Origin of the sequence: Sphingobium abikonense NBRC 16140, assembly GCF_001598335.1 — a bacterium.
Classification (GTDB): domain Bacteria; phylum Pseudomonadota; class Alphaproteobacteria; order Sphingomonadales; family Sphingomonadaceae; genus Sphingobium; species Sphingobium abikonense.
Window position 1 is genome coordinate 56547 of record NZ_BCYT01000005.1, and the last position, 112452, is coordinate 168998.

At 64.2% G+C, this 112452-nt stretch carries 113 protein-coding genes and 1 pseudogene (2 of these 114 running past the window's edge); 54 read left to right on the top strand and 60 right to left on the bottom strand.

The genetic code is table 11. The features are described 5' to 3' along the window. The 8 genes from SAB01S_RS07365 to SAB01S_RS07400 form a co-directional block, all read right to left on the bottom strand. Window positions 1-399, bottom strand: the start of a protein-coding gene (locus SAB01S_RS07365; protein WP_062732428.1) for a cysteine desulfurase. 807 nt of this gene lie to the left of the window's left edge; the window shows 399 of its 1206 coding nt (coding positions 1-399); the start codon lies at window positions 397-399; its stop codon lies off the left edge, out of view. Next, window positions 396-1148 carry a SufD family Fe-S cluster assembly protein gene (locus tag SAB01S_RS07370; RefSeq protein WP_062732429.1) on the bottom strand — a complete coding sequence of 251 codons (753 nt, stop codon included), beginning with the start codon at window positions 1146-1148 and terminating at the stop codon, window positions 396-398. The genes SAB01S_RS07365 and SAB01S_RS07370 overlap by 4 nt, the downstream gene beginning before the upstream one ends. Continuing rightward, complete coding sequence (locus SAB01S_RS07375) at window positions 1145-1522, bottom strand: hypothetical protein (RefSeq protein WP_062732430.1); 378 nt, start codon at window positions 1520-1522, stop codon at window positions 1145-1147. Before SAB01S_RS07375 ends, SAB01S_RS07370 begins: the two co-directional genes overlap by 4 nt. Then, a complete protein-coding gene (gene sufC / locus SAB01S_RS07380; RefSeq protein WP_062732431.1) occupies window positions 1519-2262 on the bottom strand; it encodes a Fe-S cluster assembly ATPase SufC in 744 nt (247 codons plus the stop codon). Before sufC ends, SAB01S_RS07375 begins: the two co-directional genes overlap by 4 nt. A gap of 4 nt (window positions 2263-2266) precedes the next feature. Next, window positions 2267-2722 (bottom strand): hypothetical protein, encoded by a 456-nt coding sequence (locus SAB01S_RS07385; RefSeq protein ID WP_021226735.1) that lies wholly within the window; start codon window positions 2720-2722, stop codon window positions 2267-2269. Window positions 2723-3044: 322 nt separating this feature from the next. Then, window positions 3045-4529: a Fe-S cluster assembly protein SufB gene (gene sufB / locus SAB01S_RS07390; protein ID WP_062732432.1), complete on the bottom strand. Its 1485-nt coding sequence runs from the start codon at window positions 4527-4529 to the stop codon at window positions 3045-3047. Further along, the gene (locus tag SAB01S_RS07395) at window positions 4526-4936 is read right to left on the bottom strand and encodes an RrF2 family transcriptional regulator (RefSeq protein WP_021226733.1); all 411 of its coding nucleotides are present in this window, start codon (window positions 4934-4936) and stop codon (window positions 4526-4528) included. Before SAB01S_RS07395 ends, sufB begins: the two co-directional genes overlap by 4 nt. Before the next feature lie 76 nt (window positions 4937-5012). Further along, entirely contained in the window at window positions 5013-5957 is a 945-nt protein-coding gene (locus SAB01S_RS07400) for a helix-turn-helix transcriptional regulator (RefSeq protein ID WP_062732433.1), read from the bottom strand. A 344-nt stretch (window positions 5958-6301) separates the two neighbouring features. Here SAB01S_RS07400 and SAB01S_RS07405 point away from each other — a divergent pair, with 344 nt between their 5' ends. Both SAB01S_RS07405 and ggt read left to right on the top strand, forming a co-directional pair. Further along, window positions 6302-7354 carry a quinone-dependent dihydroorotate dehydrogenase gene (locus SAB01S_RS07405; protein WP_062732434.1) on the top strand — a complete coding sequence of 351 codons (1053 nt, stop codon included), beginning with the start codon at window positions 6302-6304 and terminating at the stop codon, window positions 7352-7354. Window positions 7355-7426: 72 nt separating this feature from the next. After that, on the top strand, window positions 7427-9130 hold the full coding sequence (gene ggt / locus SAB01S_RS07410; RefSeq protein ID WP_062732435.1) for a gamma-glutamyltransferase: 1704 nt from the start codon (window positions 7427-7429) through the stop codon (window positions 9128-9130). A gap of 102 nt (window positions 9131-9232) precedes the next feature. Here ggt and SAB01S_RS07415 read toward each other — a convergent pair whose 3' ends face one another. After that, on the bottom strand, window positions 9233-9913 hold the full coding sequence (locus SAB01S_RS07415; RefSeq protein ID WP_062732436.1) for a YiaD family glycine zipper/OmpA-like lipoprotein: 681 nt from the start codon (window positions 9911-9913) through the stop codon (window positions 9233-9235). Between the two features lie 156 nt (window positions 9914-10069). Here SAB01S_RS07415 and SAB01S_RS07420 point away from each other — a divergent pair, with 156 nt between their 5' ends. Both SAB01S_RS07420 and SAB01S_RS07425 read left to right on the top strand, forming a co-directional pair. Continuing rightward, a complete protein-coding gene (locus SAB01S_RS07420; RefSeq protein ID WP_062732437.1) occupies window positions 10070-11389 on the top strand; it encodes a hemolysin family protein in 1320 nt (439 codons plus the stop codon). A 60-nt stretch (window positions 11390-11449) separates the two neighbouring features. After that, window positions 11450-12265 (top strand): kinase, encoded by an 816-nt coding sequence (locus SAB01S_RS07425; RefSeq protein WP_062732640.1) that lies wholly within the window; start codon window positions 11450-11452, stop codon window positions 12263-12265. On the opposite strand, the gene SAB01S_RS07430 is transcribed toward SAB01S_RS07425, so the two are convergent. The 11 genes from SAB01S_RS07430 to SAB01S_RS07480 form a co-directional block, all read right to left on the bottom strand. Further along, a complete protein-coding gene (locus SAB01S_RS07430) occupies window positions 12219-12713 on the bottom strand; it encodes an MmcB family DNA repair protein (protein ID WP_062732438.1) in 495 nt (164 codons plus the stop codon). The two genes, SAB01S_RS07425 and SAB01S_RS07430, sit on opposite strands and share 47 nt — an antisense overlap. A 95-nt stretch (window positions 12714-12808) precedes the next feature. After that, window positions 12809-13462 (bottom strand): cell wall hydrolase, encoded by a 654-nt coding sequence (locus SAB01S_RS07435; protein ID WP_062732439.1) that lies wholly within the window; start codon window positions 13460-13462, stop codon window positions 12809-12811. Between the two features lie 175 nt (window positions 13463-13637). Next, window positions 13638-13979: a DUF1491 family protein gene (locus SAB01S_RS07440; protein ID WP_174525628.1), complete on the bottom strand. Its 342-nt coding sequence runs from the start codon at window positions 13977-13979 to the stop codon at window positions 13638-13640. Further along, window positions 13969-14499, bottom strand: coding sequence for a PaaI family thioesterase (locus SAB01S_RS07445; RefSeq protein WP_062732440.1), 531 nt, complete (start codon window positions 14497-14499; stop codon window positions 13969-13971). The genes SAB01S_RS07440 and SAB01S_RS07445 overlap by 11 nt, the downstream gene beginning before the upstream one ends. After that, the gene (locus tag SAB01S_RS07450) at window positions 14417-14884 is read right to left on the bottom strand and encodes a PTS sugar transporter subunit IIA (RefSeq protein WP_031298385.1); all 468 of its coding nucleotides are present in this window, start codon (window positions 14882-14884) and stop codon (window positions 14417-14419) included. The genes SAB01S_RS07445 and SAB01S_RS07450 overlap by 83 nt, the downstream gene beginning before the upstream one ends. A 131-nt stretch (window positions 14885-15015) precedes the next feature. After that, a complete protein-coding gene (gene hpf / locus SAB01S_RS07455; RefSeq protein WP_021226721.1) occupies window positions 15016-15609 on the bottom strand; it encodes a ribosome hibernation-promoting factor, HPF/YfiA family in 594 nt (197 codons plus the stop codon). Window positions 15610-15684: 75 nt separating this feature from the next. Continuing rightward, window positions 15685-16377: a DNA polymerase III subunit epsilon gene (dnaQ, locus tag SAB01S_RS07460; RefSeq protein ID WP_062732441.1), complete on the bottom strand. Its 693-nt coding sequence runs from the start codon at window positions 16375-16377 to the stop codon at window positions 15685-15687. Between the two features lie 31 nt (window positions 16378-16408). Then, window positions 16409-17002 (bottom strand): dephospho-CoA kinase, encoded by a 594-nt coding sequence (coaE, locus tag SAB01S_RS07465; protein ID WP_062732442.1) that lies wholly within the window; start codon window positions 17000-17002, stop codon window positions 16409-16411. Continuing rightward, window positions 16999-17826, bottom strand: a complete 828-nt coding sequence (locus SAB01S_RS07470; protein ID WP_062732443.1) for a shikimate dehydrogenase family protein — start codon at window positions 17824-17826, stop codon at window positions 16999-17001. Before SAB01S_RS07470 ends, coaE begins: the two co-directional genes overlap by 4 nt. Next, on the bottom strand, window positions 17823-18428 hold the full coding sequence (locus SAB01S_RS07475) for a Maf family protein (protein ID WP_062732444.1): 606 nt from the start codon (window positions 18426-18428) through the stop codon (window positions 17823-17825). Before SAB01S_RS07475 ends, SAB01S_RS07470 begins: the two co-directional genes overlap by 4 nt. Further along, window positions 18425-19252: a pyruvate, water dikinase regulatory protein gene (locus SAB01S_RS07480; protein ID WP_021226716.1), complete on the bottom strand. Its 828-nt coding sequence runs from the start codon at window positions 19250-19252 to the stop codon at window positions 18425-18427. Before SAB01S_RS07480 ends, SAB01S_RS07475 begins: the two co-directional genes overlap by 4 nt. Window positions 19253-19540: 288 nt before the next feature. Between SAB01S_RS07480 and hemE the strand changes: the two genes are divergently transcribed. Next, the gene (gene hemE, locus SAB01S_RS07485) at window positions 19541-20599 is read left to right on the top strand and encodes a uroporphyrinogen decarboxylase (RefSeq protein WP_062732445.1); all 1059 of its coding nucleotides are present in this window, start codon (window positions 19541-19543) and stop codon (window positions 20597-20599) included. Next, window positions 20599-21039 carry a CopD family protein gene (locus SAB01S_RS07490; protein WP_062732446.1) on the top strand — a complete coding sequence of 147 codons (441 nt, stop codon included), beginning with the start codon at window positions 20599-20601 and terminating at the stop codon, window positions 21037-21039. Before hemE ends, SAB01S_RS07490 begins: the two co-directional genes overlap by 1 nt. A 15-nt stretch (window positions 21040-21054) precedes the next feature. Here the strand turns inward: SAB01S_RS07490 and panC are convergent, their stop codons facing one another. After that, the gene (gene panC, locus SAB01S_RS07495) at window positions 21055-21900 is read right to left on the bottom strand and encodes a pantoate--beta-alanine ligase (protein ID WP_062732447.1); all 846 of its coding nucleotides are present in this window, start codon (window positions 21898-21900) and stop codon (window positions 21055-21057) included. Between the two features lie 108 nt (window positions 21901-22008). Here panC and SAB01S_RS07500 point away from each other — a divergent pair, with 108 nt between their 5' ends. The 12 genes and pseudogenes from SAB01S_RS07500 to SAB01S_RS07555 all read left to right on the top strand — a co-directional run bounded on the left by SAB01S_RS07500 (window position 22009) and on the right by SAB01S_RS07555 (window position 34970). After that, entirely contained in the window at window positions 22009-22815 is an 807-nt protein-coding gene (locus SAB01S_RS07500; RefSeq protein ID WP_062732448.1) for a division plane positioning ATPase MipZ, read from the top strand. Further along, window positions 22815-23249: a J domain-containing protein gene (locus SAB01S_RS07505; RefSeq protein ID WP_062732449.1), complete on the top strand. Its 435-nt coding sequence runs from the start codon at window positions 22815-22817 to the stop codon at window positions 23247-23249. Before SAB01S_RS07500 ends, SAB01S_RS07505 begins: the two co-directional genes overlap by 1 nt. Beyond that, window positions 23246-24612: pseudogene (gene pgmG, locus SAB01S_RS07510) on the top strand (phosphoglucomutase/phosphomannomutase PgmG). The gene SAB01S_RS07505 and the pseudogene pgmG overlap by 4 nt, the downstream one beginning before the upstream one ends. 437 nt (window positions 24613-25049) lie before the next feature. Continuing rightward, window positions 25050-26351, top strand: coding sequence for an OmpP1/FadL family transporter (locus SAB01S_RS07515; RefSeq protein WP_062732450.1), 1302 nt, complete (start codon window positions 25050-25052; stop codon window positions 26349-26351). An 86-nt stretch (window positions 26352-26437) separates the two neighbouring features. Then, complete coding sequence (gene ispG / locus SAB01S_RS07520) at window positions 26438-27598, top strand: flavodoxin-dependent (E)-4-hydroxy-3-methylbut-2-enyl-diphosphate synthase (RefSeq protein WP_062732451.1); 1161 nt, start codon at window positions 26438-26440, stop codon at window positions 27596-27598. 14 nt (window positions 27599-27612) lie between these two features. After that, a complete protein-coding gene (locus SAB01S_RS07525; protein WP_062732452.1) occupies window positions 27613-28518 on the top strand; it encodes a DMT family transporter in 906 nt (301 codons plus the stop codon). Further along, window positions 28515-29003: a GNAT family N-acetyltransferase gene (locus SAB01S_RS07530; protein WP_062732453.1), complete on the top strand. Its 489-nt coding sequence runs from the start codon at window positions 28515-28517 to the stop codon at window positions 29001-29003. Before SAB01S_RS07525 ends, SAB01S_RS07530 begins: the two co-directional genes overlap by 4 nt. A gap of 102 nt (window positions 29004-29105) precedes the next feature. Then, the gene (locus SAB01S_RS07535; RefSeq protein ID WP_062732454.1) at window positions 29106-31427 is read left to right on the top strand and encodes a DNA translocase FtsK; all 2322 of its coding nucleotides are present in this window, start codon (window positions 29106-29108) and stop codon (window positions 31425-31427) included. A 270-nt stretch (window positions 31428-31697) separates the two neighbouring features. Continuing rightward, window positions 31698-32336, top strand: a complete 639-nt coding sequence (locus SAB01S_RS07540) for a LolA family protein (protein ID WP_062732455.1) — start codon at window positions 31698-31700, stop codon at window positions 32334-32336. A gap of 266 nt (window positions 32337-32602) precedes the next feature. Next, window positions 32603-33400, top strand: coding sequence for an exodeoxyribonuclease III (locus SAB01S_RS07545; RefSeq protein WP_062732456.1), 798 nt, complete (start codon window positions 32603-32605; stop codon window positions 33398-33400). After that, the gene (gene ribA / locus SAB01S_RS07550) at window positions 33400-34470 is read left to right on the top strand and encodes a GTP cyclohydrolase II (protein ID WP_062732457.1); all 1071 of its coding nucleotides are present in this window, start codon (window positions 33400-33402) and stop codon (window positions 34468-34470) included. Before SAB01S_RS07545 ends, ribA begins: the two co-directional genes overlap by 1 nt. Then, window positions 34467-34970, top strand: coding sequence for a L,D-transpeptidase family protein (locus tag SAB01S_RS07555; protein WP_062732458.1), 504 nt, complete (start codon window positions 34467-34469; stop codon window positions 34968-34970). Before ribA ends, SAB01S_RS07555 begins: the two co-directional genes overlap by 4 nt. A gap of 11 nt (window positions 34971-34981) precedes the next feature. Here the strand turns inward: SAB01S_RS07555 and SAB01S_RS07560 are convergent, their stop codons facing one another. Continuing rightward, window positions 34982-37744: a [protein-PII] uridylyltransferase gene (locus SAB01S_RS07560; RefSeq protein ID WP_062732459.1), complete on the bottom strand. Its 2763-nt coding sequence runs from the start codon at window positions 37742-37744 to the stop codon at window positions 34982-34984. 10 nt (window positions 37745-37754) lie between these two features. Further along, entirely contained in the window at window positions 37755-40415 is a 2661-nt protein-coding gene (gene mutS, locus SAB01S_RS07565; RefSeq protein ID WP_062732642.1) for a DNA mismatch repair protein MutS, read from the bottom strand. Between the two features lie 147 nt (window positions 40416-40562). Here mutS and SAB01S_RS07570 point away from each other — a divergent pair, with 147 nt between their 5' ends. The 4 genes from SAB01S_RS07570 (at window position 40563) to SAB01S_RS07585 (ending at window position 45707) form a co-directional block, all read left to right on the top strand. After that, window positions 40563-42824 carry an NADP-dependent malic enzyme gene (locus tag SAB01S_RS07570; RefSeq protein WP_062732460.1) on the top strand — a complete coding sequence of 754 codons (2262 nt, stop codon included), beginning with the start codon at window positions 40563-40565 and terminating at the stop codon, window positions 42822-42824. Window positions 42825-42914: 90 nt separating this feature from the next. Further along, window positions 42915-43403, top strand: coding sequence for a flavin reductase family protein (locus SAB01S_RS07575; protein ID WP_157078293.1), 489 nt, complete (start codon window positions 42915-42917; stop codon window positions 43401-43403). Window positions 43404-43518: 115 nt separating this feature from the next. After that, the gene (locus SAB01S_RS07580; RefSeq protein WP_062732462.1) at window positions 43519-44499 is read left to right on the top strand and encodes a polysaccharide deacetylase family protein; all 981 of its coding nucleotides are present in this window, start codon (window positions 43519-43521) and stop codon (window positions 44497-44499) included. Further along, the gene (locus tag SAB01S_RS07585) at window positions 44496-45707 is read left to right on the top strand and encodes a carboxylate--amine ligase (RefSeq protein ID WP_062732463.1); all 1212 of its coding nucleotides are present in this window, start codon (window positions 44496-44498) and stop codon (window positions 45705-45707) included. The genes SAB01S_RS07580 and SAB01S_RS07585 overlap by 4 nt, the downstream gene beginning before the upstream one ends. Here SAB01S_RS07585 and SAB01S_RS07590 read toward each other — a convergent pair. Both SAB01S_RS07590 and SAB01S_RS07595 read right to left on the bottom strand, forming a co-directional pair. Beyond that, the gene (locus SAB01S_RS07590) at window positions 45679-46230 is read right to left on the bottom strand and encodes an arsenate-mycothiol transferase ArsC (RefSeq protein WP_062732464.1); all 552 of its coding nucleotides are present in this window, start codon (window positions 46228-46230) and stop codon (window positions 45679-45681) included. The genes SAB01S_RS07585 and SAB01S_RS07590 overlap by 29 nt on opposite strands. Before the next feature lie 149 nt (window positions 46231-46379). Further along, window positions 46380-47102 (bottom strand): hypothetical protein, encoded by a 723-nt coding sequence (locus SAB01S_RS07595; protein WP_062732465.1) that lies wholly within the window; start codon window positions 47100-47102, stop codon window positions 46380-46382. Between the two features lie 255 nt (window positions 47103-47357). Between SAB01S_RS07595 and SAB01S_RS07600 the strand changes: the two genes are divergently transcribed. The 6 genes from SAB01S_RS07600 (at window position 47358) to SAB01S_RS07625 (ending at window position 54726) form a co-directional block, all read left to right on the top strand. Then, complete coding sequence (locus tag SAB01S_RS07600) at window positions 47358-47804, top strand: DUF3576 domain-containing protein (protein WP_062732466.1); 447 nt, start codon at window positions 47358-47360, stop codon at window positions 47802-47804. A 105-nt stretch (window positions 47805-47909) separates the two neighbouring features. After that, window positions 47910-50465, top strand: coding sequence for a leucine--tRNA ligase (gene leuS / locus SAB01S_RS07605; protein ID WP_062732467.1), 2556 nt, complete (start codon window positions 47910-47912; stop codon window positions 50463-50465). 58 nt (window positions 50466-50523) lie between these two features. Further along, window positions 50524-51021 carry an LPS assembly lipoprotein LptE gene (gene lptE / locus SAB01S_RS07610; RefSeq protein WP_021226690.1) on the top strand — a complete coding sequence of 166 codons (498 nt, stop codon included), beginning with the start codon at window positions 50524-50526 and terminating at the stop codon, window positions 51019-51021. Next, window positions 51018-52058 carry a DNA polymerase III subunit delta gene (gene holA / locus SAB01S_RS07615; RefSeq protein ID WP_062732468.1) on the top strand — a complete coding sequence of 347 codons (1041 nt, stop codon included), beginning with the start codon at window positions 51018-51020 and terminating at the stop codon, window positions 52056-52058. Before lptE ends, holA begins: the two co-directional genes overlap by 4 nt. A gap of 31 nt (window positions 52059-52089) precedes the next feature. After that, window positions 52090-52497 carry a peptide-methionine (R)-S-oxide reductase MsrB gene (gene msrB, locus SAB01S_RS07620; RefSeq protein WP_062732469.1) on the top strand — a complete coding sequence of 136 codons (408 nt, stop codon included), beginning with the start codon at window positions 52090-52092 and terminating at the stop codon, window positions 52495-52497. Window positions 52498-52617: 120 nt separating this feature from the next. Then, on the top strand, window positions 52618-54726 hold the full coding sequence (locus tag SAB01S_RS07625; RefSeq protein ID WP_062732470.1) for a transglycosylase domain-containing protein: 2109 nt from the start codon (window positions 52618-52620) through the stop codon (window positions 54724-54726). An 8-nt stretch (window positions 54727-54734) separates the two neighbouring features. On the opposite strand, the gene SAB01S_RS07630 is transcribed toward SAB01S_RS07625, so the two are convergent. After that, window positions 54735-55697 carry a retroviral-like aspartic protease family protein gene (locus SAB01S_RS07630; RefSeq protein ID WP_062732471.1) on the bottom strand — a complete coding sequence of 321 codons (963 nt, stop codon included), beginning with the start codon at window positions 55695-55697 and terminating at the stop codon, window positions 54735-54737. A 267-nt stretch (window positions 55698-55964) separates the two neighbouring features. Between SAB01S_RS07630 and rho the strand changes: the two genes are divergently transcribed. The 3 genes from rho to SAB01S_RS07645 all read left to right on the top strand — a co-directional run bounded on the left by rho (window position 55965) and on the right by SAB01S_RS07645 (window position 59095). Next, window positions 55965-57221 (top strand): transcription termination factor Rho, encoded by a 1257-nt coding sequence (gene rho / locus SAB01S_RS07635; RefSeq protein ID WP_009823287.1) that lies wholly within the window; start codon window positions 55965-55967, stop codon window positions 57219-57221. Between the two features lie 123 nt (window positions 57222-57344). After that, window positions 57345-58064: a YjbE family putative metal transport protein gene (locus SAB01S_RS07640; RefSeq protein WP_062732472.1), complete on the top strand. Its 720-nt coding sequence runs from the start codon at window positions 57345-57347 to the stop codon at window positions 58062-58064. A gap of 188 nt (window positions 58065-58252) precedes the next feature. Then, window positions 58253-59095 (top strand): class I SAM-dependent methyltransferase, encoded by an 843-nt coding sequence (locus SAB01S_RS07645; protein ID WP_245646429.1) that lies wholly within the window; start codon window positions 58253-58255, stop codon window positions 59093-59095. Between the two features lie 12 nt (window positions 59096-59107). Here the strand turns inward: SAB01S_RS07645 and SAB01S_RS07650 are convergent, their stop codons facing one another. Together SAB01S_RS07650 and SAB01S_RS07655 are read right to left on the bottom strand one after the other, a co-directional pair. After that, on the bottom strand, window positions 59108-60058 hold the full coding sequence (locus SAB01S_RS07650; protein WP_062732644.1) for a quinone oxidoreductase family protein: 951 nt from the start codon (window positions 60056-60058) through the stop codon (window positions 59108-59110). A gap of 14 nt (window positions 60059-60072) precedes the next feature. Continuing rightward, window positions 60073-60771 (bottom strand): dienelactone hydrolase family protein, encoded by a 699-nt coding sequence (locus tag SAB01S_RS07655; RefSeq protein ID WP_062732643.1) that lies wholly within the window; start codon window positions 60769-60771, stop codon window positions 60073-60075. A 150-nt stretch (window positions 60772-60921) separates the two neighbouring features. Between SAB01S_RS07655 and SAB01S_RS07660 the strand changes: the two genes are divergently transcribed. The 7 genes from SAB01S_RS07660 (at window position 60922) to pepN (ending at window position 69426) form a co-directional block, all read left to right on the top strand. Continuing rightward, window positions 60922-61176, top strand: coding sequence for a DUF6489 family protein (locus SAB01S_RS07660; RefSeq protein ID WP_062732474.1), 255 nt, complete (start codon window positions 60922-60924; stop codon window positions 61174-61176). A 14-nt stretch (window positions 61177-61190) separates the two neighbouring features. Next, the gene (mnmE, locus tag SAB01S_RS07665) at window positions 61191-62471 is read left to right on the top strand and encodes a tRNA uridine-5-carboxymethylaminomethyl(34) synthesis GTPase MnmE (RefSeq protein WP_062732645.1); all 1281 of its coding nucleotides are present in this window, start codon (window positions 61191-61193) and stop codon (window positions 62469-62471) included. A gap of 59 nt (window positions 62472-62530) precedes the next feature. Beyond that, window positions 62531-64381 (top strand): tRNA uridine-5-carboxymethylaminomethyl(34) synthesis enzyme MnmG, encoded by a 1851-nt coding sequence (gene mnmG, locus SAB01S_RS07670; protein ID WP_062732475.1) that lies wholly within the window; start codon window positions 62531-62533, stop codon window positions 64379-64381. Continuing rightward, window positions 64378-65022, top strand: a complete 645-nt coding sequence (rsmG, locus tag SAB01S_RS07675) for a 16S rRNA (guanine(527)-N(7))-methyltransferase RsmG (protein WP_062732476.1) — start codon at window positions 64378-64380, stop codon at window positions 65020-65022. The genes mnmG and rsmG overlap by 4 nt, the downstream gene beginning before the upstream one ends. Next, window positions 65019-65801 carry a ParA family protein gene (locus SAB01S_RS07680; RefSeq protein ID WP_062732477.1) on the top strand — a complete coding sequence of 261 codons (783 nt, stop codon included), beginning with the start codon at window positions 65019-65021 and terminating at the stop codon, window positions 65799-65801. The genes rsmG and SAB01S_RS07680 overlap by 4 nt, the downstream gene beginning before the upstream one ends. Window positions 65802-65809: 8 nt before the next feature. Continuing rightward, window positions 65810-66727, top strand: coding sequence for a ParB/RepB/Spo0J family partition protein (locus tag SAB01S_RS07685; protein WP_439646660.1), 918 nt, complete (start codon window positions 65810-65812; stop codon window positions 66725-66727). Between the two features lie 104 nt (window positions 66728-66831). Next, on the top strand, window positions 66832-69426 hold the full coding sequence (pepN, locus tag SAB01S_RS07690) for an aminopeptidase N (protein ID WP_062732479.1): 2595 nt from the start codon (window positions 66832-66834) through the stop codon (window positions 69424-69426). Between the two features lie 35 nt (window positions 69427-69461). On the opposite strand, the gene SAB01S_RS07695 is transcribed toward pepN, so the two are convergent. From SAB01S_RS07695 to SAB01S_RS07710, 4 genes are read right to left on the bottom strand one after another with little or no spacing between them, the layout of a single operon-like run. Then, window positions 69462-70073, bottom strand: a complete 612-nt coding sequence (locus SAB01S_RS07695; protein ID WP_021226674.1) for an ABC-type transport auxiliary lipoprotein family protein — start codon at window positions 70071-70073, stop codon at window positions 69462-69464. Between the two features lie 20 nt (window positions 70074-70093). Beyond that, window positions 70094-71056 (bottom strand): MlaD family protein, encoded by a 963-nt coding sequence (locus SAB01S_RS07700; RefSeq protein ID WP_062732480.1) that lies wholly within the window; start codon window positions 71054-71056, stop codon window positions 70094-70096. A gap of 3 nt (window positions 71057-71059) precedes the next feature. Continuing rightward, window positions 71060-71917 (bottom strand): ABC transporter ATP-binding protein, encoded by an 858-nt coding sequence (locus tag SAB01S_RS07705; protein WP_370169708.1) that lies wholly within the window; start codon window positions 71915-71917, stop codon window positions 71060-71062. 14 nt (window positions 71918-71931) lie between these two features. Next, complete coding sequence (locus SAB01S_RS07710) at window positions 71932-73041, bottom strand: ABC transporter permease (RefSeq protein ID WP_062732482.1); 1110 nt, start codon at window positions 73039-73041, stop codon at window positions 71932-71934. Between the two features lie 98 nt (window positions 73042-73139). On the opposite strand from SAB01S_RS07710, the gene SAB01S_RS07715 reads away from it, so the two are divergent. Continuing rightward, window positions 73140-73814 carry an HAD family hydrolase gene (locus SAB01S_RS07715; RefSeq protein WP_062732483.1) on the top strand — a complete coding sequence of 225 codons (675 nt, stop codon included), beginning with the start codon at window positions 73140-73142 and terminating at the stop codon, window positions 73812-73814. A gap of 3 nt (window positions 73815-73817) precedes the next feature. Here the strand turns inward: SAB01S_RS07715 and SAB01S_RS07720 are convergent, their stop codons facing one another. Together SAB01S_RS07720 and SAB01S_RS07725 are read right to left on the bottom strand one after the other, a co-directional pair. Continuing rightward, entirely contained in the window at window positions 73818-74744 is a 927-nt protein-coding gene (locus SAB01S_RS07720; protein WP_062732484.1) for an NAD(P)-dependent oxidoreductase, read from the bottom strand. Window positions 74745-74749: 5 nt separating this feature from the next. Continuing rightward, window positions 74750-76090 carry a cystathionine gamma-synthase family protein gene (locus SAB01S_RS07725; RefSeq protein ID WP_062732646.1) on the bottom strand — a complete coding sequence of 447 codons (1341 nt, stop codon included), beginning with the start codon at window positions 76088-76090 and terminating at the stop codon, window positions 74750-74752. 186 nt (window positions 76091-76276) lie between these two features. On the opposite strand from SAB01S_RS07725, the gene SAB01S_RS07730 reads away from it, so the two are divergent. Next, window positions 76277-78688 carry a ligase-associated DNA damage response DEXH box helicase gene (locus SAB01S_RS07730; RefSeq protein WP_062732647.1) on the top strand — a complete coding sequence of 804 codons (2412 nt, stop codon included), beginning with the start codon at window positions 76277-76279 and terminating at the stop codon, window positions 78686-78688. An 8-nt stretch (window positions 78689-78696) separates the two neighbouring features. On the opposite strand, the gene SAB01S_RS07735 is transcribed toward SAB01S_RS07730, so the two are convergent. The 4 genes from SAB01S_RS07735 to gyrB are packed head-to-tail and all read right to left on the bottom strand — an operon-like array spanning window position 78697 to window position 83051. Beyond that, window positions 78697-79434 (bottom strand): DJ-1/PfpI family protein, encoded by a 738-nt coding sequence (locus SAB01S_RS07735; protein ID WP_245646425.1) that lies wholly within the window; start codon window positions 79432-79434, stop codon window positions 78697-78699. A 38-nt stretch (window positions 79435-79472) separates the two neighbouring features. Next, window positions 79473-79985: a hypothetical protein gene (locus SAB01S_RS07740; protein ID WP_062732486.1), complete on the bottom strand. Its 513-nt coding sequence runs from the start codon at window positions 79983-79985 to the stop codon at window positions 79473-79475. Beyond that, window positions 79982-80542 carry a DNA-3-methyladenine glycosylase I gene (locus tag SAB01S_RS07745; protein ID WP_083951217.1) on the bottom strand — a complete coding sequence of 187 codons (561 nt, stop codon included), beginning with the start codon at window positions 80540-80542 and terminating at the stop codon, window positions 79982-79984. Before SAB01S_RS07745 ends, SAB01S_RS07740 begins: the two co-directional genes overlap by 4 nt. A gap of 1 nt (window position 80543) precedes the next feature. Then, complete coding sequence (gyrB, locus tag SAB01S_RS07750; RefSeq protein WP_062732488.1) at window positions 80544-83051, bottom strand: DNA topoisomerase (ATP-hydrolyzing) subunit B; 2508 nt, start codon at window positions 83049-83051, stop codon at window positions 80544-80546. Window positions 83052-83137: 86 nt separating this feature from the next. On the opposite strand from gyrB, the gene SAB01S_RS07755 reads away from it, so the two are divergent. From SAB01S_RS07755 to SAB01S_RS07780, 6 genes are all read left to right on the top strand, one after another. Beyond that, the gene (locus SAB01S_RS07755) at window positions 83138-83620 is read left to right on the top strand and encodes a hypothetical protein (RefSeq protein WP_062732489.1); all 483 of its coding nucleotides are present in this window, start codon (window positions 83138-83140) and stop codon (window positions 83618-83620) included. Window positions 83621-83726: 106 nt separating this feature from the next. Next, a complete protein-coding gene (locus SAB01S_RS07760; RefSeq protein ID WP_009823262.1) occupies window positions 83727-84017 on the top strand; it encodes a YggT family protein in 291 nt (96 codons plus the stop codon). Beyond that, window positions 84014-84337: a DUF167 domain-containing protein gene (locus SAB01S_RS07765; protein WP_062732490.1), complete on the top strand. Its 324-nt coding sequence runs from the start codon at window positions 84014-84016 to the stop codon at window positions 84335-84337. Before SAB01S_RS07760 ends, SAB01S_RS07765 begins: the two co-directional genes overlap by 4 nt. Beyond that, complete coding sequence (gene folD / locus SAB01S_RS07770) at window positions 84334-85230, top strand: bifunctional methylenetetrahydrofolate dehydrogenase/methenyltetrahydrofolate cyclohydrolase FolD (protein WP_062732491.1); 897 nt, start codon at window positions 84334-84336, stop codon at window positions 85228-85230. Before SAB01S_RS07765 ends, folD begins: the two co-directional genes overlap by 4 nt. After that, window positions 85227-85871 (top strand): YybH family protein, encoded by a 645-nt coding sequence (locus tag SAB01S_RS07775; protein ID WP_062732492.1) that lies wholly within the window; start codon window positions 85227-85229, stop codon window positions 85869-85871. The genes folD and SAB01S_RS07775 overlap by 4 nt, the downstream gene beginning before the upstream one ends. Continuing rightward, window positions 85868-86485, top strand: coding sequence for a MarC family protein (locus SAB01S_RS07780; RefSeq protein WP_062732493.1), 618 nt, complete (start codon window positions 85868-85870; stop codon window positions 86483-86485). The genes SAB01S_RS07775 and SAB01S_RS07780 overlap by 4 nt, the downstream gene beginning before the upstream one ends. A gap of 59 nt (window positions 86486-86544) precedes the next feature. On the opposite strand, the gene SAB01S_RS07785 is transcribed toward SAB01S_RS07780, so the two are convergent. Beyond that, window positions 86545-89196 carry a M1 family metallopeptidase gene (locus SAB01S_RS07785; RefSeq protein ID WP_062732494.1) on the bottom strand — a complete coding sequence of 884 codons (2652 nt, stop codon included), beginning with the start codon at window positions 89194-89196 and terminating at the stop codon, window positions 86545-86547. Between the two features lie 164 nt (window positions 89197-89360). Next, window positions 89361-89822: a preQ(1) synthase gene (gene queF, locus SAB01S_RS07790; RefSeq protein ID WP_062732495.1), complete on the bottom strand. Its 462-nt coding sequence runs from the start codon at window positions 89820-89822 to the stop codon at window positions 89361-89363. Between the two features lie 88 nt (window positions 89823-89910). Between queF and SAB01S_RS07795 the strand changes: the two genes are divergently transcribed. The 5 genes from SAB01S_RS07795 (at window position 89911) to SAB01S_RS07815 (ending at window position 95135) form a co-directional block, all read left to right on the top strand. Next, window positions 89911-91167: a hypothetical protein gene (locus SAB01S_RS07795; protein ID WP_062732496.1), complete on the top strand. Its 1257-nt coding sequence runs from the start codon at window positions 89911-89913 to the stop codon at window positions 91165-91167. 72 nt (window positions 91168-91239) lie between these two features. Then, window positions 91240-92085, top strand: a complete 846-nt coding sequence (gene sseA / locus SAB01S_RS07800; RefSeq protein WP_062732497.1) for a 3-mercaptopyruvate sulfurtransferase — start codon at window positions 91240-91242, stop codon at window positions 92083-92085. Beyond that, complete coding sequence (gene metC, locus SAB01S_RS07805) at window positions 92082-93302, top strand: cystathionine beta-lyase (RefSeq protein WP_062732498.1); 1221 nt, start codon at window positions 92082-92084, stop codon at window positions 93300-93302. The genes sseA and metC overlap by 4 nt, the downstream gene beginning before the upstream one ends. Beyond that, window positions 93302-94558, top strand: a complete 1257-nt coding sequence (locus SAB01S_RS07810; RefSeq protein WP_062732499.1) for a mechanosensitive ion channel family protein — start codon at window positions 93302-93304, stop codon at window positions 94556-94558. The genes metC and SAB01S_RS07810 overlap by 1 nt, the downstream gene beginning before the upstream one ends. 55 nt (window positions 94559-94613) lie before the next feature. Next, a complete protein-coding gene (locus SAB01S_RS07815; protein ID WP_062732500.1) occupies window positions 94614-95135 on the top strand; it encodes a sterol desaturase family protein in 522 nt (173 codons plus the stop codon). On the opposite strand, the gene SAB01S_RS07820 is transcribed toward SAB01S_RS07815, so the two are convergent. From SAB01S_RS07820 to SAB01S_RS18605, 10 genes are all read right to left on the bottom strand, one after another. Then, window positions 95104-95595 (bottom strand): hypothetical protein, encoded by a 492-nt coding sequence (locus tag SAB01S_RS07820; protein WP_062732501.1) that lies wholly within the window; start codon window positions 95593-95595, stop codon window positions 95104-95106. The two genes, SAB01S_RS07815 and SAB01S_RS07820, sit on opposite strands and share 32 nt — an antisense overlap. A 70-nt stretch (window positions 95596-95665) precedes the next feature. After that, on the bottom strand, window positions 95666-96109 hold the full coding sequence (locus tag SAB01S_RS07825) for a SufE family protein (RefSeq protein WP_062732502.1): 444 nt from the start codon (window positions 96107-96109) through the stop codon (window positions 95666-95668). A 41-nt stretch (window positions 96110-96150) separates the two neighbouring features. Continuing rightward, a complete protein-coding gene (locus SAB01S_RS07830; RefSeq protein ID WP_062732503.1) occupies window positions 96151-96384 on the bottom strand; it encodes a hypothetical protein in 234 nt (77 codons plus the stop codon). A 24-nt stretch (window positions 96385-96408) separates the two neighbouring features. Beyond that, window positions 96409-96660: a hypothetical protein gene (locus tag SAB01S_RS07835; protein ID WP_009823248.1), complete on the bottom strand. Its 252-nt coding sequence runs from the start codon at window positions 96658-96660 to the stop codon at window positions 96409-96411. Window positions 96661-96698: 38 nt separating this feature from the next. Continuing rightward, window positions 96699-97043, bottom strand: a complete 345-nt coding sequence (locus tag SAB01S_RS07840) for a hypothetical protein (RefSeq protein ID WP_062732504.1) — start codon at window positions 97041-97043, stop codon at window positions 96699-96701. 30 nt (window positions 97044-97073) lie between these two features. Continuing rightward, a complete protein-coding gene (locus SAB01S_RS07845; protein ID WP_062732505.1) occupies window positions 97074-97364 on the bottom strand; it encodes a hypothetical protein in 291 nt (96 codons plus the stop codon). Window positions 97365-97394: 30 nt separating this feature from the next. After that, a complete protein-coding gene (pspC, locus tag SAB01S_RS07850) occupies window positions 97395-97769 on the bottom strand; it encodes an envelope stress response membrane protein PspC (RefSeq protein ID WP_009823245.1) in 375 nt (124 codons plus the stop codon). A gap of 1 nt (window position 97770) precedes the next feature. Then, window positions 97771-98037, bottom strand: a complete 267-nt coding sequence (gene pspB / locus SAB01S_RS07855; protein WP_021226643.1) for an envelope stress response membrane protein PspB — start codon at window positions 98035-98037, stop codon at window positions 97771-97773. A gap of 4 nt (window positions 98038-98041) precedes the next feature. After that, window positions 98042-98710: a phage shock protein PspA gene (pspA, locus tag SAB01S_RS07860; protein WP_062732506.1), complete on the bottom strand. Its 669-nt coding sequence runs from the start codon at window positions 98708-98710 to the stop codon at window positions 98042-98044. A 43-nt stretch (window positions 98711-98753) separates the two neighbouring features. Further along, complete coding sequence (locus SAB01S_RS18605) at window positions 98754-98924, bottom strand: hypothetical protein (RefSeq protein WP_169534108.1); 171 nt, start codon at window positions 98922-98924, stop codon at window positions 98754-98756. A 185-nt stretch (window positions 98925-99109) separates the two neighbouring features. Between SAB01S_RS18605 and pspF the strand changes: the two genes are divergently transcribed. Next, complete coding sequence (gene pspF / locus SAB01S_RS07865; RefSeq protein WP_062732507.1) at window positions 99110-100141, top strand: phage shock protein operon transcriptional activator; 1032 nt, start codon at window positions 99110-99112, stop codon at window positions 100139-100141. A 611-nt stretch (window positions 100142-100752) separates the two neighbouring features. On the opposite strand, the gene SAB01S_RS07870 is transcribed toward pspF, so the two are convergent. From SAB01S_RS07870 to SAB01S_RS07880, 3 genes are read right to left on the bottom strand one after another with little or no spacing between them, the layout of a single operon-like run. Further along, the gene (locus SAB01S_RS07870) at window positions 100753-102174 is read right to left on the bottom strand and encodes a UdgX family uracil-DNA binding protein (protein ID WP_062732508.1); all 1422 of its coding nucleotides are present in this window, start codon (window positions 102172-102174) and stop codon (window positions 100753-100755) included. Window positions 102175-102210: 36 nt separating this feature from the next. Beyond that, window positions 102211-102675: a hemerythrin domain-containing protein gene (locus SAB01S_RS07875; protein ID WP_062732509.1), complete on the bottom strand. Its 465-nt coding sequence runs from the start codon at window positions 102673-102675 to the stop codon at window positions 102211-102213. A gap of 58 nt (window positions 102676-102733) precedes the next feature. Further along, entirely contained in the window at window positions 102734-103081 is a 348-nt protein-coding gene (locus SAB01S_RS07880) for a hypothetical protein (RefSeq protein WP_062732510.1), read from the bottom strand. A 221-nt stretch (window positions 103082-103302) separates the two neighbouring features. On the opposite strand from SAB01S_RS07880, the gene SAB01S_RS07885 reads away from it, so the two are divergent. Further along, complete coding sequence (locus SAB01S_RS07885) at window positions 103303-103593, top strand: GIY-YIG nuclease family protein (RefSeq protein ID WP_083951219.1); 291 nt, start codon at window positions 103303-103305, stop codon at window positions 103591-103593. Window positions 103594-103714: 121 nt separating this feature from the next. On the opposite strand, the gene SAB01S_RS07890 is transcribed toward SAB01S_RS07885, so the two are convergent. Next, entirely contained in the window at window positions 103715-104962 is a 1248-nt protein-coding gene (locus SAB01S_RS07890) for a putative DNA modification/repair radical SAM protein (protein WP_062732512.1), read from the bottom strand. 133 nt (window positions 104963-105095) lie between these two features. Between SAB01S_RS07890 and SAB01S_RS07895 the strand changes: the two genes are divergently transcribed. Beyond that, a complete protein-coding gene (locus tag SAB01S_RS07895) occupies window positions 105096-106253 on the top strand; it encodes an FAD-dependent oxidoreductase (protein ID WP_062732513.1) in 1158 nt (385 codons plus the stop codon). Between the two features lie 9 nt (window positions 106254-106262). On the opposite strand, the gene SAB01S_RS07900 is transcribed toward SAB01S_RS07895, so the two are convergent. The 6 genes from SAB01S_RS07900 to smpB all read right to left on the bottom strand — a co-directional run. Next, window positions 106263-107054 (bottom strand): transglutaminase-like domain-containing protein, encoded by a 792-nt coding sequence (locus SAB01S_RS07900; protein WP_062732514.1) that lies wholly within the window; start codon window positions 107052-107054, stop codon window positions 106263-106265. A 480-nt stretch (window positions 107055-107534) separates the two neighbouring features. After that, window positions 107535-108608, bottom strand: a complete 1074-nt coding sequence (gene recA, locus SAB01S_RS07905) for a recombinase RecA (RefSeq protein ID WP_062732515.1) — start codon at window positions 108606-108608, stop codon at window positions 107535-107537. 122 nt (window positions 108609-108730) lie between these two features. Then, on the bottom strand, window positions 108731-109087 hold the full coding sequence (locus SAB01S_RS07910; protein ID WP_021226631.1) for a response regulator: 357 nt from the start codon (window positions 109085-109087) through the stop codon (window positions 108731-108733). Window positions 109088-109171: 84 nt separating this feature from the next. Further along, on the bottom strand, window positions 109172-111595 hold the full coding sequence (locus SAB01S_RS07915) for a hybrid sensor histidine kinase/response regulator (RefSeq protein ID WP_062732516.1): 2424 nt from the start codon (window positions 111593-111595) through the stop codon (window positions 109172-109174). A gap of 46 nt (window positions 111596-111641) precedes the next feature. Further along, window positions 111642-112235, bottom strand: a complete 594-nt coding sequence (locus SAB01S_RS07920; RefSeq protein WP_031298360.1) for a DUF2062 domain-containing protein — start codon at window positions 112233-112235, stop codon at window positions 111642-111644. Continuing rightward, window positions 112232-112452, bottom strand: partial view of an SsrA-binding protein SmpB gene (gene smpB / locus SAB01S_RS07925; RefSeq protein WP_021226628.1) — the 3' portion only. 262 nt of this gene lie beyond the right edge of the window; the window shows 221 of its 483 coding nt (coding positions 263-483); the start codon falls outside the window, past its right edge — the gene reads right to left on this strand; it ends in the stop codon at window positions 112232-112234. The genes SAB01S_RS07920 and smpB overlap by 4 nt, the downstream gene beginning before the upstream one ends.

Genomic DNA, 112452 nt, shown 5'->3' on the forward strand with positions numbered 1-112452 from the left:
GACTTGTTCGGCCACGATCTGCCAGGGGACGATATTGCTGTGATGCTCCAGCGTGGACAGCAGAATGCGATCGCCCGCCTTGAGCTGCGTGCTCGCCCAGCTGTGCGCGGCAAGGTTGATCCCCTCGGTCGCGCCGCGCACATAGATAATCTCGGCATCAGACGCCGCGCCGATGAACTGCGCGACCTTTCGCCGCGCGGCTTCATAGGCCAGCGTCATATTGGCCGAGCGTTCATAGACGCCGCGATGCACGGTCGCATAGTCGGCCCCATAAGCGCGGGCGATGGCGTCGATCACGGCCTGGGGCTTTTGCGCGGTCGCGGCGCTGTCGAGATAATGCCAGTCGCCGACACCGGGAAAATCGTCCCGCAGGCGCAGCCCTTGAGCGAGGTCGGTCATACCAGCGTCTCCAGCTTCGCGATCGCGGCAGCCTCCAGCCGGTCCTTCACCGCTTCGTCGCTCACATCGTCGAATACGCCGGCGACGAACGCCTTGAGCAACAATGTCTTGGCCGTGGCCGGGTCCATGCCGCGGCTCGCCATGTAGAACAGCGCCTGCCGATCCAGTTCGCCGACCGTCGCCCCGTGCGCGCATTTGACGTCGTCGGCAAAGATTTCCAGTTCCGGCTTGGCGTTGGCGGTGGCGGTGCGATCGAGCAGCATCGCCTTGACCGACTGAAAGGCATCGGTGCGCTGCGCGTCACGCGCGACGTTGATGCTGCCCAGATAGCTGCCGGTGGCGCGCTGGCCCAAAATCGACCGGATCGTCTGGCCACTGGTCGCATCCGGCTCGGCATGCGTGACGCTGGTCACGATTTCCAGAGTCTGGTCGCCGCCGCCGATGATCGCGCCGTTGAGTTCGAAATGCGATCCCTTACCCAGCGTGACGGCGAAGGTTACGCGACCGAGCTTTCCGCCGATGTTCAGCACATGGAAGTCGCAGCGCGCGCCGTCGGCGATTGCGATGACATAATCATGCACGGCGGTCGCTCCGTCCGCCGCGTCCTGCAACAGATGGCAGCGCGCCGTTTCACCAGCGGCCACATCGATGCACGTGGGTGCGGGCAGCGGCCAGAGAGTCGCCAGCGCGGCGATATCGCTATAGCGCCACGCTTCGTCGCGCCGCGTCGGAAATATCATGCTGGTCATTTCGCGCTGTCCCGGATGAGCGCGAACAGCAGGCCCAGCCCCGCCCCCCACATGATAGCCGCCGCGCCGAACTGGGTGGCGCTGCTGACCGAAGCATAGAAGGAGGGGGCGAAGCTGATCACCAGCCCGTCGAGCATCAGCGCCGTCAGGGTTCCCCACGCCATCAGCGGTGCCAGACGCCCGGGGCTGCAGCGCGTCGCCAGCCGCAATATGTCGACCGTGAACCAGCTTGTGACGATGATGGCGGCAAAGGCGATGGCGGACATTTCGCCCCCGTCAAACAGGAAGGGGAAATAATGCACGACACGCGCCGCTGCGAGCCACAGGACCGCGCCGATCAGGATCGCGATCAGCCTTTGCCTGCGAAACGTCACGCCATCACCTCCGCATATCCTTCGCGCTCCAACTCCAGCGCCAGTTCCGGGCCGCCTGACTTGACGATCCGGCCGCCGGCCAGGACGTGCACATAGTCCGGCTTCACATAATCGAGCAGCCGCTGATAATGGGTGATGAGCAACACCGCCTTGTCGGGCTTGCGCATGATCGCATTGATGCCGGCACCCACGATCTTGAGCGCGTCGATGTCGAGCCCGGAGTCGGTTTCATCGAGGATCGCCAGCTTGGGATCGAGAATGCCCATCTGCACCATTTCGGCGCGCTTCTTCTCACCGCCGGAAAAGCCGACATTCACCGGACGCTTCAGCATCTCCATGTCGAGGCCGAGCAGCGCCGCCTTGTCTTTGGCCAGACGAATGAACTCGCCGCCATTCAGTTCCGCTTCGCCGCGTGCGCGCTTCTGGCTGTTGAGGCTTTCGCGCAGAAATTGCAGGTTGGAGACGCCGGGTATCTCGACCGGATATTGAAACCCCAGGAACAGCCCGGCGGCCGCGCGCTCATGCGGGTCCAAGCTGAACAAGTTCACACCGTCAAAGGCGGCCTCGCCACCCGTCACCTCATAGCCGGGACGACCGCCCAGCGTATAGGCCAGCGTCGACTTGCCAGCGCCGTTCGGCCCCATGATCGCGTGGATTTCCCCCGCCTTGATCGAGAGCGACAGGCCCTTGAGGATCGGCTTGCCGTCGATTTCATTGGTGAGGTCGTTGATCGTCAGCATTGGGTTACCCCTTGTGCGCGCGCTGGAGCGTCCGCGCGGTCCAGAAGGCCATGTCGCGCACGTCACCCGGCGCGGGGAACAGCGTATCGATATGGCGCTTGATCGGCATATAGGGCCACCAGTCCGCGCCGGGTTCGGGCGCGCCCTTTTCCAGGACGCCGGTTACGAATTCGGTCACGGGCTCCATACGGGCGAGGTTGGGGGCCTTGGCCTTGTGAAACGCCTTGTCGGTCTTCAGCCGCTCGGTGAACGCCGCGTCGCCCTTTTCCAGCGCAGCGCGACATTCAGCCTGATAGGCATCGAGATCGCCGAAATCCTTGCGCGCGCGCGCTTCCAGCTCGCCCTCCTCCAGCTCATAATCCTCGGTCAGGATGCGGATGGCGGCCGTCCATGACTGGCCATTGCCCACATCCTCCGCGAAATCGGCGAGGGCATCCTGAATATCGTCTTCGTCGCTCAAAATTCTTGTCCTTACCATAGACTGATCGTTGGATCGCCAGATGCAGATATGGCACGGGCCGTCCACGCCATCCGTCGTCCTGTTTCGGCTACAAAAGCACTCTGTTGATTTTCATTTGGTAGCTGACCGCCGGCATCAACATAGGATTCGGATAGCACCTTCAACGAAAGGCATTCAGGCGCTGACTCATACTTTGCACCCCTGTCACGAACGACAAGCAAACATTTCTCAGCTCCTAATTGGAATGCCTTTGCAGCACTAAGCGCCGCATCGTCACTCCCGCAAGCGCTACAAAAGAGAAGAGCTGCGCCTAATACATTCTTCACCCCACGCTGCCCTCCAGCGAGATGCCGAGCAGCTTCTGCGCCTCGACCGCAAACTCCATCGGCAGCTGTTGCAGCACTTCCTTGGCGAAGCCGTTGACGATCAGCGACACCGCGCTTTCCGTGTCCAGCCCGCGCTGCATCGCGTAGAAAAGCTGGTCGTCGCTGATCTTGCTCGTCGTCGCCTCATGCTCGATCTGCGCCGAGGGGTTGCGCACCTCGATATAGGGCACGGTATGCGCGCCGCACTGATCGCCCAGCAAAAGGCTGTCGCACTGGGTGAAGTTGCGCACCCCTTCCGCGCCCGGCGCCACCCGCACCAGCCCGCGATAGGTGTTGTTGCTGCGGCCCGCGCTGATCCCCTTGGACACGATGGTCGAGCGGGTGCCCTTGCCATTGTGGATCATCTTTGTGCCGGTGTCGGCCTGCTGCCTGTTGTTGGTCAGCGCGACCGAATAGAATTCGCCGACGCTGTTTTCGCCATTCAGCACGCAGCTGGGATATTTCCATGTGATCGCAGAGCCGGTTTCGACCTGCGTCCACGAAACCTTGCTGTTGCGGCCCTGGCAGAGCGCCCGCTTGGTCACGAAATTATAGATACCGCCCTTGCCGTTCTCGTCGCCGGGATACCAGTTCTGAACGGTGCTGTACTTGATCTCGGCATCGTCCAGCGCGACCAGTTCGACCACGGCCGCATGCAGCTGATTCTCGTCGCGCATCGGCGCGGTGCAGCCTTCGAGATAGGAGACATAGCTCCCTTCGTCGGCGACGATCAGCGTGCGCTCGAACTGTCCCGTATTCTCGGCATTGATGCGAAAATAGGTGCTGAGCTCCATCGGGCAACGCACGCCCTTGGGAATATAGACGAAGGTGCCGTCGGAAAAGACCGCGCAATTCAAGGTGGCGAAATAGTTGTCGTGCATCGGCACGACCTTCCCCAGCCATTTCTTTACGAGGTCAGGAAATTCGCGCACCGCCTCACTGATCGAGCGGAAGATGACGCCCGCCTCCTCCAGTTCCTCGCGGAAGGTGGTGGCAACCGAGACGCTGTCGAATACCGCATCCACGGCAACCTTGCGGCTGCCCTTCACCCCGGCGAGCATTTCCTGCTCGGCGATCGGGATGCCCAGTTTCTGGTAGGTGGCGAGGATTTCGGGATCAACCTCATCAAGGCTGTTCAGCTCCGCCCTCTTCTTGGGCTCGGCATAATAATAGGCGTCCTGATAATCGATCGGCGGGACGTTGAGCTTGGCCCAGTCCGGCGATTCCATCGTCTGCCATTGGGCAAAGGCCTTCAGCCGCCAGTCGAGCAGCCATTGCGGCTCCTGCTTCTTGGCGGAAATGAAGCGGACCGTATCCTCGTTCAGCCCCTTGGGCGCGAAATCCTGCTCGATCGCGGACGACCAGCCATGCTCGTAGGTGGACGCACGCTCGGCGGCCTCCAGTGCTTCCTGATTGCGTATGGTCGTCACGTCGTCGGTCATGCCATCTCTCTCGTCAAACTCGCGATCGTCACTCCGGCCAGCGCCTGGCGGATCGCATTGTTCGCGACATTCATGTGCGGGCGGATGCGGCAATCCCGTTCCAGATTGCAGTCATGCGCGCCCATTTCAGCGCAGGCGGTCATGGCGATCGGCCCTTCGACCGCTTCCACCACATCCGCCAGCGTGATCGCGGCGGGCGGACGGGACAGGCGGACCCCGCCGCCAGTACCCCGACTCGATTCGAGCAGTCCCGCCCCCGATAACCGGCTCACCAGCTTTTGCGCGGTGGGCAGCGGAATGCCGGTTTCAGCGGCCAGGGTCGTCGCGTTCATCCGCGCGGCCCCGCAATGGCGCGCAGCCGCACTCATCAGCACCACGGCATAATCAGCGAAACTCGACAAGCGCATTGCGAACCATTCTCAAATCAGATCGAATCCATCCGATTGCGCATGTGGTCCCCCGCGCGGCGGGAATCAAGGGTTTTTATGACAGGCGGTTGAGAACCGCGACGTCGCTGCCCAGGGATCGGCGCAGCAATGTCAGCTGCGCGACCGCCGATGGCTCGGTCTGCAACTGATGGGGTGTCAGGCCGATGAAATGCTTGATTTCGCGAATAAAATGCGACTGGTCGTAAAAGCCGGCCTCCTCGCATAATTGCTGCCAGCTTTCGCCGTCCAGCGCGATCCGGGCGGAGCAGCGCAGCGCCCGATATTTGCGCGCCAGCAATTTGGGTGGCGCGCCATAATAACGGTTGGTGAGCCGCGCCAGCTGGCGCTGGGACAGGCCGGTCGCTTCCGCCAGCGCTTCGATGCGCGGCGACCCTTCGCCGATCAGCCAGGCATCGACAGCGGCGAGCAATTCCCAGCTGGCCTTGCGCAACGGTTGCACAATCCGCCCAAGCTGTGTCCAGACCAGATTCGCCATGGCCTCGCCCTCCCCTTCATCCATGGCGCGCAGGCGATCCAGCATCGCGGCAAAAGCGCCGTCGCGGGCGTCGGTGAAATCGAGCAGCCGGTCGGCCAGATCGCTGGCGTCCCTGCCGCACAAGGATATCCAGCCGGCAGGCAGCAAGGAAATGCCGAGCACGCGCGCCGGGCCGTCCAGCACGAATCGCGTCGCCCCCATCGTCGGTCCGAGCAGGCAGACAGGCGGCGTCGCGACCTTCACGCCGTCCTGAAACTGATAATGGCCGCTGCCCGTCAGCATGAAGCGCAATTGTGGCACGTCGGCGCGCGTGGCGTCGGCATAGGACTCGGCGGTCACGCTGAAATGATAGATGGACCCGAAATAGAGCCGCAGATGTTCGGGCGGCGGCATATAATGCAGCCGCACCGGCCCCTGCGCCGCAGCCACCGCGTAGGACAGCGGTCCCCGTTCATCCGGCAGCGCGACTGCGCTCGCCGGCTTAGATGCCTGATGCGACCCCATATTTTCACCCCGGCGCTCACTATGCGCGTGACGTCACAATACGCAAGAGGCATGAAGTCCAGTGGCCAACCGCCCCTTGGACGGCGAAAGGGCAAAAAATGACCCGGCGACTTTCATCGCCGGGTCAGGAAAAGGTCTCGTTGGCCATAGGGCCTAGGAGCCTTCGGGTCGCAGGAGCGCTTTACGCCCGAATCGTTGAAAGTTTATTGGACAGAACGGACATTTCTTCGTCCGAAACGGTCTCATTGATGACGTTTGCTGTCATTAAGTAACGCAAACGCGAGCGCGTTGCGCTCATGCCACCCTGACTCGACGGCGATGAACGGCGCTGGCATAGCGCGGCCATGTCCTATCGCCTGATCCGCCCCCTGCTCTTCGCGCTGGACCCTGAACGCGCGCATAATCTGTCGATCGCCGCCCTGCGCATGATGCCGACGGCGCAGCCATTGCCCACTAACCCGATGCTGGAAAGCCATGTGGCCGGCCTGCGCTTCCCCAACCCCGTTGGCCTTGCCGCGGGCTATGACAAGGACGGGCGGGTAGCGCACAAGATGCACGGGCTGGGCTTTGGCTTTGCCGAACTCGGCACGCTGACGCCGCTGGCGCAGCCCGGCAATCCCCAGCCCCGTCTGTTTCGCCTGGTCGAGGACAAGGCCGTCATCAACCGCTTCGGCTTCAACAATGGTGGTCAGGGCGCAGCGGCCGACCGGATCGCGCGCTATCGTCGGCCAAAGGGTGAAGGCCCGGTGATTGGCATCAATATCGGCGCGAACAAGGATGCGACGGCAGCAGGCCGGGGCATCGCCGATTATGTCACCGGCGTCACCTGCATGGCGCCGCTGGCCGATTATCTGACGGTCAACATCTCCTCCCCCAACACGCCCGGATTGCGGGCGCTTCAGGATCGCGCGGCGCTCGATGATCTGCTGGGGGCGGTGATGGCGGCGCGCGGCGCGGACCCGACGCCCATTTTCCTGAAAGTGGCGCCCGATCTGACGCCGGCAGACATGGAGGACATTGCCGCTGCCTGCATCGACCACGCGATAGATGCGCTCATCGTGTCCAACACCACCGTCAGCCGGCCGGCGCTGCGGTCCGTCCACGCCGCCGAAGCCGGCGGTCTGTCCGGCGCTCCGCTGACCGACCTGTCGCTGGCCCGGCTGCGCGATTTCCGGCGGCTTCTGGGCACACGCCTGCCCCTGATCGGGGTAGGCGGCATCGCCAGTGCGCAGCACGCCTATGACCGGATCCGCGCCGGCGCATCGCTGGTGCAGATTTACAGCGCTTTGGTCTATGAAGGCCCCTGGCTGGCGCGGCGCATCAATAGCGGCCTGAAGGCGCTGATGACGCGCGATGGGGTGCGCACCATCGCCGAATTGGTGGGAAGCGACGCCTGATCCGTTCAGGAAAGCCATGATGATGCTATCGAAAAGGTTGCGGCATGTCGCAGAGCGCCTAGGGTGCCGGTCATGACGTTCCGCCTCCCGGCCGCACTGGCCCCGCTCGCCCTTCTTGCCATCGCCGCGCCCGCGCCTCTGCTGGCCCGCACTCCGGTTGCCCTCAATGCCACCGTGTCTGCCGCCGATCCGCGCGCGGCTCAGGCCGGGCAGGAGATATTGCGTCAGGGTGGCAGCGCCACCGACGCCGCGATCGCCATGATGCTGACACTCGGCGTCGTCGAACCGCATAATAGCGGCATCGGCGGCGGCGGATTCCTGATGCATCATGATGGCGACACGGGCCTGCTGGAATCGATCGACGGGCGCGAAACCGCCCCGGCGGCCGCACGGCCCGACCGTTTCCTTGGTGCTGATGGCAAGCCCCTGCCCTTCATTCAGGCGTGGCCGGGCGGTTATTCGGTGGGCGTGCCGGGCAATTTGCGCCTGGCGTGGGACGCGCACCGCAAATGGGGCAAGCTGCCCTGGGCCGACCTGTTCCAGCCGGCGATCAAGCTGGCGCAGGACGGGTTTGAACTGGGTGAGCGCACCGCCACCGCGCTCGACCGACTGAAGGATATCTGGAAGGATTTTCCGGAAATCCAATCCTACTTCTGGGTCGATGGCGCACCGCCGCCGGTCGGCACTCTGCTCAAGAACCCGCCGCTCGCCGCGCTCTACAAACAGGTCGCGGCGGAAGGACCGGACGCATTTTACCTTGGCGAAAACGCGCAGGCGATCGCCAAGGCGGTGACGGAGGCGCCCAAAAATCCGGTGCCGATGACGACGGCGGATCTTGCCGGATATACCGCTAAAATGCGCAAACCCGTGTGCGGCAAATATCGCGGCTATACCGTGTGCGGCATGGGTCCGGCATCGGCCGGCGGCGTCACCGTGCTGGAAATATTGGGCATGGTCGAGCGCTTCCCGCTCGGTCAATGGGGCAAGGACGATCCGCGCAGCTGGCATGTGATCGGCGAAGCGATGCAACTGGCCTATGCCGATCGCGACACCTGGCTGGGCGATCCCGACTTCGTATCGGTGCCGGTGGCCGGCATGATCGACCCCGCTTATCTGAAGCGCCGGTCCGCCATGATCCGGCTGGACCGATCGTTGCGCACCTATGAACCGGGCACGCCCCCCGGCGCGCAGCCGCGCACCGCCGCCGGGCCGCAGCCTGAAGTGGGCACCAGCCATTTCGTCGCGGTCGATCGCAATGGCGACGTTGCCAGCTGGACCTCCACCATCGAAAGCTTCTTTGGCAGCCAGCTGGTCGCCAATGGCGTGATCCTGAACAATGAACTGACAGATTTCAGCTTTGCGCCGGAAAAGGACGGGAAGCTGGTCGCCAACCGTGTCGAGCCGGGCAAGCGCCCATTGTCCTCCATGTCGCCAACGATCGTCTATGACGACAAGAGCGTGCCCATCTTCACCGTGGGCGCGGCTGGCGGCCGGACCATCATCATGCAGGTGGCCAAGGCGCTGATCGCGCATTTCGACTGGGGCCTGTCAGCGCAGGATTCGATCGCGCACGGGCTCATCTATTACAACAAGGATGGTCTGGTGCTGGAGCAGGGCACGTCGCTGGAGGCGATGAAGGGTCCGCTGGAAAAGCTGGGCCATCATGTCACGATCAGCCCGCTCGGCCTCAAGGCCAATGCGGCCGAGCGTACGGCGGACGGCCACTGGGTCGGCGCGGCGGACCCGCGCAGCCCGGGCGTATCCCTGCAGGAGTGACGGGATAAGGCGCCGCTGCGCCCTGTCCGGCAACCCTCCAAATAACCGCACCCGGTCCGCAAGCGAACCGGGTGCAGTGGTTTTCAGGTAAAAGCTGATCAATCAGTTGCGCACGTCGGCTTCGGTGACAGGCGCGATCTTGATTTCGACCCGCCGATTGGCAGCCTTGCCTTCTTCCGTCGCATTCGATGCGATCGGCTGCGTTTCGCCAAAGCCGCGCGTGCCGATCCGCGCCGACTGCACGCCGCGGCTCACCAGATAATTGGCCACCGCCTGCGCACGGCGCTCCGACAAGGTCTGATTATAGGCGTCCGACCCGTCGCTGTCGGTATGCCCGTACACGTCGATATAGGTTTTGGGATATTGGGCGAGCACGCTGGCGACATCGTTGAGCGTCGGCTGGAACTGCGGCTGCACGTCGGCCCGGTCATAGGCAAAGGTGATGCCAGAGGGCATACGCAGCAGCAGATTATCGCCATCGCGAATGACGTCGACCCCGGTGCCGGCGGTATCTTCGCGCAGCTTGCGTTCCTGCGCGTCCATATAGGCGCCGATGCCCGCACCCGCGACGGCGCCGATGCCTGCACCCAGAATCTTTTCCGTGCGGTCATTGCGGCCGCCGACCAGATCGCCCAGCAGATAGCCGCCCAGCGCGCCGCCAATGCCGCCGATCGCGGCCTTCGAAATGGAGCGTTGACCCGTATTCGGATCGGTCGTGCAGGCGGTGGTGGCCAGCATGGCGGCCAGACCCGCCGTGCCCAGGATGCGATGAGAAATCCTCATAATATCTATTCCCTTGTCTTTATCCGCCCGCAAAAGGAGCGCATGGCCCCCCAAATGGCCAAGCCGGCATCTTTGTTCCACAGCCGAACTGAACTGCTGATGATGGCGATGTTGTGAAATTGAAAGAATAGGCGTTATAGGGGGCAACTGACCACCATGGCCACGATCCCCTCCCCAACTCCGACGCCCTTTCCCTGGGTCGACATCGTCATCATCCTGGCGCTGGTGGCGCTCAATGGCATCTTCGCCATGTCGGAACTGGCGATCGTGTCGGCGCGGCGGCCGCGCCTGCAAGCCATGGAAAAGGCGGGACGCAGGGGGGCGAAAGTGGCGCTCGACCTGGCGGCCGATCCGGGGCGTTTCCTGTCGACGGTACAGATCGGCATTACCTTGATCGGCATCGTCGCGGGCGCCTATTCTGGCGCCAGCCTGGGCGGCCCCGTCGGCGAACGGTTGCAGGGCCTGGGTCTTGCCCCGAACCTGGCGCAAAATGTCGGATTTGCGCTGGTGATCGGCCTGACCACCTATGCCTCGCTGATCGTGGGCGAACTGGTGCCCAAGCAATTCGCCCTGCGCGCGCCGGAACCGATCGCGCTGCTGGTGGCGACGCCGATGCTGTGGCTGGCGAAGTTGACCGCGCCGCTGGTATGGATTTTGGATGGTTCGAGTGCGCTGATCTTCAAGCTGTTGCGGCTGGACCGCGAATCGGAAAATCACGTCACCGCCGAGGAACTGCATCTGATCGTTGCGGAGGCCAGCCGGTCGGGCGTGATCGAGGAAAGCGAGCGCGCGATTATTTCAGGCGTGGTGCGCCTGGCCGACCGGCCCGTGCGCGAGGTGATGACGCAGCGCATGGATGTCGACTGGATCGACCTGTCAGCCGATGAGGAAACGATCCGCGCGCGATTGCTCGCGACATCGCACACCCGCCTGCCGGTCGGGCGCGGGTCGGTTGAGGATATCGTCGGCGTCGTCCAGGCGCGCGACATCATGACCGCCCTGTTTCGCGGCGAGCCCCTGTCACTCGACCTGCTGATGCGGCGCGCGGAAATCGTGCCCGATCAGGTGGACGCCATGGATGCGCTGGAAGTGCTGCGCCGGTCGGACGTGCCGATGGTGATGGTGCATGACGAATATGGCCATTTCGAAGGCATTGTGACGCCGGCCGACCTCATGTCCGCCATTGCCGGGCATTTCGCATCCGACCGCGACGCCTTTGACGAACCGGATCTGGTTGAGCGGGAGGATGGCAGCCTGTTGGTATCCGGCCAGATGGCGATCGACCAATTGGCCGACCGGATCGACATCAGCCTGTCAGAAGACCGCGACTATGCGACAGTCGCTGGCCATGCGCTTTGGCTGATGCGGCGCTTGCCCGAGGTGGGCGATTTCGTGGATGATCAGGGATGGCGTTTCGAGATTGTCGACATGGACGGGCGCAAGATCGATAAATTGCTGGTGGCGGCACTTCCGTAGGCATCGATCGCCCGCAAACAGGAAGGTGGGCGCGTGACTGCCATCGACATCGCCGCGACAATGGTTGCCCAGGCGCTGGCGCAAGCGGGCGACAGGCTGGCGATTGTCGGAATCGCCGGTGCGCAAGGCAGCGGAAAGTCGACGCTCGCTATCGCCATCAAGAACCGCATGGACGCGGAGCACGTCCCCACGGCGCTACTGTCCATCGACGATCTCTATCTTACCAAGGCGGAGCGAGTCGCGCTGGCGCGCGATGTGCATCCCTTGCTGCGCACCCGGGGCGTGCCGGGCACGCATGACATCAGCCTTGGCCTGGAGTTGATCGCCGCCCTCGAGCAAGGCGAAGCGGTGGCCCTCCCTCGCTTCGACAAAGGGACTGACGACCGCCTGCCGAGCGCGCGGTGGGATCGCGCGCCGGCGGGCACGCGCCTTTTGCTACTGGAAGGCTGGTGCGTGGGCGCAAGGCCACAACGTGCCGATGCCCTCAATACCCCGATCAATGCGCTGGAGCGGGAGGAGGATGCCGGCGCCCGCTGGCGCCGCTATGTCAACGCGGCGCTGGCAGGTCCGTATCAGAGGCTTTTCGACAGAATCGACTGCCTCATCTTTCTGGCTGCGCCGGATTTTTCGGTGGTCGGGCAATGGCGCGGCGAACAGGAGCAGACATTACGCGCGGTCGGGCAGGGCATGGATGACGCAACTCTGACCCGGTTCATTCAGCATTATGAACGGATCACCCGCCACATGCTGGATGACATGCCGCATCGAGCCGACATGCTGATTCAACTCGATACGCAGCGGCGCGTGATGGCGGCCCGGCAAAAGAGCATTACCAGCCCAGTTCCGCCGCGTGATCGGGGTCGGCCAGCGCGGTAAGACGGCGCGCGGCGCGACGCGCAAAGCGCAGCGTTTCGGCCTTGCGCCTGGCCGCCGCCAGCGGCTCGACCGGCGCGGGGCGCACCAGTTCGGCGTCATATTGGTCCGCGACGATCAGGCCGGTCCGGGTCGGCCAGAGCGATTCGCCCTCAAACGGGCTGAGGTCGAATCCCGCCGGCACGGCCCAGTAGAAGCGATCGCAATAGTCGAAATAATCGGGCCATTTCATGTCGCCGAGCAGATCGGCGCGGCTGCATTTGATTTCGACGATGGTCAGTCGCCCGGCGCTATCAATCGCCATGATGTCGGCGCGGCGGCCATTGGGTAGCGGCACTTCCAATATTCCGCTCATGTCGTGCCGGAAAAAGAGTCTCAGCGTGCCGCGCGCAACCGCCAGGGCCGTGCCGTCAGTGAGCGGGGAGCAGGCGTCTTGTGCGATGCTATCCATGGCCGATCTTTAGAACATAAAGGAAACAAAAGAAAAGCCGATTCGGACGATCCGAACCGGCTCAGTCTTTTGCCTTGGCCGCAAATCCCGCAGGATCAGCGGTAGAAGATGTGATTGTCGATCGAGGCCAGCTTGGTCTTGCCCCAACCGGGCGACACGCGACGGGCGTGGAAGAACAGGGCGCCTTCGGCCCGGCTATCCCAGCTGTCGTTCATGGCGATCTGCGCGATGGCGACCGCCTGACGCCAGCTGCGACTTTCCGTGCGGATGGGCGGCATCGATCCGCGGCGCACGAAGCTGAACTGGCTGGGCTGATAGATGACACCGCACAGGCTGTCGGCGAAGCGGCCGGACTTCGCACGGTTGATGATCACTCGCGCGACGGCCAGCTGGCCTTCCAGGCTTTCGCCCTTGGATTCGAAATAGACCGCTCCGGCCAAGCACTGCATGTCGCCGTCCAGCTCCTCGGGCGCGCCTTGGGCGTCGACCAGAGCAGCGAGGCTGGTTGCCGAAAAATCGGAGTCGGAGGTGGAGGAGGAACCGGCCGCATGGTCGGATTCCAGTGGCTGCGCGGTTTCGCGCGGGGCGGCAAAGACGACCGCAGGCTGCGTCGCAGCGGGTTCGGTCTTTGGCAAGGACGTCACCGAGGCGATGGATTCGCCGGCGATCGACATTTCAGAAGCGGACACGGCGGCAGCCGCGGACAAGGCAAAGGCTGCGACGATCGCAGCTCTCAAACGAAAACTCATTTCAGCTCAAAAACAAGCGGTTCTTGGCCGGGGCGTCGTCTATTGTAACCCTATTGTCGCGACGACCGGCCGCCTCCCGTCTGCGTGTTTACCAGACCCGCCCCCCATGGACGAAACGGCAACCTGCGCATTGGCGTCGCGCGCCTCTGCCCGGACCATGACGGTCTGTCAACGATCAGCAGATTGTTTCAGCGGCGAACCGTTCCGCTTCCGCGACATCGAGTTCGACTACCCACAGGTCCGGATCCGACCTGCGGCGGCGTTCGATATAGGTGGCGAGCGCGTCTGGATCGTCGCCAGGCGCAGGTCCACAGCGCATCAACGCATAACCGCCATCAAGGTTCGGCACCCGCTCAAAAAGACCGATATCCTGTCCCCGATCCAGCGCCTGGACAAGGATGACGCCGCTTATCTCATCGCCTTTGACCAGGATGGTGGCAAAACCCCCAGCCTCGGCGACGCGTCGCCGCAGGGCCCCCACCAGCATCGCGCTGGTCAGCCGGGTATCAGGCGACATAGCCGGGAAGCGAGGACAGGGGGAATTGCGAGCGCATGAAAGTGCCGGTTCCCCGGCCGACCTCTTCTCCGTCCGAATCGATCAGGCTGGCTTCGGCGACATAGACACGCCGCTTGCCGCTGATCCAGCGTCCTTCCGCGCGTATCCGTCCCGGCCCGATCGGGCGGGTGAACAGCAGGTTGAAGGCGGTCGTCAGCAGGAAGCGATCGCTGACCAGGCTGTTCGCCGCGTAGAAGGCGGCATCGTCCAGCATCTTGAAATAAACGGTGCCATGAACGGCGCCGGCCGCATGGAATTGGCTTTCATCGACATCGAAGTCGATGCGGGACCGGCCTGCTTCTGTGATGACGAGATCGGATCGGAACAGGCGGTTGATCGGCGCGGAACGATAAAGCTGCTCCAGCGCGCGGAAATGCGCGGCTTCCCCGCTCGGGCCGTCAGGCTGCGTCACGCGTCCCGCTGCCTGCAAGGAGCGCGTAAAGCGCTTCGGCCGAACTGGCGCCCCGCAGGCGCGCCACATTATGATCGTCACGCAGGTAACGCGACACGCGCGCCAGAGTCTTCAGATGCTCGGCGCCGCTGTCCACCGGAGAAAGCAGAGCGAAGATGATATCGACCGGGGCATCGTCCACGGCATCGAACGGCATGGCGGGGTCGGCCAGAATGACCAGCGCACACATGCGGGCCAGTCCGGGGATTTTGGCATGGGGAATGGCAACGCCGCCGCCAAAGCCCGTCGACCCAAGCCGCTCGCGGTCGAACAATGCCTCTGCGACGATCGCAGCATCGAGGCCATAGGCGTCCGCCGCCAGCGCCGCGATTTTCTGAAACAGCTGTTTCTTGCCATTGATCGTAAGCCGCGCGGCCAGCGCGTCGGGCGAGACGATATCGTTGAACTGTACCATGACCATTCCGAACCAGCCGAGCCGCGCTCAGCCAAGGGGAAGATCATGCGCGTATGCTCGGGGACTGTGAAGCCCGGCCCCATAAGCCGCCCGACCCCGAAGGTCAACAGCGCGGGGCCGGGCGCAAGGGGTCAGGCGCGCGGCTCGACCCAGCCGATCGTCCCGTCCTGACGACGATAGACCATGTTATAGGTCGATGTGCCCGCGTTCATGAACAACAGGGCATTGGTGTTGCGCAGGTCGAGCATCATCACCGCGTCGGACACGCTTGCCTCTGGAATGTCGACGCGCGTTTCCGCGACGATCAGAGGCGCGTCATCGGGTTCCTCCTCGTCGCGGCCGCCGGCAAAGATGGTGTAGCCCGCGCCATCGACATCATCCAGGCTGAAGCCATTGGCGCGCTGCGCTTCGGCGGCGGCGGCCTGCTGGCTGCGGTCCTTCAAGCGGCGCATATAGCGGCGCAGCTGCTTTTCAATCCGTTCGGCCGCCTGGTCGAAGGCCGGATGTGCTTCCTGCGCTTCGCCCGCACCTTTAAGGATAAGACCGGTCATGACATGGCAGACGATGTCGCAATGGAAAGCGCCATGCGGCGCGCCCCGGAAGGTGACCTGGGCGGAAATCGTGCGGGAAAAATATTTCTCGGCCATCGCCTCGAGCCGATCCCAGACATGCTGCTTGAGCGCATCGCCCGTTTCGACCTGATGCCCGGAAACACGAATATCCATATGCCTTCTCCTTGTTCTTGCCGAACCGCCGGGAGGGCGGCCGGGTTGGCGTGAAGGCACAGGTCCCTGCTGGGCCTATGCCTCCTCCAGCCAGAGCGGCCTGTCCAGCGTCGCGACGAACGCGGCGTGCCTCTCCAGCTCCTGCGCGCTCGCCATGAAGACGCGCGCAGGACGAACAGGGCGAACCACGGGACTTTCCGTCAGTTCCACCCTGACGATCTCTTTTGCTTCCTCCTGTGCCAGACCCAGGCCGATCTGCCGGCCGCCGGTCAGTTCGATGTAAAGCTGCGCCAGCAATTCGGCGTCCAGCAACGCGCCATGCTTGATCCGATGGCTGCGATCGATGCCGTAGCGCGTGCAAAGCGCGTCGAGGCTGTGCTTGGCGCCCGGATGCAGTTGCCGGGCGATCGCGACCGTGTCGATCATGCGATGCATGCCGACTTCCGGATGGCCGCATAATGTCAGTTCATGATTGAGGAATCCGAAATCGAAGCGTGCATTGTGCGCGACAAGCGGACTGTCCTCCAGAAAGTCGAGCAGTTCGAGCGCGCCAGCCGCAAAGACCGGGTGCTTGGCCAGGAAATCGGCGGACAGGCCATGCACGGCAAAGGCCGCCGCCGGCATATCGCGTTCGGGGTGATAATAAGCGTGGAACGTGCGCCCAGTCGGCACCCGGTTGACCAGCTCGATACAGCCAATCTCCACCATCCGGTCGCCGGATGCGGGGTCGAACCCCGTCGTTTCGGTATCGAAAATAATCTCGCGCATCGCCCTCGCAATCGACTCTGTGGGCCGACCCTTATCTGCCTGTCTTGCGGCCAAGGCAAGCGACCAGACCGCGGACCTGTGCGGCCGTTCTGGCCAAGGTTGTGCCCGTATGAATGATATAATCGGCCTTTGACCGCTTTACAGTATCCGGCGTCTGCAAATTCAGGATCTGCCGGAATTTCCCTGTTGTCATGCCCGGTCGGGCTAGCACCCGCCGCCGCTGTTTCCAGGCCGGCGCAGTAACGACGATCACGCCGTCCAGTCGCCTGTCGCCACGGGTTTCGAACAGGAGCGGAATGTCGAGAATGACGAAGGCACAGGCGCGGTGGCGTTGCAGGAACCGCTTGCGCCGCGCATGGACCGCGGGATGGACGATCGCCTCCAGCGCCTTGCGCGCCTCGGGATTGCCGAAGACGGCAGCGCCCAGCCTCGCGCGGTCCACGCCCTTGCGGCCAGTGGTTCCGGGAAAGCGCGCTTCGATGGCGGGAAGCAGCGGACCGCCGGGACCCTGCAGGTGATGCACCTCGGCATCGGCGTCGAATACCGGCACGCCCGCCCGCCGAAACATGGCCGCGACGGTCGATTTTCCCATGCCGATCGAGCCGGTGAGGCCATATACCTTCATGACTGTGCGGCGAGCAGCCGTTCGCGCAATTCCCCGTCCAGATCGCGGGGCGGCTGCGCGTCGAAGAAGATGTCGAAGGCTAGAGCCGCCTGCCCGATCAGCATTTCAAGCCCATCGAGCGTCCGCAAATCCCGCGCACGCGCAGCTCTGAGCAAGCCGGTTTCCAGGGGTGCATAGACGATGTCATAGACGGTCGACTTGGCCGGCAATGGCGTCAGGTCGAGGTCGAGCGCGGGTTGCCCGACCATGCCGAGCGAGGTCGAATTGACCAGCAGGTCGGCGGCCGGCAGCGCATCGGCCATGCCAAGCACTCTGCCCTTCACGCGTGCGCGATCGAGCAGCGCCTGCCCCTTGGTCGCGTCGCGCGCCATGATGCTGATGTCGGGAACGCCCAGGCTGGCGAGCGCGAACAGGATCGCCCGCGCCCCGCCGCCCGATCCGACGATGACTGCGCTGCTGCCCTTCCACCCTTCGCGCAGCAAGGGCTGAAGGAAGCCGCCGGCGTCGGTATTGGTGCCGATCAGCGGCCCGCCGGTTTCCGATGCGATGGTATTGACCGCCCCGATCCTGTCGCGCACCCCGCCCGGATCATCGACATAGTCGAGCACCGCGATCTTGTGCGGAATGGTGACGTTGCAGCCCAGCCAGTCCGGGTCGGCCCGGCGCTCGAGAAAATAGCTGCCAAGGCCCTCGGCAGGGACATGCGTCTTGCGATATTCCGCCTCGATATTGAGCGCCTCAAGCCAGAAATTATGGATGAGCGGCGACTGGCTATGTGCGATCGGATCGCCGATCACCTCGGCATAGGGGAGCTTGTCTGTCATGCCTTCAGAACGCCGCGGACGCGCAGAAAGTCAAGCAGGGGAAGCAGCGGCAGGCCCTGAATGGCGAACTGGCTGCCCTCCACCCGACTGAACAGCTGCGCGCCCGGCCCTTCGATCCGGTAGCAGCCCACGCACCAGCGGCATTTGTCCCAGTCGCTGTCCAGATAGGCAGTGATGAACGCGTCCGACAACGGCCGCATGGTCATGCGCGCACGCTCGACATGGCGCCAGATCGGCTCACCGTTAAGGATGATGACGGCGGCGCTGTGGAGGTGATGCGTCCGGCCCGAAAGCTGGCGCAGGATGCGCTCCGCATCCGCCCGGTCGATCGCCTTGTCGATCATCTCGCCCCGTTCCGCGCCGTCGCCAATGCTGAGCGTCTGGTCACAGCCCAGCACCAGCGCGCCGGGCACGCGGCGCGATACCTTAAGCGCCTTGAGTTCCGCCAAGGCATCGGCGAGCGCGCGGGCGTCCAGCCCGTCGGCGCGCAGCGCTTCCTTGGCGGCATCTTCGTCCACGCCCGGGGATAGCGCCTCAAAGGGCACCTGCGCCGCGCTCAGCAACGCCCGGCGGCTCGCGCTTTGCGAGGCAAGGACGATCATGCGCCATCTCCTTCGGCCAAGACGCGGTCATTGAAAAGGTTGATAATCGCCGCGGCCGCTTCCTCGATCGACCGCCGCGTCATGTCGATGACGGGCCAGCCATGGTCGGCGAACATGCGGCGGGCAAAGGCGAGTTCATCCTGCACCTTGTCGATATCGACATAAGCGGTTTCAGGCGCCTGGTTGAGCGAGAGCAACCGGTTGCGGCGTATCTGCACCAGCCGTTCGGGACTGACCGTAAGGCCCACGACCATCGGATGACGCAACGTGTATAGGCTGCGCGGCGGCGGCGATTCCGGAACCAGCGGGATATTCGCGGTTTTGTAGCCGCGATTGGCGAGATAGATGGATGTCGGCGTCTTGGACGCGCGCGATACCCCCGCCAGCACGATATCGGCCTCCTCCCAATTTTCATGGCCCACGCCGTCATCATGGGCGATGGTAAACTGGATCGCCTCGATCCGCGCGAAATAGGCTTCGTCCAATATATGCTTGCGGCCCGGCCGGGTGCGGGTTTCCTGCCCCAATATGTTGGAGAGGGCGTCCGCCACGCTGTCGAGCGCCGCCACATGCGGCAGACCAAGAGCGCGGCACCGGGTTTCCAGCCGCCGCCGCAGCATATGGTTCGTCAGCGTGAACAGCACCAGGCCGGGATTGGCGGCGATATCCTCCATGATCCGATCAAGATGGACCTCCGATCGCACCATGGGCCAGAAATGGCGGATCGCCTCGACATTTTCGAACAGGCCGATCGCCGCCTTGGCGATGTTTTCCAGCGTTTCCCCGGTAGAGTCCGAAAGAAGATGGAGGTGGATGCGCGCCATGTGCCCATCTGTGTGGAAGGGCTGTGGATAAAGCAAGGGAGGAATCAGTGGATGATCGGCCGGTCATTCCCGCTCCCCACTGACCGGATTCTTATCCACAACCCTCCCACAGGCGCTCAATTTCATCCACAGCCTGTGGATAGCGGGGATAGGGAAGCTGACTCGGATGCGATTGCGTCGATCGTCAGAGTCAATCTGTTGGCAATTGTGGGCACAGCGCAGTAACCCCGCTGCCAACGCGCCAACATCTGCATCATCCTTTTTGAATCTTAATTAAGTGAGAGTCTGATGAGCCTGAACGCCCCGGCCCAAATTGCCGACAAGCCATTATTGGGCGTGCTGCGGGGTGAGCGGCCGGCCGTGCCGCCCGTCTGGCTGATGCGTCAGGCGGGACGCTATCTGCCCGAATATCGCGCCCTGCGCGCCGACAAGGGCGGGTTTCTGGAGCTGGTCTATGATAGCGCCGCCGCGGCGGAAGTGACGCTGCAACCTTTGCGCCGGTTCGGCTTTGACGGGGCGATCCTGTTTTCCGATATTCTGATCATACCCTATGCCATGGGGCAAAATCTGTGGTTCGAAGCTGGCGAAGGCCCGCGCCTCGCGCCCATCCTGGCGGAAACCGACCTGTCCGCGCTGACGCCCGACTGGTCGCGCTTCGATGCGATCTATGAAACGGTGCGCCGGGTAAAGGCCGCATTGGACCCTGATGTCACCTTCCTGGGCTTTGCCGGAAGTCCCTGGACGATCGCGACCTATATGGTGGCGGGACAGGGCAGCAAGGATCATGGCGCGGCGCGGCGCATGGCCTATTGCGAGCCCGATCGCTTCGCCGCGTTGATTGACGCGATCATCGACGCGACCGTCACGTATCTCAGCGGTCAGATCGAGGCCGGTGTGGAGGCCGTGCAGCTGTTCGACAGCTGGGCCGGGAGCCTGTCGCCGATCCAGTTCGAACGCTGGGTGATAGATCCCAACCGCCGCATCGTCGCGGCGCTGAAAGAGCGCCATCCCGACATCCCGATCATTGGCTTTCCCAAGGGTGCGGGCGCGAAGCTGGCCGATTATGCGGCGCAGACCGGCGTCGATGCCGTCGGCGTCGATGAAACCATCGATCCGCGCTGGGCGCATGACGCCTTGCCGGCAGGCATGCCGGTGCAGGGCAATCTCGATCCCCTGGCGCTGATTGCCGGCGGGCGCGCGGTGGAGGAAGCGGTGGACGCGATCCGCGCCGCCTTTGCGGACCGCCCGCATATCTTCAACCTTGGCCATGGCATTTTGCCCGACACGCCCATTGCGCATGTCGAGGCGCTTCTTAGCTATGTGCGACAGCAAGGAGATTGCAGCTGATGGCCTATCTTGGCGCCGCCTATCTGTGGGTGAAGGCCGCCCATCTGATCTTCGTCATCTTCCTGATGGCGGGCTTGTTCATGATGCCGCGTTTCTTCGTCTATCATCAGGAAACCGTGCCGGGATCGCCCGAGGACCAGCGCTGGATCGAACGCGAGAGCCGCTTGCTCAAGATCATCCTCAACCCCTCGCTGGTGCTGGTCTGGGTGCTGGGGTTGATGCTGATGGTGGAAATCGGCGCGTGGCAGTTCGGCTGGTTCCACCTCAAGCTGCTCTTCGTGCTGGGCTTGACCGGCTATCATGGCTGGATCGCGAGCTACACGAAGAAGCTGGCCAAGGGGCAGCGGCCGTTTGGCGACCGGCAATTGCGATTGCTGAACGAAATTCCGGGAATCGCCGCCGCCGTCATCGTGATCGCGGTGATCGTGAAGCCCTTCTGACAAAGGGCTACACGATCAGGCCGGATCGACCGCGATATTGTCGATGAGACGCGTCGTGCCGATCTTCGCTGCGCCCAGCAACCGCGCCGGGCGATCGAGCGTATGCATTGGCTCCAGCGTCGCCGCGTCGCACAGGATCACATAGTCGATCGGGCCAAACCCATGGGCTGACAGCATCGCGATTGCCTGCGCCAGGGCGCCATCAACCGGATCGCCCCGTTCGATCTGCCGCTTGGCCTCGCCCAACGCACGGGGGAGCGCCAGCGCCTTTTTCCGGTCTTCGTCGGTCAGATAGGCATTGCGCGACGACAAAGCGAGGCCGTCCTCGGCGCGCTGCGTCGGAAGGCCGATTATCTCAATTGGCAAGTCCAAATCGGCGACGAAGCGACGGATGACGGCAAGCTGCTGATAATCCTTCTCGCCAAAGATAGCGACATCGGGCCGGACCTGGTTGAACAATTTGGTGACGACCGTGGCGACACCGTCAAAATGACCAGGGCGTGCCGCGCCATCCAGCCCTTCGCTGATGCCCGACACGCTGATGTTGGTGGCAAAGCCGGCGGGATACATGACGTCCACGCTGGGCATCCAGAGAATGTCGACGCCGGCGGCCTGCAGCATCTGCGCGTCCTTGGCTTCGCGCCGGGGATAGGCGTCCAGATCCTCATTGGGGCCGAATTGCCGGGGATTGACGAAGATCGACACGACGACATGGCGACCATGACGGCGCGCTTCCTCCACCAGGGCCATATGCCCGTCATGCAGGGCGCCCATGGTCGGCACCAGGGCGATCGGCCGGCCATCGCTGCGCAGGGCATCGACAGCGGCGCGGAGGGCGGGCAGGTCACGCAGCGTTTGCACGGGAGGATGGGCTCCGATAAGGGCGAGGAAAGAGTGCGCGTCCTGCTAGGCTGGTGCCGGCGTGAGCGTCAATAATCATTGCGACAGTCAACGGGGTTATCAGGGGCAATGGGCAATCCTCAGCCGCATCTCATCATCTTCGCCAATGAAAAGGGCGGCACGGGCAAATCGACGACGGCCGTTCATACCGCCATCGCGCTGAGTGCCCTGGGGCACAAGGTCGGCCTCATAGACCTCGACCCGCGCCAGCGGACCGTCACCCGCTATATGGAAAATCGCGTCGAAACCGCGCGTCGCCGCGGCATCGAGCTGCCGGTGCCCGATTTTTCGGTCTTTACCGGCGACAGCACCGACGCGCTGGACGATCAAGTAGTGGAACTGGCGCAGGGCAAGGATTTCCTGGTCGTCGATACGCCCGGGCGCGACGATGTGTTCGCGCGGCATCTGGCTCCCCACGCCAACACGCTGGTGACGCCGATGAACGACAGTTTCGTCGATTTCGACCTCATCGGCCAGGTCGATCCTGAAACCTTCAAGGTGCGGCGCCTGTCCTTCTATTCGGAACTGATCTTCGACGCGCGCAAGACGCGGGCCAAGGTGGATGGCGTCACGATCGACTGGGTGGTGCTGCGCAACCGCGTCCAGCATCATGATGCGCGCAACAAGAAGCGCGTGGGCGACGCACTGATGGAATTGTCGCGCCGGGTTGGCTTTCGCGTCATTCCCGGCCTCTCGGAGCGCGTAATCTTTCGCGAGCTTTTCCCATCGGGCCTCACCCTGCTGGACAAGGGGCATCTGGGCGAACTGGGCGTCAGCCACATTGCGGCGCGACAGGAATTGCGGGAGATGGTGGCGGGATTTGCCCTGCCGACGCAGGGTGGGACCGCGTCGGTGGACCTGCTTGGCGCGGCCTGATGGGCATTTTAACGCTGCTGATCGCGGCGCTCGCCATCTGGCTGATCTGGACCGGCAAGCTGCAGCGCATGACGGCGAAGGACGGCATGGCGCTGGGCGCGGCGCTGGTGGGCGCCGTGCTGGCGGCGAAGGGCAAGCCGGTGATCGGCGCGCCGTTGCTGATCAGCGCGGCGCTGTTCTTCGCGCAGCAGGGGCAGGCGCGCGTGCGCCGGCGCAAGCGGGTCGTTCCTCCCGTTGCGCCCGCCGATTCAGCTGACATCGTGCGGGCACGGGCTTTGCTGGGATTGGGTCGCGATGCCGATCCGGACGCGATACGCGCGGCGCATCGTCGCCTGATCGCATCGGTTCATCCGGACAAGGGCGGGACCGAGGCGCTGGCGGCACAGATCAACGCAGCGCGCGATCTGCTGCTGCGGGACCAGGCCGAACGGTGAGCCATCGCTTCGACCCCACGCTGCTGCGCGATTATGACCTGCGCGGCACCGTGGGTCGAACATTGCATGAGGCCGATGCCTGGGCACTGGGGCGCGGTTTCGGGACAATCGTCGCGCGCGGCGGTGGGCGGCGGGTCGCTGTGGCTTATGACGGGCGGCTGAGTTCCCCGATGCTGGAAGCGGCCCTGGTCGACGGGCTGGTGGCGACCGGCGTCGATGTGGTGCGGATCGGCCTGGGGCCGACGCCGATGCTATATCATGCCGAAATGACGGGCGATGTGGATGGCGGCATTCAGATAACCGGCAGCCATAATCCCGCCGATCAGAATGGCTTCAAGCTGGTGAAGGGCCATGCGCCCTTTTTCGGGGCCGAGATTCAGGCGATGGGCGCGCTCTGCGCCGCCGGTGACTGGGAAGATGGTAGAGGCCGCGTCGAAAACTGCGCGATGCTGGACGACTATGTCACCCGCATGATGCAGGGCTTTGACGGTCCGGCCTGCCGTGTCGGTTGGGACGCGGGCAATGGCGCGGCCGGACCGGCGGTCGAGCGCCTGACGCAATTGCTGCCGGGTGAGCATCATCTGCTCTTCACCGACATAGACGGCCATTTTCCCATCATCATCCCGATCCCAGCCAGGACGCCAATCTGGCCGACCTGCGCGCCCTGGTCCTGGACAAGCGGCTCGATTTCGGTGTGGCTTTTGATGGAGATGGCGACCGGATCGGTGTGATTGACGGGCGGGGTCGCGCCATCCCGGGCGATCAGCTGCTTGGGCTTTTTGCCCAGCAAGTGGTCAAAGCCCGGCCTGGCGCGCCGATCGTGGCCGACGTCAAGACCAGCCAGACCGTGTTCGACCGGATTGCCGCGCTGGGTGGCCAACCCGTCATGTGGAAAAGCGGCCACAGCCATATCAAGTCCAAAATGAAGCAGATTGCCAGCCCGCTGGGCGGGGAAACGACGGGTCACATCTTCTTTGCTGATGATTATCCTGGCTATGACGATGGATTATATGCCGCCGTCCGGCTGATCCGCGCCGTTGGAGAATGGCGGCAAAGCGTGACCGCCCTGGTCGATGGCCTGCCAGCCAGCATCATCACGCCGGAAATCCGCATATCCGTGCCGGAAGCGCGAAAATTTGCGGTGGTGGACGAGGTGCGTGGGCGCCTGGAGGCCATGGGCGCCGACCTCAATCTGGTCGATGGAGTGCGCGTGCGCGCGCCGCGGGGATGGTAGTTGCTCCGTGCGTCCCATACGGAGGCGGCGCTGGTGATGCGAGCCGAGGCCGACACCGAATCGGCGTTGGCAGAATTGATCGAGACGCTTGATTCGCAGCTGCAAGCATCGGGTATCCGTAGAGGATGACGGCAAAAATCAGCGGAAGGCGACGGGGAGCCGGCCCAAGATCTGGACATCGTTTCGCAACTTCCTTTACGGAAAGCTGTCTTCCGGGCTTCAGTTGCAGAAAATGCAATCGCCGTTACTCCATTCGCATTTGCGATAATCCTTGTTGCGCCGCACAAAGATCGGGCCTTTCAGGCATCCTCTCCTAAAACTTCAAGGCCGCCTTTCCGGGCGGCTTTTTTTTCGTCCCGGCCACGCCCCGATGGCGTCCGGCAGCCGTAGCGTCACCATGTCGTATGCACGCAACAAGGCCAGCAAAAGTGCGGCGAACAGCGGCGGATATACTGGAAATTCACATCATCTTTGATAAGTCGCCTGCGTTACCGGCTGGTTCGCACGGTGGAGGCCGCGTCTGACCCGGACCGAAGAAGAGTCGCCAACAATAGAGGATGCACCCCATGTCTTTAACCCGCCACCTATCCTGGTCCCTTGTCGCGACCGCCGCCTTGGCTGCGCCCGTTCCCGCGCTGGCCGGCGGTTTCTATTTGCAGGAACAGTCGCCGATCGAAATTGGCCGCGCGTTGTCGGGCGGCGCTGCGGCAGGGGATGATCCGTCCACCATTTATTTCAATCCGGCGGCGATGACGCAGCTTCAGGGCGTGCAGCTGTCCGCCGGCGCCTCTGCCCTGATGGCGTCGGCGCACCAGACCAATCGTGGGAGCTATCGTTCGGTTCCCGGATCGACCGTGCGCGTCCCCGTGACGGGCGGCGATGGCGGCAATCCGTTCGAAAGCGTCATTCCGGTACCCAGCTTTTACGCCAGCGCGCAGGTGACGGACAAGTTGTGGCTGGGCCTGGGCGTCAACGCGCCCTTCGGGCTGAAGCTGGAATATGATGATGATTTCTTCGGGCGGTACGACTCGCTCTACACCGACCTCAAAACCTACAATATCCAGCCATCGGCCGCCTATAAGCTGACCGACAACCTGTCGATCGGCGGCGGCGTCGACGTGCAATATGTGAAGGCGACGCTGACCAACGCGCTGCCGCAGGTGTCGCCGCTCATTCCGACCGATGGTTTCACCAGCCTCAAGGGCGATGACTGGTCGGTCGGATGGAATGCCGGTCTGTTCTACACCTCGGGCGACACCAATTTCGGCGTCCATTATCGTTCCGGCATCAGCCACAAGCTGCAAGGAACCCAGATCATCTCCGGCCTGGCAGCGCCGCTGACAGCCGCCAATGGCGAATTCGCCGCGACCGCGCCGCTCGACCTGCCCGATATCGTCACCGTCAGCATGATGCACCGCCTGACGCCGCAGCTGCGCGCGATGATCACCGGCAAATGGTATAATTGGTCGAAGTTCAAGGGCATCGCGGTCACGTCCGCGACCGGCACGACCAACAAGGAACTGGATTACAAGGACAGCTATTCGGTCAGCGTCGGCGGCGAATATGATGTCAGTCCCGCGCTGACGCTGCGCGCCGGCACGATGTTCGACCGCACGCCAACCAATCCGCAATATCTGACCACCCGCGTGCCCGATGGCGACCGCGTCTGGCTGACCGGCGGCGCGACCTGGAACATGTCGGAAATGATGGCGCTGAACCTCAGCTACGCGCACACCTTCGTCGAGAAGGCGAACATCATTCGCCCCGACAGCTATTTCCCGGCGCCGGCCACCGTAACCGCCACCACGCTGGCGCAGACCAGCGGCAATGCGGATCAGGTCGCGGCGTCGCTGACCGTCCGCTTCTGATCCGGGCGTGCGATTGTGCGCGTCGGCGGTTTCAACCCGGCGCGTGAAGGACTATAGGGGCTTCGTAATCACGGAGCCCCTTTTTCATGTCCGACCATAATCCCGGCCTGCGTCCCTGGCGCGATATCGCCCGCCGCCAATGCCGGCAGATCATGGTCGGCAATGTGCCCGTGGGTGGGGGCGCCCCGGTCAGCGTCCAGACGATGACCAATACGCCCACCCACGACGTCAGAGCAACGATCGACCAGATTCGCCGCTGCGAGGAGGTGGGCGTGGACATCATCCGCGTGTCCTGCCCCGACGAGGCATCAACCGCCGCCTTGAAACAGATCGTGCGCGCCGCGCGCGTGCCGATCGTCGCGGATATCCATTTTCACTACAAGCGCGCGCTGGAAGCCGCCGATGCCGGCGCGGCCTGCCTGCGGATCAATCCCGGCAACATTGGCAGCGAAGCGCGGGTCAAGGAAGTGGTGGACGCGGCCAAGGCGAATGGCTGCTCCATCCGCATCGGCGTCAATGCTGGCAGTCTCGAAAAGGATTTGCTGGAAAAATATGGCGAGCCTTGCCCCGAAGCGCTGGTCGAAAGCGCGCTTGACCATATCAAGCTGCTCCAGGACCAGGATTTCCACGAATATAAGGTCGCGGTGAAGGCCAGCGACGTGTTCCTGGCCGTCGCCGCCTATGCGAGCCTTGCCGAGGCGGTCGATTGTCCGCTGCATCTGGGCATTACCGAAGCAGGCGGCCTGATCGGCGGCACGGTCAAAAGCGCAATCGGCATCGGCAATCTGCTTTGGGCCGGCATCGGCGACACCATCCGCGTGTCCCTGTCCGCCGAGCCGGAAGAGGAAGTGCGGGTCGGCTATGAGATATTGAAGTCGCTCGGCATCCGCACCCGCGGCGTGAAAGTGATTTCCTGTCCTTCCTGCGCGCGGCAGGGCTTTGACGTGATCCGCACCGTGCAGGCGCTGGAGGAACGGCTCCAGCATATCCATACGCCCCTGTCGCTCTCCGTCCTCGGCTGCGTCGTCAACGGCCCGGGTGAAGCGCGCGAAACCGACATTGGCCTGACCGGCGGCGGGGCGGGCAAGCATATGGTCTATTTGTCGGGTGTCACCGACCATACGGTTCAAGACGCCGATATGGTCGACCATATCGTCCGTCTGGTGGAAGCCAAGGCGGCCGAGATCGAAGCGGCCAAGCTGGAGGCCGAATCCACGGACGCCGGCAAGGTCGAAGCGGCCGAATAGGACAAAGCGCAACTATGGACGCCTCACCGCCGCATAATGTCGCGGCTCCCTTTGTCGTCTGTTGCCTGGGCGTCGCGTTGTTCTCTGTGATGGATGCGACGATGAAGGGGCTGGGGCTGGCGATTGGGCTCTACAATGCCCTTTTCTGGCGGGCGCTCGCGGGGACGGTGCTGGGCCTCCTATTGATGCTGGCGACGCGGCAGCGCTGGCCCGGCGCTGCGGTGCTGCGCATCCATCTGCTGCGCGGCGTCGTGGTCGCTTTCATGGCGGCGCTCTTTTTCTGGGCTATTTTGCGCTTGCCGCTCGCCGAAGCGATCGCCCTGTCGTTCATCGCGCCGCTGATCGCGCTCTATCTGGCGGCGTGGCTGCTCAGGGAACGCGTCGGGCGGCGTGCGATTGGCGCGTCGCTCCTGGGTCTGATCGGCGTTGCGGTCATATTGTCCGGTCGGTTGCAGGGGCGCTACGAGCCCGATGCCCTGCTGGGCGCGCTGGCGGTGCTGGCGTCCGCGGTGCTCTTCGCCTGGAACCTCATCATCCAGCGCAAGCAAGCGCAGCTGGCCTCCCCGATCGAGGTCGCCTTCTTTCAGCATCTTGTCATGCTGGGGGTCTTTGCCCTGGCAGCGCCCTTCTGGCTGGCAATGCCGCCGCTGGACGCCGCCCCGCTGGTGCTCCTCGCCGCAACCCTCGCCTTCACCTCGCTCGCGGTGCTGGCCTGGGCCTATGCCCGCGCGGAGGCGCAGCGCCTGATACCGATCGAATATAGCGCCTTCATCTGGGCGGCGATCATCGGCTGGCTGATCTTTGGCGAGCCATTGACGCTGGCGACGCTGGCGGGCGCCTTGCTGATCGTTGCCGGCTGCCTTATCGCGGCGCGCTCGAAACGGGCGGCAATCGCCCATGTGGAGGCAGGGACGGCATGAGCAGCATTCTTGTGCGCGCGGCGCAAGCCGACGACATCGACACGATCCACGGCTTCATCCTGTCGCTCGCCGAGTATGAACGGCTGGCGCATGAGGTGAAGGCGGACCGCGACATGCTTGGCCGCTACCTGTTCGGACCCCGTCCGATGGCGGAAGTGCTGATCGCGGAGGCGGACGGATCGGCGGTGGGCTTTGCCTTGTTCTTCCATAATTTTTCTACTTTTGAAGGGCGACCGGGCCTGTATCTGGAGGATCTGTTTGTGCTGCCGGAGGCGCGCGGGCGGGGTGCGGGCAAGGCGTTGCTGGCGCGCCTCGCGGCGCTCGCGATCGATCGGGACTGCGCGCGGCTGGAATGGTCGGTGCTGGACTGGAATGAACCGTCCATCGCCTTCTATAGGGCGCTGGGTGCACGCGCGATGGACGAATGGACCGTCCAGCGGGTCGATGGGCAGGCACTGGTCCGGTTGGCTGCGCTCCCGTCGTAAGCCAGGCCTCGGCACGACAGGCTGAAGGTCCGCGGGCTTGACGCGGACTCCCCCCTCGGCGCATTGTGCCGAAACGGAACATTTGGGGGACACAGACAGGATATGGCCGTCGGCCGCACCGTCAAACGCACGCCGGAATGGCGTGAAATGCTCAAGCGCAGCCTGATCCGCAGCGGCGCGCTGATTGGCGCGATCGCGCTGGTGCTGGGGACCTTGTTCCTGGCGCTGGCGCTGCTCAGCTATGCGCCGAGCGATCCGTCGATGAACACGGTCGCGGGCGATCATGTGGCCAACATCATGGCCGCGCCCGGCGCTTGGGCGGCCGATTTTCTGCTCTGGCTGCTGGGTGTGCCGGTGGCGCTGATACTGCCACTGATGGCGGTCACGGCCCGTCGGCTCTGGGGCGACCAGGATATGCAGGGGTGGAAGGGCCAGTTCGGCAAATGCCTGTTCGGCATCATCCTGATTGGCATCGCCCTCGCCCTGTTCCAGACCGATCCCCTGGTCGGTCTGCCTGCCGGTTGGGGCGGGGTGATCGGGTTGGTCACGGCCAAGGGGATTAGCAGCCTGCTGGTGCAGGCTCCGGCCGCCGCCCCCTGGATCAAGGGTGGCGTGATCGTATTGGCGCTGATCATCGGGCTGTTCATCTGTTATCGCAGTCTGGCGCTGGAAAAGCCGATCATCGCGCTGCGTCGCCCGACCCTTCCGCGATTGACCCTGCCGCGTCCCAGCCTGGCGCTGTCGGGAAGCCCGGCCGCTGAACCGATGTCGCAGGCGGAGGAGGAAGAGGAGCGCATCATCGCACCGCGCCGCCAGGTATCGAACGAGCCCAAGCCGCCGATCACGATCCAGGCGCCCAAGCCCGCCCCGGTGCAGCGCGCCATGGCCCCCGTCAGTCAGGACGATCTGTTCGGCAACAGTTCGCTGCCCTCGCCCGATCTGCTCAATCCCATTCCTGCCCATCAGGGTGGCAAGATCGACAAGGCCGCGCTGGAGCGCAACGCCCGGCTGCTCGAATCGGTGCTCGACGATTTCCATGTGAAGGGCAACATCACCGAAGTCCGCCCTGGCCCGGTCGTCACCATGTATGAGCTGGAACCCGCGCCGGGTATCAAGGCAAGCCGCGTCATCGCGCTCGCCGACGACATTGCGCGTAACATGTCGGCCCTGTCGGCCCGCGTCGCGACGATTCCGGGGCGCACCGTCATCGGCATCGAACTGCCCAATGCCAATCGGGAGGGCGTGTCCTTTCGCGAACTCATTACCAGCGAGCAATTCGGCCAGGAAGCAACTTTGCCGATCATTCTTGGCAAGAATATTTCGGGGGAGCCGATCATCGCGGACCTCGCCCCCATGCCGCATCTGCTGATCGCGGGCACCACCGGGTCGGGCAAGTCGGTGGGCCTCAATGCGATGATCCTGTCGCTGCTCTATCGCATGACGCCCGACCAGCTGCGCCTCATCATGATCGATCCCAAGATGCTGGAATTGTCGACCTATGACGACATCCCGCATCTGCTGTCGCCGGTCGTGACCGAACCGAGCAAGGCGATCCGCGCGCTCAAATGGGCGGTGGAGCAGATGGAGGACCGCTACCGCATGATGGCGTCCATTTCGGTCCGCAATCTCGCCAACTATAACGAGAAGGTGCGCGCCGCCAAGGCCAAGGGCAAGCCGCTCGGCCGGCGCGTCCAGACCGGCTATGATCCCGAAACCGGCAAGCCCATCTATGAGGAGGAGCAGCTCGATTTCCAGCCGCTGCCGCAGATCGTGGTGGTGGTCGACGAGCTGGCCGACCTCATGATGACGGCGGGCAAGGAAGTCGAATTCCTGATCCAACGCCTCGCGCAAAAGGCGCGCGCGGCAGGCATCCACCTGATACTTGCAACCCAGCGCCCATCGGTCGACGTCATCACCGGCGTAATCAAGGCGAATTTGCCGACCCGCATCAGCTTCTTCGTCACCAGCAAGATCGACAGCCGCACCATCCTGGGCGAGCAGGGTGCCGAACAGCTGCTGGGCAAGGGCGACATGCTCTATATGCATGGCGGCAAGGGCCTGACCCGCGTTCATGGTCCCTTCGTATCGGATGACGAAGTGCGGATGGTTGCCGACCATTGGCGCGCGCAGGGGCAGCCCGACTATATCTCCGCCGTCACCGAGGAACCGGAGGAAGGCAGCTTTGCGCTCGATGGCGTCGATCTTGGCGATGACAGCCCGGACGCGCAGCTGTTCCGCAAGGCGTGCCAGCTGGTGTTCGAAAATCAGAAAGCCTCGACCAGCTGGCTCCAGCGGCAATTGCGCGTCGGGTATAACAGCGCGGCGCGCCTGATCGAGCGAATGGAGGAGGAGGGCCTAGTCGGTCCGCCCAACCATGTCGGCCGGCGCGAAGTGCTGCGCGACGAGAATGGCAATCCCATCTGATGCGATTGCAGGACTTGCAATCGTGATCGAAGCCTTCGCATTTGAGCGGACGCCGGCCTGACGGCATAAGGAACGGGCCTTTCAGGCATCCTCTCCTAAAAACTTTCAGGGCTGGTTTTCGGACCGGCCCTTTTTTTGATTTGGGCGAACGGGACAACGGAGGATTTCGCTTGCGCAAATCCTTGCAGTTTCGGAACGAGCGGGTTCACAGCGGGTTCAAGCCCCGCCTTCTAGGTCAGATCCCATAGGAACGAACCGGAGTTACACGCCATGAAGCGCATCGTTGCGCCCCTTATGCTGGTCCTTGCCGCCACGCCTCTGGTCATGCCGACCGTGCCGGCGGCCGCGCAGCAGGACCAGTCGGACCTGTCGCGGGTCAATGCCTATATCCGCGCGGTGACGACCATGACCGCCGATTTCAGCCAGACCGACCGCAATGGCCAGACGCTGACTGGCAAGCTGACGCTGAAGCAGCCCGGCAAAATCCGCTTTCAGTATCAAAAGGGCGTTCCGTTGCTGATCGTGGGAGACGGCAAGGCGCTGACCGTCATCGACTATGAAGTGCGGCAGGTGCAGCGTTGGCCGATCGGAAATTCGCCGTTGGGTGCGCTGATCGATCCAAGCAAGGATCTGTCGAAATTCGGCAAGGTGATCCCGACCGACGACCCGTCAATCCTGTCCGTGCAGGCGCGCGACCCCAAACGGCCGGAGTTCGGCACCATCACCATGATCTTCAAGCGCGACGCCGCGAGTCCCGCCGGCTTGCAGCTCTATGGCTGGGTGGCGCTTGATTCGCAGAATAATCGCACGGCCGTGCGCCTGACCAATCAGCGTTACGGGGTGCAGGTGGACAATAATGCCTTTCGCTGGACCGACCCGCGTCCGCGCGGCCGCTCCGCAGGCGGCTGACCGGAGCGTCCGGCGCGACGGATGGAAAAACTTTCCGCGCCGTTCATCTGCCGCTCATATCCGCAGGGCTAATCAAGATTTCACAGCGGAAGGCAAAACCGGGATTTCCCCCCTGTTACCCGGTCCCCATCTTTCGCTGCGAAGCGCTTCAAGGGCGCGATCGAGACCCCCGTTCCACGCCCCCGGAGCGGGGGTCTTACATTGTCCGCCGCCGGTGAACATGCGGGCGGCTTGCGCAACGTCCCGCACGCTTTTAGGGCAAGCCCATGGCCCAAACCCTTTCTGTCTGCTCCTGGAACATCAACAGCGTCCGCGCCCGCATCGACATTGTCGAACACTTGCTGCGGCAGGAATCCCCCGACATCTTGTGCTTGCAGGAAACCAAGGTGGTGAACGAAACCTTCCCCACCGATATGTTCCGGCGCATGGGCTATGTGCATCAGGTGCTGAACGGTCAGCGCATGCATCATGGGGTCGCGATCCTGAGCAAGGTGCCCATCCATGAAGATGATCGGCTGGACTGGCAGGCCAATGGCGAGGCGCGCCATGTCGGCGTGCGGCTGGACAATGGCGTACGGATCGAAAATGTGTATGTGCCTGCTGGCGGCGACGTACCCGATCGCCAGGTAAACCCCAAGTTCGGCCAGAAGCTGGATTTTCTGGAGCGTATGATCGAATGGTCGGCGGCGCTGGAGGACAAGCCCACCATCCTGACCGGTGATTTCAACATCGCGCCGCTGGAATGCGACGTGTGGAGCCATCGCCAGTTGCTTGACGTGGTCAGCCATACCCCGATCGAGTGCGAGATATTGGGCCGGTTGCAGTCATCGAACGACTGGGTCGATATCGGCCGCCATTTCCATCCCGCGCCCGCCCGGCTCTACACTTGGTGGAGCTATCGGGCGAAGGACTGGGCGGCGTCCGATCGCGGGCGACGGCTGGACCATATGTGGATGACCCGCGACGTTGCGGACAAGGCGGTCGGCCACCGCGTGATCGAGCCGGCGCGCAGCTGGATCAAGCCGTCGGACCATATTCCGATCATCACGGACTTCGCCTTCTAATGGTGGGCAGGGCGGGGCGCAACGCTGCGCGGGCGATCGACGCGCTGCGCCGGGGCTGGGCGGTGCGGCTGGTCGCGGACGACGGCGCGATCCGGCTGATGGCGATCGAGGGCGCGGATGCGGTGACGCTGGCGGCCTTTGATCCCGACGGCAAAGCCGACATATTGATTTCCGCTGCGCGCGCCGAAACCTTGAAGCTCGCCAACCAGCTGGCGGCGGCGGACCCTGAACGTCCGGTGCAGATTGAGCGTATGCCCTGGATCGATGCGGATGTTGCAACCAGCATCGCCGATCCGGTCCTCGACCTTTCTTCGCCGCTCAAGGGCCCGTTCCGGGCGCGGCCCCTCGTCAGCCCCCATGCCGCCCAGGCGGCGCTGCGGCTGGCGCGGCTGGCGGGTATCCTGCCGGCCTATTTCGTGAGCGCCCCCGATGGCGACGCAGAGGCGGAGGCAAGCGCCGATGATATCGCCGCCTATGACGACGCTGTCCATCTGGCCATAGCCACCCGTGCGCGCCTGCCGGTGTCGGCCAGCGAAACCGCGGAAATCGTCGCCTTCCGCAGTTCCGATGAGCCACGCGAGCATGTCGCACTGATCGTTGGGAAACGCGATGGGTCCCCGCCGGTGGTCCGGCTGCACAGCGAATGCCTGACCGGCGATGCGCTGGGCAGCCTGAAATGCGACTGCGGCCCGCAATTGCACGAGGCTCTGCACCGGATCGCCGACGCGCCCTGGGGCATATTGCTCTATCTTCGGCAGGAAGGGCGCGGGATCGGTTTGGTCAACAAATTGCGCGCCTATGCGATGCAGGATCAGGGGTTCGACACGGTCGACGCCAATGTCCGGCTGGGCTTTGCGATCGACGCGCGCGACTTTTCGGTCGCAGCGCGGATGCTCGACCTGCTGAACGTGAGCACGGTGCGGCTGCTGACGAACAACCCCAACAAGGTCACAGGGCTGGAGGCAGCCGGGATCAAGGTGGCCGAACGTCTGCCGATCATCCTGCCGACCAATCCGCATAATGAACGCTATCTCGCCACCAAGCGCGACCGGACCGGGCACCAGCTTTGAACGTAATCCGCGTCGATTGCGCTGCCGGGCAGCTGAGCTTTGGCGACCTGATGATGGATTGCACCATTGGAAGGGGCGGCGCCTGCGTGGCTGCCGACAAGCGGGAAGGCGATGGCTGCACGCCGATCGGGCGTTGGCCGTTGCGGGGTGTCCTGCTACGGCTAGGCAGGGTGACGGCGGGCAATATCCACCTGCCATGGCGCTGGGTTCGCGCAGATGATGGCTGGTCCGACGATGGCGCGGACCTCGCCTATAATCGCCCCGTCCGACTGCCGCGCGCCTTTTCGGCCGAAAGCCTGATCCGCAGCGACGACGCCTATGATGTGATCGTGGTGCTGGGCCATAATGACGCGCCGCCCGTCGCAGGGCAGGGGAGCGCCATCTTCTTCCACCTGTCGGAAGGCCGACCGACCGCCGGATGCGTGGCCGTGGAGCGGGCAGACATGCTGCGCCTGCTCCCGCTGCTGCGACCCGGCGATGTCATGGACATTCGTCCCTGATCTTCGCGCGCTCAGGCCCGCTCCAGCGCTTCGCCCACTTCGCCGCCGGCCGCCGCCAGCAGCCGGCGTTCCAGCGTCTGGAGCCGCGCCTTGCTCTCGATCTTTCCGCCGATCAGGTCGGTGATGTAAAAGGTGTCGACCGCGCGCTCGCCATAGGTGGCGACATGGGCGCTGTGGACCGTGACCTTCGACTGGAACAGCGCGTTGGCAAGGCTGAACAGCAATGCAGGCCGATCGCGGGCATTGACTTCAATCACGGTGAAGCGATTTGATGCCTTGTTGTCGATCAGCACATTGGGTTCGATGCGAAACGCTTCGGCGCGGGTGCGGGGCAGGGGCCGGGCGGACAGCTTCGTGATCAGGCGATGGCGGTTCGACAGCGAATCCTCGATCGCGCTGCGAATGCGCTGGAGCTGTTCGGGGCTGTGGAACGCGCCGCCCAGCGGATCCTGCACCAGGAAATTGTCGATGGCGACGCCGTCGCGTGTCGTATGGATGCGCGCGTCGATGATGTTGCCGCCGGCCAGATGAATGGCGCCCGCGATCCGATAGAACAGGCCCGGATGGTCGGCTGCGTAGACGGTGATGAGCGTCGCGCCGCGCTGCGGATAATATTGCGCGGCAATCGACAGCGGCGAATCGCCCGCTTTCAGGATATGCTGAGCGTTGTGGATCAGGATATCTTCAGGCTCCGCGATCCAGTAGGATTCGGGTAGCCGGCTGCTGAGCGCGTCAAACGTTTCCTCGCTCATGCCCAATGTCTGGCGCAGCATATCCTGTTTCGCGGCCACCCGCTCGCTGCGCCCCTTCTGCTTGTGGCCAAGCCGCAGCACCTCCTCCGCCGCTTCGTAGAGATCGCCCAGCAGCTGCCTTTTCCAGCTGTTCCACACGCCCGGTCCCACCGCGCGAATATCAACGACGGTGAGGCACAGCAGCAGGCGCAGTCGCTCGGCACTTTGCACCACTTCCACGAAATCGAGGATGGTCTTGTAATCGGCCAGATCGCGTTTGAAGGCGGTGGCGGACATGAGGAGGTGATAGCGCACCAGCCAGGCGACGGTTTCGGTTTCGGCAGCGGTCAGGCCAAGGCGCGGGCAGAGCGTGTCGGCGATGTCCGCGCCCAACAGGCTGTGATCGCCGCCGCGCCCCTTGGCGATATCATGCAGCAGCACCGCAACATAGAGAACGCGGCGCGACAGCAATTTCCCCATCAGGTCGGTGGCGAGCGGATGGTCGGTGCCAAGCTCTCCCTTTTCGATACGCGCGAGCAGGCCAACCGCGCGGATCGTATGCTCATCGACCGTATAATGATGATACATGTCGAACTGCATCTGCGCGACGACGCGGCGGAAATCGGGAATGAAGCGGCCGAACACAGTCGATTCGTTCATCCAGCGCAGCACCGTTTCGGGATCGCGCGGGGACGTCAGCACATCCATGAAAAAGCCGTTGGCGCGCGCGTCCTTGCGCACCTTGTTGGTGATCAGGCCAGCATCTCGGCTGGCAGCGCGCATCGCGCTGGGGTGAATCTGAAGCCCGTGCTTGTCGGCCAGTGCGAATATCTCGAGGAGGCGCACCGGGTCCGCCTGGAAAAAATCGTCGCTCGGCAGGCTCAATCGCCCGCGATCCAGCACGAACCCTTCCAGCTTCTTGGGCCTGCGGAACAGGCTGGGGATATAGCGGCGCCCCTTGGGACCGAGCTGATCGTCCAAATGCGCCAGGAAGACGGCGGTCAGGTCGCCGACCGTTTTGGCGTTCAGGAAATAATAGCGCATGAAGCGCTCGACGCCCGACCGACCGGCGCGTCCGGTGAAGTGCATCCGGGTCGCGGTTTCCAGTTGCAGGTCGAAGGTTAGCCGATCCTCGGCACGGCCGGTGATGCTGTGCAGGTGGCAGCGCACCGCCCAGAGGAAATCCTCCGCCTTCTGGAATTGGCGCAGCTCCGCCTGGGTGAGCAGGCCCACATCGACCAGCTCCGCGACGGAGCGGACGCGGTTTACATATTTGCCGATCCAGAAGAGGGTGTGGAGGTCGCGCAGGCCGCCCTTGCCTTCCTTCACATTGGGTTCGACGACATAGCGGCTGTCGCCCATGCGCCGGTGCCGCTCGTCGCGCTCCTCCAGCTTTTCCGTGACGAAGGCGCGGGCATTGCCCTGCATCACTTCGGCATCGAACCGGGCCGAACTTTCCTCATAAAGCGAGCGGTCGCCCCAGATATAGCGCGCTTCCAGCAAGGCGGTGCGCACCGTCAGGTCGCTCTTGGCCATGCGGATCGTTTCGTCGATCGAGCGGCTGGAGTGCCCGACCTTGAGCCCCAGGTCCCACAGCGAATAGAGCATGGATTCGATCACCTGCTCGGTCCAGCCGGTCGGCTTCCAGGGGGTGATGAAGCCGATATCGACATCGCTGTGCGGTGCCATTTCGCCCCGGCCATAGCCGCCCACGGCGATCAGCACGATCCTCTCGCCCGTGCTGCGATTGCCGGCGGGGTAGAGGTGATGCGTCGTCGCATCGTACAGCAGCCGCAATATCTGATCGATCAGGAAGGCAAAGGCGCTTACCGCTTCGCGCCCACGGGTCGGTCGTGCCTCCAGCCGGCGTGCGACATCCGCCCGGCCATGGTCGAGCGCAGCTTTTAATTCCTGCACGATCAGACCGCGCAGCCGCATGGGATCGCCGCGGTGCTCCTGCGCCAGGGCGTTGATCCGGTCGGAAATGGCGCGCCGGTCGATGATCGCGCGGCGCGATCCCAAAGCGGGGAATTGCATCACCATGCTGCGCTATCTAGTCGCGCTGCCCCTGCGCGACCAGTTGTTTCAATCGATAGATGTGATCGAGCGCGTCGCGCGGGGACAGGGCGTCGGCATCGATCGCCTCGATCGCCTCGCGCAGCGGGTCAGCCGCTTCATCCTCCTGCGCCGCGGCCGCAGCGAACAGGGGCAGGTCGTCCAGGCCCGCGGCGATGCCGCCAGTCTTGGCCTTGCCTGCTTCCAGCCGGGCCAGGACATCCTTCGCGCGCTTCAGAACCGCAGGCGGCAGGCCCGCGAGCCGCGCGACCGCCAGGCCATAACTGCGATCGGCCGGCCCCTGCGCCAGTTCGTGCAGCAGGATGAGGTCCCCCTTCCATTCGCGCGCGCGAACATGGTGCAGCGAAAGGGCGGGGAGGGTTTCGGCAAGCCGCGTCAGTTCATGATAATGGGTAGCAAAGAGGCAGCGGCACTGGTTGACCTCATGCACCGCCTCCACCACCGCCCAGGCGAGCGCCAAGCCGTCATAGGTGGACGTGCCGCGCCCGACTTCGTCCAGGATCACGAAGCTGCGCGTCGTCGCTTGCGAAAGGATCGCCGCGGTTTCCACCATTTCGACCATGAAGGTCGATCGGCCCTTAGCCAGATTGTCCGATGCACCGACGCGGCTGAACAAACGGTCGACCAGCGTCATCGTCGCTGACTGAGCCGGGACGTAGCTACCCGCCTGCGCCAATATCACGATCAGGGCGTTCTGCCGCAGGAAGGTCGACTTGCCGCCCATATTGGGGCCGGTCACCAGCCAAAGCCGATCGCTTTCGCCAAGCCGGCAGTCATTGGCGACGAAGGGTTGGCCGTCCTTGCGCAGCGCATCCTCCACCACCGGATGCCGGCCGCCGACTATGTCGAGACATTGGGCCCCATGACCAGCAGCGTTGTCTGCCGGCACGAAATGGGGCCGCTGCCATCCCCCCTCCGCCGCGCGTTCGGCCAGTGCGGCAGCGACGTCGAGCCGGGCGAGCGCATCGGCCGCACGGGCAATATCGGCCTTGCGATTCAGGACGGTATTGGTGAGGTCCTCCAGATGCGCGGCTTCCGCGACCAGCGCATGGGCGCCGGCCTGGGCGACGCGCCCGGCTTCCTCATGCAGGTCCACCGAATTGAACCGCACCACGCCGGCCAGCGTCTGCCGGTGGGTAAAGCCGCTGTCGGGCGCCATCAGCGCGTCTGCGGCGCGGGCAGGCACCTCGACATGATAGCCGAGCACGCCATTGTGCCGGATCTTGAGCGCGCCGATGCCGGTCTGCTCGCGATATTTCGTTTCCAGCGCGGCGATGGCGCGCCGGCCATCCCCAGCCATGCGACGCAGCTCGTCCAAGGCCGCGTCATAGCCATCGGCGATATAACCGCCATTGGCAGTCTCGGTCGGCGGCGCAGGGACGAGCGCGCGGGACAGGGCGTCGACCATTTCGCCATGGCCATCAAGGGCCGGCAGCAATTGTTGCAGCAGCGGCGGCAGGTCGGGCAAACGGCCCAGCCGTTCGCGCAGCATCCGGGCTTCGCCAAGGCCATCGCGCAACTGGCCCAGGTCGCGGGGGCTACCCCGGCCAACCGCGACGCGCCCCAGCGCGCGGCCAATGTCGGGCAGGGCGCGCAGGGCGCCGCGCACTTGATCGCGCAGGCCTGCATCATCATGGAACATCTGCACCAGCCCCAGCCGCGCCTCCATGGCGGACAGGTCCATCAGCGGCGCGGAGACATCCTGCGCCAGCAGGCGCGCGCCGGCGCCCGTGACTGTCCGGTCGATCGCGCCGAGCAGGCTGCCCGCGCGCGTGCCGGCGGTTGTGGCGACGATCTCCAGGCTTTCCCGCGTGGCCGCATCGATCGCGACATGCGCGCCGCTCGCCTTGCGCTGGGGTGGCGCAAGAAAGGGCAGCGTGCCCTTCCCCGCATGATCGAGATAGGCGACCAGCCCGCCCATGGCGGCCAGTTCCGCGCGGCTGAACTGACCGAATCCGTCCAGCGTCGCGACCCCGAACAGCTTTTTGAGCGCCCCTTCCGCACGACTGCTGGAGAAGGCGGCGCGGTCAAAGGCTGTGGCGCCCGGAACATCGATCATAGCGCCGTCCGCCAAGACCGTCTCGCTTGGCCGCAGACGGGCGAGTTCTGCGGGCAGGTCGGCGATGGGGCAGGTCAGGGTTTCAAAGCGGCCGGTCGAAATATCAGCTGCAGCGATGCCGACTTCGCCCGATGCCTCGCCCCCCACCTGCGCAAGCGCCACGAGCATATTGTCACGCCGCGCGTCGAGCAGCGTTTCTTCGGTCAGCGTGCCGGCGGTGACGTAGCGAACAATATCGCGGGCGACCAATGCCTTGCTCCCGCGTGCCTTGGCCTGGGCCGGGGTTTCGGTCTGTTCCGCGATGGCGACGCGATGACCGCCCTTTATCAGCCGCGCGAGATAGGATTCGGCGCTGTGCACGGGAACGCCGCACATCGGGATCGGCGCGCCGTCATGATCGCCCCGGCTGGTAAGCGCTATGTCCAGCGTCGCCGCCGCCAGTTTCGCGTCGTCGAAAAAAAGCTCGAAGAAATCGCCCATCCGGTAGAAAAGCAGGCAGTCCTGCGCCTGCGCCTTGAGCGCCAGATATTGCGCCATCATCGGCGTGGGCTGGGCGGTCGTGTCGCTGGATTTCGCCATGGCGCAGCGGATAGCCTGAACATCGGGCCGAAACCAGAGTGTCACGAAATGTGCAGGAAAATTGCGCATCTCGCACTTGCCCACAAGATAGGCGCGCCGCTAGGGCCTGTTCATCTTTCCAGAAGTTCCAATATTTGGGAGCCCGTAATGTCCGACCGATCCAATGTGGAATTTTCCGAGCGCGAGGCGCTGTTCTTCCACGCGACGGGCCGGCCCGGAAAGATAGAGATCATCGCGTCCAAGCCGATGGCGACGCAGCGCGACCTGTCCCTTGCCTATTCGCCGGGCGTTGCGGTTCCGGTGCGGGCGATCGCGGCCGACCCCGCCACCGCTTATGATTACACCGCCAAGGGTAATCTGGTTGCCGTCATTTCCAACGGCACTGCGATTCTTGGCCTCGGCAATCTGGGCGCGCTGGCGTCCAAGCCGGTGATGGAGGGCAAGGCGGTGCTGTTCAAGCGCTTCGCCGATGTCGATTCGATCGACATCGAGTTGAAGACCGAGGATGTCGACCGCTTCATCGACGCGGTCGAACTGATGGAGCCGAGCTTTGGCGGCATCAACCTTGAAGATATCAAGGCGCCCGAATGCTTCATCATCGAACAGACGCTGAAAGAACGGATGAACATTCCGGTCTTTCACGACGACCAGCATGGCACCGCGATCATAGCGGCCGCCGGCGTGCTCAACGCCGCGTTGCTGACCGGTCGCGACATGAAGGACATGAAGGTGGTGGTGAACGGCGCGGGGGCAGCCTCGATCAGCTGCACCGAGCTCATCAAGGCGCTGGGCGTGCCGCACGACAATGTCATCATGTGCGACAGCAAGGGCGTCATCTACCAAGGCCGCACGGAGGGCATGAACCAGTGGAAATCGGCGCACGCCGTCAGGACCGACGCGCGCTCTTTGGCCGAGGCCGTGAAGGGCGCGGACGTCTTTCTGGGATTGTCGGTCGCGGGCGCGATGAGCCCGGACATGGTATCGTCCATGGCGGACAAGCCGATCATCTTTGCCATGGCCAATCCTGACCCCGAAATCCTGCCACCCGACGCCAAGGCGGTGCGGCCCGATGCGATCGTCGCGACCGGGCGATCGGATTTTCCCAACCAGGTCAACAATGTGCTTGGCTTCCCCTTCATCTTTCGTGGCGCGCTGGACGTCAGGGCGACCGGCATCAACGAGGCGATGAAGCTGGCGGCGGCCAAGGCGATCGCAGAACTGGCGCGCGAACGCGTGCCCGAGGAAGTGGCCAAGGCCTATGGCCGGTCGCACAGTTTTGGACCCGATTACATCATTCCCGCGCCCTTCGATCCGCGTCTGATGGAAGTGGTGCCGGCCGCCGTCGCGCAAGCGGCGATGGAAACCGGCATGGCGCAGCGGCCGATCGAGGATCTGGGCGCCTATCGCCAGTCGCTGAAGGCGCGGCTCAACCCCACGACATCGGTGCTGACCAGCGCCTATGAAATCGCCAAGGCCAATCCCAAGCGCGTCGTCTTTGCCGAGGCGGAGGAGGAAGTGGTGCTGCGCGCCGCCATCCAATTCCGCGAACTGGGCTATGGCGTTCCCGTGTTGGTCGGGCGCGGCGACGTGGTGGACAAGCTGCGCGAATTGGGCGTGCGCGATCCTGAGAGCTTTGAACTACACAATAGCGTCAATTCGCCGCTAGTGCCTGATATGGTCGAGATGCTCTATGCCCGGTTGCAGCGGCGCGGCTATCTGCGCCGCGACTGCGAGCGGATGGTGAATCGGGATCGCAACATTTTCGGCACATTGCTGGTGAAGATGGGCGTTGCCGACGCGATGCTGACCGGCATGACACGGCCCTATGCCCAGACGCTGCGCGAGGTAAAGCGGGTCATGGACCCGGCGGCGGGTCGCACGCCCTTTGGCATTCATGTCATGGTGGCAAAGGACAAGACGGTGTTCCTGGCCGATACCACGGTGAATGAGCGGCCGAGCGCGGCGGAGTTGGCCGATATCGCGATCGGCACGGTCGCGGTTGCGCGACGCATGGGCCATGATCCGCGCGTTGCATTCCTGTCCTACGCCAATTTCGGCAACCCGCCGGGCAGCTTCCTCGACAATATCCGCGGCGCCGTGAAACTGCTGGACGAACGGACGGTGGATTTCGAATATGAAGGTGAAATGACGCCCGACGCGGCGCTCAACCCGGCGGTGATGAAAAATTACCCGTTCAGCCGTCTGTCGAGTCCGGCCAACGTCCTGGTCATGCCGGGGCTTCAGTCCGCCAATATTTCGGCCAAGCTGCTGCGCGAACTGGGCGGTACGTCGATGATCGGCCCGCTGCTGGTGGGCATGGAAAAATCGGTCCAGATCGCGACCATGTCCTCCAATGCGTCTGAATTACTGACGCTGGCGGTGCTGGCGGCGGGCGGCGTGGCGCTCTGACCGGTTCCCTGTCGCTTTTCGCTTGCGCCGAGCCATGGTGACGCGACAGGGATGCGCATTAGGAGCATCGGGGAGCGCGAGGCGTTGAACATGACCGGTTTTGACAGCGCGACCTTTCGCCGCGTGCTTGGCCATTATCCGACCGGCGTCTGCGTCGTGACCGCTGTCGAGCCCGATGGCGCGCCGGTGGGCATGGTGGTGGGATCCTTCACATCCGTCTCGCTCGATCCGCCGCTGGTTGCCTTCTTCCCGGCAAAGTCGTCGAGCAGCTGGCCCCGTATCGAAAAGGTCGGCCGATTCTGCGTTAATATCCTCGCCAGCGACCAGTTGGCGCTGTGTCGTCAGATCGCCGCGCCCGGCCCTGACAAATTTGCCGGCATCGCCCATCGCGCGTCAGCCAACGGATCGCCGATCCTGGACGATGTCGTCGCCTGGATCGACTGCACGCTCGATGCGGTGCATGAGGCGGGGGATCATCATATCGTGCTGGGACGCGTCGTCGCGCTGGAAGCGGAGCGCCCTGACCGGCCCTTGCTCTTCTTCCAGGGCAGCTATGGCGAATTTGCCCTGCTCGACTGACGAAACCGGCGATGCATATTGCGCGGCGGTGCGCGCGCAGACATATCCCGGACATAATACCGCTCCTTAACGGATTGGGGCTACAGGGGCGGAACACTTTTGACCGGATCGCCGCATGACCGCGTTGCTCATCACCGTCGACACCGAATTGTCCGCCCTGTGGCAGCAGCGTGGGGCCAGCCTGGACGAGAATGTGCGGCGTTCAATCCATGCCGAGGCGGGCGGGCGTGCATGCGGCATTGGCTGGCAGATGGACGTTCTGGACCGCCACGGACTGAAGGGCGTCTTCTTTATCGATCCGCTCCCGGCGCTGGTCCATGGCGCTGACTTCCTGCGACCCATCGTGGGCGAGGTCGTCGGTCGCGGCCATGAAGTGCAATTGCATATTCACACCGAATGGCTCGCCTGGGCCAAGGCCTCGCCAGTAGAGGGGCGGCAGGGCCGCAATATTGGTGAGTTCTCGCTTGCCGACCAGGTGACGCTGCTGGGCTTGGCGAAAAGCCTCCTGGAGCAAGCCGGCGCGCCGCCGATCACGGCCTTTCGCGCCGGCAATTTCGGGGCCAATGACGACACGCTGCGCGCACTGGCGGCCGTCGGCATCGACTGGGACAGTAGCGTCAATCCAGCCTATCTGGGCAGCGAGTGCCGCATATCGGCCGAGCATGGCCAGATTGGCGCTAAACGCCTTCATGGCGTGGCCGAACTGCCTGTATCGGGCATCGTCGATCGCCCTGGCGGGTTTCGCCCGGCGCAGATTTGCGCCATGTCGGCGGCGGAAATGCGCGCAGGCTTGCGCCACGCCGTCCGCAACGATCATGACGCGTTCGTCGTGGTGACTCATAGTTTCGAGATGCTGTCGCGCGACCGTGCCCGCCCCAACGGGGCGGTGATCCGCCGGTTCGAGCAGCTTTGCCGTGAAGCGGCACGGATGCCGGGGGTGCAGGGCGCGGGATTCCGCGACCTCCCGCCAACGCTCGCCGATGCGCCCGAGCGGCGACTGGATCGCGTCGCACCCAGCCGGCTGCGCACCGGATTGCGCATGGCGGCGCAGGCGGTAGCGACGTGGCGCTACGAGCATCGGCTTATTCCGGCGTGAGCGCGCTGCCGGGCGTTCTCCTGCTTGGCATGGAAAATGCCATCGCCCTCACGATCACGCGAGAGTTGGGGGCGCATGATGTTCCCGTGCATGGCATCGCGCGTGATGCGTCCGCCATCGCTGTCCATTCGCGCTATTGCCGCGGCTGGACGCAGCGCCCGGATGGGGCGATCGCATCCTGGCTGCCCGATGTCATCGCGCGAACCGGCGCGCGCGCCGTGCTGGCGATCGCGGAATCTGACCTGCTGGAGCTGGCGACGTTGCCGCCGGTGATCGGCGATTGCCATATAGTTGCGCCACGACTGGATCGGCTGGCGCGGGTATTGGACAAGCGGCAGACGCTGGAAGTCGCCGCCAAGGCCGGCCTGTTGACGCCGCAGACGTGGCAACCGCTGGCCGGTGAGGATTTTGCCGCGCGCATGGCGGACATGCGTTATCCGCTGGTCGCCAAATGGGCCAATCCGCAAGCCATCCTGCCGGTGCTGGAGGCCGCAGGCCTGGAATGGCGCAAGACGGATTATCTCCATGGTCCCGAAGACCTGCGCGCCTTGCTGGACCGGTTTGCGCCCATCGGCCGCTGGCCGCTGATCCAGCAATATTGTGCCGGTCATGGCTTGGGGCAGATGCTCTACATGCAGGATGGCCGGGCGACCCTGCGCTTTCAGCATCGGCGGCTGCATGAATGGCCGCCCGAAGGCGGAGTGTCGACGCTCTGCCGGGCAGAGCCGATGGATCGCCATGACGCGCAAATGGCGCTGTCGGAAAAATTGCTGCAGGCTCTGGGTTGGGAAGGCCAAGCCATGGTCGAATATCGCCATGATCCTGAAACGGGTCGCTATTGGCTGATGGAGGTCAATGGCCGCTTCTGGGGCAGCCAGCCGCTCGCACGGGCCTGCGGGGCGCATTTCGCGTGGGAGGCCTATCGCCGCACAGTTCTGGGGCAGGACGAAGCCGCGCCTGCGCCGCGCGACGACCTGCGTGCGCGTTACATGGTGCCCGAAACCAAGCGGCTGGCGCGCATCCTGCTGCGCCCGCGCGCGATCGACGATCCCTATTTCGACCGGCGGCCTTTGGCGGAACTGGGCGGCTATCTGATCGGCTTCCTCGACCCGCGATCGCGCTATTATGTCTGGTCCTGGCGCGACATGCGGCCCTGGCTGCGCGACATGGCGCAGATCGTCAGGAAAGCCGTGCGCCGGGAAAGCTGACGGTGAGCCGCATGACCGCGCGCTCGATCCGCGCCAAGCACTGTATCATGTAGCTGTCGTCCAGTCCATAAGGGTCGTGCAGATGCGGCATCATCGGCCGGGTCCAGCGGCCTAGCAGGGTGCGCGGCACATCGCACAGACGCGGGTCAGCGGAAAGCCGGGCCAGTTGCCGCACCTCCATGACCAGCAGCAGATCCCCCGGCTCCGGGTGATAATCCGCCAGATCGGTCGCGCGATGAGCCTGGAGGTCGTGGCCAAGCGATTGCGCGGCGGTGATTGCGGGCGGATGCGCCGGGCGGCCGGGCGTGGTGGAAAGCCCCACGGACGCCGCGCGCAGGCCTGCGCGGCGCGCAACCGCTTCGGCAAAGGCGCTGCGGCAGATATTGCCCTGGCAGACGAAGACCAGTCGACGGATGGTAGCGGGATCGAACGGTTTGCCCGATGAAAGGCCAAGAGCCACCTGCAGGTACGACAGGGCGAGCCGCACCAGACCGCGAAACGTGCCGAATCGCTGGCGGATCATCGGGATGAGCGAAGGCGCAGGACCATCGCGAGGCCCACGGACTGACGATGGCACGACTCAATCATCGCTATTGCCATATTGTAGCCGAAATCCGTGCGAGTTCACGCGGGATTGACCGCTCGCCGAACCACTCGACCGTGGGCAAATCGTCAGAATTTGAAGCTGGTGCCCAGATAGACGGCCTGGCTGTCCTGCCGGTCGTCGGTCATCGGCGTCAGGCGACCCGCGACATTATTGTTGTAGCGCACGCCCGCCGTCACGTTGAGGTTGCGCGTCAACGAATAGGAACTGGCGAGATCCAGCGAATAATCCTTGTCCGCCGACGGGTTGCGCGCGGCGACGCCGGGTTCGCGGCGGCTTTCGATCAGCACCTTGGTGCTGAAGCGATCCTTCTTGCCGTCATCCAGCGAGAAATTCTTGGCGTCGACCATTGTTTCGACCGGCACCGGATCAAGCGATTTGCGGCCGACCGATTCGGGCAGGGCGAACTTGCGCCAGCTGTGCGCACCATTGAGGCTGAACGCCATGGGCTTGATATCGACCGGCGTTGCCGTCTTGTCCGCGCCGCCACGATCGCTTGCGCGGACCATGATGGTGATTTCCCGCTGGCCGCTCAGCGATCCGCTGGTCGGCGTGAATCGGAAACCCTGCCGGCTGGCAGAAGCGGCGATCCTGGCGTAGGCCGCCGCCAGTTGCGGGTCCTTGGTCGTGGGAGTGAAGGACGAAATGCTGCCGAGCGCGCCCAGCGATACCGGTGCATCGGGCCGCAGCCGCGCCAGATCCGTCGCCGCGCCAATGGCGGGAGACAGCAGGAAGCCGGCAACGGCAATCGCCGATCCTGCTACCGCTAAATATCCCCTGTTCATGCGCATGACCCGAATCTCGTCCCCGCCAACTTGTATTTGTTAACGCATTACACCGACAAAGCCGCCACTGGCTAGAGGCGGAACGGCTTTTTCTCCAAGCTGTTGCTCCAAACCCACAGCTTTGGCGAAGGTGCCGAAGGCGCAAGATTTTTCGCCATGACCGCTCGCGCGCCATGGACTGATCCAGCGCCCCTTGCCCATTGCCGCGCGGACACTATAGAAGCGGGCTGATTTTCGTCTTTTCTAGCTAGGACATGCCTGATGGCCCGTCGCCTACCCGCCCCAGTTTCCGCCGGCCTGCTGCTGGCCGCGCTCCTGCCGCTCGCGGCGTGCGGCGGCGGTTCCAAGGACCGGCCCAAGGCGGATCTGGCCGCGTCGCGCGTGACGACGATCGGCGTCAACGCCTATCTGTGGCGCGCGACGCTCGACACCTTGTCCTTCATGCCGCTGGCGCAGACCGATTCGAACGGCGGCGTGGTCGTCACCGACTGGTATATCGATCCCAATACGCCCGACGAGCGGATGAAGCTGACCGTGTCGATCCTGGATCAGGATCTGCGCGCAGATGCGGTGCGCGTCGCCGCCAGCCGCCAGGTAAGCCAGAATGGCGTATGGATCGATGCCCCGGTCAAGGCCGCCACGGTGCAGAAGCTGGAGGAGATCATCCTCACCAAGGCGCGCGACCTGCGCCGCATGGCGATCGGCTGACCCCACCCCATTTTTTAAGGGGTCGCGCGACGCGGCCCGTTTTTCAGCATCCGGGGCTGGGCTTCATCGCAGGCCCAGCCCCGCGCGTATGTGTAAGGATTAGACATGCAAAGGCGCTTCAATCCGCTGGAGGCCGACGCCCGCTGGCAGGCGGTGTGGGACGAAAAGCAGAGCTTTCGCGCGAACGATGCTTCGCCCAAGCCGCGATCCTATGTGCTGGAGATGTTTCCCTATCCATCGGGGCGCATCCATATCGGCCATGTGCGCAACTATTCGATGGGCGACGTGCTGGCGCGGTTCCGCCGCATGACCGGGCATGAAGTGCTGCACCCGATGGGCTGGGACGCCTTTGGCATGCCGGCCGAAAACGCCGCGATGGAAAAGAAGGTGCATCCGGGCGACTGGACCCGCTCCAACATCGCCAATATGCGCGCGCAGCTGAAAAAGCTGGGCTTCGCGATCGACTGGAGCCGCGAACTCGCGACGTGCGAACCGGATTATTATGGCCATGAACAGGCGCTGTTCCTGGACATGCTGGAGGCTGGCCTCGTCTATCGCAAGGAATCGTCGGTCAACTGGGACCCGGTCGACATGACCGTGCTGGCGAACGAGCAGGTGATCGACGGCAAGGGATGGCGGTCTGGCGCACCGGTCGAAAAGCGCAAGCTCAACCAGTGGTTTCTCAAGATCACCCAGTTCGCCGACGACCTGCTGGAGGGATTGAAGACTCTGGACCAGTGGCCCGACAAGGTGCGGACCATGCAGGAAAATTGGATCGGAAAGTCGGTCGGGCTGCAATTCCGGTTCGACTTCGCGCCTTTCCCGGAACGCGAAGCATTGGAAGGGCTGGACGCGGGCGCGGGAATTGCGGTCTATTCGACCCGGCCCGACACCATCTTCGGCGCCAGTTTCGTCGCGATCGCCGCCGATCATCCCGTGGCGCAGGCCATCGCCGCCAACAATGCGGACGCGCAGGCCTTTATCGACCAATGCAAAGCCGGCGGGACCACGGCAGCCGAACTGGAAACCGCCGAAAAGCTGGGCTTCGATACGGGCCTGTCGATGGTTCATCCGTTCGACCCGGATTGGCAGCTGCCCGTCTTCATCGCCAATTTCGTGCTGATGGACTATGGCACGGGCGCGGTGATGGGCGTGCCCGGCCATGACCAGCGCGACCTTGACTTCGCGCGCAAATATATGCTTCCCGTGGAGCGCGTGGTCGCCGCCGAGGGCGAGGCCGACAAGCCTATCCATGACGAGGCCTATACCGGGCCCGGCCGTCTGGTGAACTCCCGCTTCCTGGACGGCATGAGCGTGGAGGAGGCCAAGGCCGCCGTCATCGCCCGCGCCGAGAGCGAAGGCTGGGGCGAGGGCAAGACCGTGTTCCGCCTGCGCGACTGGGGCGTGTCGCGCCAGCGTTACTGGGGCACGCCCATTCCCGTGATCCATTGCGACGGCTGCGGCGTCGTGCCGGTTCCCAAGGATCAGCTTCCCGTGGTGCTGCCCGAAGATGTCAGCTTCGACATACCGGGCAATCCGCTCGACCGGCATCCGACCTGGAAGCATGTCGACTGCCCGGCCTGCGGCAAGCCCGCCCGGCGTGAAACCGACACGCTCGACACTTTCGCCGATTCCAGCTGGTATTTTATCCGCTTCGCCAGCCAGCCCAAGGACAAGCCGTTCGACCGCGCGACCGTGGAACAATGGCTGCCTGTCGGGCAATATATTGGCGGGGTCGAACATGCGATCCTGCATCTTCTTTACGCCCGCTTCTGGACCCGCGCGCTGCAGCATATGGGGCAGCTGGGCTTTGCCGAGCCGTTCACCGGCCTGTTCACGCAGGGCATGGTGACGCACGAAACCTACAAGGCGGGCGATGGCAGCTGGCTCTCACCCGGCGAGGTGAAGAAGTCCGGCGACGATTATACCCATATCGAAAGCGGCGCGCCGGTGACGGTCGGCCGCGTCGAGAAAATGTCCAAGTCCAAGAAGAATGTCGTCGATCCCGACGATATCATCGAACAATATGGCGCGGACGCGGTGCGGTGGTTCATGCTGTCCGACAGCCCGCCCGAGCGCGACTTGCCGTGGACCGAGGCGGGGATCGAGGGTAGCTGGCGGTTCGTCAACCGCGTGTGGCGGCTGTTCGGTGACGCCGATGCCGGGGCGCAGGGGCAGGACAAGGCGCTGGACCGCAAGCTGCACCAGACGATCGACGGGGTGGCCAGGGATATTGAGGCGCTGGGCTTCAACAAGGCCGTTGCCAAAATCTACGAACTGGTGAACGCCATCGAAAAGGCGAAGCCATCTGCCAGCCGCACCGCCGCCATTCGCACGCTGGCGCTGCTGGTCGCGCCGATGACGCCGCATCTGGCCGAAGAGGGCTGGGCCGAAATGGGCCAGGACATCGGCTGTTCCGGCCTGATCGCCGACGCCGCCTGGCCGGCGGTCGATCCTGCGCTGCTGGTCGATGATGAAGTCACCATCGCCTGCCAAGTCATGGGCAAGCTGCGCGACACCATCACCGTGGCCAAGGGGACGCCCAGGGACGAACTGGAAAGGCTGGCGCTTGCGGCGCCCAACGTCGCCCGCATCCTGGACGGCGCCAGCCCGAAGAAGGTGATCGTGGTGCCCGACCGGCTGGTCAATCTGGTCATCTGAAGCGAACTGCGTCGTTCCCGCTTTCGCGGAAACGACGGAGGGTTTAAGGCTCCAGATCATGAAGCGCATCCTCCCCCTCATCGCCCTTGCCACCCTTACCGCCTGCGGGCTGCGGCCCGTCTATGGCGGGGGCGGCACTGGCCCGGTCGCGCAGGCGCTGGGCAATGTCGAGGTTGCCCCGATCGAGGGCAAGGCGGGCTGGCTGGTGCGCAATGCGCTCAACGACCGGCTCGCCGCGATGCAGAGCGGCAGCGGCCCGCGCTACCGGCTGGTCGTGAAGCTGGACGACAATATTGCGGGCCTGGGTCTGCGCGCCGACGCCGCGATCACGCGCGAACGGCGGACGCTGCGGGCGCGCTATCAGCTGGTGGATGAAAGCACCGGCGCGCAGATATTGGACGATACCGCCGGGTCGGACGCGGGCATCGACGTCACCTCCAGCGAATATGCCACGATCGCCGCCGAAGATACTGCGCTGGAGCGGCTGTCGCAGACCGTCGCCGATCAGATCGTCACGCGCCTGGCCCTCTATTCGCGCAAGGCCGCCACGCCTTGAAGGCCAATCGCGGCCAGATGGAAAAGGCGCTGGACGCCCCGGGTCAGGGCGCGGCGGCGAATGTTCGTTTCTTTCTGCTCTACGGCCCCGATGAGGCGGGGAGTCAGGCGCTCGCCAAGCGGCTGGAGCGCGCCATGGGGCCTCAGGCCGAGCGGATCGACCTCGATGCGCCGACCTTGCGCGAGGACCCCGCGCGTCTGTCCGATGAGGCGGCGGCCTTCTCCATGTTCGGCGACAAGCGATGGATTCGCGTCAACGGCATCGGCGATGATTGCCTGCCCGCGCTCAACGCCCTGCTGGACGCCGAAGCGGCCGGCAACCCGGTGATTGCGGTCGCCGGCGCGCTCAAGCCGGCGTCGAAGCTGGTCAAAATGGCGCTCGATCATAAGGGCGTGCTGGCCTGCATCTCCTATCAGCCCGACGGGCGGGAGGCGGAGCAGATCGCCATCGGTATCGCGCGCGACGGCGGGCTGCGCCTGTCGTCCGACCTTGCCCGGCGCATCGTCGACCTGTCTGGCGGGGACCGGGCGCTGATGGCGGGCGAGATCGAAAAGCTGATCCTCTATCTCGATGCGGCGCCCGATCGGCCGGCCGAAGCCACGGCCGATGCGCTCGACGCGCTGTCGGGGGACAATCCTGAAACGGAGGTCGGCCCGCTGGTCAATGCCGTGCTGGGCGGCGATCTTCGCGCCATGCATCGCGAACTGACGGCATTGGCGCAGGCCGGCACCGCGATGGCGGCGGTGATCCGTCCGCTGCTGACCCGCGCGATGCTGCTGGCGACGATCCGCGACGCCTTCGACGCCAGCGGCCGACTGGAGGCGGCAGTCGATCAGGCGGGCCGGGCGGTGTTCTGGAAGGAAAAGGGACTGGTGACGCGGCAGGTCCGGTTGTGGGATGCATCCGGCATCGCGCGCGTCATCCAGCGCCTTCTGGCGGCCGAGCGCTCCAGTCGTGGGGGCAGGGGTCTGGGCGACCTGATGGTGCGGCACGAACTACTCGCCATCGCGCGGCAGGCCGCGCGGGAGCGGGCTTGATCCGTCCCGGGCCCATGGCCATATTGCCGCTATGGAAAAAATCCACCTCACCGATGCCGAATGGCGCCAGCGCCTGACCCCGGAGCAATTTCATGTGCTGCGCGAAGGCGGCACGGAGCGCGCCTTTACCGGCAAGCTCAACGCCAACAAGGTCGATGGCGTCTATTATTGCGCCGGATGCGGCGCGGAACTGTTCGATGGCGAGGAAAAATATGACAGCGGGTCGGGCTGGCCCAGCTTCACCGCGCCGGTCGATATCGATGCGGTCGAGGAAATTCGCGACACCAGCCATGGCATGATCCGCACCGAAGTCCGCTGCGCCAAATGCGACGGGCATCTGGGCCATGTCTTCCCCGACGGTCCTGGCGTCAATGGCCTGCGCTATTGCATGAACAGCGCCAGCCTGGACTTCAAGCCGCGCGAGGGCACGGAGCAGTAATCGTTCATCGCTGGTAAAGCGCGCATCGCCATGGAAAGGGCGAGGCGGTCCATTTCCTGTGCCAGACGCGTGTTTTGCGCTGGCCCGGACCAGGTTTAGCGCGTATCCGGGGCGGCACAGATGGCAGGATCAGGCAAGAGCAAGCGTGCGCCCGGTGGCGTCAGGACATGGCTGATGCGCGGGCTGAAGATCGGCTTGGCGGCCGCAGTCGCGGGCCTTCTGGCTGTGGTGATCGCCGTGGTGATCGCGCTTCAGTCGCTGCCCGACTATGAAAGCCTCAAATCCTCGCCCAATGGGCAGATGATCCGCGTCCATGCCGCCGATGGCAGCGTGATCGTCTCGCTTGGGCCCAGTTTCGGTCGCTGGATCAGCTATGATCAGATACCGCAGGTCATGGTCGACGCGATGGTATCGACGGAGGACAAGCGTTTCTACATGCATCCCGGCATCGACCCGGTCGGCATGGCGCGCGCGGCCTGGGTCGCCGTGGAACGGCGCGGGTCGGGTCGCCGCCTGCAGGGCGCATCGACCATTACCCAGCAGGTGACGCGCAACATCTTCCTCAACAACAGCTATAGTTTCGGTCGGAAAATCCGCGAAATGGTGCTGGCGCTCGCGATGGAGCGCAAATTTTCCAAGCGGCAGATACTCGAACTTTATCTTAACAAGGTCTATTTCGGCGGCGGGGCCTATGGCATCGATGCCGCCAGCCGCAAATTTTTCGGTCATCCGGCAACCACGATCGACTTGCCCGAAGCCGCGATCATCGCCGGCCTGGTCAAGGCGCCGTCCAGCTATTCCCCGACTGCCGACGCTGAAGCGGCAATCGGCCGTGCGGGCGTCGTGCTCGACCTGATGCAGGACAATGGCAAGATTTCCGCGTCGCAGCGCGCTGGCGTCGACTTGGACGACGTCAAGATGGCGCCCGAACCGCCGCAGAACAGTGTGCGCTATTTCACCGACTGGGCGCTGCCGCAGCTCGACCTGCTGATCGATGAACCCAATGAGCCGCTGGAAGTCTATACGACCATCGATCTTGGCATGCAGCGGGCCGCGACCGCTGCGGTGCAGGCCAACGCGCCCAAGGGCGCACAGGGCGCGATGGTCAGCCTGGATCGAGACGGCGCCGTGCGCGCGATGGTTGGCGGCCTTGATTATGTGTCGTCCAACTATAATCGCGCCGTCACCGCGACGCGCCAGCCCGGGTCGGCATGGAAGATTTTTGTCTATATGGCGGCGCTGGAGGCGGGCTATACGCCCGACACCGGCATCACCGACGAGCCGGTGACGATCAATGGCTGGAGCCCGCGCAACAGCAACGGCAAATTCGCCGGCGCGATCGATATTCGCACCGCCTTTGCCTATTCCATCAATACGGTCGCAGCGAAGCTGGGCGTGGAAGTGGGCTTTTCCACGGTCGCCGACATGGCCCGCCGCTTTGGCATATCGACGCCAATCAACACCCATCCGTCCATGGTGCTGGGCACGTCCGACGTCCGCCTGATCGACATGACGCGCGCCTTCGCCTCGATCGCGCGCAAGGGGATCGCGGTGACGCCCTATGGCATTACCAAGGTCACGACAGCGGACGGACGATTGCTCTACGAGCATGAGGATGACACCAGCCGCGTGCTGGTCGCGCCCTGGGTGGCGGCCGGCATGACCGACCTCATGCAGACCGCCGTCAGCACCGGGACCGGGCGCGCCGCGCAGATCGGCCGTCCGGTCGCGGGCAAGACCGGCACGACCAGCAGCAACAAGGATGGCTGGTTCCTGGGCTTTTCCAGCGGCATCACCACCGGCGTCTGGATGGGCCGCGATGATGCGCGCGCGGTTGGCGGATTGCAGGGCGGCCGCGCCCCGGCGCGCGCTTTCGCCGACTATATGAAGGTCGCCGTCGCCAAGCGGCCGGTCGAAAAATTCGACACCGAAGTCACCCTGCCCGAATGGCAGCTCGAACCGGACGAGGAGGCCTATTATGAAGGCCCCGACAATGGCACCTATGGCGGCGGCATGATGGTCGATGAAAATGGCTATCCCATCGAGCCGCAGGCCCCCGCATCATCGCAGGGCTATGAGGACGAGCCGGATATGGAAGTCGACCCGCAGGAGCGCCCGCAGCCGCCGCGCCTCGACCAGCAGTGGATCGACAATGTGCTGGGCCGCGACCGACCGCGCCAGCCGGCTCAACAGCCGCCGTCCGGCCGGCCGCCATCGCAGCAGCCCTGAAACGCGGCTTATCCGTCCGCCGGCTGGTTCGCCGCCAGCCGCGTGGGGATGACGGCGCTGGCGTCGGGCAGCAGGAAGTCCACCTTGCCCCGCGCGAAGTCGATCGCCACGCGGTCGAACACGCGCAGCGCACTGATCCCCAGCAGTAAGGCAGGCTTGTCCTGCATGCCCAGTTCCACAAAGGGGCTGGCGTCAGCGAAGATCACCGGCACTTCGGTCAGGTTGACGCGCCCCAGCGCCACCGATCCGATGCGGCCGACTTCCCCGATCAGCGTGCCGCCCGTGACGCTGGTGAGCGTCGCGGTCAGCAGGTCAGGCGCACGCTTCTTGCGCAGCAGCTTGTCGCGCAGCGCCAGATTGCCGATGCTGTAATGGCTGCCGGTATCGAGCATGATGTTGACCCGCATGCCGTTGACCCGCGAATCCAGCAGGATCAGCTGCCCGCGCTTGCGCCGCGCCTCCACCACGATGGTGTCGGGATCGGTCGGGAATGTACGCCGCCGGCCGCTGTCGGCAATGTCCATTTGCCCGGTGCGAAAATTCAGGATTACCCGCTTGTCGTGCAAACTATCGAGGCCCAGCAGGCCGGAAGCGCCCAGATGCTCCCCTTCCAGCACGGGCGCTTCGATATCGTCGATCATGCCTGCGCCGAAACTGAGATGCGGAACGGCGACGGTTGCGACCTCGGACCGCCCGGTCATGCTGAGGATCGTGACATCGCCGCGGGGCGGCAGCGCCAGTTGCTGCGCCAAGCCGCGCGCGATCACGGTGCGCTGCGATCCGGTATCGATGACGAAGGGCCATGGCCCCTTGCCGTCGATCGAGATGGGGATGGTGACGCGATCGTCCAGCGTGCTGGCGGTCCGAACCAAGGCCGGCGGCACTTGTGGATCGAGCAGCGGCGGTTGCGCGGGCAGGGGCACGCCGCCGAACGCCAGCGCCATTGCCAGCAGGGCAGGGAGCCGTCCCATATCCTCATCCTTTCTCTGTCTTATACCGCCCCTATAGCATGATGGGCAGTTGTCCCGCCACTGGCACCACTGGCCCTGTTCGTTACGGATAGCCCGTATTTTGCCGGTCGAAGCCGTCTGTCCCAGCTTGACGGGGGGGCGTGCGGCCCGCTACACGCGAAACATCCTGTCCGCGCCCTTCCGGAGCGCGGAGTCCCGGCGGTCCTCGCCGGCTAAATCCTTCCTTTCCGGCCATTTCCTTCTTCACCTCATCGGACCGACTCGCCCATGCATCTTAAGGACCTCAAGAAAACCGTCCCCGCCGACCTCGTCACCATGGCGGAGGAACTGGGCGTGGAGGGCGCATCGACCTTGCGCAAACAGGATCTGATGTTCGCGATCCTCAAGGCCGAGGCGGAAAATGGCGAGCAGATCATGGGCGAAGGCACGATTGAGGTGTTGCCCGACGGATTCGGCTTCCTGCGCAGCCCGGAAGCCAATTTCCTCGCTGGCCCCGACGACATCTACGTCTCGCCCAATCAGGTTCGCAAATTCGGCCTGCGGACCGGCGACACGGTGGAAGGCGAAATCCGCGCGCCCAAGGATGGCGAGCGGTATTTTGCGCTGACCAAGCTTACCACCGTCAATTTCGACGATCCCGATGTCGTGCGCCATCGCGTCAATTTCGACAATCTGACGCCGCTCTATCCCGACGAGAAGCTGCGCCTCGATACGCTCGATCCGACGGTCAAGGACAAGTCGGCCCGCGTCATCGACATTGTCAGCCCCCAGGGCAAAGGCCAGCGCACGCTGATCGTCGCGCCGCCGCGCGTCGGCAAGACGGTGATGCTCCAGAATATCGCCAAGGCGATCACCGACAATCACCCCGAAGTCTTCCTGATCGTGCTGCTGATCGACGAGCGGCCAGAAGAAGTCACCGACATGCAGCGCAGCGTGAAGGGTGAGGTCGTGTCGTCCACCTTCGACGAGCCTGCCACCCGCCACGTTCAGGTCGCCGAGATGGTGATTGAAAAGGCCAAGCGCCTGGTCGAGCATAAGAAGGATGTGGTCATCCTGCTTGACTCCATCACCCGCCTTGGTCGCGCCTACAACACGGTGGTCCCGTCCTCGGGCAAGGTGCTGACCGGCGGTGTCGACGCAAATGCGCTTCAGCGGCCCAAGCGTTTCTTCGGCGCAGCGCGCAATATTGAGGAGGGCGGGTCGCTTTCGATCATCGCGACCGCGCTGATCGACACCGGCAGCCGCATGGACGAAGTCATTTTCGAAGAGTTCAAGGGCACGGGCAACTCGGAAATCGTGCTGGACCGCAAGGTTGCGGACAAGCGCATCTTCCCGGCGCTCGACGTTGGCAAGTCCGGCACCCGCAAGGAAGAGTTGCTGGTCGACAAGCCGACGCTCAGCAAGATGTGGGTGCTGCGCCGCATCCTCATGCAGATGGGCACGATCGACGCTATGGAATTCCTGCTCGACAAGATGAAGGACAGCAAGACCAACGAGGATTTCTTCGCAACGATGAACCAGTAACCCCACGGGGGGTTCATCCTGCACGAACATGGGGCGCTTCGGGCGCCCCATATTGTATCGGGGCGCCGGATCATGCGATGGTCCGGCGTTCTTCCTATCGACGACAGGGACGCAAGGGCCGCCATGATCGACCTATTCGCCACCGCCGCCTCGGCCGCTCAGGGGATCGGCTCACCCGCCGAAATCTGGCAGCATATCATCAATGATTTCAGCAATATAACATCACCATCCGCCTTGTCGGCCTTCGTTCAGGTGCTGATGATCGACGTACTGCTGGCTGGCGACAATGCGATCGTCGTGGGCGCGCTTGCCGCTGGCCTGCCTGCTGCCCAGCGCAAGAAGGTGATCCTGATCGGCATTCTGGCCGCTCTGGTGCTGCGCATCGCCTTTGCGCTCGTGGTCAGCCAGCTGATGCAGATTGTCGGTCTCATTCTCGCGGGCGGCCTGCTGCTGCTGTGGGTCAGCTGGAGAATGTGGCGCGAGCTACACCCGGCGCGCGGTGCTGATACGCCCGACGATCCCAGCGATGACGACGTGTCCGGTCTGCGCCCCGCCAAGAGCTTCGCCGCCGCTGCCTGGGCCGTCGCCGTGGCCGACGTGTCGATGAGCCTCGACAATGTCCTGGCGGTCGCAGGCGCGGCGCGCGACCATCCCGGCATTCTGATGATCGGCCTTGTTCTGTCGGTCGCCCTGATGGGGATCGCCGCCAATGTCATCGCCCATTATATCGAGCGGTTTCGCTGGATTGCCTATCTGGGCCTGGCGGTCATCATCTATGTCGCGGTGAAAATGATCTATGAAGGCATTATCGACCAGCAAGTGGGTCTACTGACCCTGTTCTGATCGGTCCTTTATAACAGAGGGAGACGCATATCCTGCGGGATGTGCGTCTTTTTTGTTCCTGCTTCTTGATCCGGTCATCGTGGCTCGGCTACCGCCACGCTATCGGCATGCGCCGACGGGATCGGCTGGCTGAGGACGGATGGGTGGCGGAATTTTCGGAAATTTATGAGGCGATGCGCGCCACACCCATGAATGACTGGGTGGGCGGGTCGGATCCCGAACAGGTCGGGGATGCCTGTGTCGCCCTGCTGCGCAGTCTGGTTCAATTGAACGGGGAATCCCGCGTCCTTGATTTTGGCTGCGGCATCGGGCGCGGCCTGGTGTCGCTTCATAAGTCCGGCATTCGGCCGCGCCAACTGGTCGGCATGGACATCATGCCCCCCGTCATCGACTTTTGCGAGCAGCATATCGCGCCGCGCCTTGCGAACACCCAGTTCGAACTGATCGAGGGCGCCAACGATCATTATGACCGCTTCATTGAGCAGCGTGACCGGCAAAGCCATGCGGCCTTGTCAGCAAAATATTGCGATCACTTCACAGACGGCTACGCTTTTTCAGTATTCACCCACGTCACGCGCGATGATTTCCAAAAACTGCTGACCTTTGTAGCCTCGATGATGAAGCCGGGTGGCCGCTTCCTGCTCACCTGTTTTGAATTAAATGCCTATTCGCGCCACATGGTAATGGCGGGCCAGTCAATGTTTCCGCTGGATCGTCAGCGCATGGCGGACGCGGGGGATATATTCATCGCCAATCCCGATGATCCGCTGGCCTTCATAGCCTTCGACGCCGGGCTGATCCGCGACATGGTATGGCGCGCCGGCATGGCGGTGACGAAGGTCAAATATGGGTGCTGGATGGGCGGCGGCATTGGGGATGGCCTGCAGGATCTGATAGTCTGCACAAAACTTCCCACGATCAAGGACGCACAAGACGTTCCTATGACCGCTCTTGTGGCGCGCGACCCGGTCGCCAAGTCACAGTCGTTCCCGGCCCGCGCCCGAAAATTGTTGCGGCGCCTGACGTCCTGATTGGCCTCAGCGTCAGGGTATCAGCACGGTGGCACCGGTGGTGTCCCGCGCTTCCAACGTGCGATGCGCTTGTGCGGCGTCAGTGAGGGCAAAGCGCTGGCCGATTTCGGCCTTGATGATCCCCTGCGCCATACGCTCAAACAGTCTTTGCGCGGTATGCGCCAGGGATTCTGGTGTCGCCACATAGTCGAACAATGTGGGACGCGTCACATAGAGCGATCCGCCACGGCTGAGGTCAAGCAGGTTGATGGGCGGCACCGCGCCCGAGGCATTGCCATAGCTGACCATCATGCCGCGCCGCTTGAGGCTGGCAATGGACGCGCTCCAGCTCGCCTTGCCAACGCCATCATACACGATATCGACGCCCTGTCCGCCCGTGATCGTGCGTACATGCTCGGCGAGCGCCTCCATCGGATCATGCAGGCTATGGTCGGCATCGACCTTCGCGGCCTTCTGGGCCGATCCGCTATGGGCGATGACGATAATACCCTTGTGCCGCAGCCAAGGGACCAAAATGGACCCCACGCCACCAGCCGCTGCGTGGACCAGCGCCACCTGACCGACTTGCAGCGGCAATATGTCTTCCGCCAGATAGCAGGCTGTCATTCCCTTGAGCATCATCGCCGCCGCATCTTCACTGTCGATGCTGTCAGGCAGAGCCACCAATTGCTCTTGCGGCACAACCCAGTGGCTCGTGTAGCTACCCTTGCCAGTGCCGCTCGCGACCCGATCGCCAACGGCAAAGCTCGTCACGTCCGCACCAACGGCCACCACGCGGCCAGCGCCCTCATTCCCCAACGTCAGGGGTAAATCGCCAGGATAAAGGCCCGTGCGGAAATAGGTGTCGATATAATTCAGCCCGATGGCTTCGGTCGCCACCACCACTTCACCAGCGGCAGGGGTGGGAATATCCATATCCTGCCGCTCGATCACCTCCGGCCCGCCATGCTGGCGGACGACCATGCGATAGGCCTGGGTCAAGCCAGATGCTCCGCAAAGAAGTCGGCGGTGCGCCCGTCCGCCAGAACGGCAGCGTCCTCATCGCGGCGCTGGCCCATCTCCGTGGCGAAGCCATGGTCCAATCCGTCATAATCATAGAGGGTGACATGCGCATTGCCTTCCAGCCCCGCGTGCATCGACTTTTGCGCGTCGGGAGACACGAAATGATCCGCCGTCGGGATATGAAGCATGGTCGGTTTGCCGATCGCATGCTGTTCGCCCAGCAATCCGTCGATGCCCACGCCATAATAGCCGACAAAGGCATCCCCGTCAGTACGGCACGCCGCCATGAAGGCCAGCCGACCACCCAGGCAATAGCCGACCAGCCCAACCTTGCCGCCACCGACAGCCGCGCGCGCGGCCTTGATGGTGGCTTCAAGGTCGCGAATACCCTGATCCTGATTGAACTTCGGCATCAATGCCAAAGCCTGATCCATCTCGTCGGGCACATCCGGATCAAGTTCGATATGCGGCTCGATGCGCCAGAACAGGTCGGGCGCATAGGCGACGTAGCCCGCTTTCGCCCAGCCGTCGCATTTGCGCCGGATGCCTTCATTCACGCCAAAAATTTCCTGAATGACAATGATCGCCGCGCTGGCGTCCCCGTCGGGCTTTGCCACATAAGCATCAAACTGCGCATCGCCTTCCAGCGTATCAATAGGATTGAACGCACCCATATTCATGATCCTTTTCGCAGCAAATCCTGCCCGCATATTGGCCCTGCCGCAAACTGACACAAGCATGGAGGACACTTAATAATTAGCCTTTATGCGCTATCTGTCGCATGACAGGTCAGAGGCTCATCATCCGCCGGAAAGGGCAGGGACATGAAAGTTACCGTCGACGTGGACTGCACGCCGGCCGAGGCGCGCGCGTTCTTGGGCTTGCCCGACGTCAGTCCGATCCATGACAAATATATTCGCACGATGCTGGACAGTTTTGACGGTATCGGCAGCGCCGAGCAGATGGAAACCTTGTTCAAGAGCTTCTCGCCCATGGGGGATGCTGGCATGCGGCTATTCCAGCAAATGATGAATGTCGGCTTGGCCGGCATGGGGGGCGGTAAGGACGACGCGAAATAGTTGTGACCGGCCCGTTGCAGGATACGATCTTCGCCCTTTCCAGTGGACCGCCGCCTGCGGGCATAGCGGTGCTTCGCATCAGCGGGGCGCAGGCCGGCGGCGCAATCCGCACGCTGGCGAACCGATTGCCACCTCCCCGAATGGCGAGCCTGGCTCTCTTGCGTGATCCCGCGGACGGCGCGGCCCTCGACCGGGCGCTCATCCTGTGGCTGCCTGGTCCGGGAACGGTGACGGGCGAAGATATGGCCGAAATCCATTGCCATGGGGGCAGGGCCGTCATTGCCGCGATCGAGGCGGTTCTGGATGCCATGCCCGGCCTTCGCCGCGCCGACGCCGGCGAATTTACGCGTCGGGCCTTTGAGCATGGGCGCATGGACCTGAACGCGGTGGAAGGGCTGTCGGACCTTCTGGCCGCTGAAACGCAGAACCAGCGCCGCGCCGCCCTGTCCATGGCGGAGGGGCATTTCTCCAGACGGATCGACGCGTGGCGTGAAAGGCTGCTCGCCCTGTCCGCCATGGCTGAAGCGGCTCTGGATTTTTCGGACGAAGATGACGTGCCCGATGCGGGCATAGAGAATGAGATTGGCACACGATTGGCGGGGTTGGCGACAGACATAGAATCGGTGCTCGACGCGCCGTCCGCGGAACGCCTGCGCGATGGCATCCGCGTCATTTTGGCCGGGCCGCCCAATGCGGGCAAATCGACCCTTCTCAACGCACTGGTTGGGCGGGATGCGGCGATCGTGTCCGCCATCGCAGGAACGACCCGGGACCGGATCGAAGTGCCCGCTGCCATCGATGGCAGCGCCTATGTGTTCACCGATACGGCGGGACTGCGTGACGATGCTGGCGATGAGATTGAGGCTGTGGGTATCGATCGGGCACGCGCGGCAATGGAGGCGGCGGACATCATTTTATGGCTGGGTGAGGCGGACGCGATGCCGCGCACTGACGCCATCCTGGTGGCTGCGCAAAGTGACCGGCTTGGTCGGGACCGACCTGGCTTACCAGTGTCTGCACACACGGGGGAGGGCATGTCTGCGCTCTTGGCGGAATTATTGGAACGGGCGTCGGCGCTGTTGCCGCGCGAAGGCGACTACGCCCTGCATCGGCGTCAACGGATACTTGTCGCGCAACTGTCCGATCACATCGAGGTCGCGAGGGAGCAGCGTGATTTGCTGATCATCGCCGAGGAACTGCGCCTCGCACGATCAAGGCTGGACGAACTGACAGGCCAAGCAAGCACGGAAGATATGCTCGATCACCTGTTTTCCGGTTTCTGCATCGGCAAATAAGCATTGTTCCACGTGGAACGCTTTTGACCGCGACAGCCCAAATCTGTTAAAGGCGCATCATGCCTGTTCGTTATGATGTGATCGTGGTCGGGGGCGGCCACGCCGGCTGTGAAGCCGCTGCTGCTGCTGCGCGCAAGGGTGCAAAGGTCGCCCTGTTGACGTTCGATCGGAACACGGTCGGCGCCATGTCCTGCAATCCAGCCATTGGCGGTCTGGGCAAGGGGCACCTTGTTCGCGAGGTGGACGCACTGGACGGTCTGATGGGGCGAGCCGCCGACGCGGCCGCCATTCACTATCGTATGCTCAATAGCAGCAAGGGCGCGGCGGTGCAGGGACCGCGGGTCCAGGCCGACCGTAGTCGCTATCGTGCCGCCATCCATGGACTGCTTGACCAGCAAGTCGGACTAACCATCGTTGAGGGCGAGGCGCATGAGCTGCTACTCGACCGTGGCCGAACCTCTGGCATCCGCCTGAGCGATGGCCAAACGCTGGAGGCACGCGCCGTTGTCCTGGCAACCGGCACATTTCTGGGTGGTAAGCTTTTCTGCGGCGACGCTCAGGATGCGGGCGGGCGGATCGGTGAAAGGGCCGCGACCCGATTGGGACAGCAGCTGCGCAAGTTGGATTTGCCGATCGCGCGGTTGAAGACGGGTACGCCGCCACGGATCGATGGCCGAACGATTGACTGGGCGCGATTGGAAACGCAGCCGTCCGATGATGGGACTTGGACGATGTCCCCTGTCACGCCGGCCCGCATCCTGCCACAACTCGCCTGCGCCATCACGCGGACGAATGATCGCACGCACCAGATCATTCGCGATGGGCTTGGGCGATCGCCTCTGTTCAGCGGCGCCATTGAGGGGCGGGGGCCGCGCTATTGCCCGTCGATCGAGGACAAGGTTCTGCGCTTCGGAGATCGCGACGGGCACCAGATATTTCTGGAACCCGAGGGGCTGGACAGCCCCTTGGTCTATCCCAATGGCATTTCGACATCCCTGCCGGAGGATGTGCAGCGTGCCATGATCCGGACGATGACCGGATTGGAGCAGGCGGAAATCGTGGTGGCGGGCTATGCCGTCGAATATGATTATGTCGACCCGCGCGCGCTGACCAGCAGTTTGGAATTGCGTGCTCTCCCCGGACTTTTCTGTGCCGGTCAGATTAACGGCACGACGGGATATGAGGAAGCGGCGGCGCAGGGGCTGGTGGCTGGCGTAAACGCTGCGGCGCATGCCTTGTCGCAGCCGTCGATGATTTTAGACCGCGCAAGTTCCTATATTGGCGTGATGATCGACGACTTGGTGTTGCAGGGCGTCACCGAACCCTATCGTATGCTTACCGCTCGGGCAGAATATCGCCTGCGCCTGCGCGCCGACAATGCGGAGACGAGGCTGGGTCCTGTAGGGCTGGAGCATGGGATCGTCGGGCCAGATCGGGCACGCCGAATGGATCAGCGAAAGCATTGGCGTTCCGAAATTGAAGCCGCTCTGTCGCGGTCGATGACGGCGACGGAGATGGCGCGGGCAGGGGCTTTCGTTCGACAGGATGGTGTGCGTCGCACCCTGTGGGAGTGGGCACGTTTTCCTGAAGTGTCGCGCAGTCTGCTCACATCTTTTGCGCCGGTGCTGGACAAGGCTCCGCAGGATGTGACCGACGAGCAGCTTGAGGATGCGCATTACGCGCCTTATCTCGAACGGCAGGAAGCCGAAGTGGCAGCCCTACGTCGGGACGAACGAGTCCATATTCCCGCTGACGTTGATTTTCGAGGCGTTGGCGGTCTGTCCAACGAAATGATTGAGCGGCTGGAAGCGGCGCGACCCGACACGCTGGCCGCTGCCGGCCGTATTCGCGGGATTACACCCGCAGCGCTGGCCGCCATTCTTGTTCACGCCCGTCGAGCCGCCGCGTGACCGAGGAATACGCCAAGGCCTGGATTGATGCTCAGTTCGATGTTTCACGTGAAACATGGGGGTGTCTCGAACGCTACGTAGCGATTCTTCTTTCAGCGATGGATGAGCAAAACCTGATTGCGCAATCCACGCGGCCCCATGTCTGGGCCAGGCATATCGTCGATTCGGCGCAGCTTCTGAGTTTAGCTAGTAACGCGACTTCGGGAACCTGGGTCGATCTTGGCGCTGGCGCAGGCCTGCCGGGCATCGTCATTGCCACGCTTTCCGATCGACCAATATTGATGATCGAAACCCGTCGGAAGCGGATCGACTTTCTGAACGACGTCATCGCCGATCTTGGGCTTCGCAACGCCCAGGTTTTCGGCGGGCGGGTCGAGGCAGCGCCTGCGATGAATGCCGCAGTGATCAGCGCGCGGGCATATGCTCCCTTGCCAAAATTGATCGGATCAGCACTCCATCTCTCCAACCCTGACAGCTTGTGGGTGCTCCCAAAAGGACGAAGCGCAAAGAATGAACTGGAGGCTGCGCGCGCATCATGGCAAGGTGTGTTCCACGTGGAACCGAGCGTGACGGATGCGGAAAGCGCCATCATCGTTGCCCGGAATGTCGCACCCGCCGGCAAGAAGAAAGGTCGTTCATGATCCGCATCGCTATCGCCAATCAAAAGGGTGGGGTCGGAAAAACGACCACGGCCATCAATCTTGCGACGGGTTTGGCTGCGACAGGGCTGCGCGTTTTGCTGGTCGATCTGGATCCTCAGGGCAATGCATCGACAGGGCTGGGGGTCGATCAAGCCGCGCGCGAACGGTCAAGCTATGATCTGCTGGTTGGCAATTGCGGTCTGGACGACAGCATCGTGACCACGCGCGTGCCCAAGCTTGACCTGGTGCCCGCAACGCAGGATCTGTCGGGGGCAGAAATTGAACTGATTGAATATGAGGAGCGCACCCATAGGCTGGAGCGCGTCTTGTCGGAAGCGCAGCCTGGACGCTGGGATATCTGCCTCATCGACTGTCCTCCCTCGCTGGGATTGCTGACCATCAACGCGATGGTGGCGGCGCAATCACTGCTCGTGCCGCTACAATGCGAATTTTTCGCGCTCGAAGGCCTGTCGCAATTGCTGCAAACGGTGGAGCGCATTCGCGGCCGCTTCAACCCCGGCCTGTCGATCATGGGCGTCGCTTTGACCATGTATGACCGTCGCAATCGGTTGACGGATCAGGTGGCGGATGACGTGCGCGCTTGTCTGGGTGATCTGGTCTTTTCCACCGTGATACCGCGCAATGTCCGGCTTTCCGAAGCGCCCAGTCATGGTGTTCCCGCGTTGATCTACGACTTTCGTTGCTCCGGGTCGGAAGCCTATATGCGCTTGGCGCGTGAGTTGATCGCGCGCCTGCCCCAGGAGGAGGTTGCCGCTTGAGCGAGGATATGACGGAAAAACCAAAATCAGCCAAGCGGCCTCAGGGTCTTGGTCGGGGCCTGTCCGCTCTGCTGGGGGACGTATCCCGCGAAGAGCCAGTCGCCTCGTCTGCGCCGCAGGTCAATGGGAAAGCGGTGCAGAGCATCGAAGTCGCGCTGATCCATCCCCATCCCGAACAACCGCGCCGTCATTTTGACGATGGCGCCCTGCAGGAATTGGCGGACAGCATCGCCAAGCGCGGTGTGATCCAGCCGATCATCGTCCGTCCCCATGGTGGCGGTTTCCAAATCATCGCCGGTGAACGACGCTGGCGCGCGTCGCAGCGGGCGCAATTGCACCGCATTCCTGCCATTGTGCGCGACTTTGACGAGCAGGAAACGCTCGAAATAGCGCTGATCGAGAATATTCAGCGGGAAGATCTCAACCCCATTGAAGAGGCGGAAGCCTATCGCAAGCTGATCGCGGAATTTCATCACAGCCAGGAAGCGCTCGGGCGCATCGTTGGCAAGTCCCGCAGTCATGTCGCCAATCTCATGCGCCTGCTTGATCTGCCACAGTCGGTACAGCAGCAGGTTGTGCATAACAAGATCAGCATGGGCCATGCGCGTGCGCTGATCGGTGCCCCCGATTGCGAGAGACTGGCGGCTCAGGTTGAAGAAAGAGGCCTGTCCGTTCGCGACACGGAGCAGCTCGTTCGCCGCGCGAAGACGGGTGGCGAGGTCCCCTCAAACCGATCGTCACAAGCTGATAATAGGGAAAAGGATCCTGACATCGCGGCTCTGGAGCAGCATCTGGCGGATATTCTCGGATTGAAGGTCGAAATCGCGCATGGGGGCGCCGCCACTGGTGGCACATTGTCGATGCGCTACTCAAACCTCGATCAGCTCGACATGCTCTGTCAGCGGCTTTCTGGCGAGCGCATCTAAGGCACGGTTTCCGGCCGCTTCAATAAGCGCCAAATGCCCGATCATGCGTCGATCGGCGCTTCGAAGTGGCTGGCTTTTTCCGATGCGATCCCTAGGTTGTGGCAATGGATATGCACGCTTCCGCCGCCACACCCCCTGTTATTCGCCGTTCCGATTATCGTGCCCCTGACTGGCTCGTGCCCGACATTGCGCTTCAGTTCGAACTGGACCCTGCGCTGACGACCGTGCGCGCGACTCTGTCTGTCACGCGCAACGACCAACATGATCGGCCACTTCGTCTGGACGGCGACGGACTGGTGCCCTTGGAGGTCCGCGTCGACGGCCGCGTGCTCGACCAGACCGAATGGCATTTGGAGGCCGGGGCGCTGATCCTCACCTTGCCAGATGACGCGCATCAGGTCGAAACGCTGGTCGAACTGGCGCCTGAGCGCAACAGCAAGCTGATGGGCCTTTATGCCAGTGGCGGATTACTCTGCACCCAATGCGAGGCGGAGGGTTTTCGCCGGATCACTTTCTTTCCGGACCGTCCCGATATCCTGTCGCGGTACAGCGTCCATATGAGCGCAAACAAAGCGCGCTTCCCGATACTTCTGGCCAATGGCGACCCGGTCGAGCAGGGGGAGGGTGACAATGGCCGGCATTGGGCCGTCTGGAACGACCCCTATCCCAAGCCCTGCTATCTCTTCGCCTTGGTGGCTGGCGACTTGGCCTGCAATGCCGACCGCTTCGTGACCATGAGCGGCCGTGAGGTGCAATTGGGCATCTGGGTGAAGGAAGCCGATCTTCCCCGCACCGCCCATGCCATGCAGGCGCTGAAAAACAGCATGGCCTGGGATGAGCGGGTCTACGGGCGTGAATATGACCTCGACGTATTTAACATTGTTGCAGTCGCGGATTTCAACTTCGGTGCGATGGAGAATAAGGGGCTTAACATCTTTAATTCGCGCTACATATTGGCCGATCCCGACACGGCGACCGACATTGATTATGACGGTGTCGAGGGGGTTGTGGCGCATGAATATTTCCACAATTGGTCGGGCAATCGCGTCACCTGCCGCGACTGGTTCCAGCTGTCATTGAAGGAAGGCTTCACCGTCTTTCGTGACCAGAATTTCTCAGCCGACATGGGCAGCCACGCGGTCAAGCGGATCGAGGATGTGCGCATCCTGCGCGCAGGCCAGTTTCCCGAGGACTCCGGGCCGCTGGCGCATCCGGTCAGGCCCGAATCCTATATGGAAATCAGCAACTTCTATACTGCGACCATCTATAACAAGGGCGCCGAGCTGATCCGTATGATCGCTTTGATGCTCGGCCCGGAGCGGTTTCGCGCCGGCTGCGACCTCTATTTTGATCGCCATGACGGACAGGCCGCGACCTGTGAGGACTTCGTTCGCGCGATGGAGGATGGCGGCGGCATCGACCTTGGCCAGTTCCGTCTTTGGTACGAGCAGGCCGGCACGCCGCGCGTGCGGGCGCTGATGGCGCATGATCCAGCCAGCGGCACGGTCGATCTAACGCTAACGCAGAACGTGTCGCCGACGCCTGGCCAACCGGAAAAACAGCCGATGGCGATCCCCCTGCGTGTCGCCTTGTTCGATCGCGCGACCGGTTCGCATCATGGCGACGAGCTCTTGATGCTGACGGTAGCGGAGCAGCGCTTCACCTTCCCGGACTTCGCTGCCGCGCCAGTGCTGTCAATCAATCGCGGTTTCTCCGCGCCGGTGATCGTCGACAGCGATCGCAGCCAGGCCGATCTCGCCTTCCTGTCGGCGCATGATGATGATCCCTTCGCCCGCTACGAAGCGATGCAGCAATTGATGGTCAATGTGCTGGTGGGACGGATCGGCGGGCAGCCTGCCGACGACGCAGCCGTGGTAGACGCCATCCGCCACACGCTGACGGACCCGATATTGGACCCTGCTTTCGTGGCGGAGGCCATCCGCTTGCCGAGTGAGGCCTATCTAGGCGACCAGATGCAAATCGTCGATCCCGATGCGATCCACGCGGCACGCGACGCGCTTCAGCACCGCGTCGGTGCAGAGCTGGAACCGCTGTGGCGCGATATCCACGCCCGTCTGCGCGCGAACAACTTTTCTTTGTCTCCGGCGGCCAAGGGCGCCAGAAAGCTGCGCAATGCCGCGCTCCATTATCTGGTGGCGTCAGGCGCTTCCGATGGCCCGGCAATCGCTTTCGATCAGTTCAGCCAGGCCGATAACATGACCGAGCGGCAAGCTGCACTGGGCACGCTGGCCAATGGCGAAAGCGCCGAGCGAATAGCGGCGCTGGATATTTTCTATAACCGCTATCGCGCCGATCCCCTCACGCTCGACAAATGGTTCCAGACCCAGGCCTTTGCCTTCCATCCCGATACCGTCAACCTGATCGAGGAATTGGGCCGGCACAAGGACTTCACCCTCACAAATCCCAATCGGGTCCGCGCGCTTTATGGCGCTTTTTCCGGCAATCAATGGGCATTTCATCACCGGTCCGGCAAAGGCTATCGCCTCGTCGCCGACTGCATCCTCGCGCTCGATCCCATCAACCCGCAGACCGCTGCGCGGCTGGTGCCGCCGCTCGGCCGCTGGAAGCGTTTCGGGCCCGACCGCGCAGGCCTTATGCAGGCGGAACTGCGTCGCATCCTCGACCAGTCGGGCCTGTCAAAGGATGTGCTGGAACAGGTGCGAAAAAGCCTGGATTAAGGGGCGACGGCGGCACAATACACGCCGCCTGTCGCTCAGTCCTTCATGGCCGCGACCCAGGCGGCAACGTCGGTCGCTACCTGATTGGCTGCGGCGTTCAGCGGCGCGCCGACATTGGCGGCGTCTATCTTGCCGCCCACCGGGGTGCTGGCGGTAAACCGCTGCCGCGCCAGCGCCACGCCACTGGGCGTCATGAGCATCGCATCATAGGTGACGACCGCGCTCTGTTGCGCTTCGTCGATGCCGAAATCGATCAGCTCTCCGGTCAGCCGCTGGCCGCCATCGCCGGAAAATTGCCCGGAATCCAGCACCACCCGATTGGTCGTTGCGGAAATGGTTTCGGCCAGCAGGCGACGGAACAAATGCCGGGGCGTGTCTGCCCATTGCACCTTGGTGACATAGGCCACCGACGTCGGGCTGGTACGCACGGGTACGCGCACCGTATCGATGGTCTTGGGCGCGTCCGGCTCGGTCACGATCAGCGTCCGGCCATTTCCAGCGACGCGCGGCGTCCCCGCCGGCACTTTATGCGCGGCATCCAGTGACAGCAGCCGTTCCGGTGGCTTCCCGCCAAAGGACACGCAGCCTGACAGCAGGAACGCCGCGGCCAGCGCCGCCGTGACGCCATGGGGTTTCGCGTGGAACATGCGCCTCATCCTTATTTTCCTCATGGCTTATAATCCGGCAATTTGGGCGACCCGACGATCGACCCGGCGCCTTGCTGGTCCAGCTTTTCCGCGACGCCGCGGAACGCCCGCGACATTTCGCGCAGGTCACGCACCAGCTGGTTGACCTCCGGCATGGTCTGGGTGCTGAAACTCTTGACGCCCGGCTGCGCCGCGCTGATCGTCTTGTCCAGCGTATCGATGCTGCGATTGGCCGACTGCACCGTCTTGCGCAGGTCCGCCATCAGCGGCTTGCCTTGGTCGTTCAGCAACGAATCGGTGGTGGCGGCGAGCTTGCCGATCTGTTCGACGGCGACGCCGGTGCGCTGAACCGCGATGCGGGCCTCTGCCAGGGTTGCGGCGATTTCGGGGCTGCGATCGGCCAACGATCCCGAAATACGCTCTACATTAGCCAATATGCCCGCGATCGACTGCTGATTCTTGTCGTCCAGCAATTCGGTCAGGCGCTCGGTCAGCGTCGACAGGCGCTCCAGCAATTGCGGCGCATTGTTGAGCAATTCGCCCAATGCGCCCGGCTTTGTCGGGATGACCGGCACGCCATCGGGGCAGGCCGCCGGAGCATTTTGCGTCGGGCACTGGATCGGCGGCGCGCCCTTCACCGCGCCGTCCAGCACGACCTCGCTGACGCCGGTAAAGCCCACGCCCTGGATGGTGGCGGTCGTGCCTTGCAGGATGGGGGTGCCGTCGCGCACGGAAATGCGCACCTTCACGAAGCTGGGATCGCGCTTCCACAACTCGATCTTTTCGACCTGACCGGACGGCACGCCGGCATAGTTGACGCCCGATCCCTTCGCCAGGCCACTGACCGACTGTTTGAAGAAGATGTCATATTCCTTGTTGTCGCCCTGCGACAGGCGCGAAAACCAGAAGGCGGCAATCATGATTGCGGCCAGCAGCAGCAGCGTGACCGTGCCGACCAGCACATGGTTGGAGCGGGTTTCCATATCCTATCGCCTTCCCTCGGGCGACGTCGACGCCGCCTTGTTCTTCTCGCGTTCCACCGCCGCCGTGGCGGCCCGGCCTCTTGGACCGTTGAAATATTCCTGGATCCACGGGTGATCCAGCGCCAGCAACTCCTCGATCGTGCCGACAGCGATCACTTTCTTGTCCGCCAACACCGCCACCCGGTCGCAAATCGAATAAAGCGTGTCGAGATCATGGGTGATGAGGAACACGGTAAGCCCCAGCGTCTGTTGCAACTTGCGTGTCTGGTCATCGAAGGCCGCCGCGCCGATGGGGTCCAAACCGGCCGTGGGTTCGTCCAGAAACAACAGGTCCGGGTCCAGCGCCAATGCACGGGCGAGGCCTGCTCGCTTTCGCATGCCACCTGACAGCTCAGCCGGATATTTTGGCCCGGCCTCGGCGGGAAGCCCGGTCATGCGGATCTTGTAGGCGGCAATCTCGTCGCGCAGCTGCGGCCCGATATTGGGGTAATATTCCCGGATCGGCACCTCGACATTTTCCGCCACGGTGAGCGTCGAAAACAGCGCGCCGCCCTGAAACAGCACGCCCCAGCGCTTGCGGACGGCCAGCGCTTCGTCATCCAGCCGGCCGACCATGGATTCGCCAAACACACACACATCGCCTGCATCGGGCATCTGCAGGCCGATGATCGACCGCATCAGCACGGATTTGCCCGTGCCGGACCCGCCCACGACGCCCAATATCTCGCCCTTGCGGACATCGAGGTCCAGTTTTTCGTGAACGACCTGATCCCCGAAACTGTTGCGCAGGCCGCGCACGCGGATCGCGACCTCATCCTGCGCAATGGCGTCATCGACGCGCCGTTCCTCGGCCTGCTGCATCTCCTCCTCGCTCATCAGTTCCACCCGATCCAGGTGAAGAAGACGGCGAAGAAGGCGTCGATCACGATGACGAGGAAAATGGCCTGAACCACGGCCGCGGTGGTGCGCAGCCCCACTTCCTCGGCATTCGCCTTGACCTGCATGCCCTGATAACAACCCGACAGAGCGATGATGATGCCGAACACCGGCGCCTTGATCAGCCCGACCCACAGATCCGTGATAGGCACGACTTCCCGCAGTCGCTGGACGAAGGTGATGGGCGGAATGTCGAGCGCCACCGCGCACAGAAAACCGCCGCCAATCACCGCGACGATGGACGCATAAAACCCGAGCAGCGGCATCATGACCACCACGGCCAGCGTGCGTGGCATTACCAGTGCCTCCATCGGCGACACGCCGATGGTGCGCATCGCGTCGATTTCCTCGGTCAGCTTCATCGTGCCGAGTTGCGCGGCGAAGGCCGAACCGGACCGGCCAGCGACCATGATCGCGGTCATCAACACGCCCAATTCGCGGAACGTCAGGCGGCCCACCAGGTTGATGGTCAACATCTCCATGCCGAACTGGCGTAGCTGCACGGACCCCTGCTGCGCGATCACGATGCCGATCAGGAAACTCATCAAGCCGATGATGCCAAGCGCCGACACGCCAACCACTTCGAACCGCTGGACGACGGCATTGACACGGAAGCGGCTGGGATGGCGGATCAGCCCCCAGGCCGCGACGAGGCTCGCGCCGAAAAATCCCAACAGACCTACAAGCGTCGTCCCGGCACTGATGACCGCGTCGCCGATCTGGCCGACGACGCGCGTAAAGGGCGATACCTTGTCGGGGCGTACGGCCATCGGTTCGTCCAGCGCGCCGACAGCCTCGACCAATCGCTGCGCATCGCCATCCGCGCCGATGATCTTGGCGTCCAGACGCTTCGCCGCGCTGTGCACCGTCCACGCGCCGATCGTGTCGATATGGTCGACCTGTGACAGGTCGATGGCATCGACCGGCCCCTGCACGCCGTCCAGGCGCGCGGGCAGATCGTGAAGGCACGCTATGGCCAGGTTTCCCGAAAGCCGTATTACCGTGCCGCCATCGCGTTGCTCTTCTGTGAGTTCGGCGGCTTTGTTCATCAGGGGGATTTAGTGGTCCATTATCGGTTGCACGGCAAGCCGAAACGGCCCATCCGCAAGTCAGAACGAAGGGCTGGGGCAAAAGTTTCGGATACGGCATGACGCATCATCTGGCGATCTACGACATGGACCGGACGGTCACGGTCACGGGCACCTATACCGGCTTCCTGATCCATGTCGCGCGCGCCATGGCGCCGTGGCGGCTGATCCTGCTGCCCTGCGTCCTGCTGCTGATGCTGGCCTATGTCGCGAAGCTCATCAGCCGCCAGCGGCTCAAGGAGCTGAACCAAGCGCTGATGGTCGGCCATAATGTCGAGCGCGCCCGGTTGATGCCGCATGTCGAAAGCTACGCTGACAAGGTGATCGCCACCAATGTGCGTCAGGGCGCGCTGGCGCAGATCGCGCAGGATCGGGCGGACGGCTACCGGCTGGTGCTCGCCACTGCCTCCTATCGCCTCTATGTCGAACCGATCGCGCGCCGGCTGGGGTTCGACGCGGTCATCGCCACCGATCATCTGAGCCAGGATCTGCGCTATGTGCGCGCCAAGATCGCCGGCGAAAATTGCTATGACACCGGCAAGCTGCGCATGATCAAGGCGTGGATGGCGGCCCAGGCGATCGACCGGGACGACGCGCATATCCGCGCCTATTCCGACCATGTGTCGGACGCGCCGATGCTGGAATTTGCCGACCGGCCCTTTGCCGCCAACCCGCACCGCCGCCTTGCTTTGCTGGCGCAGGTGCGTGGCTGGCCGCGGGTCGACTGGGACTGATCGTCAGGCGACCCGGGCCGGCAACGGCGTACCGGCGAAATGCGCGGCCAGATTGGCGCGCAGCGTTTCAAGCATCCGACCGACCGCTTCATGGGTTGCGCCGCCGGTATGCGGCGTCAGCACGATATTGGGCACATCCTTCCATCGCGCGGGATCGGTGGGTTCGGGATCGAACACGTCCAGCGCCGCGCCGCCCAGTCGTCCTGACGTCAAAGCGTCGATCAGCCCGCTTTCCTGCACCAGCTGTCCGCGCGCGACATTGATCAGCAGTCCGTCCGGCCCGATCGCGTCCATGATCCGAGTGTCAATCATGCCGCGATTGCTCTCGTCCGCGCGGCACGCGACGATCACGATATCGCTCTGCTCAGCCAAGGTCATGAGGCTGTCGAGGCGCGGCCAGCCCAGGCCCGGCTTGGCGCGTGGTCCCCACCAGCTGACCTCCATCTTCATCGCCTGCGCCCGCTCCGCAATGGCGATGCCGATCGCGCCCATGCCGATAATCCCCAGCCGCGCGCCGCCCAATGATCGCGTGCGCGTCTTGGCCTCCATCGTCCATTGACCCGCGCGCAGATGCCGATCGCCCCCGACGATCCAGCGGCGATGCGCGATCATCAGGCCGATGGCATGGTCGGCGACATCGTCGGCATTGGCGGCGCCCGCATGAGCCACCGCGATGCCGCCCGCCCGCGCCAGGTTCAGGTCCACGCCGTCATAGCCCACGGTGAAGCAGGCGATGAGGCGCAATTTCGGCATCGCATCGATCAGCGCCCGGTCGAGCGGGAACTCCCCGGCCCACACGATCGCATCAACACCTGCGAGCGAGGCCGGGTCAGGATGCTCCCACAGCGCGATCACGTCATAGTCGGCGCGCAAAACGGGCAGCAGCGGGGCGAGCAGGGGCTGCCCCACCAGCAACAAGGGTTTGGTCATGCCGGTCAGCCCACCTGCCGCAGCGCTTGGGCGAAATCGGCGATCAGGTCGTCGGCATCCTCGCAGCCGATCGAGATGCGCACCATATTGTCGCCGATCGCCAGCGCCTTCTTCCGCTCGGCCGGGACGGACAGATGGGTCATCGCCGCCGGATGGCTGGCCAGCGTTTCCGTCCCGCCCAGGCTCACCGCCAGCTTGGCGATCTTGAGCGCGTCGAGGAAGGCGAAGGCTTCGGCCTCTCCGCCTTTCAGATACAGCGAGAAGGTCGATCCCGCGCCGGTGCAATGACGCCGGTAGATATCCGCCTGTCGCTCGGTTTCGGGAAAGCCCAGATAGACGACCTTCTCCACCTGCGGCTGGTCGCGCAGCCACGCGCACACCTTGGCGGCATTCTCGCCCGCCCGGCTCATCCGCAATTCCAGCGTTTCCAGGCTACGCAGCAGCATCCAGGCACTGTGCGGGTCCAATATGGTGCCGATGGTATTGCGCATCAGGCGGATGGTGTTGATCAGCGCATTGCTGCCCAGCACTCCGCCCGCGACCAGATCGCTATGCCCGCCGGCATATTTGGTGAGGCTGTAGATCACCAGGTCCGCGCCATGGGCGATTGGCTTGTGCCACAAGGGGCCAAGAAAGGTGTTGTCGATGGCGATCGGCGGCACATGGTCCGCCCCGGCGAAAATGGAGTCGCGCCGCGCAACTACCGCTTCCAGGTCGACCAGCACATTGGTCGGGTTGGCCGGACTTTCCAGATAAATCATCGCGACGCGGCCCATGTCCTTGGCCTTCTCGACCACCGCGCCAATCTCGTCGGCGGTCGCACCGGCGGGGAAGTCGACCCACTGCACGCCAAACTTGCCCAAAATCCGCCCGATCAGCGACTCAGTCGCGGCATAGAGCGGCGCTGAATGGACAATCACGTCACCCGGCTGCACCAGCGCAAGCAATGTGGTGGCGATCGCCGACATGCCGCTGGAAAAGAGCAAAGCGTCCTCCGCTTCTTCCCACACCGATAGCCGGTCCTCGCAAATTTCCTGATTGGGGCCGTTGAACCGCGAATAGACCAGCCCCTCCGCGCCTCCGGGCCGGATGCCGGTCACGCCCTCGAAATGCCGCTTGCCCGCCGCCGCGCTTTCGAAGGCGAAAGTGGAGGTGAGGAAGATCGGCGGCTTCAACGAACCTTCCGACAAGGTCGGGTCATAGCCATGGCCCATCATCAACGTCGCGGGCTTGAGCATGCGGCCGTCGATTTCCAGGATCGACGCTTTGGGGCGACGGCGATTGCCGGAGGCTTCGACGCCGGTCAGGTCGGCTTCGGTGACGGGGGGCGGGGTCTTGCCGGTCATGATCATGTCTCCTGCTGTCGCGGCGTCTCGGGCGCCGCTGATAATGGAGACGAGTGTAACGCAGGAGCCGGGGCGGGGGCCAGAGGGCAGAGACATAATATTTCGCTGCCAAGCATGTTAATTGCCAAGCCGGCCGGGTGGGACGAGAGGGTGACGCAGGGCCTGGACGCCCCTACATTCGCCTTGATGTCCGTCACCCTTCCCCCGATCATCACCGACTGGTTCGATATGCGTGGCTGGCGCGTGCGCCGGCATCAGATGGAAATGCTGGCGGCCGCACAGCAGGGCGATCATGCGCTGCTGGTGGCGCCCACCGGGGCAGGCAAGACGCTGGCAGGCTTCCTGCCGACGCTGGCTGACCTGATCGAACACCCGGTACAGGGGCTTCACACCCTCTATGTCTCGCCGCTGAAAGCGCTGGCCGTCGACGTCCGCCGCAATCTGCTGACGCCGATCGAGGAGATGGGTCTGCCGATCCAGGTGGAAACCCGCACCGGCGACACGCCCTCCGATCGAAAAGCGCGGCAGCGCGCCCGCCCGCCGCATATCCTGCTGACCACGCCCGAATCGCTCTCCCTGTTGCTCAGCTATCCCGACGCGCATCTGCTGTTCGCCCATCTGCGCACGGTGATCGTCGATGAAGTCCATGCCTTTGCCACGCAAAAGCGCGGGGACCTCCTCAACCTGTCGATGGCGCGGCTTCAGACGATCAATCCCGGTCTGCGCCGCGTCGCCCTGTCCGCGACGGTGGCCGATGTCGACGCCTATCGCGCCTGGCTCGCGCCCGATGGCGATATCGGCGCGGTCACGCCCGTGCTGGGAGAGGAGGGGGCGGACCCCCATGTCGCCATCCTCATCCCGGAAGGGCGCGTACCCTGGTCTGGCCATTCGGGCCGCTACGCCGCCGCGCAGGTCATGGCGGAAATCCAGTCGCGCGGCACGACGCTGGTCTTTTGCAACACCCGCGGCCTTGCCGAACTTATTTTTCAGGACCTCTGGTCAGTCAATGACGCCAATCTGCCGATCGGCATCCACCATGGCAGCCTGTCGATCGAAGCGCGGCGAAAGGTGGAAAGCGCGATGGCGGCGGGCAAGCTGCGCGCATTGGTTGCGACCGCCTCGCTCGACCTCGGAGTCGACTGGGGCAATGTCGATTGCGTCATCCAGATGGGCGCGCCCAAGGGCAGCTCGCGCCTGCTTCAACGCATCGGCCGCGCCAATCACCGGCTCGACATGGCGTCGGAGGCGATCCTCATCCCCGGCAACCGCTTTGAATATCTGGAGGCGCGCGCCGCCTTGGATGCGGTGGAGGCGGGCGAACGCGACGCCGATGATTTCCGTTCCGGTAGCCTGGACGTGCTGGCCCAGCATGTCATGGGGCTTGCCTGTGCCGGGCCGTTCCGCGCGGAAGATGTGCTCAAGGAAGTGCAATCCGCCACCCCCTATAGCGCCTTGACCGCCGAGGCGTTCGATCATGTCCTCCACTTCATCGAAGGCGGGGGATACGCCCTGCGCGCTTATGACCGGTTCAAGCGGCTGACCAGAGAGCAGGACGGAACCTGGCGCGTATCCCATCCGCGCTTCATCCAGCAGCACCGCCTGAACGCAGGCATCATCGTCGATCAGCCCGCGCTCGCGGTGCGCTTCGCCAATGGGCGCAAGCTCGGCACGGTGGAGGAGGGCTTTGCCGCGCAATTACGCCCCGGCGACAGTTTCTTCTTTTCCGGCATGGCGCTGGAGGTGGTGCGGATGGATACGAGCGATCTGACCGTGCGCGCTACGTCGAAGCAGGCGCGCGTGCCCAGTTGGGGCGGATCGCGCATGGCCATGTCCACGCGCCTGGCCGACCGGGTGCGCCATTTCCTGGCCGAGCCGCAGGAATGGCCCCGCTTTCCGCAGGACGTGCGCGAATGGCTGGAAATGCAGCAAGCGCGCTCCGCCTTGCCGCAGCCGGGGCAATTGCTCATCGAAACCTTCCCGCATGAAGGGCGGCATTATCTGGTCTGCTACAGTTTCGAAGGCTGGAATGCGCACCAGTCGCTTGGCATGTTGCTCACGCGCCGGATGGACGCGCAGGGGCTGATGCCGCTGGGCTTCGTCGCCAATGACTATGCGCTTGCGGTCTATGGCCTCAAGCCCATTACCGACCCTAAGAGCCTGTTTTCTGCTGACATATTGGATCATGAATTTATCGACTGGGTCGAACAGTCGAGCTTGCTCAAGCGCGCTTTCCGCGATGTCGCGGTCATTTCCGGCCTCATCGAACGGCAGCATCCGGGCAAGCGCAAGACCGGGCGACAAGTCACCTTCTCCACCGACCTCATCTATGATGTGCTGCGCAAATATCAGCCCGATCATCTGCTCATAAAGGCGGCCTGGGCCGACGCGCGCGCGCGCATGACAGACGTCGGGCGTCTGGGCGACCTGATCGACCGCGCGGCCACCACGATGCTGCATATCACGCTGGATCGCGTCAGCCCTCTCGCCGTGCCCGTGCTGATCCTGATCGGGCGCGAGCAGGTGGCGCAGCAGGCGGCCGAGGACGCGCTGCTGATGGAGGCCGAGGCGCTGGTCAACGAAGCGATGCGCGCCGACTAAGTCCGCTATTACAAGCCGTTGATCGCCGCAAAGGGATCATCGCTCGCATCCTGGTTCCAGCGATATTCCGCCCGGTCGGCGACCCATTGCGCCAGCACCTTGCCATAAAGTTTGGCGATCAGGGCCAGCGCCATGTCGGTGCCGGCGGACACGCCCGATGATGTGATGAAGCGACCATCCTCGACCCAGCGTGCATGGGGCACCCAATGCACCTCCTTGCCCTGCGCGGTCGCCCATTGCCACGCCATCTTGTTGCTGGTCGCGCGCACACCGTTCAGCAGCCCGGCCTTCGCCAGCAGACCAGAGCCGGTGCAGATGCTTGCCACCTGCGGCGTCGCCTCCGCCAATTGTGTCATCGCGCTCAGAAACGCGGGATTGTTGACCTCCCGCCGCGTGCCCGATCCGCCGGGCACCATCACGATGTCCAGCTTGGGCGCGTCGGCAAAGCTCACATCGGCAACGGTCTTGGGGCCAGTCCGGCTCGCCACCGGTCCAGCCTTCTCGGCGATCAGCACCGTGTCGACGCGGTCATTGATCATGCCGAACATTTCCAGCGGGCCGAACACATCGAGCAGCTCAAACCCCTCGAACACCACCATGCCCAGCGTCTTGCGCGGCCCTTCCGGCGGGACGGGCGGCGTGCCCGTCACGGGCGGGGCGGCGGTAGATACGGTGGGCGCGGCGGCCATCAGCGCGGACCCGATGAGCAGGTCGCGGCGCGACGAAGTGATGGGAGGCATGGGCATGATGGCATTTCCTTTTCCTTCCTCAAACGATTGGCGGATCAGAAACCCCGATCCTCTTCGCGAATGCCCCCGCATCCTTTCAGGATGCCTTGCGCAAAGGCGATCTGCACCTGGTCGGACCAGAGCGCGTTGCTCATCCCGTCGCTGCACGGACCCTCGCTGATCGCCATGGTGAAGCCGTCGCCCAGATAACGCAGCGACGTGCCGTCCCTGTCCTCCCGCACGCCGTAACGCAGGGCTGGCGCATCGGGCCGCTCCAGTATCGCGGTCGCCCCCCGGATGGTGACGGCCCAAAAGGGTTCGGTGCCGATGGCGCGATAGTCGGGTGGAGCCGGACTGGACGGCGATGTTCCACGTGAAACCAAAGGCTTGGCCGGTTGCGCAACCGCCGTCGATCTGTCGCCATCGGTGTCGGACTTCGCAGGTTCGGGAGCGACCGGTGCGCGCACCGCGTCCGCCTTCCGCTCGATTCCAGCAGCATTCACCACCGTCTTCGGCTCGTCCCCGCATCCGACTGGCAGTGCCAGCAGCATCAGGGCCGCCAGCCTCATCCCACCACCGCTTCGCGGCGGAAGCACTCGGCCGCATGGTCATTCACCAGACCCGTAGCCTGCATCCAGGCATAGACGATCGTCGGGCCGACAAATTTGAAGCCGCGCTGCTTCAAATCCTTGGAGATGCTTTCCGATAGAGCGGTCTTGGCCGGGAATGTCCGCCCGTCATTGCGGATCGGTCGCCCATTTACGAAAGCCCAGGCATAGGCCGCAAAATTCTCACCTTGGTCGCGCATCGCGCAATAGACGCGCGCGCCCGCGATTGTCGCTTCTATCTTCGCGCGCGCCCGCACGATGCCGGGATCGCCCATCAGCCGCTCGACATCCGCAGGCCCGAACGCCGCCACCCGGTCCGGGTCGAAACCGGCAAAGGCGGCGCGAAACGCGTCCCGCTTGCGCAAAATGGTGATCCAGGACAGGCCCGCCTGAAACCCCTCCAGCATCAGCATTTCCCACAGCATGCGCGAATCGCGCTGCGGGACGCCCCATTCGTCATCATGATAGGCGCGATAGAGCGGATCGGCGCCACACCAGCCGCACCGAACCGGCTCCACCTCAGACGTCCAGATTGGCGACGTTCAGCGCATTGTCCTGGATGAACTCGCGCCGCGATTCGACGACATCGCCCATCAGCTGGCTGAAAATCTCGTCCGCCACGTCCGCCTGCTCCACCTCGACGCGCAGCATCGAGCGATTGTCGGGGTCCAGCGTGGTTTCCCACAGCTGTTCCGCGTTCATTTCGCCCAGCCCTTTATAGCGCTGGATCGACAATCCCTTGCGCCCGGCGGCCAATATCGCCTCCAGCAAGTCGCTGGGGCTGGTGATGGTCGCGCCCTTGGCGGGGGTGGCGGGCAGATCATCCTCGCCCGCATCTTCTGCCGCCTGCGCCGCCTTGGCCGTCACCAGCCGCCCGGCGCTTTGGTAACTGGCCGCTTCCTCGCTGGCGATGGCGTGCAGCTTGCGCGCCTCGGCCGATCCGATGAAGCCGCCTTCGATCATGTGATGATCGGTGACGCCGCGCCACAGCCGCTCGAAGTGGAAACCGCCTTCCTGCGCGATGCGGCCCGACCAGCGCCCTTCGGCATCATGGGCGCCCAGCCAGGTCACGGTCGCGGCCAGCCGTTCGGCTTGGCCGTCCTTCGACAGTTCGGGATCGAGCGCGCCATTAAGGCTCAGCGCCTCTATGATCTGCGGATTATAGCGGCGCGGCACATAGCGCATCACGGCCCGCATCCGCCGCCCATGCTCGATAAGACCGCGCAGATCATCGCCCCCACGCGCGCCGCCATTGGTTTCCAGCACCATCGTGTCGACGCCATTGTCGACCAGATATTGCTCCAGCGCGGCCTCATTCTTGAGATAGACCTCCGACCGGCCCCGGCTCGCCTTGTAGAGCGGCGGCTGCGCGATATAGAGATGCCCCGCCTCGATGATCTGCGGCATCTGCCGATAGAAGAAGGTCAGCAGCAGCGTGCGGATATGCGCGCCGTCGACGTCGGCGTCGGTCATGATGACGATCTTGTGATAACGCAGCTTATCGAGGTTGAAGTCGTCGCGGATGCCGGTGCCCATCGCCTGGATGAGCGTGCCCACTTCCTTGGACGACAGCATTCGGTCGAAGCGCGCGCGCTCGACGTTCAATATCTTGCCCTTCAACGGCAGGATCGCCTGATTATGCCGGTTGCGCCCCTGCTTGGCGGAGCCGCCCGCGGAGTCGCCCTCGACCAGAAACAGTTCGGACTTGGCGGGGTCACGCTCCTGACAGTCGGCCAGCTTGCCGGGCAGCGAGGCAATGTCCATCGCCCCCTTGCGCCGGGTCAGCTCGCGCGCCTTCTTCGCCGCTTCGCGCGCGGCGGCGGCGTCGATCACCTTCTGCACGATCATCTTGCCGTGCGCGGGATTTTCTTCCAGCCATTCGGCCATCTTGTCCGCCATCAGGCTTTCCAGGGGCTGGCGCACCTCGGAACTGACCAGCTTGTCCTTGGTCTGGCTGCTGAATTTGGGATCTGGCAGCTTCACCGACACGATCGCGGTCAGCCCTTCGCGCATATCCTCGCCGGTGAGAGAAACCTTCTCTTTCTTGAGCGCACCCGATTTTTCCGCATAGCTGTTGAGCGTGCGGGTCAGCGCCGCGCGGAATGCGGCCAGATGCGTGCCGCCGTCGCGCTGCGGAATGTTGTTCGTGAAACACAGCACATTTTCATAATAGCTGTCATTCCATTCCAGCGCGACGTCGATGGTCACGTCGTCCCGCGTGCCCGCGATCGCGATCGGATCGGGCATCAGCGCATTCTTGTTGCGATCCAGATATTTGACGAAGGCGGCGATCCCGCCCTCATAGAACAGCTCGACCTCCTTCTTCTCCTCATGCCGGGCATCGACCAGGAACAGGCGCACGCCGCTGTTGAGGAAGGCCAGCTCGCGATAGCGATGCTCCAGCTTGTCGAAGTCATAGTCGGTCTGGTTCTTGAACGTGCCGCCGTCGCCCGGCGTCTTCTCGGTCGACGCCAGGAAAGTGACGCGCGTGCCCTTCTTCCCTTCTGGCGCATCGCCGATCACCTTCAGCGGCGCGGTCGCGTCGCCATAGGCGAAGCGCATATAATGTTCCTTGCCGTCCCGCCAGATATTGAGGTCCAGCCATTCGGACAGGGCGTTGACCACCGATACGCCCACGCCATGCAGGCCGCCCGACACCTTGTAGGCATTGTCGTCCGACGTATTCTCGAACTTCCCGCCCGCATGCAGCTGGGTCATGATGACCTCGGCCGCCGACACGCCCTCTTCCTTGTGGATGCCGGTCGGAATGCCGCGGCCATTATCCTCGACGCTGACCGACCCATCGGGGTTGAGCGTGATGACGATTCGGTCGCAATGCCCGGCCAGCGCCTCGTCGATCGCATTGTCGCTGACCTCGAACACCATATGGTGCAGGCCGCTGCCATCGTCGGTGTCGCCAATATACATGCCGGGCCGCTTGCGCACGGCGTCCAGGCCCTTCAGCACCTTGATGCTGTCGGCGCCATAATCATTCTTGTTGCTGGAAATCTGGGGTTCTTCGCTCATGCCAAGCCTATAGGGAATGCGCCTGTGAAACTAAAGCGAAACATGGCGTCTTTCCCCCGCGTCCCGCCCGGTCTATCACGCTTTCCATGCGCATTGTCCCTGCCCTGACGCTGGTGCTCGCCGCCTGTTCGCAAAGCAACGACGTCTATGAGCAGCTGCCCGACAGCTCGCTTGCCGGCGCGCCGCGGGATGTCGTGCCCGACAGCCGGATCGAATCCACGCTGGCGCGACCGGTGACGATCGGGGAGGATGGCCCGCGCCTCGACGCTTGCGGCGTAATGGGGCAGGTGACGCGCGCGGGCGGCAACGGCCTGCCCCTGCGCGCCGCCCCCTTCGCCGAAGCGAAGAGCCTCGCGACCCTGGAGGAGGGCACGCGGCTGCATGTCTGCACGCGCAGCATCGACCAGAAATGGCTGGGCGTCGTCGTGCGTCCGGCTCCGGCGGACGGAGACGGCGCTCCGGCCGTCGATTGCGGCGTATCCTCTCCGGTGGACCGCAAACAGGCCTATGAAGGGCCATGCGCCAGCGGCTGGGTTGCCAGCGCCTATGTCCGGCTGATCGCGGGATAGCTGCGCGCCGGGCGCGGCCGCCCTTCGCCCAAAAGAGCCAGCACATGGCTTGTCCCGCCCCCCGCGCCTCGGCTAGAGCCGGGGCAACGCTTTTACGGAGACCCTTGTGGCCTACGCGCTTTATCAGATCATCGTCATCCTGCTCGACGTGCTGTGGTGGATCATCATCATTCAGGCGATCATGAGCTGGCTGATCGCCTTCAACGTCGTCAACATGGGCAACGACTTCGTGCGCACCGTCATGGTCGCGCTGGACCGGATGACCGCGCCCATCTACAATCCCATTCGCCGGGTGATGCCGGACTTGGGCGCGCTTGACCTGTCGCCGATGGTCGTGCTGCTTGCCATCCTCATCATCCGCCAGGCCATATTGCCGCCGCTCTTCGGCTTCGTGTGACCGCCTGGAGCCGGTCGGGCGCGGATCTGCTGCTGGCGGTCCGCCTGACGCCCGGATCGGCCCGCCAGGACATTGGCGGCGTCTGGCGCGACGACAGGGGCGCCTTGTGGCTTACCGCGCGGGTGCGCGCCGCGCCGGAAAAGGGCCGCGCCAATGCCGCGCTCATCGCCCAGCTGGCCCAGGCGCTGGATTGGCCGAAAAGCGCGATTATGCTGGAATCGGGTGATGGCAACCGGCTAAAGCGGCTGCGGATCATCGGCGGCGGCGGGGCGCAGGACCGGCTTGTCGCCTGCATCGAACAGTGGATGGAACAGATATGAGCATCGGCAAGATCATCGATGGCAAGGCATTCGCCGCGGGTCTGCGCGAACGGATCGCGCAGGCGGTGCCGACTTTCGTCGAGCAGGCCGGACGCAAGCCGGGCCTTGCGGTGGTGCTGGTGGGGGAGGACCCCGCCAGCAGCGTCTATGTCCGCTCCAAGGGCAAGATGACGGTCGCGGTCGGCATGGACAGTTTCGAATTCAAGCGGCCAGCGACGATCGGCCAGGACGATTTGCTCGACCTGATCGATGAACTCAACCAGGACGATCGGGTCGACGGCATCCTCGTCCAGCTGCCGCTGCCCGACCATATCGACGAAGCCGCCGTGATCGCCGCCATTGATCCGGCCAAGGATGTCGACGGGTTCCACGTCGTCAATGCCGGCCGGCTCGCCACGGGGCAGGAGGCGCTGGTTCCCTGCACGCCGATGGGCTGCATCATGCTGCTGAAGGACGAACTGGGCGACCTCAGCGGCAAGGAAGCGGTGGTGATCGGCCGCTCCAACATCGTGGGCAAGCCGATGGCGCAATTGCTGCTCGCCGAAAATGCGACCGTCACCATCGCCCACAGCCGGACCCATGACCTGGCCAGCGTCGTCCACCGCGCCGACATCGTGGTCGCGGCCGTCGGCCGCCCGGAAATGGTCAAGGGCGAATGGATCAAGCCCGGCGCGACCGTGATCGACGTCGGCATCAACCGCGTCCCCGATGACGAGGGCACGGGAAAAAGCCGCATCGTGGGGGATGTCGCCACGGCCGAAGCGCTGGCCCATGTAGGCGCGATCACCCCCGTTCCCGGCGGTGTCGGGCCGATGACCATCGCGGTCCTGCTGCGCAACACGCTGGTCGCCGCCCACGCCCGCGCTGGCCTCACGAAGCCGGACGGCCTGTGAGCGCGCGGCTGGTCCTGCTGGCGATCGGTGCTGCCGCCCTGGTCGCGGCGCGCCCGCCGATGCGCTATCAGCCCGATCCCAGCTCGGTGATCGCCGCCGAAATCGCCTTCAACCGGCTGGCGCAGGACAAGGGGCAATGGACCGCCTTTCGCGAAACCGCCGCCGACGATGCCGTGATGTTCGTGCCCGACAAGGTGCTGGCGAAGGACTGGCTCAGGAAACAGCCGGACCCGCCGACATCGGTCAACTGGTCGCCCTCCATCGTCTATGTCTCGTGCGACGGGCGGCTCGCGGCCAGCACCGGCAACTGGAAGCGCCCGGACGGATCGGTCGGCTATTTCACCACCATCTGGCGGCGCGACAAGAAAGGGCGCTGGCAGTGGGTCCTGGATCATGGCGATACGCTCGCCAGCCCACGCCCCGCATCCGATATCCTGTCGGGCAAGGTCGCCACCTGCAAGCGCCCTGCCCGGCCCGACGGCCCACCCGCCAAGGACGGCAAGGACGCCCCGCCCGTCGATGACAGCCTGCTCTGGACCGCCGAGGTCGCCCCCGACAAGAGCCGCCGCGTCACCGTCCGCATGTGGACGGGCGCGGCCTATGAAACCGTCATCGACGATAGCGTAAAGGCCGGATCATGATCGCCCTGTTCCTGTCCGCCTTCGTCACCTTGTTCGTGGTGATCGACCCGCCGGGCTGCGCGCCCATCTATGCCAGCCTCACCAACGGCGCCAGCGCGGCGCAGCGCCGGGCGATGGCGGTGCGCGCGGTCGGCATCGCCGCCGCGATCCTGCTGGTCTTCGCCTTGTGGGGCAAGCAACTGCTCGGCATGCTGGGGATCGAACTGGACAGTTTCCGCATTGCCGGCGGCATCATGCTCTTCATCATCGCGATGGACATGGTGTTCGAAAAACGCACCCAGCGCCGCGAGGACAGGGCGCAGAAGATCGCCGACACGCCCGAGGTGGAGGATGTCTCCGTCTTCCCCATGGCCATGCCGATGATCGCCGGGCCGGGGTCGATCGCGACGGTGATGCTGCTGATGTCCCGCACCGATGGCCTCGTCGAACGCATGGTCGTGCTGGGCGCGGTGGTCGTGACGTTGCTGCTGATGCTTGGCGCGCTGATCGCGGCAGGCCCGCTGATGGCGCTCCTGGGGCACAAGATCGAAGCGGTCATCACCCGGCTGCTGGGCGTGCTGCTGGCGGCGCTGGCCGCGCAATTCGTGATCGACGGGTTGAAAGCCAGCTTCTGACCGCCGCGCTCGATCGCTGAATTGAAAAGGGCGACCCGTCAGGGCCGCCCTTTTTTGCGTCACCGCTTGGCTGCGAACCAGCTTGCAAGCGGCGCCTTCAGCCTTTGCCGCGTTTCCACCCGTGTCTTGACCGACGCGATGGCGCGGTCGACGACCTTGCGCGATTCGGGCGTCAGATATTGGGTGGCATAGGCGTCCAGCTTGGTCGCCATCGCCGGGTCGGCCGAACCGCCACCCAGCCGCGCGAGCGCCTGGCTGCGCGCCGACACGTCGATCAGCGCCTCATATTGCGCCCGGTGCGCCAGTACGAAGTCCACCGCCTGCATTGGATGCTCATAGCCGACCTGCCCGATGATCGCGGCGCTGGTGGTCTTGCCCGGCTCGTCGGTCAGCGCCAGGTCCAGCGCCTGCGCGGCCAGCTTTTCGTCGCGCGCGCCGCCCAGCAATGCATAGAGCGTGCTCTTTTCCAGGTCGGTCTTCGACCCCTTGGCCATGGCGCGCAGCTTGTCCCAGGTCGCCTGATCGGCATTTTTCGCGATGATGCCCAGCCACACATTGCGCAGCGGTCCGTCCAGCGCGGTCGGATCGCTGTCCAGCGCGGCAAAGCGGCGATTGGCTTCGGCCACCACCGCCTGATCGCCCATGTCGCCCAGCGTCGACACCAGCGCGGATCGCAGCACCGGCACCTGCGACCCTTCGCCCGCCTTGGCGTCATAGCCGATCGTGGTGAGCACAGGCGTCAGCTTGCGCGCGCTATAGGCGACGACGCGGTCCTGCGCGGCCTTGTCGCCATCCAGCATGTCGTAGGCGCTGCCCAGATAGCCGGGCACTTCGGCCAGCACGGCGGGGCTGGCGCTCGCCGGCACCGCGTCGACCAGATCGAGCGCCAGCCCGATCGGCTGATATCCGCCCAGGCCCAGCGCGAAATTGTCGGCCAGCAGGCCGGTCTGGTCGATGCTCGCCAGCTTGGTGAAGTCTTTCGCCAGGGCCTTCACATTGGCTTGCGGATAGAGCGAACGATAATAGCCCGTCTGGCCGGCATTGACGACATAGGCGCCGCATCCGGGCAGCGTGACCTGCCCCTTGCCCTGCAGGATCAGGCGTTGCGCCTCGCCACCGACCGTCTGCGCCTTGACCGGCACATTCCAGCTGAGCGGCGTTTTATTCTTCTGGTCGCGGCTATATTCACCCTGGCTCAGGGTCAGGACGGTCTGCCCGCCCTTGCACTGGGCGCTGTCCACCTTGACCAGCGGAATGCCCGGCTGACTGGTGAAGTCATGGGCAATGCTGACCAGCCCCTTCGCGCCCGCGCCCTCGACCGCCTTCCACAGGTCGTCGGTGACGGTGTTGCCATAGGCATGGGCCTTCATATAGGCCTGAATGCCCGACTTCCACGCATTCTCGCCGGCATAGCCTTCCAGCATGGTGATGACCGCTTCACCCTTCTGGTAGGTGATGGCGTCGAACGCCTGGTTCACCTGATCGACGGTGGTGATCTTCTGCACGACCGGATGGGTGGTGGCGAGCGAATCGAGGCTCATCGCCGCCTCGCGCCCATCGACGCGGGTCAGCAGCATTTCCCAGTCGGGTTGCAGCTTGTCCGTCACCTTGGTCGCCATCCAGCTGGCAAAGCCTTCGTTCAGCCACAGATCGTCCCACCATGCCATGGTGACGAGGTCGCCGAACCACTGGTGCGCCATTTCATGCGCGACGGTTTCGTAGATGCGCCGTTTGGTCGCTTCCGACGTGAAGCGCGGATCGACCAGCAGCGCCCGTTCGAAGGTGAAGATCGCGCCCCAATTTTCCATCGCGCTGAAAAACTGGCTCTGGCCCGGCCCCGCCACATTGTCGAGCTTGGGCAGGGGGAAGGGCACGCCAAAATAGTCATTGAAATAGGGCAGGATGCTGGCCGACGCGTCGAGCGCCAGCTGCGCCTTGCCCGTATTGCCCTTGCCGGTGATCACGCCGACTTCGGTCTGGCCGGCCATCTTGGTGGCGCGTTCCAGTTCGCCCAGGCCAAAGAACAGCAGATAGGTCGACATTTTGGGGCTGGTGCCAAATGTCACGCGGGTCTTGCCGCCGCCCATGTCCGCTGTTGATTTGACCGGCATGTTGCCGACCGCCATCAGCCCCGTGGGGATGACGGCGCTGAGGTCAAATGTCGCCTTGTAGCTCGGCTCGTCCCAGCTCGGCACGAAACGGCGCGCATCGGGCGCTTCGAACTGAGTAAACAGCGCGCGCTTCGCCTGGCCGTCATTATTGGTGTAGTCGAGCGCGAACAGGCCGTTCGCTTGTTGGTTGATGACGCCGGCATAGGCGATGGCCAGCCGGTAATTGCCCGGCGCGACCGGCTTGCCGAAATCCAGGCTGACGGTCTGCGCCTGCGCATCGACCGTTGCCTTGCCCTTCATGGCGCGGCCGCTCGACGGGGTCAGCGTCACGTCGCCAAAGGTCAGGTCGGCGGCGTTCAGCACCAGCTGCGGCATGGTCTGGCTGACGGTCACGTCGATGACGGTGTTGCCGGTGAAGCGCAGGTTGGCCGCGTCGGGCGTCACCTCGATGGCGTAATGGCTGGGCGCGGCGCCGCGCGGCAATTGCGTGGTGATGCCGGCCGCCGGGCCGGTGGGCGCGGCGCCCTGCGCCAGCGCGGGCGTGGCAAGGGCGACGGGGGCGGCCGCGATCAGCAGCGGCAGGATTTTGGCAAAACTCATGGGATGACAGACTCCGACACGTCTTGAAGGGCTGATGAGATTATGTCTCTCGCCCGATGAACGCGGGATCAACCGTTTCGTCGCATCGGTCAAGCGATCACGCCGCGCAGCCCTGTCGTTGGTCGATGTCTGTCGCCCGTTCGTCAAACACATGAGCGCGCCAGTCAGCCCCGCCCACGATAGCCTGGCACATCCTGGGGCGGCAGCCACATGCCCGCCGGCGGCTCGCCCGACTGCCAGAACACATCGATGGGAATGCCGCCGCGCGGATACCAATATCCACCGATACGCAGCCAGATCGGCTGCATTTCCGCGAACAGCCGCTCGCCAATGCCCACGGTGCAATCCTCATGGAAACCGGCATGGTTGCGGAACGCACCCAGGAACAGCTTGAGCGATTTGGATTCGACGATCGTGTCGCCGGGCGCATAATCGATCACCAGATGGGCGAAATCCGGCTGGCCGGTCACGGGGCAGAGCGACGTGAATTCGGGCGCGGTGAAGCGCACCAGATAGGGGCGGCCGGGCCGGGGATTGGGCACATAGTCCAGGACGGCGTCCTGCGGCGAAGCGGGCAGGGCGCTGGTCTGGCCCAGATGAATCGGCGTGGTGGGAAGGTCGGTCATGACCGCGCATCTACGCGATCGCACGGCTGATGTCATCGCCGCGCATTGTTCACTTGCGGTTCAGTGCGTCTTGTGCCTTGGCTTAGCGATGGGGTCTCTTATTCGTTCGTTATGGATCGCCGCGCCATTGCTGATGGCCGCGCCGCTCGCCGCGCAGGACACGCAGCAGCCAAGCGGCGGATTTTCCCTGCCGCCGTCCCGCCCCGCGCCCGACCCCAATCGCCAGGGGCCTGAACTGGACGTCTACCGCGATCCGGTCACGCCGCGCGCCAGTCCGCCACCAACCAGTCCGCCCGTCACCGCGCCAACGGTGACGCCCCCGCCGGCCACCGTGCAGCCGGTGCCCGCGACGCCTCGGCAACAGGTGTCGCCGCCCCGATCGCAAACGCCTCGCGCAGCGCCATCGACCGAGCGCGACACCTCAACCCGCGCCTCGTCGCCGTCCGAGCCCGTCGAGCCGGAACCGCAGGCGACGCCAGCCCCGGCCAACGAGGCTGCGCCCGCCCCAGAGCCAGCGTCGCCTCCTGCGCCCGTGGAAAATGCCGCGACGCCGGACGCTGCCCGCGAACCATCGCCCGCGCCCGCGCCTGCCCCGCAGCAGGAGGCGTCGGCGCTATCATGGATCATTGGCGTCGTCGTGGCTCTGCTTGCTATCCTCGGCGCCATCCTCCTGCAACGTCGCCGCCGGTCGTCCGACGCCGCGCGCGCTCCTCTCGCCCCCGCGCCCGAACCAGCCGCCGCCGCGCCGCCGTCGCCCCGCCCCGACACCGCGCCGCCCGCTCCAGCGCCACCAGGTCCCGCCAAACCGGCATCCCCGCCATCCGACCGTCCCTGGATCGCGATGGACCTGGTCGTCAGTCAGGCGCGCTATTCGCTGATGGGCGTAACCGTCGCCTACGCGCTCATCCTCCATAATCGGGGCACGGAGGCCGCGCAGGATGTGCTGGTGCGCGGCGTCATCGGCAATGCCGGCGCGCAGCAACAGGCCTTGTTGCAGGATTTCCTCGCCGGGCAGGAAGGCACGCCGCTGCACAGCGCGGTGACGATCGCACCAGGCGAAACGCGGCAGCTGACGGGGGAACTGCGCCTCACACCCGACCGGATCGTCCCGGTGGCCATGGGACAGCGCAGTCTGCTCATTCCGCTGGCCGCGTTCGACGCCGCCTATCGGTGGGACGGGCCGGACGGCGACGATCTGCCGTCGGGACGAACCGCGCGCGCCTTCATCGTCGGCCAGGAACAGGAACCGCCGACCGATCGGCTCGCGCCGCTGCGCCTGGATCAGGGTCCGCGCCAGTATCGCCGTCCCGCCGCGCGCGCCGCCGCCGAACTCGCCCCGGCCTGACGCCTCTTTCCACGGCCGCTTCGTCGCCCTAAACCGGGATTGGCTTAGACACTCTTCCGGGAAAGGCGCCGCATGACCATTTTCGTGTCCACAGACTGGCTGGCGGGCGAATTGGGCAAGCCCGATCTCGTCATTCTGGACGCCAGCCTGTTCCTGCCCGGCACGCCGCGCGATCCGCAGGCCGAATTTGCCGAAGCCCATATTCCGGACGCGGCGTTCATGGACCTTCCCAGCCTCAACGACCCCGATGATCCGACGCCGGGCATGCTGCCACCCGACGTGATGATGACGCAGCGCATGCAGGCGCTGGGCGTGAACGCCGACAGCCGGATCATCGTCTATGACAACAGCCCGACGCACAGCGCCGGGCGCGGCTGGTGGATGATGCGCGTCTACGGCCTGGGCGCGTCGGCGGCGATCCTCGACGGCGGGCTCCCCAAATGGCGGGCGGAAGGGCGGCCGGTGGAAAGCGGCGTGCCGACCCCCGCACCCGGAAACGCCGTCGCCCGGCTCGATCGGACCCAGGTCCGCACCAAGGCCGATCTGCGCGCCAATCTGGAAAGCGGGCAGGCGCAGGTGATCGACGCGCGCGGCGCGGGCCGCTTCACCGGGGAAGAGGCGGAGCCGCGCCCCGGCATGGCGTCGGGCCATATTCCCGGCAGCCGCAACCTCCCATCCTCCGCGCTGTTCCTGCCCGACAACCGCATGAAGCAGGGTGACGCGCTGCGTCAGGCGTTTGTGGACGCCGGCGCCGACCTTGATCGCCCAATCATCACCAGCTGCGGCAGCGGCGTCACCGCCGCCATCCTGCTCGCGGGCCTTGAATCGCTCGGCAAGCAGGATGTCAGCCTCTATGACGGCAGCTGGTCGGAATGGGGCTTTGATCCCGCGACGCCCAAGGCGACCGGCCCAGCATGAGCGGTAAGGACAAGGGAAAGGACGGGCGCAAGCCCCTGACGCAACTGGTGCAGGCGGGCCGCAAGCCGGAATGGACCGGCATGCCCGGCCAGCCCGGCGGCATCGTCAGTCCCCCGGTCTGGCGCGCCTCCACCATCCTCTATGACGATGTCGCGCATCTGCGCGCAGCCGCCGCCAGCAGCACGCACGAACGGCTCTTTTACGGGCGCAAGGGCACGCCGACCGCCTGGAGCCTGGCGGACGCGATCACCGAGATGGAGCCGGGGGCGGAGGGCACTATGCTGTTCCCGTCCGGCGTGGCGGCGATCGCCTGCGCGTTGATGGCGGTGCTGAAACCGGGCGATCGGCTGCTCATGGTCGACAGCGCCTATGACCCCACCCGGTCCTTTTGCACCCAGATGCTGAGCCAGCACGGCATCGAAACCGTCTATTATGATCCACTGGCGCCGAACCTGGACGCGCAGCTTGCCAGCGGTCCGATCCGCGCCATCTTCTTGGAAAGCCCCGGCAGCCTCACTTTCGAGGTGCAGGATGTGCCGGCCATCACTGCCTGGGCGCGGTCGCATGGCGTCGTCACGCTGATGGACAATACCTGGGCGACGCCGCTCTATTTCCCGGCCATGGCCCATGGCGTCGACATCGCCATTCTCGCCTGCACCAAATATATTGTCGGCCATAGCGACGTCATGATGGGCAGCGTCACCGCCAATGCCGACTGGTTCGGCAAGATCCGCCAGACGGCCTATCTCTTCGGCCAGATGGTCAGTCCCGATGATGCCTGGCTCGCCTCGCGCGGGCTGCGCACGCTCGGCGTTCGCTTGGGCCAGCACCGGGATGGCGCGCTGGCGGTGGCCCGCTGGCTGAAAGATCAACCCGGCGTCGCGCGCGTCCTGCATCCCGCGCTTCCCGACTGTCCCGGCCATGCCCATTGGGCGCGCGATTTTTTCGGCTCCACCGGCCTCTTCACCTTCATCCTTGATGGCGGGGATGATGCCGCCCGCGCCGCGCTGATCGACGGGCTGGCGCACTTCGGCATCGGCTATAGCTGGGGCGGCTTTGAAAGTCTGGCCTTGCCCATCGATCCCGCCCGCTACCGCAGCGCCACGCGCTGGCAGGCGGCGGGGCCGGCGGTGCGGCTGCATATCGGTCTGGAGGACCCGGCTGACCTGATCGCCGATCTCGACGCCGGCCTCGCGCGCTTCCGGGCAGCATCCTGATGCAGCTTGTCCCGCCCGAATTGCTGGCGCGGCTGGAACGCAGCGCGGACTGGATCGAAGCCGGCATCGCACTTGGCGTGGCGATCGGCCTCTATATTCTGTGCGCCGCGCTGGCGCGGATGATCGCACGGCGGATCGAACCGCATTGCGCGCATCTTGGCCCCACTTTCCAGCCGCATGTGCGCCCGCTCGTCCGCCACGGGCTGGCGACGCTGTTCGTCGGCATCGCGACCGCGGTCTGGCCCACCGGCACGACCGCTAACATCGTCCTCGCCTGCGTCATGGGCTGGGCGCTGGCGATGGTCGCCAACCATCTGCTGCGCGGCGTGTCAATCCCGCTCTGGGCGACGGTGCCGCTTTCGATCCTGATCTTCGTCATGCTGCTGTCGGGCAGCACAGGGGGCATCACTCCGCTGGCGCAGATGATGGACAGCGTGGGCCTGCAACTGGGCAAGAGCCGCATCTCGCTGCTCGACGTGACCTCGATCGCGGCGATCGGCGTTGGCCTGTTCGGTGCGGTACGCCTTGCCAATCGCGTGCTGGCGCGCAGCATATCCCGCTCGCGCGGACTGGACGCGACCCAGAAGTTGCTGGCGGAAAAACTGGCGGGCATCGCCATCATCGCCGCCGCCTTCTTCTTCGGCATCGACGTGCTCGGCATCGACCTCACCGCCTTCGCCGTCTTTTCGGGGGCTCTGGGCCTTGCAGTCGGCTTTGGCCTGCAAAAGACGGTCGGCAATTTGATCGCGGGCATCATCCTGCTGCTCGACCGGTCGATCAAGCCGGGCGACGTCATCGTCGTGGGCGACAGCTTCGGCTGGGTGAACAAGATCGGCGTGCGCGCGGTCAGCGTCATCACCCGCGACGGCAAGGAACATCTGATTCCCAACGAAAATCTGATGACGCAGGAGGTGGAAAACTGGTCCTATTCCAACCGCAATGTGCGCATCCACATTCCCGTCGGCATCGCCTATGACAGCGATCTCGACCTTGCGCAGAAACTGATGATGCAGGCTGCGCTGGAAAGCCCGCGCGTGCTTCAGGACCCCAAGCCGAATGTCTGGCTGACCGGCTATGGCGACAATAGCGTCGACCACGAAATCCTCGCCTGGATCGCTGATCCCGAAGCGGGCGTCGGCAATGTCAAATCTGATGTGCTGGGCCGTCTATGGCACCTCTTTCGCGATAACGGCATCACCATCCCCTTCCCCCAGCGCGTGGTGCACATGGCAAAGTCGCCTGGGGATGAAGCTTGACCACCCGTCGCTTTCCAGGGTCGCATAGTGCGGCGGCAAAGCCTATAAGAACGCCATGTCGCCGCTGTTGCTCCTGCTCATCTTCGTCGCCACCGTCGCTGCGATGGAGGGTTTCGCTTATGTCATGCATCGCTGGGTGATGCATGGGCCGGGCTGGTTCCTGCATGCCAGCCATCACCGCCCGCGCACCGGCCATTGGGAAGCCAATGATCTCTATTTCGTGATCTTCGCCGTGCCGTCCATCCTGCTGCTGCTGGGCGGCGTGCAATGGAACTGGGGTGGCTGGGCGACGGCGGTCGGGGCTGGCATCGCGGCCTATGGCGCCATTTATCTCGGCTTTCACGACATCATCGTGCATCAGCGGGTGCGCAACCGCTATGTCGCCCGGTCGCGCTATATGAAGCGGATCGTGCAGGCGCACCGCCTGCATCATGCGGTGGAAACGAAGGAGGGCACGGTCAGCTTCGGCTTTTTGGTCGCGCCCCATCCCACGGCGCTCAAGCAGGAATTGGCCCGCCGTTCGCGCGCCGGCGTGCGAAAGCCCGTCAGGCCGGCAGATCCAGTCCTGCCACGTTGAAGCGGAACCGGGTGGTTTCATCCTTGGTCCCGGTGACCAGGTCGACGTCGATGGTCTTGGCGGCCTTGATCGCCTCATAGGCCTTTTGCGACGGTGGCAGTTCGATGCCGTCGTCGGTGGTGGTCATCCGCCCTTTCCATTCCATCGGTTCGCCGCCATCCGCGCGCGCCGTCACCGCGCAATCCGACAGGTCGCATTGGAAAGGCGCGCCGACCAGCTTCACCCGCACCGTCTTCTCGCCATTGCTCATCGGCTGGATCAGCAGCACGGAAAATGTGTCGGGGGCGGTCATCGTGGCGACGCTGTTGACGCTGCCGATATAGGCCAGCTTCGTTCCCTCGGCCTCTTCATATTTCCAGCTTCGGCCGATCTGCTCGCGCTGGGTCGGCGCCTTTGCCTCTTCCCCGCCGGAGCAGGCGCTCAACAGGGCGATGCCGGCCAATAGGATGCCATGACGCATGGGTAACGTCCTCCTTTCTCACGAAAGGGAGGAACGCGCGGGCCACAGCCCCGGTTGCACTCGCCAGACCTTAAGCGGCGTAGCGCGCTGCGGTTTCCCGGATCAGGGCGATCATGTTGGGAATGCCCTGGGTGCGATTGGAACTCAGCTGGTTTTTAAGGTCGAAGGGGGCCAGCGCAGCTTCGATATCCGTGTCGATGATCTGCGCCGCTGTGCTGTCCTGCACCGTCAGCAGCACCAGCGCGATGATCCCCTTGGTGATCGCCGCATTGCTGTCCGCCAGGAAATGCAGCCTTGCCCCCGTGGCGGCATCGCCATCCAGCACCGTGGGATAGACCCAGACGGCGGCCGAACAGCCCCGCACCATCGTCGCATCGGTTTTGAGCGCGTCGGGCATCGGCTCCAGCGTACGCCCCAGGTCGATCAGCAGGCGATAACGATCGTCCGCGTCGAGAAATTCATATTCGTCCTGAATGTCGGCAAGGGCCGGGGGGGCAGCGGGCATATCGGTCATGGCCGCCCATATAGGCGCAAAAGCGGTCGCGGGAACCCCGTTTACAGGTCGACGCCCGCCGCGATCGCTTCCAGCTTGCGGATTCGTTCCTTGAGGTCCGCCACCTCGATCCGCGCGGCGGCCGATGGCGGCGCGGCCTCTTCGCCCCGCCGGCCAAGCTCCGCCCGCTTGAGGTCCAGCCAGCCATTCCAGCCGCGCAGCGCCGCTGTGGTCAGGATGGCGATACCCGCCAGGGCCGTCGTCGCCAGCGTCAGATAAACATAGGGGTCCTGCATCTTAGCCTCCCTGTCGCGCCACGCTCAGTCGCGGCTGCGCAATTTGTCGAATTCCCGCTCCAGCGCGGTCGAATCATCGGTGGCGAGCCGTTCCAGCACGGCGACACGGTCCTTGAGCGCCTTCACCTCGGCGCGCAGCCGGTCGGCTTCGGGATCGGGGCCGCGATGGATGAAATCCTCGCCCTTGTGGCGGTTCACCACGCCCATCCGGGCCTTCACCACCTGCGCGATCATCACGATGGCGATGATGGCGACGACCATTTCAAACGGATTCATGTCTCTTGCTCCCTGTTGGCGCGTCCTGCCTCCGCTCGTCAGTTGGCGGGGCCGCGCAGCCTTTCGATCTCGCGGGTCAGCTGGTGGCTTTCGTCGGTGACGATGCGCTCGACCACCGCCAGCCGGTCCTTCATCGACCCGATTTCGGCGCGCAGCTGGGCATTTTCCTGGCTCAGCAGCTTGATGCGCTCGACCATTTCGTCATTCTTCTGCGGATAGACCGCCTGGCCCCAGGCGCCGTCCAGCGGATAGCCGTGGCGCACGCGCAGCCATGTGGTGAAGATCCAGCCGCCGATCGCGATGATCGCGATGAACAGCCCGGCGCCGATGATCCACGGCAGGTTGGGCATGATGATGGCGTCCACCATATCGGTCTTGTCCATGGTCCCTTACTCCCCTTGGCTCACGCCGGCTCAGCGCAGCGCGTCGATTTCGCGGGCCGTCCGGGTGGCGGGATCGGTGGCGATCCGCTCCAGCACGGCGATGCGTTCCTCCAGCCGGCTGATCCGGCCCACCAGCTTTTCGTTTTCGCTGGACAGGAGGTCGATTTTTCGACCGGCGTCGAAATCGGTTCGATGAACGGTGTTTCCGTTATCATCCGTAACGGGATAGCCGTGCTTGACGCGCATCCAGGTTGTGATGACCCAGGCGCCCATGGACAGGGCGATGATGGCGATCACGAAATTGGGTCCGGCAAAACTCATTGGCTCTCTCCTCCCTTAAGGATGCGGCGCTCAGCGCAGACTGTCGATTTCGTCCGCCAGGCGCGTGTTGCGGCTGGTATAATAGAGCTCGATGTCGGCGAGCCGGCGGTCGATGTCGCGGAATTTGGACCGGACGTCGCGGGTGGAACGGGCCGGATTGGCGCGCACCCCCTGCCAGAATTTCTCGTCGTCCCGGTCGCTGTAGAGGTCATTGGGCTTGGTGTCGGCGACAAAGCCGATCACGAAATAACCCAGCAGGGTCCAGCCGACGATGAAGAAGGACAGGACCATCGCGACACGGACCCAGACCACGTCGATCCCGGTATAGTCGGCGATGCCGGAGCACACGCCCATGAACTTCCCGTTCTTCTTGTCGAGATAGAATTTGGTGCGGCGGGCGCTCATGTCAGTTCCTCCGGTCGAAGTTGTAGCTGTCGTCCTGTGCCGGACGTTGCGGGCGGAAATCGGGATTGTCGGCGGCGACGATCCGTTCGACCGTCTGCAGCCTATCTTCCAGCCGACGGGCGAGAAGGTGAAGCTCGTCCAGCAGCTTCTCGTCCTCGTCGGTGATTTTGGGGGCCTGCTTCCACTTGGTGACATAGTGGAAGATCAGCCAGGGCATGCCGATGAACAGCATGCCGCAGATCATGATGGGCAGGAACACCTCTTCCATCGGATCAGCCTTCCTTGTTCATGCTGGCCTTGAGAGCGGCGAGATCGGCATCGACTTTGTCGGCCGACTTCAGCTCGGCAATCTCTTCCTCCAGCGTCTTGGGCTGCTGGCCCAGGCCCATGGCGTCGGCGCGGCCTTCGGCCATGTCCACGCGGCGTTCCAGCATGTCGAACCGGGCAAAGGCCTCGTTGACCTTCTCGCCGGCATAGGCTTCGCGCACCCGCAAGCGGTTCTGCGCGCTTTCCATGCGGCTCACCAGGCTGTTCTGGCGGGCGCGCGCTTCGCGCAGCTTGCCCTGCAACTTGGCGATATCCTCTTCCGAAGCCTTCAGCGCCTCGTCCAGCGTCTCGATCTCATGCGCCAGATGCTCGGCCATGTCGGCCGCCTTCTGCCGTTCGACCAGCGCCGCCTTGGCCAGGTCTTCGCGGTCCTTGCTCAGCGCCAGCTGCGCCTTTTCGGTCCAGCTGTCCTGCAACGCGGTCAGCTTGGCGATGTGCCGGCGCATTTCCTTCTGGTCGGCGATGGTGCGGGCGGCGGACGCGCGCACCTCGACCAGCGTCTCTTCCATCTCAAGGATGATCATGCGGATCATCTTCGCCGGGTCTTCCGCCTTGTCGAGCAGGTCGGTGACATTGGCGGCGATGATGTCTCGGGTGCGGGAAAAAATACCCATGTCTTGGCTCCTGGTGCGTGTTCTTGTGGTTTGGCCCTTACCCTTACGCCAGATAACGGGCGGGGGCGGGCATGTCGCTCGACGCGAGGATCGGCGCTTCGCTGGCGCGGGCCGGGCCGACCGCCGACAGGATCATCGTGGATCCGAACAGGACGGCGGCGATGGCGACCGACATCAGTTGGCCGATTTCGCGCATGTTGGTGGTCTTTTCCATGTTTCTTGCTCCCTGAACCTTGGCCTTCATGTGATTTCCGCATCTCGCTGCGGATTACCCATAGCTTTGCAGGGGGCGTGCCAATTTCGGAAAATGACGGAAATGCACGATATTTCAGCCTCGCACGCCGGTGGCGATCTGATGCCTCTTGCCAAGGGGTGGGAAATTTCACCATAAGTTGGCGCATGGAGAAAAATACCCAATTTGTCGGCCAGAGCTTCGCCTTTCTCGACGCGGTGGAACAGGCCGGCCGCGCTGCCGAACTCAACCGCCCGGTGCTGGTCATCGGCGAACGCGGTACCGGCAAGGAACTGATCGCCGAACGCCTCCACCACCTCAGCCCGCGCTGGGGCGAACCGCTCATCACCATGAACTGCGCGGCGTTGCCCGAAACCCTGATAGAAGCGGAACTGTTCGGCCATGAACAGGGGGCCTTCACCGGCGCAAACCGCGCCCGCGCCGGCCGGTTCGAGGAGGCCGATGGCGGCACTTTGTTCCTGGATGAGCTGGGCACCTTGTCGATGGCGGCGCAAGAAAGGCTGCTGCGCGTCATCGAATATGGTGAAGTCACGCGCATCGGCGCATCCAAACCCGTCCGCGTCGATGTCCGCATCGTCGCTGCCACCAATGAGGATCTGCCCGCCGCCGCCGATGCCGGGCGCTTTCGCCCCGACCTGCTCGATCGCCTCAGCTTCGAGGTCATCACCCTGCCGCCGCTGCGCGCGCGCGAAGGCGATGTCGCGGTGCTGGCCGATCATTTCGGCCGGCGCATGGCTGCGGAGATCAACTGGCCGCAATGGCCCGGCTTCACCGCCGCCTGTGCCGCCGAACTGGAAGGCTATGGCTGGCCCGGCAATGTGCGCGAACTGCGCAACGTGGTGGAGCGCGCCGTCTATCGCTGGGACGATCCCGCCCGGCCGATCAGCCGCATCACCTTCGACCCCTTCGCCTCTCCCTGGAAACCCCGCGCGATGATGCCGCGCCCTGAAACGCGCGAAGAAGCCTACGCCCCCCCGCCGGCCGCGCCCGCAACCCTGTCTTCACCCTGTGACGGCATCAGCGACCTCAAGGCCGCGGTGGACGCCTATGAAGCCGCCATCGTCCGCGCCGCGCTCGAACGCTACCGCTACAACCAGCGCGCCACCGCCAAGGGCCTTGGCCTCACCTATGATCAGCTACGCCACTGCATGAAAAAACATGATCTAAGCGCGGGTTGAGGAGGCCAAGATCGCGATCAGCGCCATTTTTTGGGTAAGGTTGTAACGCTCATTCTTCCCCCTGCGGAGGAGGTGGCTGGCGAAGGGTCAGGCAGGTTCGAGGGATCCTGTCATGTGCAGCCGTACTGGCGCGGGGCCGATCTGCTCCACGCCATCGATAGGGCGACACCCCTCCGTCCCGCGCTGCGCGCGCGACACCTCCCCTGCCAGGGGAGGATTGGCTGAGAACCACCTCCCCTCGTCATTCCCGCGAAGACAGGAATCCGAGACCCTGCCCCATGGCATGGATAAGCGAGAACGCTCCAACCCAAAACCAGCACTCCATCTCCGTTCGGGCTGAGCTTGTCGAAGCCTTGTTCTTGTTTGTCGGGGCTCAAGGCGAATGACCGATTTGGTCCGGACATACCCGACAGCAGTCGCAGAACCCTCATCCTCCCCTCTAAGGGGAGGTGGCAGCACGCAGTGCTGACGGAGGGGTGTCACCCTATCGCCGGCGAAACAGCCCTTTTCCCGCGCTCCGCGCGCGACACTCCGTTGGCCCGTAAAGTCTCTGTTCGATCGAAGCCCAGCACGAAGCACCCAGTAACGATCGAAGCGTTCATCGCCCCCTCTCACCCCAGCGCTTTCACCCGCTCCCCGATCACCCGCAAATCCTCGACGAACCGCGCGCGTTCGTCGGCCCTTTTCGCTTCGTCGGGGATGCGCAGTAAATAGCTGGGGTGCACCGTCACCCATCCTTCCGCGCCATTGTCCAGTGCGATCGCGGCGCCGCGCGTGCGGCTGATCGTAACCGCCTTGCCCAGCATCGCGCGCGCCGCCGTGGCCCCCAGCGCCACCACCAGACGCGGCCGCACGATGTCGAGTTCCTGGGTCAGCCACCATCGGCACGCCTGCACCTCCCCCGCGTCGGGGGTCTGGTGGATGCGCCGCTTGCCGCGCGCCTCGAACTTGAAATGCTTGACCGCGTTGGTGACATAGGCGCGTGCGCGGTCGACACTCGCCTCGATCAACGCCTGATCCAGCAACTGGCCCGCCGGTCCGACAAAGGGGCGGCCGGCCTGGTCCTCCTGATCGCCCGGCTGCTCGCCGATGAACATCAGCGGCGCGTCGAGCGGCCCTTCGCCAAACACGGTCTGGGTGGCGCCCTGGTGCAGTGGACAGCGGGTGCAGCCCATCGCTTCCTCGCGCACCGCCGCCCATACCGTTTTGCTGTTGCCGCCTGCGCCGCCCTTGCCGCCTGCCGGTTGCGCCGGCGCCCGGGGTGCGCGCGCGATCATGGCCGCCTCCCGCGCCTGCGCGCCAGCGACAAGGTCGGGAATGAGCGCCGCTTCGGGCAGGTTGCGCCAATATTTCTTGGGCATTTCCGACAGCATGGCCCCGGTCTTGAGCCGGGCCGGATTGAAGATCGCGGCATAATAGCCCTTCCATAGCGCTTCGACCGGGTCGCCCTCCGGCGCGTCGGCGCGGGTCGCGCCCGGTCCCTCGCGCAGCGTCTCGCCATCCCAATGGATGCTGATCTCGGGCGTCAAAATCGACCAACGCATCGTGGCGAAACGACGCATGAAAAAGCCGGCATTGGCGCGCACGATATGATGGTCCGGTTCGAACCAGGCGACGAAGCGCGCTGCGCCATCCTCCTCGACCTCCCGAAACCGCACGAAGGCGCGCATCTTGTGGATGTCGCGCCGCACCGCCTTGGCCAGGCCGTCGATCCGTCGCAGCAAGGGGTCGGCCTTGTCCTCCATCAGACCCGGCTGATCGCGCAACCGCGTCAGCAACTGATACAGCAGGGCGAACCGCTCGGCATCGCTATGCAATATCGTTGTTTCGGCCAAAGCGACGAAGGCGCGCGGGACGGAGAAGGCAGACCGCTCCGGCGCGGGAGGCAGGGGCGCGTCACCGAACAGGTCGCCGCTTTCTCCCTGCACCTGCCAGGTCACATGATCCGGCTCGACCCCCGCAATCGCCAGCCGCCGCGCGGCATTGCGCCAGCCATCAAAATCATCGGGCGCATCCAGCACCACGCGGTGCAGGGATGCGTCCTGATGGCCGGCCGGGCGAGACAGGGGTCAGTCCTCGGCCTGGGCGCGCTCCAGTTCGGCTGGCTTGCGCTCGGCAAATTTGGCGCCCAGTGTCTTTTCTTCCTCGGCGCTCAGATCCTTCGCCGCGTCGGGGAACATCTCTTCCTCTTCCTCATCGATGTGATGAAGGTAACGCTTCTTCAGCTGCGCGAATGTTTCGCGCCATTCCTTGCCGTTGAAGTCCTGCTCCTCCATTTCTTCCAGATAATCGTCGATTTCCTTATGCTCGGACACGCTATGCTGGGCATCCTCGCGCAGATCGGGGCGAGCCAGCATCGTAGCGTAGAGCGTCTCCTCCTCCGCCGCGGCATGGGCGGTCACTTCGATCTTGAACTGGTCGAACAGCTTTTTCAGCCGCTCTTCGTCCCCCTGCGCATCGTCCATCTTTTTGAACAATTGGCGGTGGCTATCATGATCCTGCTTCAGGCGGTGGAATATGGTGGCGTCGGCCATGGTCGCTTCTCCTCTTGTCGAGGGGAAGAACGACGCGCGCGCGGATTGGCTCCGCCTTTCAGCCGAAGAAGAAGCGGAAGATGATGGCGACGGGGATCCACAACAACGCGCCGATCACGCAGGCACCCCAGAGCTGCAACAGGTCGCGGCGAAAGCGCAACGCAAGGCCGCTGTGCGACAGGCCGCTCGCGTCCAGCATCTGCCAGCGGCGTTCCAGCCCCCGCGCCGCCACCGCATAGCCGCCGATCGCGACGATGATGCCCAGATGCAGCGCCAGCGATCCGCCCATTTTCGCGACGATGAAAATCTGCGCCAGACAAAAGACCACGAGCGCCGCCGCCAGATGGCTGCTGATCCGCTTGGCAAAGCCCTTGCGCTCCGCCCGATGGCCCAATGTCGTCGCCACGACCCGATCTCCTCTGTCCGACCTTGGCGACAGTATTTCGTACAGGCCGCTGTCAATCAACCTGAAATTGCGCTGCGGGGTGAGCAAATTGGTGTTTGTCGGATGGCTGGGTTGAGAGGTGGAGGATCTGTTTCCGCATGTGATTACCCAGAGCCAACAACAAAATATCCGTCATGCCAGCGAAGGCTGGCATCTCAGGCGGAGGCGCGTCACTATCAGGCATGGCGCGGGGCGGCTGCGCGTATGTCATGACGAACAAACCAAGAGGCGTTCTCTACATCGGTGTCACGGCTGATCTTGCCGCTCGGATTGAACAGCATTGCAACGGCGCCGGTTCTATATTCTGCAAGACATACGGCCTTACCCGCCTCGTTCTTGCCGAACCTCATGATGAGATCGCATTCGCTATTGCTCGCGAAAAGACATTGAAGGCGTGGAAGCGCGCATGGAAAATCCGGCTCATTGAAGAGACCAATCCCGATTGGCGCGATATTTCGGACCTCATGCTCTGATCGCCTGAGACCCCAGCCGTCGCTGGGATGACGAGATAGGCTTCGACGTTTTCAGGCCGTCTCACAACATTGGCGGACCAACAATGACCGATTCCCGACCATCCCAAACTGGTCCCCGCGCCTACGCCGCGAACAAATCGAGTTGCTTGGCGGGCGGAGCCAGGCGCGCGCGCAGGTCGGCGCTGTCGGTCAGCGTCATCGGCCGCCAGTCCGCCGCCACCAGGAAAGGCCGCAATTTGGTGATGGAGACGGTCAGTCGCGCCACATCCTCCAGCCGCAAGCGCCGGTGCCGACGGCTGGCGAGGATGCGGTCCACCGCCTTCACCCCCAGCCCCGGCACGCGCAGCAGCGCCTCGCGCGGGGCGCGGTTGACGTCGACCGGAAAATGGGCGCGATGGTTGAGCGCCCAGGCGAGCTTGGGATCGATGTCGAGCGGCAGGCATCCGGTCGCCGCATCGGTCGCCGCCGCGATCTCCTGCGCGCCATAGCCATAAAAACGCATCATCCAGTCCGACTGGTACAGCCGATGCTCGCGCAGCAATGGCGGTCGCTTGAGCGGCAGCACCGCGCTGGGCGAAGGGATCGGCGAAAAGGCGCTGTAATAGACGCGGCGCAACCGATGCCGGTCATAAAGGCTGCTCGCCCGCGTGATGATGGCGCGATCATCCGCCGCATCGGCCCCCACGATCATCTGCGTCGATTGGCCCGCCGGCGCGAAGCGGGGCGCGTGGCGATATTTGCGCCGCGCCTCGCCCTTGTCCTCCATTTCATTCCGCAGATGACGCATCGCGCCTTCGATGCGCGCGCCGTCCTTCTCCGGCGCCAGACGCTTGAGCCCCCCTTCCGTCGGCAATTCGACATTGATCGACAGCCGGTCGGCGTGCAGCCCCGCCTGCCGCAGCAGGTCGGGGTCGGCGTCGGGAATGGTCTTCAAATGGATATAGCCGCGAAAATCATGATCCTGGCGCAGCGACCGGGCCACCTCGACCATCTGCTCCATCGTATAGTCGGATGAGCGAATGATGCCCGATGAAAGGAACAGCCCTTCGATATAATTGCGGCGATAGAAATTGAGCGTCAGGTCCACCACTTCCCTGGCGGTGAACCGCGCCCGCCGCACATCGCTCGACCGGCGATTGATGCAGTAATGGCAGTCAAAGATGCAACTGTTGGTCAGCAGGATTTTGAGCAGCGATATGCAGCGACCATCGGGCGCATAGGCGTGGCAAATGCCCATGCCCTCGGTCGATCCAATCCCCTTGCCGCCGCGTGAATCGCGCTTTGCCGTCCCGGACGATGCGCAGGACGCATCATATTTGGCGGCATCGGCCAATATTTCGAGTTTCTGCCGGGTGGACATTTGCGCCATGATGTTCCTTTTATGTTCGTGCGGCCGGCTTGTCCATGATCTGGGTTGTGTCGCGGCATTTTGTCGCGAACAGTGCGGCGGAATATGACCGGCTCCTTCGTTGATGACGGGGGCGCGACGAGAAGGGGTGATCATGGACAGACGGCATTTTCTGCGCGCGGGCCTAGGCGCTGGCGCAGTGTCGCTGATGGCCGCACGGGCGGGGGCCGCGTCGCCCTTCAACGCCCTGGCCGGGGTCGAACCGATCCGCGCCAGCGTGGACCGCATCTTTCGTACCACCGTGTGCCTGCGACCTTTTCGCGCCGCCGGCCCGCGCATCGAGGTGGAGCAGGTCGGGCGCAAGCGGGTCGTCCACAATTACGGCCATGGCGGCAGCGGCTGGTCGTTGAGCTGGGGATCGGCGCAGCTGGCGGTGCCGCTCGCCATGGACGATGGTGTGCGCGACATTGCGGTCATCGGCGCGGGCGCGCTCGGCCTCACCGCGGCACTGACGGCGCAGCGGGCCGGTGCGCGCGTCACCATCTACGCCAAGGAGCAATTTCCTGATGTCCGCTCCGCCCGCGCCACCGGCACCTGGTCGCCCGACAGCCGCATCGCGATGGCGGGCGCGGTCGATGCCGGGTTCGCCGACCGGTGGGAAGCGATGGCGCGCGCCTCCTTCACCCATTATCAGAGCTTCCTCGGCCTGCCGGGCGCCCCGGTCGAATGGACAGACCGTTATATCCTCTCGAATGCGCCAGCCGCAGCTCCGACCATCGCGCAAGTGCCACCTGCGCCCGAACGCCGCGACGATTTTCTCCGTCTGGACGGGCGGCTCCGCGATATCACGCCGCATTCGGTTGAATTGCCGCGCGGCGCGCACCCCTTTCGCGCCGACCGGGTCCGCCGCAATTCATCGCTGACCTTCAATGTCGCAGATCTTGCCCATCAATTGACCGGCGATTTCCTGATCGCGGGCGGACGGATCGAACCGCGCGTCTTTCACACGCCCGATGATCTTGCCGCGCTTCGGGAAAAATCCATCATCAACTGCACCGGCTATGGCGCACGCGCTCTGTGGCGCGATGACAGCATCGTGCCGGTGCGCGGCCAGATCGCCTGGCTGATCCCGCAGCCCGGCGCGACCTTCGGCGTCTATTATCGCGGCATCGCGCTGCTCGCGCGGCGCGATGGCATCGTCGTGCAGCCGGTCGGTCAGGATGACTGGTTCGGCTATGGTGACGCCAATGAAACGCCCGATCCCGCCGCCGCGCGCGCGGCGGTGGAGGAGGTTGCGACCTGGTGGGCCTGACCGCTCCGGTCAGTCCTCGTCGGGCACGCGGCTGACCCGGATCGACTGCGCGTTCATCTGCGCCCCGCCAAAGATGGTCATGAAGGCGATGTCGGTCGCATCGCGCCCCACCGCGATCCGCGCCATCGTCTCGACCGGTGCCAGCCCCGTCGCATCGACGAGGTGCCAGGCGCCGTCCAGCCACACTTCCACCACCGCATGGAAATCGGGCGGGTCGAGATCGAGCGCATAAACCGACACCAACCGCGCGGGAATGTCGCGCGAACGGATCAGGGCGGCGGTCAGATGCGCAAAGTCCCGGCACACGCCCTGCTGCGCAACGAAGGTGTCGGCCGCGGTCGTGGTGATCGTGGAGCTGCCCGACACATAGGCGACATTGTCGCGCACCCAGTCGACCAGCGCTTGCACCAGCGCGCCGCCGTCCAGATCGGGGAAATGACCACCGACGAAACTGCCGAAGCGGTCGGCCTCGCAATAGCGGCTGGGCCAGATGAAGGGCAGCACATCCTCAGGCAGGCTGGGCAGCGGGCTGCGCGGCAGGTGGCGGATCTCGACCGGCGCGCGGTCGATGTCCAGTGTCGCGCGATAGGTGCTGACCATCCGGCCCGTGCCGGTGCGGGTCCAGGTCCGCCGGCCAATGCCGCTGCCGCCAACCTTGTTGGTCAGCGGGCCTGCATTGTCGATGATATGCGACTGGGTCAGCACACGCTGGTCGGGCACGGCGGCGGCCTCGACGGCGAGCAGCACGTCGGTCGGGCAGGCAAAGTCATAGTCTAGGATCGCTTCGATCGCGATGCGCATGGGGGATGATCCGAATTTGGAGAGCGGGCGCGAATCGGCCCGTACCGCGCAGCTTCGCCGTCCCGCAGGCATGGCGCAAGCGCATTAGCGATGGCGGGTGGGAGAGGGCGGTTCCGGACGTCCTCATTTTGCCCTTGGCGTGGTGCGAAAGGAGGAGGTCGACTGGAGCGTTGCCTGAGCGGACAACGGTCGGCTTCGATTGCTCAAAGCTGGTACCACGTCGAGCGCGCGCCGCAGCCACTATCCGAAGCATCCTTCGGCCGCGCCCGTTGGCCCGGCGCCTGACGCGAACACCACGCACGTCCTGCCGCCAAGATGGCCATCGCTTTGCCAAACGCCGCTACCCGTCCGCCGCCGGGCAAACGGTAAAAGGCCCGCAGCGCAGGGAAGCGCGGCGGGCCTTTTCGGTGCATGATGCGCCAGGCGGGCGAGCATGAGCGAAGGGCGCGCGGGCTGATCCGGCCAGCGCCCCCATTCGGCTTATTCGCCACTATCCTCCGCATCGGGTCCGGTCATCATCCCGTCGGCCACTTCCTCGGTCTTGCCGCGGATCGCCTTTTCCAGCCGTTCGGCCAGTTCGGGATGTTCTTTCAGATAGGTTTTGGCGTTTTCCCGGCCCTGGCCGATGCGGATCGAATCGTAGGAGAACCAGGCGCCCGATTTCTCGACCAGTCCCGCCTTCACACCGATGTCCAGCAATTCGCCGATCTTGGAAATGCCCTCGCCATACATGATGTCGAATTCGACCTGCTTGAACGGCGGGGCGACCTTGTTCTTGACCACCTTCACCCGGGTTGCGTTACCCACGACGTCGTCGCGATCCTTGATCTGGCCGGTGCGGCGAATATCGAGCCGGACCGAGGCGTAGAATTTGAGCGCATTGCCGCCGGTCGTGGTTTCCGGATTGCCGTACATCACGCCGATCTTCATGCGCACCTGGTTGATGAAGATCACCATGCATTTGGAGCGGGAAATGGAGCCGGTGAGCTTGCGCAGCGCCTGGCTCATCAGCCGCGCCTGCAAGCCGACATGGCTGTCGCCCATCTCGCCTTCGATCTCCGCGCGGGGGACCAGCGCCGCGACCGAATCGATCACCAATATGTCGATCGCGTTCGACCGCACCAGCGTGTCGACGATTTCCAGCGCCTGTTCGCCGGTATCGGGCTGCGACACGATCAGTTCGTCGATGTCGACGCCCAGCTTCTTGGCATAGGCGGGGTCCAGCGCATGTTCGGCGTCGACGAACGCCGCCGTCCCGCCAGCCTTCTGCGCTTCGGCGATGGCGTGCAGCGTCAGCGTCGTCTTGCCCGAGCTTTCCGGCCCGTAAATCTCGATGATGCGGCCCTTGGGCAGGCCGCCAATGCCCAGCGCAATATCCAGACCCAGCGATCCGGTCGAAATGGATTCGATCTCGATCTTCTCGCGCGACCCCAGCTTCATCGCCGAGCCCTTGCCAAAAGCGCGGTCGATCTGGGCGAGCGCGGCATCCAATGCTTTTTGTCTGTCCATATTCCCCGTCTTCTTGGAATCGATAAGTTGGAGCATTGCGGTCATCGGCCCATCCCCTGTCAAGCGGATCGCGCCGAGTCTGCCGGCGCTGGACGATGATGTATCCTATTTGTTCTCATGGAACAAGAGGGGAACGGAATTTTCCTATCAGGCGGAGAATTCGCGCCTTAATTCCCCACGATCCGGCCCAGGGCGCGTTCCACCGCGCCCATGGTAAAGGGCTTGGCCAGCGTCGGCCGATCGGCATGGGCGGGCGGCAGGTCGTCGGCCATGCCCCCGGTCGCAAAGGCGAAGGGAATGCCCGCCTGCGCCAATATGTCGGCGATCGGCCAGCTTTTCTCGCCCTGCAAATTGCAGTCGAGCAGCGCGCCGTCGAAACCGCCCTGGCGCGCCTGCTCGCACCCCTCATCCACCGTCGCGACCAGCGCGTGCAGCCGATAACCGAGCGCATCGAGATAATCTTCGAGCATCATGCCGATCATCGCTTCATCTTCGACGACGAGGATGGATTTTGCCTCGGACATGCCTGTTTCCTTTGTTCGACCGGGCGCTTCGCTAGCCCAATGGCGCGCGCTTGCCCAGCCCCCATGCCCCGAGCGGGCGCAAGATCATTCCGCCGCCGGATGCATCGCCATCGTGTCGCGCGCCGCCTGCGCCAGCTGGTTGACGGAAAAAGGCTTGGGCAGGAAGGCGACATTGGCGATGTCGATCGACTTGCGCAGCTGTTCCTCGGCATAGCCGGACATGAACAGCACCGGCAGATGCGGGTGGCTGACGCGCGCGCGCGCCACCATCGCCGGTCCGTCCATATTGGGCATGACGACGTCGGAGATCAGCAGGTCGATATCGTCATGCGCGGCCAGCACCTCGAGCCCCTGTTCCCCATCATTGGCGGTCAGCACCGTGTAGCCCTGGCGCGTCAAGGCGCGCTCGGCGACCGCGCGCACCATATCCTCGTCCTCGACCAGCAATATGGTGCCCGATCCCCATGTTTCGGCGCGCTTCACCGGCTCGCGCGCCGGCGCCTCCTGCTGCGCGTCGGCGCCCGAATAGACCGGCAGATAGATGACGAAGCTCGCTCCGCGGCCCAGTTCGGATTCGGCAAAGATATAGCCGCCCGACTGTTTGACGATGCCATAGACGGTGGACAGGCCCAGGCCCGTGCCCTTGCCCAGTTCCTTGGTGGTGAAGAAGGGCTCGAAAATCTTGGCCAATATGTCGGGCGGAATGCCCAGGCCCGTGTCCGACACGCGCAGCGCGGTATAGTCGCTGACGGGCAGGATCTGCTGACGCATCTCCCGCGCCTTGGCGGCGGGCACGGCATAGGTCTGGATGTTGAGCGTGCCGCCTTCGGGCATGGCGTCGCGCGCATTGACGGCCAGGTTGACGATCACCTGTTCCAGCTGCCCCGGATCGGCCCGCACCGCGCCCAGATTGCGGCCATGGCTGACCTCCAGCCGGACATTTTCACCCAGCAGCCGCTTCAACAGGTTCGACACGTCCGACACGATGTCGGGCAATTGCAGGATTTGCGGCCGCAACGTCTGCTGCCGGGAAAAGGCGAGCAGCTGCCGCGTCAGCCCCGCCGCGCGATTGCTGTTCGACTTGACCTGCTGGATGTCGTCATAATCGCTGTCGCCCGGCACATGGCGCATCAGCATCAGGTCGCAATGGCCGATGATTGCGGTCAGGATATTGTTGAAATCATGCGCCACGCCGCCCGCCAACTGGCCGATCGCCTGCATCTTGGTGGCCTGCGCCACCTGACGCTTGAGCTTGCTTTCCTCGCTATTGTCTTTCAGCGACAAAAGCACCGCCGCCTCGCCCAGGCCGCGTACCCCCGCCAGGCTGAGCGCGGTCGGCTCGTCGGGCTGGTCGCGCATGCGCACGACGATATCGCCCGACATTTGCGGGCCGACGGCAAAGCGCCGCACCGCATCCGCCACCGCCGCCTGATCCTCGCGCGCGACCAGATCGCCGGGATAGCTGGGCTTGTCCCCGGATTTAAGGCCTGCGGCGCGGGCAAACGCCTTGTTGACGAACAGGATGCGCCCGTCTCGATCCGCCATCGCCAGGCCAAAGGGCAGCAGCGACAGCAGGGTTTCGATATAGGACAGCGCCGACGTGCCCCCGCCGCCGGTTGGCTCGTCGATCAGCAGCAACAGCATCGGCCCGTCCTGCACCGTCGCCTGCGTCGCGCCCGGCTGGCTTGCGCGGCGCAGCGGCACCTGAAGCAGCCGCAGCGGCAACCCGCCATTTTCCTCGCGCGCCAGGAACAACCGGCCCTTGTCGTCGACCCGCATATGCGCGGCGAAGTCGCGACCGGTGATGTTGGCGTCGATCCGCCCTGCCGCGCGCAGCAGGAAGGCGCCATTGGCTGCGCGAATGCGCCCTTCGCCGCCGATCATCACCGCCATGATGCCCGCTTCGCCCAGCTGCCGCCCGGCTTCCCCGGTCAGGAAGCGATGGACATCGTCCAGCGCGCTTGGCTGCCGCACCGGGGTGAAGCGCCACAGAAGATAATCCTCGGTCCGCCCGGTACGGGCAATGTCGACGTCCAGTCGCAGCGCCCCCATCGCCAGCCCTTCCAGCTTGCCGTCGCCGTCGCGCCAGGCGGCGCGCGCGGCCTGCGAGAGGCTTTCGGTCAGACCCGCGTCATTGCTGACGCCCGGCGGGGTGGGATAGCCGGGAAACCATTCGCCAAACAGGTCGCTGGCGCACACCAGCCGGCCCGACCGGTCGGTGACGGCGATGGCGATGTTGGACGCGTCGGCGGCGGCGCGCGCGACCGTCCAGTCGGGCGTCGCCTCACGGTCCGCCAGCGCCGGCGCGGTGAGGTGGCGATACCAGCGCATCAGCGCTGCAATGGCGATCACGCTTGCGGCAAAGCCCGCCGCCAGCACCGCATCGCCCGCCGCATAGAGGATGAGGCCCGCCGACAGCAAAGCTGCGCCCAGCAGCATCGGCAGGACAAAGGGCGACGGTGGCTGGCCCAGCCACGCTTCATCGTCCGTCTTCAGCCGTGCCGCCATGACCGGCCAACCCCCTGCATCGCCATCGAAACCTGCGGGCGCGGCGTCAGACGCCGGCCGCCTTCTCCAATGGCCCGCTTTGGTGGACCTTGCCAATCCTCAATTTGCGCGCCTGCCATTTGCGGCCCATGCGATGGCGCCAGAACCAGTCGGCCGCGACATAGCCGATCGCGGTGCACGCCAGGGAAATGATCAGTAGGCCGATCAGCATGGCGGGCGCCGCTTCCGACACCAGCCAGGCGCTCCATTCGCGCACGCTCGCATGTCCATCGACCAGCGCCATGAAACCCGACGCGTCGGCGCTGCGCCCCAGCATCCAGTTACCCAGCCACACCGACGCCATCAGGATCAGCGGCGTCGTCGCCGGGTTGGACAGGAATGTCATGGCGGCGGCGACCGGAATATTGGCGCGGAAAGGCAGCGCCAGCAGCGCGGCGCCCGCAATCTGCACGCCCGGGATCATCAGGAATATGCCGACGAACAGGCCCAGCGCCACGCCGCGCGGCACCGACCGGCGGGTAAAGCGCCACAGCGACGGCTCCAGCACGCGGTGCGCGACCGGGGCGAGGATACGGCTGCGCTCCATCGACTCGCGGGTCGGGCAATTGGCGTGCCACCAGCGGGTCAGACGACTCATCAGCTATGCGCCTTCATGATGCGCTGCTGGTCGCGCTTCCAGTCGCGTTCCTTGATCGTCTCGCGCTTGTCATGGGTCTTCTTGCCCTTGGCCAGCGCCAGCTCGACTTTCACCTTGCCCCGGCTGTTGAAATACAGCGCCAGCGGCACCAGCGTCATGCCCTTGCGGTCGACCGCGCCGTGCATCCGGGCGATTTCCCGCTCGTGCAGCAACAATTTGC

Excerpts from the sequence above, each read along its gene's own strand:
- SAB01S_RS07845 (WP_062732505.1), bottom strand. The coding sequence starts at position 97,364 with ATGAGTTTTGCCGGACCCAATTTCGTGATCGCCATCATCGCCCTGTCC.
- SAB01S_RS07470 (WP_062732443.1), bottom strand. The coding sequence starts at position 17,826 with ATGACAGACAAGCTCCCCTATGCCGAGGTGATCGGCGATCCGATCGCA.
- SAB01S_RS07830 (WP_062732503.1), bottom strand. The coding sequence starts at position 96,384 with ATGCAGGACCCCTATGTTTATCTGACGCTGGCGACGACGGCCCTGGCG.
- SAB01S_RS07440 (WP_174525628.1), bottom strand. The coding sequence starts at position 13,979 with ATGTCGCCTGATACCCGGCTGACCAGCGCGATGCTGGTGGGGGCCCTG.
- ribA (WP_062732457.1), top strand. The coding sequence starts at position 33,400 with ATGGTGGGCAGGGCGGGGCGCAACGCTGCGCGGGCGATCGACGCGCTG.
- SAB01S_RS07570 (WP_062732460.1), top strand. The coding sequence starts at position 40,563 with ATGTCCGACCGATCCAATGTGGAATTTTCCGAGCGCGAGGCGCTGTTC.
- SAB01S_RS07595 (WP_062732465.1), bottom strand. The coding sequence starts at position 47,102 with ATGCGCATGAACAGGGGATATTTAGCGGTAGCAGGATCGGCGATTGCC.
- SAB01S_RS07540 (WP_062732455.1), top strand. The coding sequence starts at position 31,698 with ATGAAGCGCATCGTTGCGCCCCTTATGCTGGTCCTTGCCGCCACGCCT.
- SAB01S_RS07695 (WP_021226674.1), bottom strand. The coding sequence starts at position 70,073 with ATGTTCCACGCGAAACCCCATGGCGTCACGGCGGCGCTGGCCGCGGCG.
- SAB01S_RS07885 (WP_083951219.1), top strand. The coding sequence starts at position 103,303 with ATGGCGCGGGGCGGCTGCGCGTATGTCATGACGAACAAACCAAGAGGC.
- pspA (WP_062732506.1), bottom strand. The coding sequence starts at position 98,710 with ATGGGTATTTTTTCCCGCACCCGAGACATCATCGCCGCCAATGTCACC.
- SAB01S_RS07450 (WP_031298385.1), bottom strand. The coding sequence starts at position 14,884 with ATGGTACAGTTCAACGATATCGTCTCGCCCGACGCGCTGGCCGCGCGG.
- SAB01S_RS07480 (WP_021226716.1), bottom strand. The coding sequence starts at position 19,252 with ATGGCGCGCATCCACCTCCATCTTCTTTCGGACTCTACCGGGGAAACG.
- SAB01S_RS07785 (WP_062732494.1), bottom strand. The coding sequence starts at position 89,196 with ATGAGTTTTGCCAAAATCCTGCCGCTGCTGATCGCGGCCGCCCCCGTC.
- recA (WP_062732515.1), bottom strand. The coding sequence starts at position 108,608 with ATGACCGCAATGCTCCAACTTATCGATTCCAAGAAGACGGGGAATATG.
- SAB01S_RS07780 (WP_062732493.1), top strand. The coding sequence starts at position 85,868 with ATGATCGCCCTGTTCCTGTCCGCCTTCGTCACCTTGTTCGTGGTGATC.
- SAB01S_RS07370 (WP_062732429.1), bottom strand. The coding sequence starts at position 1,148 with ATGACCAGCATGATATTTCCGACGCGGCGCGACGAAGCGTGGCGCTAT.
- SAB01S_RS07575 (WP_157078293.1), top strand. The coding sequence starts at position 42,915 with ATGACCGGTTTTGACAGCGCGACCTTTCGCCGCGTGCTTGGCCATTAT.
- SAB01S_RS07705 (WP_370169708.1), bottom strand. The coding sequence starts at position 71,917 with ATGCAGCAGGCCGAGGAACGGCGCGTCGATGACGCCATTGCGCAGGAT.
- SAB01S_RS07910 (WP_021226631.1), bottom strand. The coding sequence starts at position 109,087 with ATGTCCGAGGCAAAATCCATCCTCGTCGTCGAAGATGAAGCGATGATC.
- SAB01S_RS07600 (WP_062732466.1), top strand. The coding sequence starts at position 47,358 with ATGGCCCGTCGCCTACCCGCCCCAGTTTCCGCCGGCCTGCTGCTGGCC.
- SAB01S_RS07545 (WP_062732456.1), top strand. The coding sequence starts at position 32,603 with ATGGCCCAAACCCTTTCTGTCTGCTCCTGGAACATCAACAGCGTCCGC.
- SAB01S_RS07815 (WP_062732500.1), top strand. The coding sequence starts at position 94,614 with ATGTCGCCGCTGTTGCTCCTGCTCATCTTCGTCGCCACCGTCGCTGCG.
- SAB01S_RS07640 (WP_062732472.1), top strand. The coding sequence starts at position 57,345 with ATGATCGACCTATTCGCCACCGCCGCCTCGGCCGCTCAGGGGATCGGC.
- pspC (WP_009823245.1), bottom strand. The coding sequence starts at position 97,769 with ATGAGCGCCCGCCGCACCAAATTCTATCTCGACAAGAAGAACGGGAAG.
- mnmG (WP_062732475.1), top strand. The coding sequence starts at position 62,531 with ATGCCTGTTCGTTATGATGTGATCGTGGTCGGGGGCGGCCACGCCGGC.
- SAB01S_RS07735 (WP_245646425.1), bottom strand. The coding sequence starts at position 79,434 with ATGCCCATGCCTCCCATCACTTCGTCGCGCCGCGACCTGCTCATCGGG.
- SAB01S_RS07580 (WP_062732462.1), top strand. The coding sequence starts at position 43,519 with ATGACCGCGTTGCTCATCACCGTCGACACCGAATTGTCCGCCCTGTGG.
- SAB01S_RS07795 (WP_062732496.1), top strand. The coding sequence starts at position 89,911 with ATGGGGTCTCTTATTCGTTCGTTATGGATCGCCGCGCCATTGCTGATG.
- SAB01S_RS07530 (WP_062732453.1), top strand. The coding sequence starts at position 28,515 with ATGAGCAGCATTCTTGTGCGCGCGGCGCAAGCCGACGACATCGACACG.
- SAB01S_RS07625 (WP_062732470.1), top strand. The coding sequence starts at position 52,618 with ATGGCAGGATCAGGCAAGAGCAAGCGTGCGCCCGGTGGCGTCAGGACA.
- SAB01S_RS07725 (WP_062732646.1), bottom strand. The coding sequence starts at position 76,090 with ATGACCGGCAAGACCCCGCCCCCCGTCACCGAAGCCGACCTGACCGGC.
- coaE (WP_062732442.1), bottom strand. The coding sequence starts at position 17,002 with ATGAAGGTATATGGCCTCACCGGCTCGATCGGCATGGGAAAATCGACC.
- sufB (WP_062732432.1), bottom strand. The coding sequence starts at position 4,529 with ATGACCGACGACGTGACGACCATACGCAATCAGGAAGCACTGGAGGCC.
- dnaQ (WP_062732441.1), bottom strand. The coding sequence starts at position 16,377 with ATGCGCGAGATTATTTTCGATACCGAAACGACGGGGTTCGACCCCGCA.
- SAB01S_RS07645 (WP_245646429.1), top strand. The coding sequence starts at position 58,253 with ATGAATGACTGGGTGGGCGGGTCGGATCCCGAACAGGTCGGGGATGCC.
- ggt (WP_062732435.1), top strand. The coding sequence starts at position 7,427 with ATGACGTTCCGCCTCCCGGCCGCACTGGCCCCGCTCGCCCTTCTTGCC.
- SAB01S_RS07590 (WP_062732464.1), bottom strand. The coding sequence starts at position 46,230 with ATGATCCGCCAGCGATTCGGCACGTTTCGCGGTCTGGTGCGGCTCGCC.
- pepN (WP_062732479.1), top strand. The coding sequence starts at position 66,832 with ATGGATATGCACGCTTCCGCCGCCACACCCCCTGTTATTCGCCGTTCC.
- SAB01S_RS07515 (WP_062732450.1), top strand. The coding sequence starts at position 25,050 with ATGTCTTTAACCCGCCACCTATCCTGGTCCCTTGTCGCGACCGCCGCC.
- SAB01S_RS07895 (WP_062732513.1), top strand. The coding sequence starts at position 105,096 with ATGGACAGACGGCATTTTCTGCGCGCGGGCCTAGGCGCTGGCGCAGTG.
- SAB01S_RS07430 (WP_062732438.1), bottom strand. The coding sequence starts at position 12,713 with ATGGATAGCATCGCACAAGACGCCTGCTCCCCGCTCACTGACGGCACG.
- mutS (WP_062732642.1), bottom strand. The coding sequence starts at position 40,415 with ATGGCGAAATCCAGCGACACGACCGCCCAGCCCACGCCGATGATGGCG.
- SAB01S_RS07535 (WP_062732454.1), top strand. The coding sequence starts at position 29,106 with ATGGCCGTCGGCCGCACCGTCAAACGCACGCCGGAATGGCGTGAAATG.
- metC (WP_062732498.1), top strand. The coding sequence starts at position 92,082 with ATGAGCGGTAAGGACAAGGGAAAGGACGGGCGCAAGCCCCTGACGCAA.
- SAB01S_RS07720 (WP_062732484.1), bottom strand. The coding sequence starts at position 74,744 with ATGACCAAACCCTTGTTGCTGGTGGGGCAGCCCCTGCTCGCCCCGCTG.
- SAB01S_RS07710 (WP_062732482.1), bottom strand. The coding sequence starts at position 73,041 with ATGAACAAAGCCGCCGAACTCACAGAAGAGCAACGCGATGGCGGCACG.
- SAB01S_RS07840 (WP_062732504.1), bottom strand. The coding sequence starts at position 97,043 with ATGGACAAGACCGATATGGTGGACGCCATCATCATGCCCAACCTGCCG.
- SAB01S_RS07560 (WP_062732459.1), bottom strand. The coding sequence starts at position 37,744 with ATGGTGATGCAATTCCCCGCTTTGGGATCGCGCCGCGCGATCATCGAC.
- SAB01S_RS07500 (WP_062732448.1), top strand. The coding sequence starts at position 22,009 with ATGGGCAATCCTCAGCCGCATCTCATCATCTTCGCCAATGAAAAGGGC.
- rho (WP_009823287.1), top strand. The coding sequence starts at position 55,965 with ATGCATCTTAAGGACCTCAAGAAAACCGTCCCCGCCGACCTCGTCACC.
- SAB01S_RS07730 (WP_062732647.1), top strand. The coding sequence starts at position 76,277 with ATGTCCGTCACCCTTCCCCCGATCATCACCGACTGGTTCGATATGCGT.
- SAB01S_RS07650 (WP_062732644.1), bottom strand. The coding sequence starts at position 60,058 with ATGGTCGTCCGCCAGCATGGCGGGCCGGAGGTGATCGAGCGGCAGGAT.
- SAB01S_RS07685 (WP_439646660.1), top strand. The coding sequence starts at position 65,810 with ATGACGGAAAAACCAAAATCAGCCAAGCGGCCTCAGGGTCTTGGTCGG.
- ispG (WP_062732451.1), top strand. The coding sequence starts at position 26,438 with ATGTCCGACCATAATCCCGGCCTGCGTCCCTGGCGCGATATCGCCCGC.
- SAB01S_RS07505 (WP_062732449.1), top strand. The coding sequence starts at position 22,815 with ATGGGCATTTTAACGCTGCTGATCGCGGCGCTCGCCATCTGGCTGATC.
- SAB01S_RS07680 (WP_062732477.1), top strand. The coding sequence starts at position 65,019 with ATGATCCGCATCGCTATCGCCAATCAAAAGGGTGGGGTCGGAAAAACG.
- SAB01S_RS07900 (WP_062732514.1), bottom strand. The coding sequence starts at position 107,054 with ATGCGCATCGCGATCGAAGCGATCCTAGACTATGACTTTGCCTGCCCG.
- SAB01S_RS07630 (WP_062732471.1), bottom strand. The coding sequence starts at position 55,697 with ATGGGACGGCTCCCTGCCCTGCTGGCAATGGCGCTGGCGTTCGGCGGC.
- SAB01S_RS07715 (WP_062732483.1), top strand. The coding sequence starts at position 73,140 with ATGACGCATCATCTGGCGATCTACGACATGGACCGGACGGTCACGGTC.
- SAB01S_RS07700 (WP_062732480.1), bottom strand. The coding sequence starts at position 71,056 with ATGGAAACCCGCTCCAACCATGTGCTGGTCGGCACGGTCACGCTGCTG.
- gyrB (WP_062732488.1), bottom strand. The coding sequence starts at position 83,051 with ATGAGCGAAGAACCCCAGATTTCCAGCAACAAGAATGATTATGGCGCC.
- folD (WP_062732491.1), top strand. The coding sequence starts at position 84,334 with ATGAGCATCGGCAAGATCATCGATGGCAAGGCATTCGCCGCGGGTCTG.
- SAB01S_RS18605 (WP_169534108.1), bottom strand. The coding sequence starts at position 98,924 with ATGGAAAAGACCACCAACATGCGCGAAATCGGCCAACTGATGTCGGTC.
- SAB01S_RS07755 (WP_062732489.1), top strand. The coding sequence starts at position 83,138 with ATGCGCATTGTCCCTGCCCTGACGCTGGTGCTCGCCGCCTGTTCGCAA.
- SAB01S_RS07740 (WP_062732486.1), bottom strand. The coding sequence starts at position 79,985 with ATGAGGCTGGCGGCCCTGATGCTGCTGGCACTGCCAGTCGGATGCGGG.
- SAB01S_RS07415 (WP_062732436.1), bottom strand. The coding sequence starts at position 9,913 with ATGAGGATTTCTCATCGCATCCTGGGCACGGCGGGTCTGGCCGCCATG.
- hpf (WP_021226721.1), bottom strand. The coding sequence starts at position 15,609 with ATGGATATTCGTGTTTCCGGGCATCAGGTCGAAACGGGCGATGCGCTC.
- hemE (WP_062732445.1), top strand. The coding sequence starts at position 19,541 with ATGAGCCTGAACGCCCCGGCCCAAATTGCCGACAAGCCATTATTGGGC.
- sseA (WP_062732497.1), top strand. The coding sequence starts at position 91,240 with ATGACCATTTTCGTGTCCACAGACTGGCTGGCGGGCGAATTGGGCAAG.
- SAB01S_RS07425 (WP_062732640.1), top strand. The coding sequence starts at position 11,450 with ATGGTTGCCCAGGCGCTGGCGCAAGCGGGCGACAGGCTGGCGATTGTC.
- SAB01S_RS07820 (WP_062732501.1), bottom strand. The coding sequence starts at position 95,595 with ATGCGTCATGGCATCCTATTGGCCGGCATCGCCCTGTTGAGCGCCTGC.
- lptE (WP_021226690.1), top strand. The coding sequence starts at position 50,524 with ATGAAGCGCATCCTCCCCCTCATCGCCCTTGCCACCCTTACCGCCTGC.
- queF (WP_062732495.1), bottom strand. The coding sequence starts at position 89,822 with ATGACCGACCTTCCCACCACGCCGATTCATCTGGGCCAGACCAGCGCC.
- SAB01S_RS07405 (WP_062732434.1), top strand. The coding sequence starts at position 6,302 with ATGTCCTATCGCCTGATCCGCCCCCTGCTCTTCGCGCTGGACCCTGAA.
- SAB01S_RS07475 (WP_062732444.1), bottom strand. The coding sequence starts at position 18,428 with ATGATCGTCCTTGCCTCGCAAAGCGCGAGCCGCCGGGCGTTGCTGAGC.
- SAB01S_RS07490 (WP_062732446.1), top strand. The coding sequence starts at position 20,599 with ATGGCCTATCTTGGCGCCGCCTATCTGTGGGTGAAGGCCGCCCATCTG.
- SAB01S_RS07435 (WP_062732439.1), bottom strand. The coding sequence starts at position 13,462 with ATGAGTTTTCGTTTGAGAGCTGCGATCGTCGCAGCCTTTGCCTTGTCC.
- SAB01S_RS07525 (WP_062732452.1), top strand. The coding sequence starts at position 27,613 with ATGGACGCCTCACCGCCGCATAATGTCGCGGCTCCCTTTGTCGTCTGT.
- SAB01S_RS07445 (WP_062732440.1), bottom strand. The coding sequence starts at position 14,499 with ATGTGGCGCGCCTGCGGGGCGCCAGTTCGGCCGAAGCGCTTTACGCGC.
- SAB01S_RS07915 (WP_062732516.1), bottom strand. The coding sequence starts at position 111,595 with ATGGCGGCACGGCTGAAGACGGACGATGAAGCGTGGCTGGGCCAGCCA.
- SAB01S_RS07660 (WP_062732474.1), top strand. The coding sequence starts at position 60,922 with ATGAAAGTTACCGTCGACGTGGACTGCACGCCGGCCGAGGCGCGCGCG.
- SAB01S_RS07890 (WP_062732512.1), bottom strand. The coding sequence starts at position 104,962 with ATGGCGCAAATGTCCACCCGGCAGAAACTCGAAATATTGGCCGATGCC.
- msrB (WP_062732469.1), top strand. The coding sequence starts at position 52,090 with ATGGAAAAAATCCACCTCACCGATGCCGAATGGCGCCAGCGCCTGACC.
- SAB01S_RS07875 (WP_062732509.1), bottom strand. The coding sequence starts at position 102,675 with ATGGCCGACGCCACCATATTCCACCGCCTGAAGCAGGATCATGATAGC.
- SAB01S_RS07395 (WP_021226733.1), bottom strand. The coding sequence starts at position 4,936 with ATGCGCTTGTCGAGTTTCGCTGATTATGCCGTGGTGCTGATGAGTGCG.
- SAB01S_RS07825 (WP_062732502.1), bottom strand. The coding sequence starts at position 96,109 with ATGACCGATATGCCCGCTGCCCCCCCGGCCCTTGCCGACATTCAGGAC.
- leuS (WP_062732467.1), top strand. The coding sequence starts at position 47,910 with ATGCAAAGGCGCTTCAATCCGCTGGAGGCCGACGCCCGCTGGCAGGCG.
- SAB01S_RS07400 (WP_062732433.1), bottom strand. The coding sequence starts at position 5,957 with ATGGGGTCGCATCAGGCATCTAAGCCGGCGAGCGCAGTCGCGCTGCCG.
- pspF (WP_062732507.1), top strand. The coding sequence starts at position 99,110 with ATGGAGAAAAATACCCAATTTGTCGGCCAGAGCTTCGCCTTTCTCGAC.
- SAB01S_RS07810 (WP_062732499.1), top strand. The coding sequence starts at position 93,302 with ATGCAGCTTGTCCCGCCCGAATTGCTGGCGCGGCTGGAACGCAGCGCG.
- sufC (WP_062732431.1), bottom strand. The coding sequence starts at position 2,262 with ATGCTGACGATCAACGACCTCACCAATGAAATCGACGGCAAGCCGATC.
- SAB01S_RS07835 (WP_009823248.1), bottom strand. The coding sequence starts at position 96,660 with ATGAATCCGTTTGAAATGGTCGTCGCCATCATCGCCATCGTGATGATC.
- SAB01S_RS07655 (WP_062732643.1), bottom strand. The coding sequence starts at position 60,771 with ATGGGTGCGTTCAATCCTATTGATACGCTGGAAGGCGATGCGCAGTTT.
- SAB01S_RS07420 (WP_062732437.1), top strand. The coding sequence starts at position 10,070 with ATGGCCACGATCCCCTCCCCAACTCCGACGCCCTTTCCCTGGGTCGAC.
- pspB (WP_021226643.1), bottom strand. The coding sequence starts at position 98,037 with ATGGAAGAGGTGTTCCTGCCCATCATGATCTGCGGCATGCTGTTCATC.